Raw genomic sequence first — 115,343 nt, 5'->3', positions numbered from 1 at the left:
GGCAGACGGAAGCCACCGCCTCCACCACCGCCAAACGGCGAGCCTGATTGACCACGTCGATCTTCAACATTGTCGCTTTCGCGACGCCCTTGCCAGCGCATAAGCACCTCATTCCCTGTTATGTATCAATAGCAGAGATCGTAGGCGGTTCAGCGCAGGATTACCACAGGAAACAGCAGGAAGCGCGCCAGAAGATGAAGCTATCTTCTGGCGGCAGGCGGGTTAGTCGAGCTTAACACCCAGGCGGTGAGCCACTTCTTCGTAGGCTTCAATCAGGCCGCCAAGACTCTGGCGGAAGCGGTCTTTGTCCATTTTATCGAGAGTGTTTTTGTCCCACAGGCGGCTGCCGTCCGGCGAAAACTCATCGCCCAGCACCACTTCGCCTTTGAACAGACCAAACTCCAGCTTAAAGTCCACCAGAATCAGACCGGCGTCATCGAACAGCTTTTTCAGCACATCGTTGGCTTTGTAGGTCAGCTCGCGCATCCGCGCCAGATTCTCTTTGCTCACCCAGCCGAAGGTTTCGCAGTAGGAGTCGTTGACCATCGGATCGTGCATAGCATCGTTTTTCAGGAACAGGTCGAACAGCGGCGGGTTCAGCTCGATACCTTCTTCAATGCCTAAACGTTTTACCAGCGAGCCTGCCGCACGGTTACGCACCACGCACTCTACCGGCACCATATCCAGTTTTTTCACCAGACATTCGGTATCGGAAAGCAGCGCTTCCATCTGGGTAGGGATGCCCGCTTCTGCCAGTTTGCTCATAATGAAATGGTTGAACTTGTTATTCACCATGCCTTTACGATCGAACTGCTCGATGCGCGCGCCATCACCTGCTGACGTATCGTTACGGAATTCCAGTACCAGCAGGTCCGGATTATCGGTGCTGTAAACGGTCTTCGCTTTACCACGATACAACTCAGCTAGCTTTTTCATCTTTCACCACTCCAGTGATATTAAGCCCAAAAAAATACGTCGCAGCCTATACACAAAAGCATTCAAAGTGCATCGAGGCGGCAACTGAGCGAATCCCCGGGAGCTTACAGAAGTAAGTGACTGGGGTGAACGAAGGCAGCCAACAAAGAGGCGATTTGAAGGATAATGTGTATACGCACACGTTTGCGTCACTATACATTAAAAAGGGCCGGATTGCTCCAGCCCTTTTGATTACTTGTTAAATGCGGCCTGGAATACGGCTACCAGGGCGTCATTTTGCGACTGCGTCAGGGTGTGGCCTTTCGGGTCGATGAACTGCAGGCTACTGCGGTTATCGAGGTCGCCGACCTGCAGTTTGTAGTCACCGGAAACCAGCTGCGGATCGCGTGCACCCAGCTCCTGCCAGCTGCTGTCAGACAGCGGCTTGTAGGTCAGCGCCATGCTGCCCTGAGAGCGCGTGCTGTCGGTCACTTTCATTCCCACTTTTTCGAGGGCGCCCGGCAGACGTTGCCACACCATGTTAAACGGTGCGCGAACGACAAGCATCGGCAGGCCGGTATCGTCGGCAGCGCTCTGCACGTCGAAGGTGGCGCCAGCACTGCGCTGGGCCGCGTTCTGGGCGCTGGTGGCGCTCGCATCAAGGCCTTCCGAAATGACGTTCAGCATGGCGGTGCTGTAGCGCTGCAGTGACGCCGGATCGGCAACCGGTTTACCCGCCTGCTCCAGATTCACCAGCTTAACGACCACCGCTTGCTGATAGCCCTGCGGTTTGACGGAGATTTGATAACGACCGCGATACTGCTGATCTTCATCAAGGCGGTTCCACTCAACCCAGTCGGTGTTCAGCGTCTGGCTCGCATCATCGCGTTTCGCGATAACGTAGTTCTTCGACTGAAGGATACTGGTGACCTGCGCCCACAGCGAGCCGCTGCGGCCGTTCTCAACCATCAGCGTCGCGGTATCGCCATTAAACTGGGTCCGCGCACCGCTGACCAACGCCAGCGGCTGCGCTGGCGGGCGAATGTCCAGCGCTTTGCCCACCGCGCCGGTGCTGTTGGCCACCGGAATGTTGTAATCACCCACCTGAATCGGCAGGATCATCCCCGCCGGCGCGTGAAGTTCGCTCAACGGTGATGCCTGTAAATAGGCCTCATCACCGCTCACCTGACGCTTATAGCGCGAGTCGGAACTACAGGCCGCGAGGAGTAGAACCAGCGAAACACCCGCAACCTTCGCCAGGCGCGACTTCTGTACTGAGTAAGCCATCAAATCTCCCTAAACTTTACAGCAAACCGGCATGCTTCAGCGCGGCGGTGACGGCTTCACGACCGTGGTCAGTGATGGGCGTCATCGGCAAGCGCAGCGTATCGGTCGCCACAAGACCCAACGCCTTGCATCCCCATTTCACCGGGATAGGATTGGGTTCGACAAATAATTTTGTATGCAGTGGCATCAGACGCTGATTAATCGCACGCGCTTCGGCAAATTGACCCGCCAGCGCCAGACGGCACATGTCGGCCATTTCACGCGCCGCCACGTTGGCCGTGACGGAAATCACGCCCACACCGCCGAGCTGCATGAAGTCCATACCGGTCGCATCGTCACCGCTCAGCAGGATAAAGTCGTCTGAAACCAGCTCTTTGATCTGGTGAACTCGACTTAAGTTCCCTGTTGCTTCCTTAATACCGACAATATTTTTAATTTCCGCCAGACGGCCAACGGTTTCCGGCAGCATATCGCAACCGGTACGGGACGGCACATTATACAGAATTTGCGGCAGGTCAGTATGTTCAGCGATAGCTTTAAAGTGTTGGAACAGGCCTTCCTGGGTCGGACGGTTATAGTAAGGAGTGACCGTCAGGCAGCCGACAACACCGCTGTCGTTAAAACGTTTGGTCAGGCTAATCGCCTCTGCGGTTGCATTGGCTCCCGTTCCAGCGATAACCGGGATACGCCCGTCAGCCAGTTCCAGCGTCATCATCACCACGTCGCCATGCTCTTCATGGCTCAGCGTTGCGGATTCACCGGTAGTCCCTACCGAAACGATCGCCGAGGTTCCGTTGGCGACATGGTAATCAATCAGTTTTTTCAGGCTTGTCCGGCAGACATTACCGTTTTCATCCATCGGCGTGACAAGCGCTACAATACTTCCCGTGAACATGGGCCATCCTCAGAGCAGAAGTGCGACAAGATTCTCAATGTTACGTTTGGAGCTGCAATAAAAGCAAGAGACCCGACGCCATCAGGGATGTTGTATGGCGGTTTTTTTTATGCTTTCCTAATGTTACCTCACCTTTTTAAAGGAAGAACAGGTTTGACAGCCTCATTACAACACTATCTGGTTATTACCGCCCTGGGGGCTGACCGTCCCGGCATCGTGAATACGATCACTCGCCACGTCAGCAGCTGCGGTTGTAATATCGAAGACAGCCGGCTGGCCATGCTCGGTGATGAGTTTACGTTTATCATGCTGCTTTCCGGGTCGTGGAATGCGATTAACCTGATCGAATCAACCCTGCCGCTGAAAGGTGCGGAGCTGGAACTGTTGATCGTGATGAAACGCACCACCGCGCGCCCGCCGCAGGCTATGCCAAACACCGTTTGGGTCCAGGTTGAGGTGCCGGACTCACCGCATATCATCGAGCGCTTTACTGCCCTGTGCGATACATGGAATATGAATATCGCGGAACTGGTGTCCCGCACTCAGCCGGGAGACGGCGATTCCGCGCAGCTTTTTATCCAGATAACTGCCCACAGTCCTGCGACGCAAAATGCAGCAAATATCGAACAAGCGTTCAAAGCCCTATGTACAGAACTCAACGCACAAGGCAGTATTAACATCGTTAATTATTCACAGCATGATGAACAGGATGGAGTTTAACCCATGACCCCACTGAAAGCCGGTGATATCGCACCGAAATTTAGCTTACCGGACCAGGACGGCGAGGAAGTAAATTTAACCGACTTCCAGGGACAACGTGTCCTGGTTTATTTTTACCCGAAAGCCATGACCCCGGGCTGCACCGTACAGGCGTGCGGCTTGCGCGATAATATGGACGACCTGAAGAAAGCCGGTGTAGAAGTGCTGGGTATCAGCACCGATAAACCGGAAAAGCTTTCGCGTTTCGCCGAAAAAGAGTTACTGAACTTCACGCTGCTGTCTGATGAAAACCATCAGGTGTGCGAGCAGTTTGGCGTCTGGGGCGAAAAATCCTTTATGGGGAAAACCTACGACGGTATTCACCGTATTAGTTTCCTCATCGATGCCGATGGCAAAATCGAACATGTCTTTGATGACTTCAAAACCAGCAATCACCACGACGTGGTGCTGAACTGGCTGAAAGAAAACGCCTGATGCAAAGCAAGACGCCGGGGGAGGAAATCCTCGCCCGGCGTCTTTTTTATCCCGACCCCGTCAGTCGTCGTCAACCACCAGACCATCCGGCCAGGCATGCACCACCGCTTTAATTAGCGTGGCCAGCGGAATGGCGAAGAAGACGCCCCAGAACCCCCACAGTCCGCCAAAGATCACCACCGACAGGATAATCACCAGCGGGTGTAAATTGACCGCTTCTGAGAATAGCACCGGGACCAGCAGGTTGCCGTCCAGTCCCTGAATAATCAGATAGACCGCGAACAGGCTCCAGAACTCGGTGCCAGCGCCAAACTGAAACAGCGCCACGCCCACCACCGGGATAGTCACCACAAACGCGCCAATATAGGGGATCAGCACCGAGAAGCCCACCAGCACAGCCAGCAGCAGCGAGTAGTTGAGGCCAAACAGAATAAAGCCTATCCAGGTGGCGACGCTGACGACAATCATCTCCAGCACCTTACCGCGAATGTAGTTGGTGATTTGCTGATTCATCTCCTTCCACACCTGCCCGGCGAGCCCGCGGTTGCGCGGCAGCACACGGCGCACCGCGTTAAGCATTTGCTCTTTATCCTTCAGCAGGAAGAAGACCATCAGCGGCACCAGCACCAGATAGACCGCCAGGGTGAGCAGCCCCACCAGCGAGGCCAGAGAGTACTTCACTACCGAGTCGCCCACCGTCAACATCCGATTGCGCATATTTTCCGCCATCGCATCGATGATGCCGGCATCCATTAACGCCGGATAGCGCCGCGGCAGCGTGGCAGCGAAATCAGAGAGTTTGTTGAGCATGCCCGGCATATCGCGGATAAGATAGATCCCCTGCTGCCAGGCCACCGGCATTACCACAAAGGCCAGCAACAGCAGGATGCCAACGAACAGGATCAGCACCAGCGAGGTCGCCCAGGTGCGCGACAGGCCAATCCGCTCCAGACGAACCGTCGGCCACTCCAGCAGATAGGCCAGTACGATAGCCACCAGTAACGGGGCTAACAGACCGCTGAAAAAGAACATGATGCCGAAACCGGCAAGCAAAATAACCAGCAGCGCTATCGCCTCAGGGTCGCTGAATCGACGGCGGTACCACTGCATTAACATCTCAAGCATAAAACCTTCCCTGAAGGGCCAAGCGGCGACAATCCGGGGAATTGTATCGAAATGTCACAAAAAAGACTTCGCTTTTTGATGCGCCGCAGACAAACCGTTCTCCGCCGTGAAGATCATATTTTCAAGGCGGCCAACGCCAGCTAAACTCGCTGGGATGCGGCCAGGGAACATTGCGTCGCACAATCGGTCAAACTGGCACACCCACATTACAGGACAGAGGTTATGTTCAGGCAGTTGAAGAAAACGCTGGTGGCGACCGTCATCGCCTCGCTGACGCTGGGTTCGATAGGCCCTGCTTTTGCTGACTCCGCAGATACGCTGCCGGACATGGGGACCTCTGCAGGAAGCACGCTGTCAATTGGTCAGGAAATGCAGATGGGGGATTACTATGTGCGCCAGCTGCGCGGCAGCGCGCCGCTGATTAACGATCCCCTGCTGGTACAATATATCAACGGGCTGGGCATGCGTCTGGTGGCGCACGCGAACTCAGTGCGCACCCCGTTCCATTTCTATTTGATTAATAACGACCAAATCAACGCCTTCGCCTTCTTTGGCGGCAACGTGGTCCTCCACTCCGCCTTGTTCCGCTACTCTGATAATGAGAGCGAACTGGCCTCTGTCATGGCGCACGAAATCTCCCACGTCACGCAGCGGCATCTCGCCCGTGCGATGGAAGATCAGAAACGCAATGCGCCGCTCACTTGGGTCGGTGCCCTAGGTTCGATTCTGCTGGCGATGGCCAGCCCGCAGGCCGGAATGGCGGCGCTGACCGGGACACTGGCCGGGACTCAACAGGGTATGATCAGCTTCACCCGGCAAAATGAAGAAGAAGCCGACCGGATTGGCATTCAGGTTCTACAGCGCTCGGGTTTTGACCCGCAGGCCATGCCGATGTTTATGGGTAAACTGCTTGATGAGTCGCGCTACTCGACGCGGCCGCCGGAAATGCTGCTCACCCACCCCCTGCCGGAAAGCCGACTGGCCGATGCCCGTAACCGCGCCAACCAGATGCGCCCGGTGGTCGTGCAGTCCTCGGCAGACTTCTATCTGGCGAAGGCACGTACCCTTGGGATGTACACCAACGGCGACAATAAACTGGGCACCGATCTGCTTAACGCCTGGGATAAGGGCAACATCCGCCAACAGCATGCCGCGCAATATGGCCGCGCCCTGCTGGCGATGGAAAGCAACAACTTTGACCAGGCACGCAAAACGCTGCAGCCGCTGCTCAGCGCCGACCCGCAAAACGCCTGGTATCTTGACCTGGCCACGGATATCGACCTTGGGCAGAAGAAAACCAGCGACGCCATCAACCGCCTTAAAAACGCCCGCGAGCTGCGCACCAATCCGGTACTGCAGCTGAACCTGGCCAACGCCTTGCTGCAGGGTGGACAGCCCGGGGAAGCGGCGACCATTCTGAATCGTTATACCTTTACCAATAAAGAGGATGGCAACGGCTGGGACCTGCTGGCCCAGGCGGAAGGCGCGCTGGGCAATCGCGATCAGGAGCTGGCGGCGCGGGCAGAAAGCATGGCGCTGGTCGGTCAGTTGGATCAAGCCATTTCCCTGCTCAGTAGCGCCAGCTCGCAGGTGAAACTTGGTAGCCTGCAGCAGGCGCGTTACGATGCCCGTATCGACCAGCTACGCGATCTGCAGGCCCGCTTCCGCCCCTATCAAAAAATGTAAGGAGACCCCATGACCGACGCGGTAAAAATTTACCATAACCCACGCTGCTCGAAGAGCCGCGAAACGCTGAGCCTGCTGCAAAGCCGCGGCATCGATCCAGAGGTGGTGCTCTATCTCGACACACCGCCGGATGCCGATACGCTGCGTCAGCTGCTGCAGCTGCTGGGTATGGAGAGCCCCCGCGAGCTCATGCGCCAGAAGGAGGATCTGTACAAATCGCTCAATCTTGCCGACCAGGCGCTTAGCGACGCGGCGCTGATTCAGGCGATGGTCGACAATCCTAAGCTCATCGAACGCCCTATCGTCGTCAGCCATGGCCAGGCGCGTATTGGCCGTCCGCCGGAGCAGGTCCTTGAGATCGTAAGCTAACCCACCTGCGCCGCGCTTTCGCGGCGCTTTTTTTACGTGACCGATTCCAGATCTTCCACGCCCATCCCTCCCGCCCGCCGGGTAGTGCTACTGTTCATCTATCGCTCAATCCACTGGACGGATGAACATGAAAAAACCAACCTCCACGCCCCATGACGCCGTGTTTAAGACCTACCTCTCCCATCCCGATACCGCCCGCGATTTCCTGCAACTGTATCTGCCCGAAACGCTGCTTAAAGTATGCGATCTGCGTACGCTGCATCTCGAGTCGGGGCATTTTGTCGAAGACGATCTGCGTCCCTTTTATGCCGACATTTTGTATTCCCTGAAAACCACGGCGGGAGACGGCTATATTTATGCGCTTATCGAACACCAGAGCACGCCCGACCGGCATATGGCCTTTCGTCTGATGCGCTATGCCATCGCCGCCATGCAGCGTCATCTCGATGCCGGTCACGCTCGTCTGCCGCTGGTGATCCCTGTCCTCTTCTATCATGGTCAGGTAAGCCCCTACCCGTTCTCACTGCGCTGGCTCGATGAATTCACCGCCCCGGAGCTGGCCAGTCGTCTTTATCACGAAGCGTTTCCGCTGGCGGACATTACCGTCATTCCGGATGACGACATTGCCACCCACCAGCGCATGGCAACGCTGGAGTTACTGCAAAAACATATTCGACAACGCGATCTGGCGCAGCTCCTCGACAAACTGGGCGAATTATTATTGACTGAACTGGCGACGGAATCGCAGGTACAAGCCCTGATGCACTATCTGGTACAGGCAGGCAATACGCGCGAGCCGGTCAAGTTCATTCGCGAACTGGCGTTACGTACGCCGCAGCATAAGGAGACGTTGATGACGATTGCGGAATATCTCGAGCAACAGGGACTGGAGCGGGGACTGGCGCAGGGGCGACAGGAAGGCCGACAGGAAGGCCGGAAAGAAGAGGCACTGCGTATCGCCGCCGCCATGCTACACAGTGGCCTGGCGCGCGATCTGGTCGCTCATCTGACCGGACTGACGGAGCAGGAGCTGGCCCCACTGGCGGACTAGAGCTTAAGGATCTCTTTCACGAAGGGGATCGTCAGCTTGCGCTGGGCGGTAATCGAGGCATGATCCAGCTGATCGAGGGTCATAAACAGCGAGCGCATCTCGCGATCCAGCCGCTTCAGCAGGAAGCGGCACACGTCTTCCGGCATCTCGAAGCCGCGTAATCTGGCGCGCAGCTGCAGCGCCTGCAGTTTGTCTTCATCCGACAGCGGCTGCAGCTTATAGATCTGCCCCCAGTCCAGCCGCGAGGCGAGATCCGGCAGACCAAGATTTAACTGCCGCGGTGGCCGATCGCCGGTGATCAGCAGTCGGGTTTTGCCTGATTCCAGGATCCGGTTGTAGAGATTAAAGATAGCCATTTCCCAGGGCTCATCCCCGGCAACGCATTCAATATTATCAATGCAGACCAGCGCCAGCTGTTCCATCCCCTCCAGCACCTCCGGCACAAACCACGTCCGTTTATCCAGCGGCACGTAGCCCACCGCATCCCCGCGCTGGGAAAGCTCGGCGCAGGCGGCGTGTAACAGGTGGCTGCGACCTGCCCCTTCACGTGACCAGATATAAATGTACCCGCTGTGTTCCTGCCGCAATACGTTCTGGAGGGCAGCAAGTAGGGAAGGATTATCACCCGGCCAGAAACTCGCGAAGGTTTCGTCGTCAGGAAGATACAGTGGCAAAGAGAGCTGTGCCGGTGCGTTCAGATGGACCTCAACATAGGCTTACAGAAAAACGCGGAGAGTTTACCACAGATTTAGGTCAGGAGAGAACCGGGCGGGATCGCCGCCCGGTCAGGAGATCGTTATTTAGCCTCTTCGCTATCAGCGGCGTCGAGGACCACCTCTTCCGGACGCAGGACGCTGATAAGCTTGAAAATCAGGCTGAGCGCGATGCCCACGATGGTCGCCAGCGCCATCCCTTTCAGCTCAGCAGCACCGATGTGCACTTTAGCACCGCTGACGCCGATGATCAGGATCACGGAAGTGAGGATCAGATTCTGCGCTTTGCTGTAATCCACCTTCGATTCAATCAGTACACGGATCCCCGAGGCGCCGATCACCCCGTACAGCAGCAGCGAAACGCCCCCCATCACCGGTACCGGGATGATCTGGATAGCCGCCGCCAGTTTGCCAACGCAGGAGAGCAGAATCGCAATGATCGCCGCGCCGCCGATAACCCAGGTACTGTAGACCCGGGTAATCGCCATCACGCCGATATTTTCACCGTAGGTGGTGTTGGGCGTCGAACCGAAGAAACCGGAGATGATCGTCGACAGGCCATTGGCAAACATCGAACGATGCAGGCCCGGGTCGCGGATCAGATCGCGTTTAACGATATTGGCGGTCACCACCAGGTGCCCCACGTGCTCGGCAATCACCACCAGCGCGGCAGGCAGAATGGTGAAGATGGCGAACCACTCAAAGCGCGGCGTGTAGAAGGTTGGCAGGGCGAACCAGTGCGCTTCGGCAATCGGGGTGGTATCGACCACGCCCATCACAAACGACAGCGCATAGCCCACCAGCACGCCGATCAGGATCGGGATAATCGCCAGGAAGCCGCGGAACAGCACGGAACCAAACACCGTCACCCCCAGCGTCACCATCGAAATAATGATGGTTTTGCTGTCAGGTGATTGGCCATCCGCCGGCAGCAGCCCGGCCATATTGGCCGCCACGCCCGCCAGCTCGAGGCCGATAACCGCCACAATGGCGCCCATCGCCGCCGGCGGGAACATCACATCCAGCCAGCCGGTACCGGCTTTTTTGACAATAAAGGAGACGATGCAGAACAGCACGCCGCACATAATAAAACCGCCCAGCGCCACTTCGTAGCCCAGCGGCAACAGCAGCAGCACCGGGGAGATAAAAGCGAAGCTCGATCCCAGATAAGCGGGAATTTTTCCTTTACAAATAAAGAGGTACAACAGCGTACCGATGCCGTTGAACAGCAGGACGGTGGCCGGGTTAATGTGGAACAGAATAGGCACCAGTACCGTTGCGCCAAACATGGCGAACAGATGTTGCAAACTAAGCGGGATTGTCTGTAAAAGCGGCGGTCTTTCACTCACCCCGATGGCACGGCGCGTCATAGTGTATTCCTCTGAGAGTCGTCTGTTATTTGCTGTGGATTACTTTTATTCAAAAAAAAGCCGACTCTCAAAGTCGGCTTTTTTCGCGGTATGTTTTATTTCGTTCCAAAAATCTTGTCGCCGGCATCGCCGAGACCGGGAATGATATACCCGTGTTCGTTCAGCCCCTTATCGACAGAGGCGGTATACAGCTCAACGTCCGGGTGGGCTTTCTCCAGCGCGGCAATCCCTTCCGGCGCCGCTACCAGTACCAGCACCTTAATACTGGTGCAGCCGGCGTTTTTCAGCAGATCGATAGTGGCGATCATCGACCCACCGGTTGCCAGCATCGGGTCAACCACCAGCGCCATACGCTCATCGATGTTGGACACCAGCTTCTGGAAGTAAGGTACCGGCTCGAGAGTCTCTTCATTACGATAGATACCGACCACGCTAATGCGCGCGCTGGGGACGTGCTCCAGCACCCCTTCCATCATGCCAAGGCCTGCGCGGAGGATAGGCACAACGGTAATTTTCTTGCCCTTGATCTGCTCAACTTCCACTGGGCCATTCCAGCCTTCGATGGTCACTCTCTCGGTCGCCAGATCGGCGGTGGCTTCATAAGTCAGTAAGCTGCCCACTTCTGAGGCGAGTTCACGGAAGCGTTTGGTGCTGATGTCGTGCTCGCGCATCAGGCCCAGCTTGTGTTTGACGAGTGGGTGTTTGACTTCCACAATCTTCATTCTCTTTCTCCTCTGAGGGGCAGCCACAAAAAAAATCGCGGGATTATACCGCTTTTTGCGGATTGTGCCATACCCATCTTGCTTGACGTATATCAAGCAAAGTGATTTAGAGACAAAAAAACCGGAGGCGAGGCTCCGGCTTGGGTGCGGGGTGCAGTCCATACGCTTACGCGGGCCTACGAGTATTGTAGGTCGGTTAAGCGTTAGCGCCACCCGACGACGACAGGTTCTCCCCGTTGCTGGCAATCACCTGTTGATACCAGGCAAACGACTTTTTCCGGCTGCGAGCCAGCGAGCCATTGCCTTCATTATCTTTATCGACATAAATGAAGCCGTAGCGTTTTTTCATTTCCCCCGTGCCGGCGGAAACCAGATCGATACAGCCCCACGGGGTGTAGCCCATCAGATCAACGCCATCCTCGACTACTGCCTTTTTCATCTCCGCGATATGAGCGGAGAGATAATCGATACGATATTGGTCATTGACGCTGCCGTCCGCTTCACGGACATCGATCGCGCCAAAACCGTTTTCGACAATAAACAGCGGCAGTTGGTAGTGGTCCCAGAACCAGTTCAGCGAATAGCGCAGGCCGACCGGATCAATCTGCCAGCCCCAGTCCGACTTTTTGACGTACGGGTTGGAGACCAGGCTGGTGGTTTCATCATAATCAAGCAAGGGGTTGTCTTCAGTGGCTTTGGTAGCGAATGACATATAGTAGCTAAAGCCAATGTAGTCGACACAGCCCTCGGTTAACGCCTGGCGATCGGCTTCGGTGATATCCAGGGTAAAGCCGCGGCGGGCAAAATAGTTGAGCAGATGCTGCGGATAGTGGCCGCGCACGTGAACGTCGGTAAACCAGTAACGGCGGTGCATGGCGTTCATCGCCATCATCATATCGTCCGGCGCGCAGGTCAGCGGATAGATGGGACACATAGCGATCATGCAGCCAATCTGCAGTGCAGGGTTAATCTCGCGCGCCGCTTTCACCGCCAGGGCGCTGGCCACCAGCTCATAGTGCGCAGCCTGGTACATCACCGGCTCCCGGTCTTCACCCGGCAAATATCTCAGACCAGAGTTGGTGAAGGGGGCAAAGTCCTCATGGAAGTTGGCCTGGTTGTTGATCTCGTTAAAGGTCATCCAGTACTTCACTTTATGTTGATAGCGGGTGAAAACGACCCTGGCAAAGCGCACGAAAAAGTCGATCAGCTTCCGGTTGCGCCAGCCGCCGTACTCAGTGACCAGGTGATAAGGCATTTCAAAATGCGACAGCGTAATCACGGGCTCAATGCCGTGTTTCAGGCATTCGTCGAACAGATCATCGTAAAACTTCAGGCCAGCCTCGTTGGGCTCCAGCTCATCACCCTGCGGGAAAATACGCGTCCAGGCAATCGAGGTGCGAAAACATTTGAAGCCCATCTCGGCAAACAGCGCCAGGTCCTCCGGATAGCGATGATAAAAATCGATCGCCTCATGGTTAGGGTAATTTTTCCCCGCCACCACGCCGTCGGTAATTTCACGCGGCACGCCGTGGGCACCGGCGGTCATCACGTCCGCCACGCTGATCCCCTTGCCGCCCTCCTGCCAGCCGCCCTCTAACTGATGCGCCGCGACCGCGCCGCCCCACAGAAAACCTTTTTTAAATCCGGACATAGTCTCTCCCTAATGTCGATCGTCGCCAGGCGAACGATAGTGCTGATTGAAATGGTAAACCGCGCCAATCAGGCCGGCATCGTTGCCGTGACTGACGGTATCGAGATAGTCGGCAATGCCGAACCAGGCCAGATGCTCCTGTAGCAGCGCCAGAAATCCTGGACGTTCCACAATGCCGCCGCCGATAAAGATGGTCTGCGGATCGAAGATATTGACGAGGTTATAAAGGCCATGACCCAGGCCATTGAAGAACTCAGCGACCAGGCGCTGACAAACCGGGTCGCCGGCGTCATAGCGGTCAAAAATCATTTCGCCTGTCACGCTGTCCAGCGGCGCACCGATATGTTCCGCATAGCGATGGCGTAGCACTCGCAGGGTGCAGTTCTCATTCATCGAATAGCGACGAGGATCGCGCCCGCCGGGACGGTCGGTGAGCATGTAACCGAACTCACCGGCGCGAAAACGCGCCCCGTGAACCAACTGATGATGGCAATAAATCGCCCCGCCAATGCCTGTGCCAATGGTGAGTACCAGAAAATTGGCCATTTCCGCCGCTTTGCCCTGCCAGCGCTCGGCCAGCAACACACAGTTGGCATCATTTTCAACTGAGACCGGCAGTCCGGTCCGGGCTTCAAGCCATGCTTTCATGGCGAAGTTATCAAATCGACGAATAGCGCCGCCCATGGTGATAAAGCCGCTGTGCGGATCAACATAACCCGGCGCGCTGATGGCTACCCCTTCACACGACGGGTGGGCCGCCAGCCACGACAGCATTGCCTGTAAAATATGATCGCCATCGCTGTCATTGATCGACTGCTTCGCGCTTTCCAGCAGCCTGCCGTCGCGGGTCATCACGCCCATTTTTAATGCGGTGCCACCAATATCGAATGCCGCAATTTTCATTCATCCCTCTCCTGACCAGCGTCAATCACCGGAAAAATGCGTGGCAAACCAACACAGAAACCGGTTTCAGTCGTATGATGAGGATTCCTTTACGCTGAGGCAAGCACAAGACTGTACCCGGTTTCATTTTCGTGAGCAGTATCAAATTTGACCATCCATCCGCTGTTTCACGCCGACTGTAAAGCAGGCTCGCAAACGTTTGCTTTCCCTGTTAGAATTGCGCCGATTTTTCTTGCTTACCGCAAACGCGTGGAGACTTCGCAGTGACCGACAAAACCTCTCTCAGCTATAAAGATGCCGGCGTGGATATTGATGCAGGCAACGCTCTCGTCGACCGTATTAAGGGCGTGGTGAAGAAAACCCGTCGCCCGGAAGTGATGGGGGGACTGGGCGGATTCGGCGCGCTGTGCGCACTGCCGCAGAAATACCGCGAGCCGGTACTGGTCTCCGGCACCGACGGCGTCGGTACCAAGCTGCGTCTGGCAATGGATCTGAAGCGTCACGACACCATCGGTATCGACCTGGTCGCCATGTGCGTGAACGACCTGGTGGTTCAGGGTGCTGAGCCGCTGTTTTTCCTGGATTATTACGCCACCGGTAAACTGGACGTCGATACCGCGGCCAGCGTCATTAACGGCATCGCCGAAGGCTGCCTGCAGTCCGGTTGCGCGCTGGTGGGCGGTGAAACCGCAGAAATGCCGGGGATGTACCACGGTGAAGATTACGACGTAGCGGGTTTCTGCGTCGGGGTGGTGGAAAAATCAGAAATCATCGACGGCAGCAAAGTGGCCGACGGCGACGTGCTGGTGGCGCTGGCGTCCAGCGGCCCGCACTCTAACGGCTATTCACTGGTGCGTAAGATCATTGAAGTCAGCGGTGTCGACCCGCAGACTACCGACCTTGACGGCAAACCACTGGCCGACCATCTGCTGGCGCCAACCCGCATCTATGTGAAATCAGTGCTCGATCTGATCGCCAGCGTTGACGTTCACGCCATCGCCCACCTGACCGGCGGCGGTTTCTGGGAAAATATTCCGCGCGTGCTGCCGGATAACACCCAGGCGATCATTGATGAGTCCTCCTGGCAGTGGCCGTCCGTCTTCAACTGGCTGCAAACCGCCGGTAACGTCAGCCAGCATGAAATGTACCGTACCTTTAACTGCGGCGTGGGGATGGTTATTGCCCTGCCGGCTGCAGAAGCAGACAAGGCCATTGCCCTGCTGAACGAGAAAGGTGAAAACGCGTGGAAAATCGGTTATATCAAAGCTTCCGATTCCGAACAGCGTGTGGTCATTGCATGAAAAACATCGTGGTGCTGATTTCCGGTAGCGGCAGCAATTTGCAGGCGATCATCGACGCCTGCGGCCGTAAACAGATAAACGGTACCCTGCGTGCGGTATTCAGTAATAAGGCCGATGCGTTCGGTCTTGAGCGCGCGCGCGCGGCCGGCATCCCGGCCCACGCGCTGGCGCAAAGTCAGTTTGCCGACCGGGAAGCGTTCGATCGGCAACTGATGCATGAAATCGACGCCTATGCCCCGGATCTGGTGGTGCTGGCGGGCTATATGCGTATCCTTAGCCCGGCGTTCGTCAGCCACTATCAGGGACGTCTGCTGAACATCCATCCTTCGTTACTGCCGAAGTATCCTGGCCTGCATACGCATCGTCAGGTGCTGGAAAACGGTGATGAGGAGCATGGGACCTCGGTGCACTTCGTCACCGATGAGCTGGACGGCGGTCCGGTTATCCTGCAAGCCAAGGTGCCGGTCTTCGCTGGCGACAGCGAAGATGAGGTGACGGCGCGGGTTCAGGCCCAGGAACATGCCATTTATCCGCTGGTCATCAGCTGGTTCGTTGATGGGCGTCTGCGCATGGCAGGCAACCACGCCTGGCTGGATGAACGACAACTTCCGCCCCAGGGCTATGCCGCTGAAGAATGAACAACAGCCCCGCCTGTCCCTGTCGCGGGGCTTTTTTTTATTAAAATTGTTTATTAATCAAACATCTCACAGAAATAATTCTTCTTACTGTCATATAGTTGTGACACAGTAAATCGCTATGCAGAAAAATTCGTCATAATAGTCTACGTCCTGTGAGTAAAACGGAGTGTGAGCGGTAATGGGCCAGGAAAAGCTATACATCGAAAAAGAACTCAGCTGGTTGTCTTTTAACGAGCGCGTGCTGCAGGAAGCGGCGGACAAGAGTAACCCGCTGATTGAGCGCATGCGCTTTCTGGGGATCTACTCCAACAACCTTGATGAATTTTACAAAGTGCGCTTCGCTGAGCTTAAGCGGCGGATTATTATCAGTGAAGAACAAGGCAGTACCGCCCATTCTCGCCATCTGTTAGGCAAAATTCAGGCCCGCGTTCTGAAGGCCGATCAGGAATTCGATAGTCTGTACAACGAGCTGCTGCTGGAGATGGCGCGTAACCAGATCTTCCTGATCAACGAGCGCCAGCTGTCTGTCAATCAGCAGGCCTGGCTGCGCAACTACTTCAAACAGTATTTGCGTCAGCATATCTCGCCGATTCTGATTAACCGCGAAACGGACCTTGTGCAGTTCCTGAAAGATGATTACACCTATCTGGCGGTGGAGATTATCCGCGGGGAAAACATCAACTATGCCCTGCTGGAAATTCCGTCAGACAAAGTGCCGCGCTTCGTAAACCTGCCGCCGGAAGCGCCTCGCCGCCGTAAGCCAATGATCCTGCTGGATAACATCCTGCGCTACTGCCTGGATGATATCTTTAAAGGCTTCTTTGATTACGATGCGCTGAACGCCTACTCGATGAAAATGACCCGTGACGCCGAGTACGATCTGGTGCATGAGATGGAGTCGAGCCTGATGGAGCTGATGTCTTCCAGCCTCAAGCAGCGTCTGACCGCCGAGCCGGTTCGCTTCGTCTACCAGCGCGATATGCCGGATGCGATGGTCGAAATGCTGCGCGATAAGCTCTCCATCTCCAACTACGACTCGATGCTGCCGGGCGGCCGCTATCACAACTTTAAAGACTTTATCGGCTTCCCGAACGTGGGCAAGGCGAATCTGGTCAATAAGCCGATGCCGCGCCTGCGTCATCTGTGGTTTGATAAATTCCGCAACGGCTTCGACGCCATTCGCGAACGCGACGTGCTGCTCTACTATCCCTATCACACTTTTGAGCATGTGCTGGAGCTACTGCGTCAGGCCTCGTTCGACCCCAGCGTACTGGCGATCAAAATCAACATCTACCGCGTGGCCAAGGATTCGCGCATCATTGACGCGATGATCCACGCCGCCCACAACGGTAAAAAAGTCACCGTGGTGGTAGAGCTGCAGGCGCGCTTCGATGAAGAGGCGAACATTCACTGGGCGAAACGCCTGACGGAAGCGGGTGTCCACGTTATCTTCTCCGCGCCGGGTCTGAAGATCCACGCCAAGCTGTTCCTTATCTCGCGTAAAGAAGGCGATGAGGTGGTGCGCTACGCCCACATCGGTACCGGTAACTTTAACGAGAAGACCGCGCGGATCTACACCGACTATTCGCTGTTAACCGCCGATGCGCGCATTACCAATGAAGTCCGCCGCGTGTTTAACTTTATTGAAAACCCCTACCGCCCGGTCAGCTTCGATTACCTGCTGGTGTCGCCGCAGAACTCGCGCCGTCTGCTGTATGAGATGATCGATCGCGAGATCGCCAATGCGCAGAACGGGCAGCCCTCCGGGATTACGCTGAAGCTGAACAACCTGGTGGATAAAGGGCTGGTGGACAGACTGTACGCCGCCTCCAGCTCCGGCGTGCCGGTCAATCTGTTGATCCGCGGCATGTGCTCGCTGATCCCTGGACTGGAAGGTATCAGCGAGAATATCCGCGTCATTAGCATCGTTGACCGTTTCCTCGAGCACGACCGGGTCTATTGTTTTGAAAACGGTGGCGATAAACAGGTCTGGCTCTCCTCTGCCGACTGGATGACGCGTAACATCGATTACCGTATTGAAGTTGCTGCCCCGCTGCTCGACCCGCGTCTGAAACAGCGAGTGCTGGATATTTTTGATATCTTGTTCAACGATACGGTAAAAGCACGCTATCTTGATAAAGAACTGAGTAATCGCTATGTGCCGCGCGGCAATCGCCGTAAAGTACGCGCACAGATGGCGATTTACGATTATCTCAAATCACTCGAACAACCCGACTAACCTATGCCAATAAACGAAATAACCCCTCGGCCGCAGGAATTCGCTGCGGTCGATCTTGGTTCGAACAGTTTTCATATGGTGATCGCCCGTGTCGTCGATGGCGCCATGCAGATCATTGGACGCCTGAAACAGCGCGTGCATCTGGCCGATGGCCTTGATGAAAACTCGGTGTTGAGCGAAGAAGCGATGACCCGCGGGCTGAACTGCCTGTCGCTGTTTGCTGAACGTCTGCAAGGGTTCTCCCCTTCCAGCGTCTGCATCGTCGGGACGCATACGCTGCGTCAGGCGACCAACGCGGCGGAGTTTCTTAAACGCGCGGAAAAAGTGATCCCCTACCCGATCGAGATCATCTCCGGCAATGAAGAAGCGCGCCTGATTTTTATGGGCGTTGAGCATACGCAGCCAGAGCGCGGTCGTAAGCTGGTGATCGATATCGGCGGCGGTTCGACCGAGCTGGTCATCGGTGAAGATTTTGAACCCCGCCTGGTGGAAAGCCGTCGCATGGGCTGCGTGAGCTTCTCGCAGGCCTACTTCCCTGGCGGGACAATCAATAAAGAAAATTTCCAGCGAGCTCGCCTGGCGGCGGTACAAAAACTGGAAACCCTGGCCTGGCAGTTCCGTATTCAGGGCTGGACCGTGGCGCTGGGCGCCTCCGGCACCATTAAAGCTGCGCAGGAAGTGCTGGTGGCCATGGGTGAGAAGGACGGGTTTATTACGCCGGAACGCCTCGAAATGCTGGTCAGTGAGCTGCTGAAGCATAAAAACTTCGACGCGCTCAGTCTGCCTGGCCTTTCTGAAGATCGTAAAGCGGTCTTTGCCCCGGGGCTGGCGATTCTGTGCGGCGTGTTTGACGCGCTAGCCATTAAAGAGCTTCGTCTGTCCGATGGCGCCCTGCGTGAAGGCGTGCTGTACGAGATGGAAGGCCGCTTCCGCCACCAGGATATTCGTAGCCGCACGGCGCAGAGTCTGGCGAATCAGTACAACATCGATCGCGAACAGGCACGCCGGGTGCTGGAAACCACCACCCATATGCTGGAACAGTGGCAGGAACAGAACCCCAAGCTGGCTAATCCGCACCTTGCGGCGCTGTTGAAGTGGGCGGTGATGCTCCATGAGGTAGGGCTGAATATCAACCATAGCGGTATGCATCGCCACTCGGCCTACATTCTGCAGAACAGCGACCTGCCGGGCTTCAACCAGGAGCAGCAGATGCTGATGGCCACCCTGGTGCGCTATCATCGCAAAGCGATAAAACTCGACGACCTGCCGCGCTTTACGCTGTTCAGGAAAAAGCAGTTTCTGCCGCTGATCCAGCTGCTGCGCCTGGGCGTGCTGCTGAATAACCAGCGTCAGGCCACCACCACGCCGCCGACGCTACGGCTGCAGACGGAAGCTCACCACTGGACGCTGACCTTCCCGCACAACTGGTTTAGCCAGAATGCGTTGGTGCTGTTGGATCTGGAAAAAGAGCAGCAGTACTGGGAAGGTGTGCCGGAATGGCTGCTGAAGATTGCTGAAGAAGAGCCAGACGCCTGAGCCGCGCTCCTGAATATTCTCCAGGCCGGGCCATCGCGCCCGGCTTTTTTCCGCTTCAGGCAGTCATCCCCTCCGCTAGCTGCGCCAGTGGCACCGGTACGCCGATATCGTAGCCCTGCAAATAATCGATCCCCAGCGCGATAACCGCCTGGCGTATCTCCGGCGACTCGACATATTCAGCCACCACCTGCATGTTCTTCATGCGCGCCAGACGACAAATAGAGTCCACTACCTGATAATCGAGGCTGCTGGCAAGCAGATTGCGAATAAAGCTGCCGTCGATTTTAAGAATGTCGACGTTCATCGTTTTTAACCGGGCGTAGCTGGCGTAACCGGTACCAAAATCATCGATCGCCACCCGGCAGCCCAGCGCCCGCAGATGCTCTAATGTCTGACAGACCAGCTCAGGGTTACTGAGCGCATAGTTCTCGGTCAGCTCGAAAATAATCTGCCATGGCTCAATGTTGTACGTCTGCAGCAGCGCCTCGACCTCCTGAGGAAACTGGCTGCGGCTCAGCGAGACCGGAGAGAGATTGATCGCCAGCCGCAGACCGGGCAGTGCCTCGCGGTGGGTATCCATAAAGGCCAGCGTGTGCTCAACGACCCACTGGTCGACGCGGGTGGAGAGGCCAAACTCGTGCGCCACTGGCAGGAACGCGTTTGGCCCCGTCAGTTCGCCTGATACCCCTTCCATCCTCAGCAATACTTCATGGTAGTTATCGCCGCGGATGCCCTGAATAGGTTGCGCCATCAGGACAAAATGGTCTTGCTCCAGCGCCTTCAGGATGCGATTCATCATCACCACTTTATCTTTCAGATCCTGCTGAACATGGCCGGCGCCGCGGCGCTGCATATTCTCTGGATGGCCGCTGGCCAGCGACATGTCGGCAATCGTGTTTAGTTCGCCAAGCAGCAAATACAGATGCTTGACCGGTGAGCGAACGTTGCAATAGCTCATGCCGATCCGCGGCTGCAGCGGGACGCCATCCCAGTGAAAACGGAACTGTCGGAGGGAGCGGTCGATTAAATGAATGCGCGCCTGATGCCCTTCGCTGTTAAGGCGAAAAACCAAATCATGGCCGGCAAGGTGATACACCGCTTCGTTGGGCTGCAGCAACGCACTCAGGTGGTTCGCCAGCATTTGCTTATACTGAATGCGTAACAAAACCCCGTAGTGGCGCCCCAGCAGTTCCAGCTCAGGAATGCGCAGAAAACAGAGCGTCGACCAGCTCGTGCCATTGAGCGCACGGCTCAGCGCCCGCAAATTAGGCATATGTACGACCGGGTCGAGGAAAGCCATTTGCCGGACGCGAGCGTAGATCAGACGCTGCTGTGTTGCCAGCATCGCCGTGTAGGCGACAATAAACGAGAACACCAGATAGCTTGACGAGGTGATCGCCAGTTGGGTGTTATAGCTCGGATAAACCGGTAAGTAACGGTAATGAAAATGGATCACAGCGATCAACACCGGCGTCCAGATCAGCGAGATAAAACGATAGCCAAAACGCATGGCTCCCCAGAGCATGACCGGCATAAGTAATGATAACGTATAATTCGTGCTAAATATGGTGCTGGTATCATTAAGTGGCATCAATAATAGACCCAGCAGCAGGATTAATATCGCCGCCCAGCAAATGATTTCAATGGTTTTTATTTTTGGATCAATTTGTAAGCGAACCTGAGAAATAAATCCGCGAAAATGAAAAGGGTTGCGTATTAAACGCAGCAGAAAATAACACAGCGGCACGCCCGTCAGACACCCCACCATCAGCGCCTGAAAGGTGATTAACGAACGTAAACTGAAGGGCGTAATACCCGTCATCTCCGTCGTACGCGGATGCAGTCCCAGGTATTCAGCGATCTGTGACAGAATCAGAAAAATGACCGAGGGGAGTAGCATTTGCCAGAACAGACGATGCGGCATCAGTTTGACGTTACCATGCGAGACCTGCTGGCGCCGGGGGACAAAGATCCGATACCCACCCCAGCACAGCACGCAGGGAATGAGAAAATGAAACAGCACGCCGATAGCCTGCTCGGGCGTCATTCCTCGGGCCAGCGTGAGCAGCAGGCCAATGATGATACCCGGGATCGCCGCCCAACCGAAAAACATCATCAGGCTGAGTACCAATGCCAGGGGAAGATAATAGAGAAATACCATGTGACCATTCAGCATGGTGTAGGTATTCGCCAATCTGGCAAGAGGTAATAACAGCGCAGGCAGGACAAGCGGTAAAGCCCACCACTTGTCGCGATATTGTTGATAGTATTTTAATAAATTCATAGGTGCTCTACAGGGAACCTCTGCTCCTGCGAGGCATATTCAGGCAGGCATCCAACCACCCCATGCTGACCGCATAAGTAATAACGATACGGTAATGTCCGCTGATTTTAGTGGTCAAGAAAATAGGGCTGTTGATATAAATCAACAAATACTGACGCTAACATTAATAAAACTTATTTTTTTACCTTTTTATCGCTAATAAAGTGAGCATGTAAATACGATGATTATCTTATATAACATTAATTAATGTTTTCACTGCGGCACTTTTACATCTGCATCAATTGACCCCAGCTCGTTCCTGTGCCTTAATACCCCCATCGCCCATCTTCGGGTATACTTCAAGGAACCTTTTGTGAGTCAGGCACCCAGTATGCGTAAACGACATCGATTTAACCGTCGCATGACCCGTATCGTACTGCTTATCAGCTTTCTCTTCTTCTTTGGACGCTTTGTCTACTCCTCCATCGGCGCCTGGTACCATCACCAGGATAAAAAAACGTCGCAGGAGTCTTCACTCACCGTCGAGCCCTCAGCCCGCGAGTAATTCTTTGATTCTGATACAGGAAGCACCACACTCCGCAGTCAGAGCGACCTGCGGCTGATGTCCTGCCTTTGATACAGTCGTTTTGCCGTCGGCGATTTATAAGCGCACGGCATGCAGCAGGCGCAGCATTTCCGCGATACCTTTTGTCACAATTTTGTCCTGACGCATGACTACCGCCAGCTGTCGATATAGCCGCGGCGCCAGCGAGTGCACGCTTAATCCGTCGCGATCCTCCTCCTGCTCCACCGCCATGCGGGGCACGATGCTGTAGCCCAGTCCTGCCCGCACCATCCGTTTAATCGCCTCGATGCTGCCCAACTGCATCACCGGCGTGACCGCCAGTCCCGCCGAGCGGAACCAGCGGTCAATCAGATCCCGGGTGCCGCTGCCGGCTTCGAAGGCAATGAGCGGCAGCGCCTGCAGCTCGGCAGGGGTACAAACCGCCGACATCGCTGCTTCGTGGCGAGCATGGATAACCACGAACTCCTCGTCAACCACTGAGGTCACTGCCAGACTGCGTCCCTGTACGGGCAGGGTAACCAGTCCGAGATCGAGGCGGTTTTCCTCCACCGCCCGGACGATATCCAGCGTGTTGCCGGTGGTCACCCCCACCGTCAACAGCGGGTGCTGTTGACGAAGATGCTGCAGCAGCGGTGGGAGAAGATGAATGCAGGCCGTCGCCCCGGTCCCTAACGTCAATGACCCATTAACTTCCTGACTGAATGCGCTGACCGACTGCACCGCGCTATTCACCGCCCGATCGATCTGCTCACTGTGGGCCAGCAATGCCATTCCCGCCGCCGTCGCCTTGATCCCGCGTCCGGTGCGCTCCAGCAACCGGATCTGTAGAAACTGCTCCAGCTGACGCACCTGCAGGCTGACGGCAGGCTGGGAGATCCCCAACGCATCGGCGGCGGCTGAAAAGCTGCCGCGTTGTACGACCAGCCGGAAGGTCGCCAGGTTTCCCAGGTTCAGTGTTGTCATGCAAAGTTTCTCTTATACCGCGCATAAGGTGGCCGCTATGCCAGAACAATAGCCTGCCGGGTATGCTCAGGACAACTGCCTTAACGGAATGAAAACCATGGAAACGCCAGCTATTCCCCGACGCCTCGCCTTCACCGCGGGCGGTCAGCAACTGATCAACTGGGGGATCTCTTTTTATATGCCCGGCACCTTTGCCCAGGCCATCGCTGCCGACAAGGGGTGGACGTCACCGCAGATCTATCTTGGCCTGACGCTCGCCATGCTGATGATGGCCGTTGTTTCTCCGTTCGTCGCCAGACTGCTGGCTCGCTTTGGCGGGCGGCACGTGGTCACCAGCGGAACCTTACTGATAGCCGTCAGCTGCGCTGTCATGGCCTGGTGTCCTTCACTTGCCGGCTGGTACGGCGCCTGGCTGCTGACCGGAATTGGCATGCGGCTCTCGCTGTATGATGCGCTGTTCGCCGCGGTGGTGAATCTGTACGGCCAGCAGGCGCGGAAAACCATTTCCCACATTACTCTTGCCGGCGGCCTGGCTTCGGCCCTCTTCTGGCCGCTGGGCGAAGCGTTATTAACCGTCATGTCCTGGCAGGATGCCCTGCGGATCTATGCGCTGTTTGGCGTACTGAGCGCCTGTCTGAGTTATCAGTTGCCGCGCCAGCGACTCAGTACATCGGTGAAAATGATAGCCCCAACGACGACAGCTGAGGGCGATCGGCGTAACGGAGTGCGTTACGCGATCTTTATTGCGCTGATCACCTTCATCTCCAACGGTACCTCCACCCATCTGCCGGAGTTTATCAGCCACTTTGGTCTGCCGGTTGCCGTCGGTATGCTGTGGGGGTTTGGCCAGACCGGCGCCCGGCTGGGGGAAGTGCTGGCCGGTCCCCGGGTCACCCCACTCACGCTGACGCGTTTTACTGCGCTCGCCATGCCGCTCTGTTTTCTCCTTGGATTGAGCAGCACGGCTTATGCCGGGTTCGCAGCCGGGTTTGTGCTGGGCTATGGCGCGATTAACGGGCTGGTGACGATTGTCAAAGCGACGCTACCGCTGGCGCTGTTTAGCGCAGAAAGCTATGCCAGCCGCACCGGTATCCTGCTGATCCCCGGGCAACTGATGGCGGCTGCCTCACCCTTTGCCTACGCATGGCTGAACCACCGGCTGGGCATTATCGGCGGAATGTGGGTGTCCACCGGGTTAACGCTGATCGTTGCCGGACTGGCGCTGGCGATGGTGCGTGGGGCGGGCAAGGCACAGCCGGGCAAACTTCCCACACTCCACCCGGCGGCGGCAAAAAATGGGCCAGCTGAACATCTGCCGGAACCGTAAACGGGGAATTCACAGCCCCCCTGCCAGATAGCGTCCAGGGATGATGGGATTGAGGAGAGGCATAAAGTAAAAAACCCTCTGTAAAAACAGAGGGTTTCGTTTCATTCAGCTAACGCCGGGGATTATTCCCACTCAATCGTTGCTGGCGGCTTACCGCTGATGTCATACACCACGCGGGAGATACCGTTCACTTCATTGATAATGCGGTTAGAGACGCGGCCGAGGAAATCATACGGCAGGTGCGCCCAGTGCGCGGTCATAAAGTCGATGGTTTCCACCGCACGCAGGGAAACGACCCAGTCGTATTTACGGCCATCGCCCATTACGCCGACGGAACGAACCGGCAGGAACACGGTAAACGCCTGGCTCACTTTGTTGTACAGGTCAGCTTTGTGCAGCTCTTCGATGAAGATAGCGTCCGCACGACGCAGCAGGTCGCAGTACTCTTTCTTCACTTCGCCCAGTACGCGCACGCCGAGGCCCGGGCCCGGGAACGGGTGACGGTAGAGCATATCGTACGGCAGGCCCAGTTCCAGACCGATCTTACGCACTTCGTCTTTGAACAGCTCACGCAGCGGCTCAACCAGCCCCATCTTCATCTCTTTCGGCAGGCCGCCCACGTTGTGGTGAGATTTAATGACGTGTGCTTTACCGGTAGCGGAAGCGGCAGACTCGATAACGTCAGGGTAGATGGTACCCTGCGCCAGCCATTTGACGTCGTCCAGCTTCAGCGCTTCTTCGTCGAACACTTCCACGAAGACGCGGCCAATGATTTTACGTTTCGCTTCCGGATCGTTCTCGCCTTTCAGCGCGTCGAGGAAGCGCTGCTCGCCTTCGACGTGAACAATGTTCAGACCAAAGTGGTCGCCAAACATGTCCATCACCTGCTGCGCTTCATTCAGACGCAGGAGGCCGTTATCCACGAATACGCAGGTCAGGTTTTTGCCGATGGCGCGGTGCAGCAGCATCGCGGTCACGGAGGAGTCCACGCCGCCGGAGAGGCCGAGTATCACTTTGTCATCGCCAACCTGCTGGCGGATACGCTCGACGGCGTCGTCGATGATTTTCGCCGGGGTCCACAGCGCTTCGCACTGGCAGATGTCGCGCACGAAGCGCTCCAGCATACGCATCCCCTGACGGGTGTGGGTCACTTCCGGGTGGAACTGCACGCCGTAGAAGCGTTTTTCTTCGTTGGCCATAATGGCAAACGGGCAGTTGTCGGTGCTGGCGACGGTGACGAAGTCAGACGGGATGGCGGTGACTTTGTCGCCGTGGCTCATCCACACGTCCAGCAACGGTTTGCCGTCCGCGGTCAGGGAGTCTTCGATACCGCGCACCAGCGCGCTGTCGTTAACCACTTCAACCTGCGCGTAGCCAAACTCACGCTCGTTAGAACCTTCCACATGGCCGCCCAGCTGCATCGCCATGGTCTGCATGCCGTAGCAGACGCCAAATACCGGCACGCCGGCTTCAAACACATACTGCGGCGCGCGCGGGCTGTTCTCTTCGGTAGTACTTTCCGGGCCGCCGGAAAGAATGATGCCGCTTGGATTGAATTCGCGGATCTGTGCTTCTGTGACATCCCACGCCCACAGCTCACAGTAGACGCCCAGCTCACGCACGCGACGCGCCACCAGCTGAGTATACTGAGAGCCGAAGTCGAGAATGAGAATGCGATGTTTATGAATGTTTTCCGTCATTGACGCTAATTCCGAGGCAAGTGAAACAGAGTAAATAAATCGCCCGACGCTAGGTCGGGCGAAGAAATCAGGAGCCCAGACGGTAGTTCGGGGACTCTTTGGTGATGGTCACGTCGTGAACGTGGCTTTCCTGAATGCCCGCACCGCTGATGCGTACGAATTCAGCTTTGGTACGCAGCAGGTCAATGGTACCACAGCCGGTCAGACCCATACAGGAACGCAGACCGCCCATCTGCTGGTGAATAATCTCTTTCAGGCGACCTTTATAGGCCACGCGGCCTTCGATACCTTCCGGCACCAGTTTGTCAGCAGCGTTATCGCTCTGGAAGTAGCGGTCAGAGGAGCCTTTAGACATCGCGCCAAGAGAGCCCATGCCGCGGTAAGATTTGTAAGAACGGCCCTGGTAGAGTTCGATTTCACCCGGGGACTCTTCGGTACCCGCCAGCATAGAGCCGACCATCACCGCGGCCGCGCCGGCAGCGATGGCTTTGGCGATATCGCCGGAGAAACGGATACCGCCGTCAGCGATAACCGGAATACCGGTCCCTTCCAGCGCTTCCACCGCGTCGGAAACGGCGGTGATCTGCGGCACGCCTACGCCGGTGACGATACGGGTCGTACAGATGGAGCCCGGGCCGATACCCACTTTCACTGCGCTGCAACCGGCTTCCGCCAACGCGCGCGCGCCTGCACCGGTGGCCACGTTGCCGCCGATGATCTGCAGGTCCGGGTATTTCGCGCGGGTTTCACGAATGCGCTGCAGGACGCCTTCAGAATGACCGTGCGAGGAGTCGATCAGCAGAACGTCAACGCCCGCGGCGACCAGCGCGTCTACGCGCTCTTCGTTGCCGGCACCGGCGCCGACCGCCGCGCCTACGCGCAGACGGCCCTGCTCATCTTTACAGGCATTCGGTTTACGTTCTGCTTTCTGGAAATCTTTAACGGTGATCATGCCGCGCAGGTGGAAGCTCTCATCCACGACCAGCGCCTTCTCAACGCGTTTTTCATGCATCTTAGCGAAGACCACTTCGCGGCTTTCGCCTTCACGAACGGTAACCAGACGCTCTTTCGGCGTCATGTAGACGCTGACCGGCTGGTTCAGATCGGTGACGAAACGCACGTCGCGGCCGGTGATGATACCGACCAGTTCGTTGTCTTCAGTCACCACCGGGTAACCGGCGAAGCCGTTACGTTCAGTCAGCTCTTTCATTTCGCGCAGGGTGGTGGTCGGCAGAACGGTCTGCGGGTCGGTGACCACGCCGGACTCATGTTTCTTCACGCGACGAACTTCTTCCGCCTGGCGCTCGATGGACATGTTTTTGTGAATAAAGCCGATGCCGCCTTCCTGTGCCAGGGCAATAGCCAGACGCGCTTCCGTTACGGTATCCATGGCTGCGGAGAGCATAGGAATATTCAGACGAATGGTTTTCGTCAGCTGAGTGCTGAGATCGGCAGTATTCGGCAGAACGGTAGAATGAGCGGGAACGAGGAGGACGTCGTCAAACGTCAGGGCTTCTTTAGCGATACGTAGCATGGGCAATATCTCGACCAGGGTGGATAAATATTGCCGTGGCATTATACAGAGCGTAACCGATTGCATCTACCCTTTTTTGCAAATAATACTTGCCATCCCCTCTGAGCGCGTTACTATCGACTGAATAACCTGCTGATTTAAAGTTTGATCTTGCTCACATGTTACCCTCTCAATCCCCCGCAATTTTTACCGTAAGCCGCCTGAATCAGACGGTGCGTTTGCTGCTTGAGCACGAAATGGGCCAGGTGTGGATCAGCGGCGAGATCTCTAACTTCAGCCAGCCTTCTTCCGGCCACTGGTACTTCACCTTAAAAGACGATAACGCCCAGGTGCGCTGCGCGATGTTCCGCAACAGCAACCGCCGGGTGACGTTTCGCCCACAGCACGGGCAGCAGGTGCTGGTTCGCGCCAACATCACCCTGTATGAGCCGCGCGGCGACTACCAGATTATCGTCGAAAGCATGCAGCCCGCCGGCGAAGGGTTATTACAGCAGAAGTATGAGCAGCTCAAAGCGCAGTTAACGGCGGAAGGACTGTTCGAGCAAAAACATAAGCAGGCGCTCCCCTCACCCGCCCACTGCGTCGGCGTCATCACCTCGAAAACCGGTGCGGCGCTGCACGATATTCTCCATGTTCTCAGGCGCCGCGATCCCGGGCTGCCGGTGATCATCTATCCAACCGCGGTCCAGGGTGACGATGCCCCCGGGCAGATTGTGCGCGCCATTGCGCTGGCCAACGCGCGCCAGGAGTGTGACGTACTGATTGTCGGACGCGGCGGCGGTTCGCTGGAGGATCTGTGGAGTTTTAACGATGAGCGGGTGGCGCGGGCTATTTTTGCCAGCCAGATCCCTATCGTTAGCGCCGTCGGCCATGAAACCGACGTCACGATCGCCGATTTTGTTGCCGACCTGCGAGCGCCGACCCCTTCTGCCGCCGCGGAGATCGTCAGCCGCAATCAGCAGGAGCTGCTGCGCCAGCTGCAGTCAGGACAGCAGCGTCTGGAGATGGCGATGGACTATTTCCTCGCCAGTCGCCAGCGCCGTTTTACCCAGCTGTTCCATCGCCTGCAGCAACAGCATCCGCAACTGCGGCTGGCCCGCCAGCAGACCGCCCTGGAACGCCTGCGCCAGCGGATGCGCATCGCCGTGGAATCGCAGCTTAAGCGCGCCGAACAGCGGCAAAAGCGCACCGTTCAGCGTCTGGATCACTACAACCCGCAGCCACGGATCCACCGGGCGCAATCGCGGATCCAGCAGCTGGAATACCGGCTGGCGGAAACTATGCGTGGCCGCCTCAGCGAGCGGCGTGAACGGTTTGGCAACGCGGTGACCCATCTGGAGGCGGTGAGTCCCTTAGCCACCCTGGCGCGCGGCTACAGCGTCACCTCGGTGAATGACGGTACGGTGTTGAAGCAGACAAAACAGGTCAAAACCGGCGATCTGCTCACCACCCGCCTGAAAGACGGCTGGGTCGAAAGCGAAGTGAAGCAGATCGCGCCGGTAAAAAAAACGCGGGCCAGAAAGCCTTCACCCACTAAACCAGCGGAATAAATTCCACCCGTTTTTTCGAGATCAGGCCGTGCCCGTGCTGACAAAAGTAATCCACCGCGCCGCACGCCTTGAGCACCTCCAGCGGCTGGTGGCATTCCGGGCAGCGGGCCTCGAGGGCAAATACCCTTTCGCACTGGGCGCAATGCGCGCTGCTGCCTTTGACATCTAACGGCGCGTGGCACAGAGGGCAATCAAGTTCCATAACCATTCCTTTCAACGTTTATCTGCACCTATTTTATCATGTTCCGGGTTTAATGAGGGCCGCGTAATTGCTGCTGCAACCTGAGCAGCCATTCCACTTCCTCAAGCCGACGTCGCGTCAACCCGGCCACGCTGTCGGGCGCCCGGATAAACAGATTATCCGCGCCGAGGATCTGCTCATCGAGGCAGTGCGAATAGATCGTCCCGGGGCGGGTCCAGCGCTGGATCCGCTCGCCGTCGTGCAGCGTCACCACTTCGCCCTCAGGGCAGCGGTCGAGGATGAGGATTCGCCCGTCCCGCAGCCCTATCCGCATTCCCTTTTGCCCGCCCGCGGGGCCCGCGTATTTGTTTAGCCAGATATTGAGCGGGATAGTGCCCAGGGTCCCCTGCAGATGCGCCTCCCCCTCTGCGGTGACCGTATCCCCAGGGGCAATGTCATGGCCGAGGCGGTCTTTCGCCACCCGAAGGGAAAGGCTCAGCGCCGTATCGCTTCCGCTGGCGTGCAGGGTTTCGCGCAGCATCGCCAGAACATGGGTGCCAATATCGAGGATCACCCCATCAGGGTGGCGCAGCTGCCGGGTATCCAGCTCCCCGGTGGCAAAATTGAGTGCAACCGGCTCACCGGCGGCGTTAAAGCCGCTTGGCTCCTGTAAATAGCCTTCGAGCCAGACGATCTCTTCCGCCCGCCACGGCGAAGTAATCGCATTCAGCGCAACGCCCCGCGCCATCCAGTGGTCAAGAGCCAGCACCCGCGCGGCCTGCTCAGGCGGCGCCAGCAGCGCCCGCAGCCGGGCGGCCTGCTCAAGGTTGGCCACAATCGGCTTTTCCACCACAATGCGGGAAATGCCGCTGGCTAACGCCCTCTCCAGCACGGGCAGATGCTGAAGTGATGAGGTGGTAATGAAGAGCGTATCCAGAGGTTTGGCCAGCAGTGCCGACAGCGAACTACAGCGCTGGATCCCCGGCAGCGCTCTGCTGCTGTCGAGGTCATAACCCCAGCAGTTGTCGATGGCGTACCCCAGGCGACGCAGCACCGGTAAATAGGCGGTTTCCACCACCGCGCCAAGGCCGATAAAACCAATCTGCATAGTAAGTCCACCTTTGAGCCGCTCTGTTCCCCGCGAAGTATCGCGGGATTATGGCGGAAGGTTTTGACATTTACCGGCATGGCGGCCACAAAAAACCCGCCAATATGAATTTCAATTTTGAAATGATGTATAAAATTGTACCTACTACGAGATACCTGGCATTTTTTGCGTGAAAATAATGGAGTCATGCACAACAACGGTCATTCCATGAGTCGCGGTAGTAAATATTTCCGTCCATGTATTTCCAGGTGATCGCCTCATAACGCATCTCGAGCGTTTCCAGGTGGGTACTGCTCATACCAGTAGGTGATAAATACGGCGCAACCGTAGTGACTTTGACGTTCTCCAGGATGATGTTGAAATACTCGGCCTCAATGCCCGCCTCCAGAATGCGATACATCTTTATAATCGCCTTCTTCATCGGGCGCCCCTCACACACGGCACGATACAAAAGCGGTGTTGTCTGATCGAATTCCTTCACTATCGACACAGGACGATGTATACGCGTACCTGTCAGTTTTCCCCAGCTTGGATCAACTGGAATAGTAATACCATGAGAGAATGATTTTAACTCAATAGATCCAAGACGCGTTGACATCATGCAGCTTCCAATGATCGGAGAACCGTTTTCATCTTCAAGCCATAAATGTGCGGGAGTAGACATATAATTTCCTTATCATAAATAACGTTAGAATTACCATTTCACATAGCGCCCAAAGATAATAATTATAAGTACAGCGAATATACCAACAGGCCAAACTGGCCCCTCAGGAAAAATTTGAAAAAAAACCACTGCAAATATGACAATACAAAGTGGTGGGGCATACAGCGAAATTAATTGCTGGAACAACCACAAAAGCGCTCTTTTAATAAATGACATCATCACTACCTAATCATTCTTTCGATGATATTAGCGATCTCTGCCTCTGAAGCCCATTGAGCTTTAAAAGCGTCGGCATGTTCAAATAATGGCGCCACCAGGAAATACATCATTTCAAGCTCTTGTTCGTATAGTATAGAAAAGAATGCCGGATAACAGATTCGGAGACGCTCAGCGCTATCTGCAACCTTCTGCACAACGCCATACACGCCAGCCACTGTAACGGCGACCCCCGCAGAACGCCCAGCAATCGCTCCCATATCAAGGCTTAGTTTCATGCCTACCGAAACACAGGTAGCCGTAGCTATAACAAATCCAGATTTGGTTAGAGAGTCTGCAGCGATATGAATGTTAACAGCCATCAGAACTCTTTTAATATGCTCTAACTGCTCTGTTGTTTTGTGCCTAAATATTTCTTCAAAATATATTTGAAGCATTTCATATACAATATCATTACGCTGTAAAAGATGGTAGATACCTTTAGCAAATCTAACATCCTCATTCTTCTGCTTTTTACATACATCCTGATACTCATCAGTAAAACAGGATGTATAATACAGGGTCCGAGTTACGCCAGCGCCTATTGTTTTAACCTGACTGGAAACCCGTTGTTCTATGCCTGAAACAGCGCGTTCAAGTTTCATTGCGAGAATTTTATTGGCCTGCAAAAGGCTGATGACGACATTGCTGTAATACATTATCACTCCTTGCTGATTAATTTCACCCTCCTGTGAAGAAACCTAACTTACCATAATACTCAGCCATAAAGTAGACTCTCCAGTTTCTCCCGCATTACAGGAAAACGGCACCGTGGAATTCCCCCAACATATCCAGAAGCGTTTTCTCTCTTATCATTGCGATAACTTTCTACGTATATATTATCAAAGCGTACTCAAAAAATTGCTTGGGCAAGCGAAGCTAACAAATGAGAAATTTCATAGGATACGTGCAGTTATACATGCCAATCATGCGCGTTGTTGCGTCGCTACAATCGCCCTTAATAAAAAAGCCCGGCAGATGCGGGCTTTGAAGGATTCATGTTGGTGGGTAAATCTTGCTGATAGCTTATTTGCTTTTCTTGATGTGCTTGATCAGGCGCTTACGTTTACGCATCTGGTTCGGCGTCAGGGTGTTGCGCTTGTTGGCGAACGGGTTTTCCCCTTCCTTGAACTGGATCCGGATTGGCGTACCCATCACGTCGAGGGATTTACGGAAGTAGTTCATCAGGTAGCGCTTATACGAATCCGGCAGATCCTTCACCTGGTTACCGTGGATCACCACGATAGGCGGGTTGTAGCCTCCGGCGTGGGCATATTTCAGCTTCACGCGACGGCCACGCACCAGCGGCGGCTGATGATCTTCCGCCGCCATGTTCATAATCCGGGTCAGCATCGCGGTGCTTACGCGGCGGGTGGCGCTGTCATAGGCTTCACGTACCGATTCAAACAGGTTGCCGACGCCGCTGCCGTGCAGGGCGGAGATGAAGTGCACCCGGGCAAAATCGATAAAGCCCAGACGATAGTCGAGGGTCTCCTTCACCTGCTCCTTCACTTCCTGACTCAGGCCGTCCCACTTGTTGACGACAATCACCAGCGAACGGCCGCTGTTGAGAATAAAGCCCAGCAGCGACAGGTCCTGATCGGAGATCCCTTCGCGAGCATCGATCACCAGCATCACGACGTTGGCGTCTTCAATCGCCTGCAGCGTTTTGATCACCGAGAACTTTTCCACGACATCGGTGATTTTCCCGCGCTTACGTACCCCGGCGGTATCGATGAGCACATATTCACGCTCGTCACGCTGCATCGGGATGTAAATGCTGTCACGGGTGGTGCCCGGCATATCGTAGACCACCACGCGATCTTCACCGAGGATGCGGTTAGTGAGGGTAGATTTACCGACGTTAGGGCGTCCAACAATCGCCAGCTTGATCGGCAGATCCTGCGGATTGAAGTCGTCCTCCGGCTCTTCTTCCGCTTCGCCATTCTGCTCGGCTTCGAATTTTGCCCAGTATTCGGCGTCTTCATCCACCTCTTCCTGCGGGCTGATCTCATCCACCCATGGCAGCAGGGCCTGTTCCAGCAAGCTGGTCACGCCGCGGCCATGCGAAGCGGCGATAGGATAGATATCGCCCAGGCCTAAGGACCAGAAATCCGCCATCGCCTGGTCGACGTCGATGCCGTCGGTTTTATTGGCCACCAGAAAGGTGGGCTTTTCACGAGAGCGCAGATGTTTAGCGATCGCGGTATCCGCCGGCATCAGGCCCGCGCGCGCATCGACCATAAACAGCACCACATCGGCCTCTTCGATAGCCAACAGCGACTGCTCCGCCATCCGGGTTTCCACGCCCTCTTCCGTACCATCAATACCACCGGTATCGATACAGATGAATTCGCGGCCTTCGACTTCGGCCCGACCGTACTTACGGTCACGAGTCAGCCCCGGGAAATCCGCAACCAGCGCATCACGAGTGCGCGTCAGGCGGTTAAAGAGCGTGGATTTTCCAACGTTAGGGCGCCCGACAAGCGCGACCACAGGTATCATGTTAAATGCCTCATACAATCACTAAGCAACATCGTCTTAACGACGTTTTTAAAAAAGTCAAAACGGCCCCTGTCTGCCAGGGGCCGTTTCTTAATCACTCACGACAGCGGTAATTAACGCGTAATCGCGTACAGCGTACCGTCTTTCGCCTGGATCAGCAGTCGACCATCAGCAACCACCGGGTCGGTCAGGAAGCCGGAACTATCGACTTTCTGCTGCGCCACAAAATGGCCATCTTCCGGATTCACCCAGTGCATGTAGCCTTCGCTATCACCGACCACCAGATTGCCATTATACAACACCGGCGCGGTCAGCAAACGGTGCAGCAGATCGCTCTGCGTCCACAGGGTCACACCACCATCGGTGGTCAGTGCCAGCAGGCGATCGTTCTGGTCAACCAGGTAGATACGGTTACCATCGACGATGAAATCATTCACTGAACCCAGTTCGCGTTTCCACATAATCTGGCCGCTACGCAGATCCAGCGCGGTCAGGTTACCGTTATAAGCCAGCGCATAAACCACACCGTTGACGATGATCGGCGTCGTGTCGACGTCGTTCAGGCGATCAATTTCCGTCGGCCCGGTGGCCGTAGAAATACGCTGCTGCCAAATCATCTGCCCCTGCTGCATCAATACCGCGCTGACGCGGCCGTTGTCACCGCCGACGATCGCCGCGCCATAAGCGGTCGCAGGCGCAGACTCGCCGCGCAGGGAGAGTGCTGGCATATCGAGGTTAACGGTCCACTTCACGGCACCATCGGTCTCATTCAACGCCTGCAGCTGGCCGTTACTGGTATGCACCAGCACCATGCCGTCGCTCACCACTGGACGCGACAGCGCCTCACCGGCGACACGGGTTTGCCAGGCAACGGTACCATCGCTGGTATTCAGCGCATACAGCTGCGCTTTCTCACTGCCGATATAAACATGGCCACCAGAGACGGTCACACCGCCGGAAAGCAGCGCTGGCGTGCGCGAGAACCAGCCATCTTTCTCCGCCAGGTTCACAGACCACACCTCTTTGCCGTCGTCCGCGTTCAGCGCTTTGACGGTGCCTTTACGGTCAGCGGCATACACTACGCCGTCGGCGAAGGCCGGATGGAGGTTAGAGTAAAATTCGCCGATACCATCGCCAACCGAGGTGCTCCAGGACGTGGACGGCGTAAACTGGTTTTCTACCGTCGGCAGCGGTGACATTTTCACCACATCTTCTTCGCTATTAAACAGCGAACACCCGCTCAGCAAGGTAACGGAAAGCAGCCCTGGCAAAAGTAATTTACGCAATTGCATCGAGTCCCTCTCAGATGGACAAATTATTCATTTTCATACGCATCATTTCGCTGAGCGCAGGAGAAGCATCGCTTTTCACGCCAGCTTCCCACGCCGCACGGGCCCCTTGCTTATCACCTTTGCTCAACAGAATTTCGCCGCGCAAATCAGCCACAATCGCGGTCCAGCCTTCACCTTTGATGCTGTCGAGGGTTTTCAGCGCCGCATCAGCCTGCTTCATCTGCAGCTGAACGCGGGCAAGACGCATATTGATAACCGATTTCAGATTATCATCAGACGCGGCCGCCAGCCCCTGCTGAAGCTGCTTTTCGGCGTTCGGCAGATCGTTCTGTTCAACAAAATGTTGTGCCAGCTCGAGGGAAGCGAAGGCGCCGTAGGTATTTTTATTATCAGCCGCGAACTTCTCCGCCCCTGACAGCACTTCTGGCGTATTCGATTTCAGCGCGGAAGTCGCCTGTTCGTAAGCCAGCGAAACATCTCTGGCCGTATCCTGCTGATGGGAGGTCCAGTAGCGCCAGCCAACCAGCGCACCAACCCCTAAAATCACCCCGACCGCCAGCGCTTTGCCGTTTTCGGCAAAGAAACGCTTCAGCGCATCGACCTGATCGTTCTCGTTGTTAAAAGTTTCCACGCAGTCCTTCTCCTGACTAATAATTCCCGGGAGATTAACCCAGAAGTGTGCGCAAATGCGCGGCAACGCTCTCCTGCGTTACGGTAGTTTGCTCACCTGAGCGTAAATCCTTCACTACCACGTTTCCGTCAGCGATCTCTGACTCACCGACCACCAGGGCGATACGGGCGCCCCATTTATCGGCGCGGGCAAACTGCTTCTTAAAGTTGCCGCCGCCGTGGTTGGTCATCAGCTTCACGCCGGGCAGCGCATCGCGAACCTGCTCAGCCAGACGCATTGCAGCAGACTGAGTATCGGTCCCGGAGGCTACCAGGTATATATCGACAACAGGATCGGCTTTAAATTCCGGATTCACTGCCTGGACCAGTAAAACAAGACGTTCCAGCCCCATAGCAAAGCCCACGCCCGGGGTGGCACGACCGCCCAGCTGCTCAACCAGGCCGTCGTAACGACCGCCGGCGCAGACGGTGCCCTGGGAACCGAGGCTGGTGGTTACCCACTCGAACACGGTGCGGTTATAGTAGTCGAGGCCGCGTACCAAACGCTGGTTGACGCTGTAGCGGATCCCGGCATCATCGAGCAGCGCGCACAGGCCGGCAAAGTGGGTTTTCGATTCTTCGTCGAGGTAGTCACCGAGCGCCGGCGCGTCGTTCAGCAGCGCCTGCACGTCCGGGTTCTTGGAGTCCAGCACCCGCAGCGGGTTGGTGTACATCCGGCGTTTGCTGTCTTCATCCAGCTTATCGGTAAACTGCTCCAGGTAAGCTACCAGCGCGTCGCGGTAGTTGGCACGCGCTTCCAGCGAACCGATGGAGTTCAGCTCAAGGCTGACGTGATCGGCAATGCCCAGCTCACGCCACCAGCGCGCGGTCAGCATAATCAGCTCGGCATCAATGTCCGGGCCCTGCAGGCCAAACACTTCGGCGCCGATCTGGTGGAACTGGCGGTAGCGACCTTTCTGCGGACGCTCGTGGCGGAACATTGGCCCGACGTACCACAGACGCTGTTCTTGATTGTACAGCAGACCATGTTCGATGCCGGCACGTACGCAGCCCGCCGTCCCTTCCGGACGCAGCGTCAGGCTGTCGCCGTTGCGGTCCTCAAAGGTGTACATCTCTTTCTCAACCACGTCGGTCACTTCGCCGATCGCGCGTTTGAATAACGGGGTCTGCTCTACAATCGGCAAACGGATTTCGCTGTAACCGTAGCTACCGAGCACCTGCTTCAGTGAGCCTTCAATGCGCTGCCAGAGAGCGGTTTCGCCCGGCAGATAATCGTTCATGCCACGGATGGCTTGAATGTTCTTTGCCACGTTTATTCTCTTTATATATACAAAAATGAACCCCGGCGCCTTGCGCCCGCAGGTTCAATCATACACGGGAAGCGTATCGCTTCCCAACACGTTATTTTGCTTCAAGCTGTTGAACGTCAATACGACGGGCTTCATCGAGCATCGAAGCTTTAGCACGAATACGCGCTTCCAGCTGGTCGATCATGTCGTCGTTATCCAGTCGATCTTTACGCACGCCGTCCTCATACAGACCGCTTTTCTTGTTGCCGCCGGTCACGCCGAGGGTGGAGACCAGCGCTTCGCCCGGACCATTCACCACGCAGCCGATGATCGAAACATCCATCGGAGTGATAATGTCTTCCAGACGCTGCTCCAGGGCGTTCACCGTACCGATAACGTCAAACTCCTGGCGCGAGCAGGTTGGGCAGGCGATGAAGTTAATGCCGCGAGCACGAATGCGCAGGGACTTGAGGATATCGAAGCCGACCTTGATCTCTTCCACCGGATCCGCCGCCAGCGAGACGCGCAGCGTATCGCCGATCCCCTCTGATAACAGCAGGCCCAGACCGATCGCGGACTTCACTGCGCCGCTACGTGCGCCACCCGCTTCGGTGATCCCGAGATGCAGCGGCTGATCGATCTGTTTCGCCAGCAGACGATAGGATTCCACCGCCAGGAAGACGTCAGACGCTTTAACACTGACTTTAAACTGATCGAAGTTCAGACGATCGAGATGATCGACGTGACGCATGGCGGATTCAAGCAGCGCCTGTGGCGTCGGCTCGCCGTATTTTTCCTGCAGATCTTTTTCCAGCGAGCCGGCGTTGACGCCGATGCGGATAGGAATGTTTTTATCGCGCGCGCAGTCCACGACCATGCGGATGCGCTCTTCGTTGCCGATGTTGCCTGGGTTGATACGCAAGCAGTCAACACCGTATTCCGCGACTTTCAGCGCAATACGGTAGTCAAAGTGGATATCGGCGACCAGCGGCACGTTAACCTGCTGTTTGATCAGTTTGAACGCTTCGGCGGCGTCCATCGTCGGAACAGAGACGCGGACGATGTCCGCGCCCACGCGCTCTAACGCTTTGATTTGGCTTACCGTCGCGGCCACATCGGTGGTGCGCGTATTGGTCATTGACTGGACGGCGATGGGAGCCCCATCGCCAATTGGCACATTACCAACGTAAATACGTTTAGATTTTCTACGTTGAATCGGAGCCTGGTTATGCATGAAAAATCTCCCGCGTTACCCGTCTGTTACTGCGCCGGTGATTGTTCGGCATTAAGGGTCAGACGCGCAACCTGGTTAGTTCTGATAAAACGACTCAAATCGACTGGCTTGCCGAGGAACTGGATCTGTACCGCTGCCGGGGCGCCAATTTTCAGTTTATACGGCGCCTGACCGCTCAGGTTCAGGTTGCCGCCTTTACGCTGCAGGCCGCTGAACAGTTTTTTACCGGTGGCATCGCTCACTTCCAGCCAGCAGTCGGCGGAAAAGTTCATCACCAGATCCTGTGCCGACGCCGCTGGGGTCGTGACGTTCGCCTGATCGGTCGGTAACGGCGAGGCCGGCGTTGCCGGGGTCGTCGGGGCCGTTCCGGCGGTATCGACATTAGCCTGAGAAGGTGCCACGACCGCGTTATTGTCCGCTGGCGTCTGAGCCGGGGCGCTGGTGGTCGGTGCGCTGGCGGTATCGGTTGGCGCGCTGTTCGCGGCGCTATCGGTGCCTGAGTCTACCGGCGCGCTGGTATCCAGCGGCACGTTCTGGCTGTTGGCGTCACCGCCGTTCAGCTCAGCGGAAGACTGATCGGCCATGGTCGAGATCTCTTCCTGCTGCGCCTTATGGTCTTGCCACCACCAGGCACCGCTCAGGCCGATAACCACAAACAGCACCAGCCAGGTAACGCTCATCAGCCAGCCATCGCGCTTTTTGCGACGCTTGCCTAAAGAGAAGCTCTGCATTGGCGCCACCTTCGCCGCCCTGATAGGCGCCTGCTTGGCCATCATCGGCAGCAGCTCTTCTTCAGGAATATGTACGAGGCGGGCGTAGGAGCGGATGTACCCGCGCAGGAAGGTGGAGGCGAGGTCGGCAGGTGCCTTATCGTCTTCAATATCACGAACCGTGGACACCTTCAGGCATAAGCGTTCAGCCACCGCTTGCTGGCTAAGTCCGAGTTGTTCGCGGGCGTGACGCAGACGCGCGCCCGTGGTGTTTGCTTCTTGATGATCTTGAGTGGCTTCAGTATTCATTCGCTACAACTACTGGTACGTGAAATTTAAAGTTCAGCGCGGGAAAACGCCGGCGCCGCGAGACATCTGTGGTACGTCAGCCTCACAGTATAGGACTGTCAGGCGCGCGATCACAGAGACGAATCAAAATTGAATGCTAAGCGGTTGTTGTGCCGCTACATACTGCCTCAAAGTCGACAAAAACGCACCGTAATTATTAACCGAATCAGCGTATTTCGCCTGGTTATTGGTCATAAATATGACCCGCGCCGCCTGTGCCGCGCGGGTCATCATTTATCAGACCGCTTTTATGTCAATCGCTTCACCCTGCATCCGCTTACGCAGCGTACGCTTGGTACGGTCAATAACATCGCCCGCCAGCTGACCACAGGCGGCATCAATATCGTCGCCGCGAGTTTTACGCACGATGGTCGTAAAACCGTACTCCATCAGTACCTTGGAGAAACGGTCAATGCGGCTGTTAGAGCTGCGACCATACGGCGCCCCCGGGAAGGGGTTCCATGGGATCAGGTTGATCTTGCACGGGGTGTCCTTCAGCAGCGCCGCCAGTTCGTGGGCGTGCTCGGTACCGTCGTTGACGTGATCCAGCATGACGTACTCGATGGTCACCCGACCCTGGTTGGCGTTGGACTTCGAAATATAGCCGCGTACCGAATTCAGGAAGGTCTCGATGTTGTACTTTTTGTTGATCGGTACAATTTCGTCGCGGATGGTATCGTTCGGCGCGTGCAGGGAAATCGCCAGCGCGACGTCGATCATATCGCCGAGTTTATCCAGCGCCGGCACCACGCCGGAGGTCGACAGGGTCACGCGACGTTTGGAGAGACCAAAACCGAAGTCATCCAGCATGATTTCCATCGCCGGGACGACGTTGTTGAGGTTCAGCAGCGGCTCGCCCATGCCCATCATTACCACGTTGGTGATAGGACGCACGCCGGTGGTCTTCACCGCGCCGACGATTTTCGCCGCGCGCCAGACCTGGCCGATAATTTCGGAAACCCGCAGGTTGCGGTTAAAGCCCTGCTGAGCGGTGGAGCAGAATTTACATTCCAGCGCGCAGCCTACCTGAGAAGAGACGCACAGGGTGGCGCGGTCTTCTTCCGGGATATAGACGGTCTCGACGCGCTGATCGCCAACGGCAATCGCCCACTTGATGGTCCCGTCGGTTGAGCGTTGCTCTTCAACCACTTCCGGGGCGCGGATCTCGGCGACTTCTTTCAGTTTGCCGCGCAGGACTTTGTTGATGTCGGTCATTTCATCAAAGTCGTCGCAGCAGTAGTGATACATCCATTTCATCACCTGATCGGCGCGGAAAGGCTTCTCGCCCATGTTTTTGAAAAACTCGCGCATCTGCTGACGGTTTAAATCCAGCAGGTTGATTTTGGCATCTTTGTTCGGCACCGTCAGAGCGGCGGTATCAGGCGTGACAATTTGTTCAGACATAATGTTTTCCGGCCTCGTTATTACACGTTATGGCCCCAGGTGGGTTGAAAAAAGAAACGCCCCGGAGAGCGACTGCTCGTCCAGGGGCGCTATATTCTACAAATTCTGGCGCATGGAAGCCATGCCTGCGCGCAGTCAATGATAAAAAAATCGTAACCGCGTGCTTAATCCTCTAAGGCTTTTCGATTGTCAGGCCAACGCCGCGACGGTCGAAAAGACGAGGTTTATATCTCCAAAGTATTTCAGGTCACCGCGAGGCGGCGAATTCGCAAATCCCCGGGAGCATAGATAACTATGTGACCGGGGTGCGCGAATGAAGCCAACAAAGCGGTGGCGTGAAAGACGCAGGAGATTAGCGAGTGCGCGGGCAAACCTCGCCTTCAGCAAAGAAGAACGCGATTTCGCGAGCAGCGGATTCTACAGAATCGGAACCGTGGGTGCCGTTCTCGGTGAAGCTGTCAGCGTAGTCAGCGCGCAGGGTACCGGCCAGAGCGTTCGCCGGGTTGGTGGCGCCCAGCAGGTCACGGTGACGCTGAACCGCATTTTCGCCTTCCAGTACGGAAACCACGATCGGGCCGGAGGTCATGAATTCAACCAGACCGTCGAAGAACGGACGACCTTCGTGCTCAGCATAGAAACCACGAGCCTGCTCAACGGTCAGATGCAGCATTTTGGTGCCGACGATTTTGAACCCTGCAGCTTCAAAGCGAGAAAAGATGCCGCCAATAACGTTTTTTGCCACCGCGTTTGGTTTGATGATGGAAAAAGTACGTTCAATAGCCATGATTACCTCTAATTAAATGTTCTGTTGTTGCGCATACGATCGTATGGCCTGGCGCGCATTATAATGAGCAACGTCGGCGATGCCTACGGATGAAGGTAACATTTTGTTAAAATAAGATGAGTATTGGAAACACAAACTGCCAACAACAAATTTACCCTGGTTATTGCAGGGTGAAACTGGTGGCCGCCGTTTGTCCTGCCTCATCCATGACCACCAGCTGCCACTCGCCGGGCTTATCCAGCGTTAGCGTGGTTGTCGCACCGGTAGCGTCTAACGGCTGGCCGTTGATAAACCACCAGCGTCGCCCTTCCCCACCGCTGGTTTGCAGGGGTAACACCACCCGCACCTCACCCGGCAGACGTTTTATTACCGCCCCTTCGCGAATACCTGACAGCACCAGCGGTGCGGCATCCTGAGTTTGCAGCGGCGGACACGCTGTCGATACCGGTCCCAGACGCGCACGTCGGCGCTCGCTGGCCGGCAGCCAGGGTTCCAGCGGTAGCGGCCAGACATCAACAGAAGTTTCTGTCGCACCCGGACAATCCGCGGCCACCCTTTCCCCTGCTGCGTTGCGCCACACCGGGAAGCGGATCCCGCGCACACCCTCCTGCCCGGGCAGCAGCAGCGTCGGTGGCTGGCTGGCATCCAGCAGCCAGCTGGCTAAGCGCCGGCGGCAGTTGCGGTCACCGGCCGGTAGATCCTGCCCGCCTGGCCAGCATATAGTCCCGCGGCTCACCGTTTGCGGGCGCGGGTCGACCGGCAGGCCGCCGCGGCTCATCGCCTGGCGCGCCAGCAACAGATTATTGACCTGATTGAGCAGCGGCACGGCGCTGGCGAAGCCAAACTGGCCCACCACCGGCGTACCGTCAGGCCGTCCGGTCCAGATACCTATCAGATATCGCGCATTGAGGCCGACCGCCCACGCATCGCGATAGCCATAGCTGGTGCCGGTTTTCCACGCCAGCGGGACCACTTGCGGCAGTGAGGCATCGGGAACCGGTTGCGCTTCGCCGGCCAAAATGCGCCGGACAATCCACGCCGCGCCGGGTGACATCAGCGCCCGTTCCACCAGCGGCGCGTCAGGTTTCATGCGCAGACGCGCCGCCTTGCCGTGACGGGCAAAGGCGCTGTACGCCGCGACGATATCTGCCAGCCGTGCCCCGGCCCCACCGAGGATCAGCGACAGGTTCGGCTCAGCGCCAGCGGGCAGCATCAGGGGCAGCCCGGCGTTGCGTAAATTCGCCGCGAAACGTTTGGGTCCGTAGGCTTCAAGCACCTGCACCGCCGGCAAATTCAGCGAGCGCACCAGGGCTTCGCTGGCGCTCACCGGGCCATGAAAACCACTGTCAAAATTGCCGGGCCGATAATCGCTAAAACGCCGTGGAACATCCTGTAACAACGATGCCGGATGAATCAGCCCGTCATCCATTGCCATCGCGTAGACAAAGGGTTTCAGCACCGATCCCGGCGAACGCACCGCCGAGACCATATCAATATGACCGAAGCGGCTGTCGTCGGTGATATCCGCCGAGCCCACCCAGCCGCGGACTTTCATATCCGTGTGATCGACGACAACGATCGCCAGTGAGCTGCGCGGCGGCAGGCGCGATTTCCAGTTCAGCGCCAGATCCTCAAGCTGCCGCTGGAGCCCGGCATCAAGAGTCGTCACCACCTTTTCATCCCGACTGGTCGCCAGCGCCCGGCGTGAAAAAAGCGGCGCCAGCTGCGGCATCTGGCGCGGAAACAGCCACACCGGCTCCTCCATCGCTTCCTTCACCGCCCGTTGCGGCCAGACGCCCTGGCTGACCATGCGAGTAAGGACTTTATCGCGCGCCGCCTGGGCCCGCTGCGGCCAGCGGTCCGGACGTAAACGGCTGGGCGCCTGCGGCAGGACCGCCAGCAGCGCCGCCTCGCCGTAGCTGAGCTGAGCGGGCGGTTTACCGAGATAAGCCCAACTGGCCGCGCCGATCCCCTGCAGGGTGCCGCCAAACGGCGCACGGTTCAGATACAGGGTTAGAATATCGCTTTTTGACAGATGCCACTCCAGCTGCAGCGCCCGCCATAGCTGGCGCAGCTTGCCACCGAAGGTGCGTGGATGAGGGTCGAGCAGACGCGCCACCTGCATGGTGAGCGTGCTGCCGCCAGAAATGACCCGCCCGGAGGTTAAATCCTGCCAGGCGGCGCGCAGCACCGCGAAGGGATTGACCCCTGGATGTTTCCAGAACCAGCGGTCTTCATACTGGATGAGCGCCTGCAGATAGCGCGGCGACACGTCGGCGAGAGTCACCGGATAACGCCAGACGCCCTGCGCATCGGCAAAGCGCCAGAGCGGCGTCCCGTCTTCCGCCACCACCACCCGGGCAGGGGTGACCTCCTGCAGCGGCAGCGGCCACAGGCGATCGGCGGCCAGCACCGCCAGCCACAGCAGAAAAATAAACGCCGCCAGCCAGCGCCAGCGGCGTTTTACCCGAGGCAATACGCGCATTTACGGCGTCACGGTGAGCGGACCGCTGGCCGCCCCGGTCGCCCGCCACTGCGGCACATACATCGATTCCACCTGCGGCTGCGGAACCTGATAAGTGCCCGGCGTCACCGCCCGCGCCAGATAGACCAGCGTCACCGGCTGGCCTTCATTGACAGCGACAGCGGCGACGAAACGGTCGTCACGGAACTCGATATGCTGAATATCCGCCTGCTGCATCTGGTTGAGCAGGTTTTGCACCGCGTCGCCATTTTCCTGCAGACTGGCGCTGCTGTTGGCCAGATTCTGGTTTTCCAGCTCGAGACCGGCTGGCAGCAGGTCGACGACCAGCGCGTCAGGCACGTTGCGTTTGGCGGTCACCTCCAGCTTCACCAGCACCAGTTCGCCGCTGCGCAGCGAGGTCAGCGATTTCTGCTGACCCTGGGTATCGAAAATAGTGCGTTCAATCCCCAGGACGTTACCGCCTGGCTGCGGCGCGCTTTGTGGATAGCCGCTGCTGTCCAGGCGCAGCCACAGCGGATGACTGCCGGTATTGCTCACCTGCAGCGCCGCCAGCCGATCGCCGTCGAGGTTGCGGGTTTGCGCTTTGTCGCCGGCCAGCGGCTCGGCCTGCAGTGAGGTTTGCGCCTGCCAGTTGCCCGGCAGGTCCGCCAGCGAACGTCCGGCAAGGAACAGGGCATTGGTTTCCTGGGTCGACAGCCAGCGCTGACCGTAGGCCTCTTCCGACAGCGTGCTCAACAGCTTATTTTGCACCTCCGGCAGCAGCTTGTTCTCTTCCAGCAGCGCCAGCTTCAGGGCGTCATCGCGAAGCGGGCTGCCGTAATCACCCAGCCAACGATTCTCATCCTGGCGCGGGGTGGCAACCGCCAGCTTCATCGCGTCGTCGCCGCGCGGCGCATCGCCCATGGTTTTCAGCGCAATGCCGAGCTGCAGTAGCGGCAAGCCGGAGCGCGCCTGGTCGTGACGGCTCCAGATTTCACGCAATGCGCCGAGCGGGGCTTTTTGCTGACGCGCCAGCACCAGCGCGGCATACGCCTGGGCGGCAAAGCGGCTGGCCTGGGCATCATCGCTGTAGCGCACGGTCATCAGCCCCGGCTCCTGCAGATAGCGCAGCAGGCGTTCGTTACCTTTATTAATGGCGTTGACCGGTACGCTATAGCCCTGCTCGCCCGCGCGGACGAGGAAGTCCATAGCGTAGGCGGTCAGCCAGTACTCTTCCGGCCCCTCTTTATCCCACAGTGCAAAACCACCGTTTTCCAGTTGCATCTGCAGCAGGCGCGAGATACCAACATCGATTGCCGCGCGGCGTTTTTCATCGCTATCGCCGCTGATGCCCAACGCTTTTAGCTGCGCCGCGCTGGTGTACAGCGACGGGAACAGGCCGCTGGCGGTCTGCTCAAGGCAGCCGTAAGGATAGGCTTTCAGCTCACGGATATAACGGGCAAGGTTCAACGGCGGTTTACCGCTGAGCAGCAGCTGGCCCTGCAGCGTTTGCGGGGCAAAGCCCTGGCTCTGCGCCGCCGGCGCCTGCCAGCTTTCGCCGGGCTGCAGCACCGCGCCGCTGTTGACGGTCTGGGCCGGAAACGCCGGACGGACGCCGATTTTCCACTGTTTTTGCAGCGGGGCGAAGGTTTCACCCGGCAGGCTCAGGCCGCTGATGGTCGCGCTCACTTGACCATCGCCGAAGCCCGCCAGTGCGCTGACCGGCACGAATAGCGTGCTGCGCGCCCCTGGCGCCAGTTGCACCGGCGGCAACTGACCCTCGGTCAAGGTCACCAGCCCGCTGGCGGCAAGATGTACCTGCAGAGTTTGCGGTTTATCGGTCAGATTGCTGAGATCCAGCGCCAGACGCGTGGTATCGCCGCTGGCGAGGAAGCGCGGGGTATTCAGTTCGGCGATAACCGGGGCGGCCACCACCACTTTATCTTCGCTGCTGCCGAAGTCATCGGCCGTCCACGCCTGGGCCATCACCCGCAGCTCGCCGTTAAAATCACCGATGGGTAACGTCACCGTGCCTTCGCCCTGATCGTTCAACACCACCGGCTGCGCCTGCTGGGCGACGATCGTCACGTGGTTGACCGGCGGTTTGCCGCCGCGTTTTAACTCGTCGCCATCGCCGCCGAAGCGCAGGCTGGCCACACGCCCCTGCCCTTCGATCACCTGGCCGTAGATGTCATAGATATCTGCGCCGTAACGCTTCTGGCCAAAGAAGGCGTTCCACGGATCCGGGGTGGCGTAATCGGTAATATTCAGCACCCCGCTATCCACCGCCGAGAGCAGCACGTTGACCTGTTTCGGCGCCTCGCCCTCTTTGACGCTGGCTTTCACTTTCACCGTCAGCGGCTGGTTGGGGCGCATTTTGTCCGGCGCTTCCAGCGCCAGCGTCAGGCGGCGGTTTTCATCGCCCAGCGGCAGATGCAGCAGGCCCACCGCGCGTTTTGGCGTCGCCGAGCGGGATTTATCGCCGGGGCGAACCACCAGCGTGCTGAGGTAGAGGTCGTGGCGGTTCCAGGCTTTATCCACCGGAATAGACAGATCCATCCCCTCGGCAGGGACGTCAATCTCCTGCCACCACAGCGGCCCTTCGCTGGATTCCACCATCGCGTAGCCTTTACCCGCCGCCGGGGCGGCAATGTGCAGCTTGATGGTGTCGCCCGGTTTATAGCTCGGTTTATCCAGCTTCATAGTGACCCGGTCAGGACGCGCCGCGCCGGTACCTTCGCTGTTATCTTGCCAGCTATAGCCGGCCCAGAAGCGCACGCTGCTGACCACGTCGTCCGGCCCTTTCACCTCCAGGCGATAGGAGCCCCACTCTACCGGGAAGCTCACTTTGCCGGTTTGTCCGGCCTGCAGATCCAGCGACTCCTCGCCCTCCTGCAGATCTTTTTGATCGAACTGCGACTGCCAGCCTTCGCTATCGGACCAGTTCCAGTAGTAGTCGCGCCGCTCGCGGATCAGCCGTATCTGCAGGCCAGAGACCGCTTTTTTCTCGCCCCTGGCATCGGCATAGACGATGTCAAACGCGGCGTTACTGTTCTCATCGACCACCGGCTGCTTCACCGTGGTGTCGGTGCGGTAATCGTAAACGTCCTTCAGTGTAAATTGCGGGCGGATCCCCGGCAGCGCCTCGGCAGGCCAGATCGGCTGCTGTACGGTACGGGTCACCGGACGCCCCCCGGATTCCAGCAGGCTCGCCTGCAACACCACCTGCAGCGGCGAGTGGCTATCCTGCCACTGGCTTGAGGTGGTCACTTCGCCACGGCCTTTTTCATCCAGTGTCAGCTGGACTTCATCCAGACTACGGGAGAGGTTTTCTTCCGCGATATCGCCGAACTGGAAGCCCGGCAGCGCGGCAACGGCATCGCGCAGCGGGCGCAGGAACAGCTTGCCCTGCAGCTGATTGCCGCTGGCCGGCGCACCGTAGAGATAAGCGCCGCGGACGCCAAAGGTGATGTCGGCATCCGGCGCGACTGGCGCCGCCTGCGGCGTCAGGTTCAGGGCCATGCGTTCCGGCATAAAGTCTTCGACGTGGAAGTCCCATTCGCGCGGCTGGTTATCGCCGGTGCTGGCGCGAATGTGCCACATACCGGTGGCCGCGCCGCTGTCGAGCGGATAAGTGAACTGGTACAGACCATTCACCGGTTTGCTCATCACCGAGCGGATCACCTGGCCGTCCGGCTGAACCACCTCCAGCTTCACCGGCTGCTCCGCCAGCGGCTTGCCGTCGCTATCGCGCAACAGCGCATTAAGGATGACGGTTTCACCCGGGCGATAAAGGTCGCGCGGGCCAAACATAAAGAACTGTTTGCTAAAGCCGGGCGCCCCTGCGATAGAGAATTCAGCCAGATCCAGCGCCGGCAGCTTGAGGTCGAGCAGCGTCGTCTGCCCCTCTTTGCGCGCCAGCAGCAGCGCCGCCTCTTTATCCGTTTGCAGGGTGACATGGCCCTGGCTGTCGCTTTTCGCCTGCGCCAGGGTCTGCCCTTTGGCATTGAGCAGTTGCACCTCAATGCCCGACTGGGCAGCGCCGTTTTCCAGGCTCTGGGTAAAAACATCCAGCCGGTTATGGTAGCGGTGCGCCGAGACGCCGATATCGCTGAGGGTAAACAGTGTCGCCGCGTTGCTGTAGCTATAATGGCCCGCCGGGTTCATGACCGCCACGTAGACGCCCGGCTGCTGGAGCGGCTTGATATCGTTCAGCGGCAGCAGCAGCTTCTCGCGGGTATTGCGTGCCGGGTTGAGATCGAAGCGGCCGGTATAGACCAGATCCGCCATCTTCAGCAGCTCATCAGACTCCCAGTTGCTTAACGAGTTGCGGTATTCCCACTGGCTGACAAACGCGGAGAGTGATTCCGGCTTAATACGGAAGAAGTTAACGTCGACATTATCAACGTTCAGCGCCATCACCGGCAGCCCGGCGACCACGTTGCCCGGCAGCAGCGAGCCGCGGCTGGCGAAACCAACGCTCGGTGCGATATCGCGGGTGGCCAGGGTCTTCTCGAACGGTTTGTCGAGCGTAGCCTTGTTCAGGGCGGTCAGCGTCGGGTCGACCGAGACAATCAGCTCGCGCTTTGGCTCAAGGTGACGCAGACGCAGCTCTTTCAGATTCGGCGCCAGCTCCCAGGCACCGTCCACCTTACCGCTTTTCTTGTCGACCAGATGTACGCTGCGGGAGAAATCCTGGTCCGGCTGCAGCGGCACGGAAAACGTCAGCACCAGGGTCGCGGCGCCATCCAGTTGGACTTCCGAGGCGTCGATCAGCGTCAGCGCTTTGCCCTGACTTTTTTCCGCCAGCGCCGCCAGCTGGGCGCTGTCCGGTTTTGTCGTCGTGTCTGGGCTGCTATCCGCAGCTGGCGCCGGGGCAGTGGCCTGCGGCGTACCGCTGTCATCACACCCGGTTAATGAAAATGCGGTAAGGAGCGCCAGTGACAGCGCCGCTAAACGAAATGGTTTCATCCTTCTAACCCCTCGGCCGGTGGGCCTGATGCAAATTATCACTTTTTATTATGCGTTAAGGCGGCACTTCTCAACAGTGATGACGCGGGTTTCTGCCGATTAATCAGAAAAGTGCCGTGACGTCGTCCCCACTCTGACGTCCTTAACTTGTCAGCGTGAGATAAAACGCCGACAATTCAGTCATGAATCGTAAAACGGAGGCACCCATGTCCACCTCGTTTTTTATCGCCGCCGACTGGCTGGCAGAACATATTGATGACCCGGAGATCCAGATTATCGACGCCCGCATGGCGCCCGCCGGGCAGGAGGCCCTGCGCGATATGGCAGCGGAATACCGCGCCGGTCATGTGCCGAACGCGCTGTTTTTCGATATCGAGGCGCTGTCCGATCACACCAGCCCGCTGCCGCATATGATGCCGCGCGCCGAGGCGTTTGCCGTCGCCATGCGCGAGCTGGGCGTCTGCAGCGATAAGCACCTGGTGGTTTATGACGAAGGCAATCTGTTTTCCGCGCCTCGCGCCTGGTGGATGCTGCGCACCTTTGGCGTGGAGAAGGTGTCCATACTGGCCGGTGGGCTGGAGGGCTGGCGGCGCGACGAACTGCCGCTGGAGCAAGGCGTGCCGGAAGTAGCTGAAGGGGAATTCGACGTGCGTTTCGATCCCCAGCAAATTAAGCGCCTGACCGACGTCCTGCTGGTCAGCCATGAAGGTTCGGCGCAGATTGTCGATGCGCGTCCGGCGGCCCGGTTTAACGGCCTGGCCGACGAACCGCGCCCGGGCCTGCGTCGCGGGCATATCCCCGGCGCGCTTAACGTGCCGTGGACTGAGCTGGTGATTAACGGCGAACTGAAAACCGTCGACGAGTTGAACGACATCTTTTTGCGTCAGGGTGTCGATTTTGAACGGCCAATCATCGCCAGCTGCGGTTCAGGGGTGACGGCGGCGGTGGTCGTGCTGGCCCTCACCACGCTTGGCGTGAATGGCGTCTGCCTGTATGACGGCTCCTGGAGCGAATGGGGCGCACGGACCGATCTGCCGATTGAACCGGCCTCTGCCGCTCAGTAAACACGGCCTGACCGCGGGCGGTTCCCTCCCGCGGTCACTAAATAATTTCTGATTTTCCCTCCCTCTTTCTCCGGCCTGCCGCTAAACCGGTTACTCTGTGCTGCCGCAGGGTTTGTACCTGCCGTATTCGCTTTACTGCCACTCACTATATAAGGAAATTGAATAATGGCATTTTCATTACCGGATCTCATGGATGTCGTACACAAGCACAACCGTAATCCCACCCCGAAACCATTGTCCGTAGACGAAGTGGATCGCCTGCGGGTACGGAAATATCGTGACCCGCAAAATAGCGAAACCGTGGCGCTTCCGGAGAGTCTGAAAGCGCTGTTGGCCTACGATTGCCAACTGAAAAGCCCCCACGGACAGCTGGTGCTGGAATCGGTTCTGGACTCCATTGATCAACATGGCGTCCTGCTTTCCGACTCGCTGGATGAAGATGCTTATTACATGAGTGGTCTTGATATGGCCGGGCTGGACTTTGAAGAGCTGACGCCAATCTGGAACGACGATCCGCGTCTTCCTGCCCTGATTCGCCTCTGCCATCCCGGAGATCAGCAGGTATTTATCTATGTCACTGAACGTGATGAACAAGGTGAATATCCTGTTGTCCGCTTCGAAGGTAAAGAGAATGATCTCTGGCTGGCGGAATCGTCACTGATAGAATATCTGCAGGGGATCTTTGCCGGCAGCGAGGAGAGCCACGACGAATGGCAGCATCAGCAGACCCTCAATGAGGCACGCGATGGCGCCTTGCTGGAGCTGGAATATATTCATGAGGATCTTTACGCCAGGCTCGAAGGCTGCCCTGACTAATTCACCATCTCACCCCGGATGGCGCGATAAACGCGCGCCGCCGGGGCCTGCTCCAGGAGGGAGCGTTTTATCCGTAACCTGATGTCACTACAAGGAGTGAAAATGGCATTAGTCTCCAACCCGCATTCTGCTTATTCGCCGCGCCTTCCCTGGCTGGGAGGCATAGCTGGCCTGCTGGCAGGCGGCGCGATCCTTTATTTTTGGCCGCAATGGAACCGAGCATGGTTAAGCGTGGTTCCTGCGCCGGTCTCCGTGTATACCCAGTTTCTCGGGGTCACTCTGGAAGAGGTTCCGCTGATCACCTATGGCCATCAGGCGCTGCTGGGTTTCCTGATGGTGCTGCTCGCGCCCGGTTACGGAAAATCGACCCTTGCCGCGTGGATGGTGCATAACCCAGCGTCAAGCCGGCGCTGGCCCGGCGAGATACTCCGCGCCTGGGGCATAAAATTTGGCCTGCTGGTCATCGTCTTTTGCAATCTGTTCTTTTTGTCCCGGGTCGGATCCGGAACCCTGGCGTTATATATTTTTATTCTCCAGCATGTCAGCGTTGCCGCGGCGGTGGCGTCAGGGGTGCTGCTCCTGCGTGACGCCCGACGTCTGGCCCGCACGTTTGACGCTCCGCTGGCGGACCTGCACCTTCTCATGATATTCACTCTGGGGTTCCAGACGATCTTGCCTGCACAGATCGCGCTGATGAGCGCTCGGGGCGTGAATACACCGCTGGGCTGGTACATTGTTATCGCGCAAATGGCAGGGGTGTTACTGGCGTTTATGCTGGTCGGCGGGCTGGTGGCAGCGCTACGTTCTCTGCTGGGCGAAGAGAGATGTCGGGCCTGGCGCGGGGATATGGCGCTCTTCAACGGCATTGTCACGCTGTGCGTGACGGGATTTCTCCTCTATAACATGGTGTCAGCCTATCCGCGGATCTTTGCTGCGCTGCATTAACCCTGGCAAAGCCGATTTTCAGCCTCACACTGGAAGCATAAAGAAACAGCGGGGGCAGCCGCCCCCGCTGTCAGATAATGCGGTTTTGTTTGAAATCGCGCAGGAAGCTGCCCCAGCGCTTTTCATAGAACGGCGTGATATGGGCAATCATAAAATGGCTGATGCCCTTCTCGCCTTCCACCACCTGGCAAATATCGATCGGCTCATCGCCTGGCAGGGTATCGGTGGCCACGCTGCCGGTGGTCTGGATAACGGATTCAATATCCCCTTCCGCTTCAATGCCGATCAGCAAGTTGGCCGGCGCGTCGGCGCTCTCTTTAATCGAGCACAGAAACGCCCGCTTGACGGTCTTCAGCGTTTTGAACAGCGTGGTCAGGGAATCCACCATCTGCGCCGGCGGTTCGGCGACTTCAGACAGCAGCAGCGCTTCGCCGCCTTCCAGTACCGTCTGGGTACTGAGCGGGCTGCCCTCTTCACCGAGCAGATGGCTGATCTCCCGCGGGGTGAACTCTTTGCCGCTCGGCAGCTTCGGGTTGAGGAACAGCGATTCGCCCAGCGTCATCGCCATCAGTGTGCGGGCGGGCATCATCACGAACGCCTGTTCGTCTTCCACCGCCTGCTGCAGCGCCTCCAGCGAGGTAAAGAACGGGATCACCGAGCTGCCGTCATCTTTTTCCCAGTGCTGCAGATCCAGCGCGCTGTCTTCGACAATCTGCTCACCATCGGCTGCACTGCCCGGAACCCAGACGGTCGCCTCAAGCAGCGCGCTGAAAAATGCCGGACGGTGGGCGGGCTCGGTCGCCGCCTTTTCCAGCAGGGTTTCTAATTCATTTTTCGTATCAGACATAGTTTGGCTACTTCACAATGAATTGCCCGGCGGCGCTACGTCCACGCGGGCATACGAGTTTCCAGTCCAGGTAAGCGTAGCGCCACCCGGCAAAGCCGTTACTCGGCCGTCAGCAGGTTAGCAATGGTACGCACGCCAAGACCCGTCGCGCCCGCCGACCACTGCTCAACGGCAGATTTACGGTAGGTTGCCGAACAGTCGATATGCAGCCAGCCCTGATGGTAGTTTTCCACGAAGTGGGACAGGAAACCCGCCGCGGTACTGGCGCCAGCCGGATAGGCCGCGCTGCCGGTATTGTTCAGTTCTGCGAAGTTCGACGGCAGCTGATTGCGGTGGAACTCGGCCAGCGGCAGACGCCAGAAGGCTTCGTTTTCCGCCTGCGCGCTCGCCAGCAGGCGATTCGCCAGCGCATCGTCAAAGCTAAACAGCGCATGGTAGTCATTACCCAGGGCGGTTTTCGCCGCGCCGGTCAGAGTGGCGGCATCGATGATCAGCTGCGGCTTCTGCGCCGAAGCGTCAATCAGGCCATCCGCCAGCACCAGGCGGCCTTCGGCGTCAGTGTTCATCACTTCAACGGTTTTGCCATTACGATAATGAATAATATCGCCAAGTTTAAAGGCGTTACCGCTGATGAGGTTGTCGGCGCAGCACAGGTAGAGCTTCACGCGCTTGTTCAGACCGCGGGTAATGGCAAAGGCCAGGGCGCCGGTGATGGTGGCCGCGCCGCCCATATCGGATTTCATTGAATCCATAAAGGCGCTTTGCTTGATGCTGTAGCCGCCGGAATCAAAGGTGATGCCTTTGCCCACCAGGCAGGCGTATACCGGGGCTTCTTTATCGCCGGTTGGGTTATAGTCCAGCGCCAGCAGGACCGGCGGACGCTCGGAGCCGCGGCCCACGGTGTGCAGACCAAGATAGCCCTGCTCACGCAGATCTTCACCTTTGGTGATGCGATAGCTCATCTTCTCACCCGCCACACTGCACAGCAGGTCCACGGCGCGCTGCGCCAGCTGCTCCGGACCCAGCTCTTCCGCCGGGGCATTGATGGTGTCGCGCACCCAGTCGATAATCGTCAGGCGATGATCCAGCTCACTGCGCTGCGCATCGTCCAGCGTCGGCCATTCGACCTGGCGCTTCCCCTTCGGCCCTTTGTAGCCGGCCCAGAACGCCCACGCGCGGTCGGTGTCCCAGCCTTCGCCGCTTAACGCGACATGTTTAATGCCCATACCGTCAATTTTACGCGCCGCGCGCTGAATCAGGCCCAGGTCGTCTTTGCCGTTGAGGTGCAGGGCGATGCCGTCGTTATTAATGCTGTAAGACGCCTTTTCTCCCCAGCGCGCATCGGCTGGCTGAGTAGAAAGCGTAATCTTCATGGCTTCGGTCATTATCATTATCCTTCTTAGCAAACGGGCCACCGTATGGCAGCCCGTAAAGTTCTCTCACTCGATGATTCATCCGACTTAAACTGCCGCATAAATCATGACGCGAAAATTATTCGGCTTCGTCTAACCAGACTAGCAGAATCGCCTCGAGAATTTTTTCATTGGATGCGTTTGGGTCGTCATCAAACTCTTCCAGATCGCAAATCCACTGATGCATGTCGGTAAAGCGAACGGTTTTCGGGTCGAGATCCGGGTAAGCGTCGTACAAGGCTTCGCCGATTTCACGGCTGTCGGTCCATTTCAGTGCCATATTAGTGCTCGCGTGCGTGGTTGATAGTGTAACGCGGGATCTCAACGACCAGATCTTCGTCGGTGACGCGCGCCTGACAACTCAGGCGGCTGTCAGGCTCGAGTCCCCAGGCTTTATCCAGCATATCGTCTTCATCTTCGGTGCTTTCCGCCAGCGAGTCAAAGCCTTCACGCACGATGCAATGGCAGGTGGTGCAGGCACAGGATTTTTCGCAGGCGTGTTCAATCTCGATGCCGCTACGCAGCGCCGCATCCAGAATGGTTTCACCGGTCTCAGCTTCCACAACGATGCCATCCGGACACAGGTCCTGGTGGGGCAGAAATACAATTTTTGGCATTTTAAACCTCGTCCACGGATTGGCCTTTCAGCGCGATACGGACCGACTGATCCATACGGCGGGCGGCGAATTCCTGGGTTTGTGTGTCGATATTTTTGATCGCTTCTTTAATGGCATCAGCATCATCGCCTGCCGCCGCAGCGCGCACTTGCTCCGCGGCGGCATCGATAGCCTGACGCTCCGCGGCGCTTAACAGCGCGGCGTCGGCGGCCAGCGCGCTGGCCAGGCTCTCCAGTACGCGGGCGGCTTCCACTTTCTGCTCAGCCAGCATACGCGCCTGGACATCCTGTTCGGCGTAGCTCATCGAATCTTTAATCATGGTGGCGATTTCGCCATCGGTCAGGCCGTAAGACGGTTTCACCTGGATAGAGGCTTCCACGCCGGTCGATTTTTCCATCGCCGTGACGCTCAGCAAACCGTCGGCATCGACCTGGAAGGTGACGCGAATATGCGCCCCGCCCGCCGGCAGCGCCGGGATCCCGCGCAGCGCAAAACGCGCCAGCGAGCGGCAATCCTGCACCAGCTCACGCTCGCCCTGCATCACGTGAATAGACATTGCCGTCTGACCATCTTTGAAGGTGGTAAACTCCTGCGCGCGGGCCACCGGAATAGTGGTATTACGCGGGATGACTTTCTCCACCAGCCCGCCCATCGTTTCCAGCCCTAACGACAGCGGGATAACGTCGAGCAGCAGCAGCTCGCTGTCCGGCTTGTTGCCGACCAGAATATCCGCCTGAATCGCCGCGCCGATGGCAACGACTTTGTCCGGATCGATGGAGGTCAGCGGGGTGCGGCCAAAGAATTCGCCAACGCGTTCGCGCACCAGCGGCACGCGAGTGGAACCACCGACCATCACCACTTCCAGCACCTCTTGCGCTTCAACGCCGGCGTCTTTCAGCGCGCGACGGCAGGCCAGTAAAGTGCGTTTTACCAGCGGAGCAATCAGATCGTTAAACTGGCTGCGGGTGATATCGCCCTGCCAGCCGCCGACCTCGACGTGCGCCACGTCGGCATCGCTCAAGGCGATTTTCGCCGCGATGGCGGCATCCAGCAGCTCGCGCTGCAGGCGGTTATCGCTGCGGTCGCTGAAGCCCGCCTGCTCGCGCAGGTAGTCCGCCAGCAGATGGTCAAAATCATCGCCGCCGAGCGCCGAGTCGCCGCCGGTGGCCAGTACTTCAAACACCCCGCGGCTTAAGCGCAGAATAGAGATATCAAAGGTGCCGCCGCCGAGATCATAGACCGCAATTACCCCTTCCTGACCGGAATCGAGGCCGTAGGCGATAGCCGCCGCGGTCGGCTCATTGAGCAGGCGCAGCACGTGCAGCCCCGCCAGACGCGCCGCGTCTTTGGTCCCCTGACGCTGAGCATCATCGAAGTAAGCGGGAACGGTGATCACCACGCCATCAAGTTCGCCGCCCAGCGCTTCGGTCGCCCGGGCGGCCAGCGCTTTGAGGATATCGGCGGAGACGCGAATCGGGTTCAGCAGGCCGCCGGCGGTCTGGATCATCGGCAGACCGTTTTCACTGGCCTGCAGCTGATACGGCAGATGCGGATAGCGGTTTTGAATATCGGCGAGGGAGCGCCCCATCATTCGCTTCACCGAGCTGATGGTGTTCACCGGATCCTGAGCGGCATTCAGCCGGGCTTCATAGCCGACAGTCAGTCCCGAGGCGTGGTAGTTCACCACCGACGGCAGCAGATAGCGACCTTGATGATCGGGCAGGGTTTCGGCCTGGCCGCTACGCACGGTAGCCACCAGAGAATTGGTGGTGCCCAGGTCGATGCCGGCCGCCAGACGACGCTGGTGCGGCGCGGCGCTCAGGCCGGGCTCACTAATTTGTAATAAGGCCATAATTGCTTCCGAAAATTAAAAATCGAGCAGTTTTTCTTCGAGTTCTTCAGCACTGCTGCGCAGTTTATCGAGAAAACGGAGCTTACGTACCGTGTCCGCCGCCGCCTCCCAGCTCTCATTATGCAATTGTTCAACCATCAGTTGATGGCGGGTATCAAACAGCGCTTTCACTCGTTTGATAAAGTCTTCCAGCCGCGCATCGTCTTTCGCCTTACCGATCTCATCGAGCTCTTCACGCAGTTCCAGCTGTTCCATCAGGAACGCGGTATCGCGGACGGTATGTTGCTCGCTGGCGAGGTCGAAGCCGTGCAGCGAAAGGAGATATTCCGCACGGGTCAGCGGATGGCGCAGAGTTTGCCAGGCCTGGTTAATGGTGGCGGAGTGCTGAACCGCTACCAGCTGTTCCGCAGCAGGCGCGCTGGCAAATTTATCCGGATGGTACTGGCGCTGCAGATCCTGATACCGGACAGCCAGTTGTTCAAGCGAGAGGGTATAGCTGGCTGGTAACCCGAAGAGGGTGAAATAGTCCATAGTAACCTCAGGGTCATGCATCTAAATGAAAACCCCACGCGCGGCGTGACCGCGGTGGGGTTGGGGATGACCGATTATACGTTAAAGCTTTCGCCGCAGCCGCACTCATCTTTGACGTTAGGGTTGGTGAACTTGAACCCTTCGTTGAGGCCTTCTTTGACGAAGTCCAGCTGAGTGCCGTCGAGGAATTGCAGACTTTTGCCGTCGATCACGACCTTCACGCCTTTGTCTTCAAACACGGTGTCTTCAGCCGCCGGCTCGTCAACAAACTCCAGTACATAGGCCATACCCGAGCAGCCGGAGGTTCTCACGCCCAGGCGCAGGCCAAACCCTTTACCACGGTTCGCCAGAAAGGCATTGACTCGCGCTGCAGCACTGTCGCTAAGAGTAATCGACATAACAAAACCTCAACTAATTATTTTGCTTCACGTTTGCTTTTGTAATCCGCAATCGCGGCTTTAATCGCGTCTTCCGCCAGAATAGAGCAGTGAATTTTCACCGGCGGCAGTTCCAGTTCATCGGCGATATCGGTGTTCTTGATCGCCTGCGCTTCGTCCAGGGATTTGCCCTTCACCCACTCGGTGACCAGGGAGCTGGAAGCGATGGCGGAACCACAGCCGTAGGTCTTGAAGCGCGCGTCTTCAATGATACCTTCATTGTTGACTTTAATCTGCAACTTCATCACGTCGCCACAGGCCGGCGCACCGACCATGCCGCTGCCGACGTTCTCGTCGCTGTTGTCAAAAGAGCCGACGTTGCGCGGGTTTTCGTAATGATCGATGACTTTTTCGCTGTATGCCATGTTGAATTCTCCTTATCGGTGCCGAATTAGTGATGTGACCATTCAATACTGTTCAGATCCACGCCCTGCTTGAACATTTCCCACAGCGGAGAAAGGTCGCGCAGACGGCCGATGGAGTTGCGAACCAGATTGATGGTGTAGTCAATCTCTTCTTCGGTAGTGAAACGACCTAAAGAGAAACGAATAGAGCTGTGCGCCAGTTCATCAGTCATACCTAACGCGCGCAGCACGTAGGATGGCTCAAGGCTCGCGGAAGTACAGGCTGAACCGGAGGAAACCGCCAGGTCTTTCAGCGCCATAATCAGCGACTCACCTTCAACGTAGTTGAAGCTGACGTTAAGAATGTTCGGCGCGCCCTGCTCGAGGTCGCCGTTGAGATAAACTTCTTCCATATCCTTCACGCCGTTCCACAGACGGTTGCGCAGGGTGCGCAGACGCGCCATTTCGCTTTCCATCTCTTCTTTGGCGATACGGTAAGCTTCACCCATGCCGACGATCTGGTGAACAGGCAGAGTACCAGAACGCATACCGCGCTCGTGGCCGCCGCCGTGGATTTGCGCTTCGATACGAATACGCGGCTTACGGCGAACATACAGCGCGCCAATGCCTTTCGGACCGTAGATTTTGTGGCCGGAGAAGGACATCAGGTCCACCTTCAGCTGGCTCAGATCGATAGGCAGCTTGCCCACGCTCTGGGTGGCGTCTACGTGGTAAATGATACCGCGGGCGCGACACATCTCGCCGATGGTAGCGATATCCTGCACCACGCCGATTTCGTTATTCACATGCATGATGGAAACCAGGATGGTGTCGTCACGCATCGCCGCTTCCAGCTCTTTGAGATCGATAATCCCGTTGCGCTGCGGCGCCAGGTAGGTCACCTCGAAGCCTTCACGCTCCAGCTGACGGCAGGTATCCAGAACCGCTTTATGCTCGGTTTTGCTGGTGATGATGTGCTTGCCTTTTTTCTGATAAAAGTTGGCTGCACCCTTGATCGCCAGGTTGTCGGATTCCGTCGCACCAGAGGTAAAGACGATTTCGCGCGGGTCGGCACCGACCAGCTCGGCAATCTGATTGCGGGCGATATCAACCGCCTCTTCAGCCTGCCAGCCAAAACGGTGAGAACGGGAGGCCGGGTTACCAAAGGTCCCGTCCATGGTCAGGAACTGCATCATTTTCTCGGCAACACGCGGGTCCACCGGCGTGGTTGCGGAGTAATCGAGATAAATCGGTAATTTCATTGCTCTTAAACTCCGTACATCACTCAATGCAAGGAATCAGGCAACCGGCTTGATGTACGACCGAGTACACGGAATGTTGGAGCATCCCGGCCTGATTCTGAAAGCTCTTTATAATCGTTGTCCCGACCGTTTCGTGCTGCCTCGCCCTGTCAGCGGCAGTCCGAAACGGGACGGGTCACTCAGGCGCGCAGTTTAACGTCGATCGCGTCCTGGGTGCGCGCATTGCGCTGGGTTTCGTGCTGATGCTGACGACCGGACACATCAAGGATTTCCTGGTTATTCACCAGTTCACCCAGGGTGATATTGTTCAGGAAGCCGGTCAGGCGTTCGCTCAAATCGCGCCACAGCGCGTGAGTCAAGCATTTATCGCCGCCCTGACAGCCGCCTTTGCCCTGGCAACGGGTCGCGTCAACGGATTCGTCTACCGCGCTGATCACTTCGCCAACGGCGATGCTGCTGGCATCTTTACCTAACAGATAACCACCGCCTGGACCACGAACGCTGGAAACCAGGCCATTTTTACGCAGGCGAGAGAACAGCTGTTCCAGATAGGAAAGCGAAATTCCCTGACGCTCAGAAATATCTGCCAACGGTACCGGGCCCGTTTCAGAGTTGAGCGCAACGTCAAGCATCGCGGTCACGGCATAACGCCCTTTAGATGTCAGTCTCATGTCTTACTTAACCTCAAACTCGCCCCTGGCCGGGCTTTTTATTAATATGGGTATTGCATAGCAGGGGCAAGTCTGACATTCCCGAGTAATTTGGTCAACTATTTACTTGACTGTTTTAGTCAGGTATTTGGCTTTCCGTGCCGTTATTGATTTAGAGCCGCTCCCGGGGTCGGCCAAAGGCCTCGCCCGGGCTACAACAGAGATGTAGATTCGTAGGCCGGATAAGCGAAGCGCCATCCGGCGTTAACGCGCTTACTTACCTTTATTCTGCTGCTCAATAGACGCCAGCATCCCGCGCAGGATGTTCAGCTCCTGGCTTTCCGGACGCGCGCGGGTGAACAGACGACGCAGCTTGTTCATCACCTGCCCCGGATGATTCGGGCGGATGAAGCCCGTCGCCAGCAGCGTCTGCTCAAGATGGCCGTAGAAACGCTCCAGATCGTCCACCAGCGGGTACGGCGCCTCTTCATGGTCAACCGACGGCTGCGCCTGCTCCTGCGTCGCCAGCCAGGCCATCCGCACTTCATAAGCAATAACCTGCACCGCCATCGCCAGGTTCAACGAGCTGTACTCCGGGTTCGCGGCGATCGCCACGTGGTAGTGGCACTTCTGCAGCTCTTCGTTGGTCAGGCCAACGCGTTCGCGGCCAAAGACCAGCGCCACCGGCGCATGCTGACCCTCGGCGACGCTTTTCAGGCCGCATTCGCGCGGATCGAGCATTGGCCACGGCAGTGTGCGGGAGCGCGCGCTGGTACCCACCACCAGGCTGCAGCCCGCCAGGGCTTCATCAAGGGTATCGACGATCTGCGCATTGCCGATCACATCGCTGGCACCCGCGGCGAGGGCTATCGCCTGTGAGTCGGGTTTGACCAGCGGGTTGACCAGCCACAGGTTAGTTAAGCCCATGGTTTTCATCGCGCGGGCTACAGAGCCCATATTGCCGGTGTGGGAGGTTTCTACCAGTACGATTCGAATATTTTGCAGCATTATGGTTCTTCGGCTAAAGATTATTCGGGCATGCTACCATAAAACGGAGACATAAGCAGATTTCGCTGTTATTATATGCGCCGTTTTTTCCCGTTCTTTAACATCCAGTGAGAGAGACCGATGCATCCGATGCTGAACATCGCCGTGCGCGCAGCGCGCAAGGCGGGTAATTTAATTGCCAAGCACTACGAAACGCCAGACACCGTAGAAACCAGCCAGAAAGGCAGCAATGATTTTGTGACCAACGTCGATAAAGCCGCCGAAGCGATTATTATCGAAACCATTCGCAAATCTTACCCGCAGCACACCATTATCACCGAAGAAAGCGGTGAACACGCTGGTGAAGATCAGGATGTTCAATGGGTTATCGATCCACTGGATGGCACCACCAACTTCGTTAAACGTCTGCCGCACTTCTCTGTTTCCATCGCCGTACGCATCAAAGGCCGTACTGAAGTCGCGGTGGTTTACGATCCCATGCGTAACGAACTGTTCACCGCGACCCGCGGCCAGGGCGCACAGCTGAACGGCTACCGTCTGCGCGGCAGCAACGCTCGCGACCTCGACGGCACCATCATCGCTACCGGCTTCCCGTTCAAAGCGAAGCAGCACGCGACCACTTACATGAATATTCTTGGCAACCTGTTTACCGAGTGCGCCGACTTCCGTCGCACCGGCTCCGCCGCGCTGGATCTGGCCTACGTTGCCGCTGGCCGCGTTGATGGTTACTTTGAAATCGCCCTGAAACCCTGGGATTTCGCCGCAGGCGAGCTGATCGCTCGTGAAGCAGGCGCTATCGTTTGCGACTTTAACGGTGGCCATAACTACCTGCTGACGGGCAACATCGTTGCCGGTAACCCGCGCGTGGTGAAAGCGATGCTGGCGAATATGCGTGAGCAGCTGAGCGATGCGCTGAAGCGTTAATCTCTTACTGATGTCAAAAAGGAAGCCGCGGCTTCCTTTTTTTATGTCATTTTATCATGTTGAGGATCTGGCGAATCACCGCATTGCCGCCGATGCACAGCACCGTCAGGCCGCTAAACAAGGCCAGCGGTCCGCGCCAGCGCAGGCAGCCCTGCGGCCCCAGCCAGTGCCGGAGGCACAGCGCTATTCCCACCGTCGCCAGTCGAGCTAACAGCACGCCGACCATCGCCGGGATCAGCAGCAGCCATCCCCACAGCGGCAACTCGAACTGTTGCGCACTGAGTAAGATCCACACCAGCTGAAACGGCAGATAAAAGCTCAGGGCAAAGATCAGCGGAATGCGAATATTGCTTGCCGATGCGGAAACGCCTTTAAAGCCGCGCCAGCTATCGCGCAGCAGTATCCCAGCCAGCACCAGCGTGGCCAGATAGCAGACGTCGTTAAAGATGCCCACGAACTGCATCAGCCGATAGCTGGTCAACTTCCCCATAAAAGCGAAACGCCAGAAAATGATCACCAGGAAACCGAACTGAAATATCCAGCTGCGCAGGATCCAGTCGACCATTTCCCGCGGCGAGGGCTGATTATGCACGGCCCAGGCAACAATGGGCAGTTTACTGTGCCCGGGATGGCAAAAAGCCATGACGAAACCCGACAGCGTTAAGGTGGCGTAGGCCACCAGCGGGATATCCCCGATGCGCGACACCCCGAACCCCATGACGTACGACATGGCGTGGTAGACGCGCACCAGATCTGACGGCCACCAGCTGGCCAGCACCGGAAACCAGTAGACGATCGCCAGCCCCGCCAGCAGCCCGGCGGCACCGGCGCAGCCATAATAAAACCGCCCGCTCTGCGCGGGAGAAACGATATTTGCGGCCATAGCGACTCCTTGTCATCCGCCGAAAAGCGGAAAACTAGAGCATCGCTTCACCAGCGGCAAGCGCTGACACCCACTTTCGGATTTGCGCCCGGCGCCGGGCTAAAACGGGCGGATCCCACCGCCGGCCGGGACCGCGCTGAACCACATCACTCCTGCCGCCGCCAGCAAAATCACGCCGCCGGCCAGCGCCAGCGTCAGCCAGCCCACCTGACGCCACAGCGGCGGCGCCTGGTGCTGACCCAGCCTCACCGCCAGCTGGCGAAAACTGTGCACCAGCAACGCCAGCGCGGTGATGGTTAATGAGGTTCCCGCCGCCATCGCCAGCGCCGCCGCCATTCCCCAACTGAACACCCCGATCACCTTGCTGAACAGCAGAACCATGATCGCCCCAGAACAGGGACGCATGCCCATCGACAGGACGATCACGGCGCGTGCCCGCCAGTCGTCGCCGCTCTGAAGCTGATCCGGCGCCGGGAGATGCTGGTGGCCGCAACCGCAGTGGTCATGATGCACATGATGCGGGGTAAAAGCGGTAAACCTTGGCCGGCTCAGCAGCCGATACAGCTTTTTCAACGCCCGCCAGCACAGCAGCAAGCCTAATGCGCCAACCAGCAGATAGCTGCCCTTCTCCAGCCAGAAACTGCTGAGATGCAGCTGGCGCGCCGGCAGCTGCAGCAGCGCCAGCACCACGACCACCAGCACGATGGCCACCAGCCCCTGTAATAAAGAGGCGGCCAGCGTCAGGTTAATGCTCGATTTCAGCTTCGAGGGATGGGTGGCGAGCCAGGTAGTTATGACAATTTTGCCGTGGCCGGGCCCTAAGGCATGCAGCACACCATAAACGAAACTGAACCCGAGCAGCGACAGCCCTGCCGCCGCCGGGTTCTCCGCCACCGCCTGCAGCAGGTGGCTGAGTTCCAGATTCAACGAGCGCTGCCAGACCGTGCTCTGCATCAGCACCAGCGGCCACGCCCGCCACAGCCACATGCCGCCGATGATGCTCACAGCCAGCAACAGCGCCAGCGGCCACAGCGCTTTCCAGCGCGAGGATCGCGCGCGCGGGGTAATAATTACTGACATGTCAGGGTCACCTTCTGAGCAAAATAGCTGCCCAGCGCCATATCCTCCGGCGGCGCATCCGCTTTATCCAGCGACTGGGCGTACGAGAGCATTTTGTCGTTCGGTTTTGGCGTCATCACCGTTGCCTTACAGGCGGCCCGCAGCGCGGCGGGCAGGGAAAAATCGCTATCCTTGTCATAAAACATGTCGACGTAGTAGGTCGGGTCAAAGGTGGAAAAGGTAAACGTCTGCCCGGCAACAGGTTGCGGCGTCGCCAGCGGCAGCATAAAGGTCAGTACCGCCTGCAGTCCGTCACGCTCGAGGCCATAGCCGTCGGGACGATTTTCAAATTTCACCCGCTGGCCGTTGTGCCACAGCTCGCTGAAATAGTGCTGGCCGAGCACGTTGGCCATCACCTCCGCCGCCAGCTTTTTCCATACTTCGCTGCCCGGTTTGGCGTTACCGGCATCATAGAGCAGATCCGATGAAGTAATTTCATCCATGGTCCAGCGCATTTTAAACCCGCTCAGCAGACCGTCTTTGACCACCGGCTCGCTCTGCAAACTAATGAAGCTATGCGGATGCGCGGCGGCTGAAAATGATAAAACCATGAAAAACGCCGCGCTGGTGCATTGTTTCACTCTGTTCATCTGTTCCTCACGTGAAAAATTCTGTGAACTTCACCAGCAATCCTGAGCTAAAGCGGGCGTTTCGCCCTGCCCCCGCCTCTGCCATTGTCTATTCTTAGCGAAAACCCTAACTGGAACTTACCAGATGATGACCGTCATTGAACCACCATCTGCGCTTTCCAGTCCACAGCGCCGTAGCCAGGTGCTCCTGATGTTTTATCTGCCCGGGCAGTCGGTGACGACTGAACGGCTTGGCAGGATCAACCTCGTTGATGAGTCCACGGCCCGGCAGGATATTGAGGAGACCGGACGCGAAATTCAGCGTTACCACCGTTTGACTCTCCGGTCACAGGTGGACGGCAGCTATCGGATTGAAGGCGCCGCGCTCGACCAACGTTTATGCCTGCTGCATGCGCTGCGGCGGGGGCTGCGCCTCTGCCCCCAATTCGTTAACCATCATTTTACCCCGGCCCTGAAAACGCAGCTTAAACAGGAAGGCATTGCCCGCACCTTATACGATGATACCAACCTGCAGGCGCTGGTGAACCGCTGCGCGCGGGCACTCAATCGTCAGTTTGACTGCCGCGATGTCCAGTTTCTGCGCCTGTATCTGCAGTACTGTCTGCTCGAGCATCACCGGGGATACTCTCCGGACTTCAATGATGAACAGCAGCGCTGGGCCCAGACCGCCGCCGAGTTTACCCTGGCGCAGGAGATTGTCCGCCACTGGCAGCGTCGGGTCGGCGCTCCGCCGCATGTTGGGGAGCCCTTCTTCCTCTCGCTGCTGTTTATGTTGCTCAAAACCCCCGACCCGGTCCGCGACGGTCACCCGCACGATCGCCGCCTGCGGCTGGCTATCTCCGGCCTGATCCATCGCTTCCAGGTCATCGCCGGCAGGGCTTTCAGTGATGAGCAGGGGCTGAGCGATCAACTCTATATTCATTTATCGCAGGCGTTGATCCGCAGCGTGTTTGCCATCGGCATCGACAGCACGCTCACGGAGGAAGTGAGTCGACTCTATCCTCGCTTACTGCGCACTACCCAGGCGGCATTGAGCGAATTCGAGGAGGCCTGGCATATCCGTTTTAATGAGGAAGAGACCGGCTTAATCGCGGTGATCTTTGGCGCCTGGCTGATGCAGAAAAGCGATCTGCACGAGAAGCAGGTGCTGTTGCTGACCGATGACAACCCGGCTATAGAAGAGGCCCTGGAACAGCAATTGCGCGAACTCACGCTGCTGCCGCTGAATATCAAATACCAGAGCGTGCAGCGCTTTCAGAAAGAAGGTGCGCCCAAAGGGGTGACGCTTATCGTCACCCCTTATGCGACGGCGCTACCGCTGTTTTCGCCGCCGCTGATCCACGCGGAAAACTGCTTCACTGAACGCCAGCAGCAGCATATCTGCGCGATGCTCGAAGACTAGGCCGCCACTGTTTTTGGCCGGATAACCAGCGCCGGGATCGTCAGCAGGGCCATCACCCAGAACACGCCCTGGTGCAGGTGCTGATAGAGGAAACCGGCGAAGACGGTCATGATGGCAATACTCCCGCCCATCGCCACCGCGGAGTAGACGGCCTGCAGGCGGATCACTTCGCTGCCCTGACGAGCGGCGATATAGCGCATCGCCGCCAGATGGCACACCGTGAAGGTGCCGCAGTGAAGGATCTGCGCAAGGATGAGTCCCGGCAGCGCCGTGGTCCAGCCCATTAGCGTCCATCGGATCAGTCCGCAGACGGCGGAGAGCAGCAGCAGGTCGCGCGCGCTGAAGCGGCGGAACACCTTTTTACTCAACGCGAAGATCACCACTTCCGCCACCACACCTAACGACCACAGATAACCGACCGCCGAGGCAGAATAGCCGGCCTGCTGCCAGTAGATGGCGCTAAAGCCGTAGTAGGCGGCGTGCGCCCCCTGCAGCAAACAGACGCAGGCGAGAAAGCGCCAGCTCTGGCGTACCAGCGTCAGCCAGGCCGTCAGTCCGGCTCCCTGTTGCTGGCGCGACTCCCCCTGGGGCATCACCGACGGCTTAAGCAGCATACCGAGCAGCATCGAGGCAGTCCCCAGGCTCAACATCAGCAGGATCGCCCGGTAGTCAAACAGACTCACCAGCTTGCCAGTCAGCGCCGAACCAATAACGAAGGCAATGGAGCCCCATAGCCGCACCCGGCCATAGTCCATGGTGATCTGCTTTTGCCAGGTATTGGCCAGGGCATCCGTCAGCGGCACCAGCGGCGAAAAGAACAGGTTGAAGCCGATGATGACCGCCAGCAGCCATGCCACGTGGCTGCCGGCCCAGAAGGCCAGCGCGAAAAGCAAGGTTAACAGGGCCAGCACGCGCAACGCGGCAATGAGCCGGGAGGGATCGCTGACCCGCGGGGCAATCAGCAGGCTCCCAAGAAAACGGGCCACCAGGCCGGCGCCAAGCAACAGGCCGATGGTTTCCGGCGTTAATCCGTTGCCTGCCAGCCAGACGCTCCAGAAGGGCAGAAAAATACCGTAGCTAAAAAAGTAGGTGAAATAACTGAGCGCCAGCCAGCGCGTGGAGTGCAAGACCATGATTTCCTCCCGAATGGTGGCGACAGTCTGGCGATAAAGCCCGGCGGGCGCAAGATACCCTGTCTCCTGATATTTCGCTATTTATGCCCCTCGATGATGATTTTCAGCGAAAAATTCAGCACCTCGCCTGCGCCCAAAACTCGCAGCCCCGGCTGCCCATCCATGTTATGGGCGTTTACCGGATGACTTTGCGGCTCGAGGCACAAGAACGGTTCACCTTGCATTCTGAAGAGCATCAACCACGGAGTTTGCGATAGAATTGTGATACTCATCACATCACTACTCACCCTCGTCCGCCCACTCCAGCCGGAATAGCCCACGTTCAGCCAACGATCTTCACCGAACTGCGCCACACTGAAATTGGCATAGTCGGGCAAGTTTCCTTGCCAGCTGAGAGGTAAATGATTCTCCCCTTCCGGCCAGTAGCCGCTGGCCTCGAACTGGGCTTTGCTGCGTTCATCAAAAGGGAAAAAGGGATGAAAGCCGCAGCCGTAAAGCGCAGGGACCTCCCCACAGTGGGTAAGCGTCAGCTCCGCTATCAGCTGGTTACGCAGCAGCTGGTAGCGGAGCTGTGCCAGATAATCGAAACCGCAGGCATGCTGCCGACGCAGCTGTAACACACAATGCGCGGCGCCGTGCTCAATAATCTTCCAGCGCTGTAACCAGCCATCACCATGAAGAAAGAAATGCTCGTCGGCATGGTGGTGAGGCAGGACAATCTCCTGCCCATGGAGAGTAAAACGGTTCCCGGCGACGCGATTGGCCAACGGCAGCATGGGAAACATGCCGCCAGCAGGGTTGTCATATAGCACCGGAGCCTGATGTTGCCGGGAGAACAAACTTTGCACTTTGCCCCCCAGAGAGGAGATGCGCATCCGCAGATGCGCGTTTTCCAGAATCAACGCTTCCGCCATCAGCGTGTCTGCTCCTGCTTTATCGCCTGGCCGGCCGAGTGACGCTGCGCCAGTTGCTCTTCCAGCGCTTCGAGGGTGATACCTTTCGTTTCCGGCACGTTGCGCAGAATATAGAGGTAGCCGGCAGCACAAATGACGCCGTACAGCAGGAAGCTGCCTGCCGCGCCCAGGCCGGCATTAAGCAGCGGGAAAGTATAAGTTAACAGGAAACAGGCAATCCACAGCGCCAGGGTACCTAAAGACATCGCGAGTCCACGTACGCGGTTGGGGAAAATCTCCGCCAGCAGCACCCAGGTCACCGGCGCCAGGGTTAACGCATAAATAGCAATCGCCGCCAGTACCAGCAACAGTACTGGCCACCCCATCATGCCCATCGCGTAAGCGCCGGCGATCAGGACATAGATCACCGTCAATCCTGAAGCGCCGAGCAGCATTAATTTACGGCGGCCGATTTTATCCACCAGCGGCAGTGCGGCAATGGTAAAGACCAGGTTAACGACGCCCGTGGCGACGATCGATTTTAACGTGCTGTTGATATCAAATCCCGCCGAGGCAAAAATCTCCTGCGCGTAGTTAAAGATGACGTTGATCCCGCACCACTGCTGGAACACAGCGAGCACCATGCCAATGATCACAATCGGTTTCACCTGCGGAGCCAACAGCGCGCCGTAGGAGACTTTGTTGTTATCCTTTTCCAGGGTATGCGCGATTTCACGCAGGATCCGGTCGGCATAGTCGGCAGAACCAATGCGCTCCAGCGCGGCCCGGGCACGCTCTGGTTTTCCTGCCTTCATGAGCCAGCGCGGCGACTCGGGAACAAAAAACATCAGGACCAGAAACGCCAGCGCCGGAACCAGTTCCGCGCCGAACATCCAGCGCCACCCCATCTGTCCGTTCCAGGTTTCCACAATCATCTGCTGCGTTGCCCCCGTCTCCACGGGTTCAGCAATCATCAGGTTGATAAGCTGAGCGGCCAGCACGCCAATCACGATGGTGAGCTGATTGACCGCCACAAAGCGCCCTCTTTTCTCTGCCGGACTGACTTCGGCAATGTAAAGCGGGCTGAGCGCGGATGCCAGACCAATCCCCACGCCGCCCACAATGCGGTAAACCACAAACATGTCAAAATGACTGGCGACCGCCGTCCCCCACGCCGACGCGCTGAACAGCACAGCGGAAAGAATTAATGGCAGTTTGCGCCCCAGTTTATCGGCGCACCATCCCGAAATTAATGCGCCGAAAATGCAGCCCAACAGCGCCGAGCTCATCGCCCAGCCGGACTGCGCCGGATCCGTAATTGAAAACCAGGCTTCATAAAATGGCTTAGCGCCGCCAATCACCACCCAGTCATAGCCAAACAGTAAACCACCGCAGGCGGCGACCAGACAAATAGTCCAGACGTAGCCCATTTTCAGATGTGTCTGCGCGTTATTCATAATGATTCCTCTATAAGGGAAACGCAGGGAACAGTAGGGTTCAGGCGGGCCTGGCCCGCCACTTTCAGATTCAGGAAAAGATGCCGCTTTGCAGGGCGTGGCGAATCAGATGCGCCTTATCATGAGCCGGGTTCATTTGCAGAAGCTGCTGCATCGCCTGCTGGCAGGCAGATAAATGACCCAGCCCAAGATGCCCCAGCGCTTCAATAAACAAACAGTGCTGCAGATGTCGTTGCTGCGCTGATACGTCGAGAACCACCAGGTCCGGAAGAGAGACGGCAAAAAAATCGGCTTGCGGAACGTCATCCCTATGCTGCCCGGCCCAGTCGATAAAATGGCGGAAGTGCCGCTCGGCCTGAGTCGGGTTACCGCGCTTACGCAGCGCAATGCCCTGCCAGAAAAGGTAATCTGCGGGCTGATCGTTGTAGTAACGCCCGGCGTCCAGCGTTGAGCCACCTTGCAGGGCAAGCTGGTAATATTCGGCTGCCTGCGGCGCATCCCCCATCTGTTCAGCGCAATAGCCCAGCAAACACCAGATATCGTTGTCCGTTTGCCCGGGCAGTCGTCCCTCCCCCAGGTTATCGGGATAGCGTAATGCTGCTTTCAGACAGAGCGTGGCTGGCTTAAACGCCTGACGTTCGATGAACTGCAAAGCCCGATGAAGCTGATTCAGCAAATACTGGCCGGTAATTTTCCCTTCTCCCCCTTCCCAGGGATGGAATACGCGCGTATCCAGAATCGCGGCGGCATCGGCATAATGACCGGACGCGTTCCACAGGCTTAACAGCTCAGCGGTCAGATCGTCCCGCTTCAGCACCACGGCTTTACGCTCCGCCAGCGTCGTCAGTCGTTTATTGACCGGTGTAGCCAGTAACTTTTGCAGGAAATCGAGCTCAAACAGGAAGCGCGCATTTTCGGGTTCCAGCGCGACGGCGTGCTGCAGATATGCCAGCGCCTGCGTTGCATCCTGTTGTTTATTCCACGCATAGACGCCCAGCAGACGATGAGCGGGCGCATAATCGGGAGATTTTTCGAGCGTCTCGCGCCAGCAGATCACCGCCTCTTCATAGCGACGTTTGCTGTACCAGAAGCAACCGAGCAGATAGCGGGCAAAAGCGCTGTCGCCCAGCGTTTGCAGCATCTGAACTTCATCAAGCATGTTAGGGAAACGAACGTTGCGCGCATGACAGCGCTCGGCGGCGGCAATAAACTGTTGGCGTTGATTGGCATCGTCACTTAACGACGCACGCCACAGCATCGGCAACGCTTCCTGACAATCCAGAACCTCAAGCACCTCTTTCGCCGCCATTTTCTGTCCGATAGAGAGCAGCCAGCCTGCCAGCAGGCTGCCGTTGATCCCTCTGCGCCCTGTGACGCGCAGCAGGGTCTCTCGCGCGTCGTCACTCCGCTCAATCATCCAGCGCGCGCAGTGCAGCGGGTAGCTCAACGGGTATTGCTCAAGAGAGGCGAAAACAGACTCCAGCGCCGCTTGCTTCTGCCCGCTGTTCGCTAACGCCAGCGCTTTAAGCCCCATCGCCAGTGGGTTGCTGGCGTTGAATCGCAGGCTGGTATTAACTTTTTCCAGCGCATCGGCGACATCACCGCGCTTCATCGCCAGCCGCGCCAGCGACCACCAGGCGGCGTCACGGCAGTTACCGCTCCAGGAGGCTTTGAAATAGTGATCCCAGGCGCCTGCATCATCCCCCTGCCTTTCCAGTGTACTGGCTAGCAGCATACTGGCTTCGCCATCCCGTGGGTTCTTATTCAGACGATGCGCGCGCTGTAGCGCAGCGCGGGAACACTGTTCCGCCAGCGCCCAGTCGGCGCAGTTGAACGCCAGAGTACCGAGGGCAACATTATTGCGATAATCCTGCGGATCGAGCTCAACCGCCCGGCGATAGTAATCCCCGGCATAGCGGCTTGCGTGATTGTATTGTTCAAGGTGCTGGCCGATAAAATAGAGCTCGTCGCCATTGTGGATCGCTTCCGGTAACGCTGGCGCGATGGCGGGATCGGGCAGCGGCGTCTGCCGGGTAATATGTTCCTGATAATCCAGCAACAGCCGGTTCTCGGCGGTTTTCACTTTGATGGTTAAGCGCCCTGCGCCATTTTCCGGCAGCGTCTGCTGCCAACTCTCACCGGGCTTCAGCGTCAGCTGAGTTTCGTACAATGGCTGATGGTCAGCGCTGAGTTCCACCACGATATGCGTCAGCGGAGCAATGGCATAAACGCCAAGCTGCAGCTGCTCAGACTCGCGAACCAGCTTCAGTGCCAGCTGCGTATTAGCGTTTTGCACCATCCCTAACTCGCTGTAGGGAAGGAAATTTTGCACAAAAACCTTCTCTTCATAAGGTGCAAGCCACGTAAAGTCAGGCTGGTTATCGGTGAAGACACCGGTCATCAGCTCAATATAGGGGCCATTTTCATCGGTCAGATTGCGGTCCCAGGCCTGGCCAAAATCCCCGTAGCCCCAGCTCCACTGTTTTTTACCCGGAGAGACGTGGTGATCGGCAACATGCAGTAACCCACCTCGCTCGTCATGGTGATAAGCGCCGACAAAATCGTAGTCCGACCTCTCCGCCATATACGAAGTGGGGACCGGAACGTTTTTATAACGGGAGATATCAACCCCCGCAGAATAGTCCACTTTGTAGTAGGTACCGGTGGCAATCGGGAAAGCGGAAACGTCACGTTTACCATGGTCGAATACCGCGGTGACATCGGGAGGGAATACGCTCTGGTGGGCATCGCCACCTTTTACTGCTGGGTTTGCCCACCACAGGAAATGACGCGGCGTGGCGTTACCATTAAAGACCTTACCGGCGATCTCAATCAGTGCCCGGTCAGGATAGAGCGTAAACCCGGCCATAACCTGCAAGCCGCGCATGGGCTCCGCTTCTCCCATCCATACGGTCTGTGCGCCGTTTTCTCCCTGCTGAACAGAAAAATCGACCGGCATAAAGGTCGTCGGCCGGTGATGTTGCGGCCAGTTAAACTCGATTCCGCCAGAGATCCAGGGCCCGAGCAGCCCGACCAGGGCAGGCTTAACCACTTCATTGTAATAGACGAAATCACGCTGTTTGACTTTGTCATACGCCCGATGAATACGGCCGCCAAGCTCCGGTAGCAGCATGATCCGAATGAAATCATTCTCCATCCACACGGCGTGATAATCGCGCATTTCACGTTCGCCGGTCAGGGTATCAATCACGCCATAGGGATAGACGCTGCCGGAAGAGCCTTGATAAACACGTTTTTCCAGAAACATAGGATTCGGATCTTCCGCTCCCGTCGTCCACGTTGGTAATGAAATGGTTTCCTGCCAGACCTTAACCGAACCGTACATGACGCCTCCACTAAACAAAACGAAGTAAAATATGTTATGAGAGGAGTCTATATCGCCAATTCGCTGTTAAAATGCGCAAAGCTCACGCAATATAGTTAAGGGAGTTAAGTGTATGCAGCGTACTGGTTTTAATAACGCCCGGGTCCGGCAGGCCAATAAATCGATTTTTCTTTCCCATCTGTGGCGGGAAAAGCAGCTCAGTAAATCACAGCTCTCTCAACTCACCGGACTCTCCATTCCGGCGGTGAGCAATATTCTCGCCGAGCTGCTGAGCGAAGGATTGATTAGTCACTCAACGGAACACATGAGCAAACGCGGCGTGAACAGCGGCAGCTACCAGATCCCCGAACACGGCGCCTGGACACTGTGCATGAATATCACCCCGACCAGCATTGAGTATCAGCTTGCCGACGCCCGTCTGCTGGCAGTGGACAACCACCAGCATTTGCCAGTCGACGCCCCCGCCCCACAAGCCCTGCTTGACGCTATCGTTGAATGCTGGCGGCATATCCACCGCCGCTACCCGCAGCACAGTATTAATCTCGCCCTTGGCGTGCACGGACAAGTTGATCCGATAACCGGCGTTTCACAAACCATGCCCCAGGCACGCTGGAAAACACCGATTGAAATAAAGTATCTGCTTGAGGAACAGCTTGGCGTGCAGGTTCGGGTGGATAATGACTGCGTGATGCTGGCGCTGGCGGAAAAGTGGCAGCATCAGGGTACCCAGCCGGATTTTTGCGTGATCAACGTCGACTACGGCATCGGCTCGTCATTTGTGATTAACGATCATATTTATCGTGGCAGCCTGTACGGCAGCGGGCAGATTGGGCACACGATTGTCAATCCTGACGGCAAAGCCTGTGACTGCGGAAGATACGGTTGCCTCGAAACCGTCGCCTCGCTCAGTGCGTTGAAAAAACAGGCCCGAATGTGGCTCAAAACACAGCCTGAAGCAACGCTCTCACCCGAGCAGCTCACTACGACATCGCTCATTGCGGCCTGGGAACAGGGAGATGTGCAAATTCGCGCATGGGTTGATAACGCTGCCAACGCTATTGGCTTAAGCCTCTATAATTTCCTGAATATATTAAATATTAATCAGATCTGGCTGTACGGACGTAGCTGCGCCTTTGGTGAGCAATGGCTGGAAAATATCGTCAAACAAACGGGCTTCAACCCTTTTGACCACCGAGATACGCCGCGAGCGCACGCCACCCAAATCGGTTTTGGCCAGCTAACCCGCGCCCAGCAACTGATGGGGATAGGTTATCTGTACGTTGAGGAGCAGTTGCAGACGTTGGTTTAGTCATAAACGAACGTGGCGGAGCGTAAATTTGTGTATTACGTTTAGATCACACTTCTCTCATAACGAGCTGATTATGAACACACTCCGCTATTTTGATTTTGGCGCTTCCCGCTCCTTGCTGCTGCTCATCGCCCGCATCGCCGTGGTGGTCCTGTTTATTCTTTTTGGTTATCCGAAACTGTTGGGCTTTGGCGGCACGGTGCAGTATATGGCCGCCTCCGGCGCGCCAATGCCGACGCTGGCGGCGATTATCGCTGTGATTATGGAGGTCCCTGCGGCGATCTTAATTGTGCTGGGCTTTTTCACCCGCCCGCTGGCGGTCATCTTTATTTTTTATACGCTGGGTACGGCGGTGATTGGCCATCATTACTGGGATATGACCGGTGATTCGGTATTGCCGAACATGATTAATTTCTGGAAAAACGTCAGTATTGCCGGCGCTTTTCTGCTGCTGGCGATTACCGGCCCCGGCGCGATTTCACTCGACCGCCGCTAATCGGCAGACACAAAAAAGGCCGCAATCGCGGCCTTTTTTATTGCAACGTTAACGCTTACGCATAAACCGGGAAACGTGCGCAGATATCCAGCACTTTGCCTTTCACACGTTCAATGACGGCTTCGTCATTGATATTGTCCAGCACGTCACACATCCAGCCAGCCAGCTCTTTGACTTCCGCTTCTTTAAAGCCGCGGCGAGTCACAGCCGGAGAACCGATACGGATACCGGAAGTCACGAACGGGCTCTTCGGATCGTTCGGCACGCTGTTTTTGTTCACGGTGATGTTGGCGCGGCCCAGGGCGGCGTCAGCTTCTTTACCGGTCAGGTTTTTATCCACCAGGTCCAGCAGGAACAGGTGGTTATCAGTTCCGCCAGAAACCACTTTGTAACCGCGGCTCAGGAACACTTCCACCATCGCTTTCGCGTTTTTCGCAACCTGCTGCTGGTAAACTTTGAACTCTGGCTCCATCGCTTCTTTCAGCGCCACCGCTTTCGCCGCGATAACGTGCATCAGCGGGCCGCCCTGCGCGCTTGGGAACACGGCAGAGTTCAGTTTTTTGTACAGCTCTTCGCTACCGCCTTTCGCCAGAATCAGGCCGCCGCGCGGACCCGCCAGGGTTTTGTGGGTGGTGGTGGTCACAACGTGAGCATGCGGAACCGGGTTCGGATACACACCCGCGGCAATCAGGCCAGCCACGTGCGCCATATCGACGAACAGGTAGGCGCCGATGCTGTCGGCGATTTCACGCATTTTTGCCCAGTCAACGATACCGGAGTAAGCCGAGAAACCACCGATGATCATCTTCGGTTTGTGTTCCTGAGCCTGCTTCGCCATGTCGTCATAGTCAATTTTACCGGACTCATCAATACCGTAAGGGATGATGTTGTACAGTTTGCCGGAGAAGTTAACCGGGGAGCCGTGAGTCAGGTGGCCGCCTTGCGCCAGGTTCATACCGAGCACGGTATCACCCGGCTGCAGCAGCGCGGTGTAGACCGCAAAGTTAGCCTGAGAGCCGGAGTGCGGCTGGACGTTAGCATAGTCAGCGCCGAACAGTTCTTTCGCGCGGTCGATAGCCAGTTGCTCAACCACGTCGACATATTCACAGCCGCCGTAGTAACGCTTGCCCGGATACCCTTCAGCATATTTGTTGGTCAGCTGAGAGCCCTGCGCCTGCATGACGCGCGGACTGGTGTAGTTTTCGGAGGCGATCAGTTCGATGTGCTCTTCCTGACGTACTTTTTCCTGCTCCATAGCCTGCCACAGTTCGGCATCATAATCGGCAATGTTCATTTCACGCTTTAACATCCGCATCTCCTGACTCAGCTAACAATAAAATTTCGGCCTAAAAAGGCGGTCCGATTGGACAACGGCCCACAGTATAACCTAATCATTCTGTGATAACAGGTCTTGACAAAGGATTTTACGCAAACGATTGGCTCCGCATGATACAAGGCTTTGAGCAATAACGTCTCTCTCATTATCAACGGATTTCTTTTCAGGTTTGTGATGCAAATTCTTCATGTTGTAACGGCATCGGGGCTAAGTGTTAAAGAACCATTTACATAGCAGGGTTATTTCTATAAGATGCATTTAAAATGCATCAATAAGATAACACACAAGGAAGCACGCTATGCTCGACGCTCAAACCATCGCCACGGTCAAAGCCACCATCCCCCTGCTGGTAGAGACCGGCCCAAAGCTCACCGCCCATTTCTACGATCGTATGTTTGCGCATAATCCGGAGCTCAAAGAGATCTTCAACATGAGCAACCAGCGCAACGGCGATCAGCGCGAAGCGTTATTCAACGCCATTGCCGCCTACGCCAGCAATATCGATAACCTGCCTGCCCTGCTGCCGGCGGTGGAAAAAATCGCCCAGAAACACACCAGCTTCCAGATCAAACCGGAGCAGTACAACATCGTTGGCAGCCATCTGCTGGCGACCCTCGATGAAATGTTCAGCCCGGGTCAGGAAGTGCTTGATGCCTGGGGGAAAGCTTACGGCGTGCTGGCGAACGTCTTTATCTGCCGCGAAGCCGAGATTTATCAGCAAAACGCCAGTAAAACCGGCGGTTGGGAAGGGACCCGCGCGTTCCGCATCGTGAAGAAAACCCCGCGTAGCCAGCTCATCACCAGCTTTGAACTGGCGCCGGTCGACGGCCAGCCGGTCGCCGATTACCAGCCGGGGCAGTACCTGGCCATCTGGCTGAAACCGGAAGGCTTCGACTATCAGGAAATTCGTCAATACTCTTTAACCCGCAAAGCAGACGGCAAAGGCTACCGCATCGCGGTAAAACGTGAGGACGGCGGTCAGGTTTCCAGCTGGCTGCATAACCATGCCAGCGAAGGCGATGTGGTCTATTTAGCCGCGCCGGCGGGGGACTTCTTCCTTAACGTTGAACTGCAGACACCGGTCACCCTGCTCTCCGGCGGCGTCGGGCAAACGCCGATGCTGGCGATGCTGGATTCGCTGGCGAAGAGCGGTCATCAGGGTCAGGTGAACTGGTTCCATGCGGCAGAAAATGGCGACGTTCACGCCTTTGCCGATGAAGTGAGTGCGCTTGGCGCGGCGCTGCCGGCGTTTACCTCTCACGTGTGGTATCGCAACCCGAGCGAAGCCGACCGTCAGACTGGACGTTTTGATAGCGAAGGTTTGATGGATTTAGCGGCAGTGGCGGACAATATTCGCGACCCGCAGATGCAGTTCTATCTCTGCGGCCCGGTAGCGTTTATGCAGTTTGCAGCGAAGCAGCTGGTAGAATTAGGGGTCAATAAAGACAACATTCATTACGAATGTTTCGGCCCGCATAAGGTGCTGTAAGCCCCGACGACGCGGGGATTTGTAGGCCGGGTAAGCGCAGCGCCACCCGGCAAGACTGCAGTGAGCGGCGAGAGTTAAATCGCCGCGTCGTCTTCTTCACCGGTACGGATACGAATAACCCGCGCGACGTCGAAGACAAAGATTTTACCGTCGCCGATTTTACCGGTCTGCGCCGTACGGATGATGGTATCGACGCAGGTATCGACGATATCGTCAGTCACCACGATTTCAATTTTCACCTTCGGCAGAAAATCCACCATGTACTCCGCACCGCGGTACAGCTCGGTATGACCCTTCTGGCGGCCAAAGCCCTTCACTTCCGTCACCGTCATCCCGGTGATGCCGACTTCGGCCAGCGCTTCACGCACGTCATCCAGTTTGAAAGGTTTAATAATCGCATCAATCTTTTTCATGGTGTTCCTGTCTTAGTCGCGTAACCGGTTGCTTACCGTATCATAACTTGCGCTATGTTGCGGAGCTACTCTTTAAAGTCGTTGGCGTCGAGCTCATGGCGCGACAGCAGTTTATAGAATTCGGTGCGGTTGCGCCCTGCCATCCGCGCGGCGTGGGTGACATTGCCTTTAGTAATTTGCAGCAGTTTACGCAGGTAGTTCAGCTCAAACTGATTACGCGCCTCCACGAAGGTCGGCAGCGCGGTATTCTCTCCTTCCAGCGCCTGCTCCACCAGCGCGTCGCCGATCACCGGCGACGAGGTCAGGGCCACACACTGCTCGATCACGTTCACCAGCTGGCGCACGTTACCCGGCCACTTGGCGGCCATCAGCCGCTTCATCGCATCGCTGGAAAACGCCCGTACAAACGGCTTATGGCGATCGGCGGACTGGCGCAGCAAATGATTAGCCAGCAGCGGGATATCCTCAGCCCGTTCGGAAAGCGGTGGGATCTTCAGATTCACCACGTTGAGGCGGTAAAACAGATCTTCGCGGAACTCGCCGCGGGCCATCGCCTTCGGCAGGTCTCGGTGGGTGGCGGAGATGATCCGTACGTTGATCTCGATATCACGGTTGCTGCCCAGCGGACGCACCTTACGCTCCTGCAGGACGCGCAGCAGCTTCACCTGCAGCGCAACTGGCATATCGCCGATCTCGTCGAGAAACAGCGTACCGCCCTCAGCGGCCTGGAATAATCCTTCACGGTTACTGACCGCGCCGGTAAAGGCACCCCGCGCATGACCGAAGAGCTCAGACTCGAGCAGTTGTTCCGGCAGCGCGCCGCAGTTGATCGCCACGAACGGCTTATCATGACGCGGGCTGGCGTTATGGATCGCCTGAGCGACGATCTCCTTCCCGGTCCCGCTCTGGCCATTAATCAGCACGCTGACGTCCGATTGCGCCACCATCCCGGCCTGCTCAAGCAGGCGTAGCATCAGCGGGCTGCGGGTCACAATCGCCTGGCGCCAGGTTTCGTCGGTGGCCGGCGAGCGCTGCTCCAGCGCCTCATCAATGGCTTTATACAAGGCATCTTTATCGACCGGCTTGGTCAGGAAGCTGAACACCCCCTGCTGGGTCGCGGCCACGGCGTCGGGAATCGAACCATGGGCGGTGAGAATAATCACCGGCATGCCGGGCATCCCCTTCTGGATCTCGCTGAACAGCTGCAGGCCGTCCATTTCATCCATCCGCAGATCGCTAATCACCAGATCCACTTTCTCACGCCCCAGCACGCGCAGCGCTTCCGGCCCGCTCTCGGCGGTGACCACGCTGTAGCCTTCGCTGATCAGGCGCATGCCCAGCAGCTTCAACAGTCCCGGATCGTCATCCACCAGCAGCAAACGCGCCGGTTTACGGATCGTCATGGATCACCTCCGGCACTTTTTCGCTGCCGAAATTGCCGCCCGGCTTGCGGCTGGAGAGCTGACGCTCAATATCCGTCAGGTTCTCCAGCTTGCGGGTGGTCAGCTCCAGCTGTTCGCGCAGCGCCTGCTCCTGCTGTCGCAGCGTCTCCAGTTCGCTATCGCTGGACTGCTGAAGCTTCGCGTAACGGGCACGCTCTTCCACCAGCTGCAGCTGACGGGTCTGGCCGTCGCGCCAGAGCTGATACAGCGGGCGGACCTGAACGGCGATTTGCGGGCTGAAGGTATCGAGACGCGCCACCAGGTCGCGACGCTCGTCGGGAGTAATTTTGGCATCAGCAAGCAGGATGCCGCGACGGAACGCGTCCTGCCAGCTATCGTCGGTATGGCGTTTCGCCTCCGCCCGCGCCTGCGCCGGTGCGAGGCGATCGGCACAGTCAATGCCCCGCAGCCAGTAGAGGGGATTTTTGTCGCTGGCATCGCTGCTGTGCGCCCAGATGTCCGCGCAGTCTACCGCGACAAAATCGGCCACCTGATGCTGCGCCTGCCCGGAGGCGGCGGTACCTTCCGCCGTATGCGGTGAAAAGCCGGCGGAACACCCCGCCAGCGTCAGACAAGCAATGCCTGAAAGCAGCCATCCGCGAAGGGAACGGCGCCAGGCCAGGAATTGGGACATAGTTCCCCGATATCGATTCATAAGTTGGATTATTCCGGCGCTGAGGGAAGCGTAATGCGAAAACAGACCTGCCCGGCGGGCGCGTCAACTAAGCTGAGCTCCCCTTGCATCTGCCGGACGCAGTCGCGGGCGATACTCAACCCCAGCCCACTGCCCTTAACGGCCCCTTTACGCTGGTGACTCCCCTGGTAAAAAGGCTCGAAAATCATATTCTTTTCCGCGGCCGGGATCGGTTCGCCGCTGTTGGCGACATCAATACGCACCTGCTCTCCGTGCCGGTAGCTGTGGATACGGATGTTACCGGATTCAGCGCCATAGTGCACCGCATTGGAGTAGAGATTATCCATTACGCTTATCAATAGCGCAGGCTCTGCCAGGCAACGCCGCGCCTGCAGCGTCAGTTCAGTATGCATCAGTTTAGCCCGCGCGGGCAGGCTGTGCGCCGCCACGACGTTTTCCACCAGTTCCACCAGGTCCACTTCTTCGCGTGTCACCGGCCCGTCGGCCTGTTTTCGGTTGTAGTCCAGCAACTGTTCAATCAGCTTTTGCAGGTTACGACTACTGCTGTCGAGGATCTCGACGATCTCCTGCTGCTCAGGGGTCAGTGGCCCGGCGACCCGGTCGGCCAACAGCTCGGTACCTTCACGCATACTGGCCAGCGGGGTTTTCAGCTCATGCGACAGATGACGAAGAAATTGATGCCGCTGCGACTCCAGCCACGCCAGGCGTTCGCTGAGCCAGATGATGCGCTTGCCCACCGAGCGCAGCTCGCGCGGGCCGGTAAACAATGCGGCGTCGTCCAGCGACTTCCCTGCCCCCAGCTGATTGATCATTCTTTCTATGCCTTTCACCGGGCCGATAATCATGCGGGTGAAGAGCAGCACCAGCGCCAGGCTCAGCAGAAACAGCACCAACGCCTGCCAGCCGAAAAACTGGCCGCGTTCGGCAATCTCCTGCTGCAGCTGCTGGCCGCGGGAATAGACGACTGCCCGGGTCGCCTGCACCATATCGCTGTTATTGCTGGCGAAAACTTCCAGTCTGGCGGCCGCCTGGGCATCGGGGCCGCTATTTTTACATTGCAACTGCGCCAGATCGCTGACGTCCTGACGCAACGCCTGCCAGAGTTTCTCGTCCGGTAGCACGCCGGCATGGGCATCCAGCATCTGGCTGTAGCGCTGTCGCTGATTCTGATACACCCGCGCCAACGTCGGATCGTCCAGCACGCAGTACTGGCGATAGCTGCGCTCCATCTCCAGCGCGGCATTGATCATCGCCTCGCTGCGTCGGGCATCGACCAGCGTAGTGCGGTTGATATGCGCCGCCTGGGCGCTAAGGGCATTCAGGCTCTGCCAGGCCTGCCATGCCAGCACCAGTAACGGCAGCAGGATCAGCACAAAGGAGAGCGTCACCAGCTGACGCAGCGAACGGGGAAAAAGAGAGAGTCGCTTCAAGGATGTTGTCTCAATCATTAGCTCTGGTCGATGCTAACTGAGGAGCGCGCCAGAGAAAAGGGCTACCGCTGACTGCTGCGCCGCAGAAACAACAAAGCCAGGCGCAAGGCCTGGCTTTGTTCAGGAATGAGGCGGTGCCTTACTCGACGTTTCGCCCGATGTCTGATAAAGCCAGGCTATTATCAGGAGTTGGACGGCAGGCACCTGTTTGTGCGTCATTCGAAGTTTATGTAGCGCGTCCCGAAGGGGCTGACATAAGAAGGTGAATGAGCCACTGGTTAATATTATGCATGAACTATGCCATCTTTCAAAACATTTTATTAACACACTGATATTTATGATATTAGTTCAATATCATCACCCAATCAGAGCTGTGCGCTTTTTATTCACACTGTCGCCAATTGACGACGCTAAATAAGCGCTTAATCACTCATCAATTAAATCAATAACTTAAATGTCTCCTATTAGAGACACCATAACATAGCGGTTGTCGGCAATTCCCGACACCCTGGCGTGCCGGCCATCACAGATAAAAAAAGCCCCCTGCCTGAGCAGGGGGCCGATACGTCCGCGTGACACGCTGCGGGGAGATTAACCCAGCTGTTTACGCGCGTTACGGAAGATACGCATCCACGGGCTGTCCTCGCCCCAGTTCTCCGGGTGCCAGGAGTTGCTTACGGTGCGGAAGACGCGTTCCGGGTGCGGCATCATGATGGTCGCGCGCCCGCTTTCGCTGGTCACCGCGGTGATACCGTTCGGGGAACCGTTCGGGTTCGCCGGATAGGTTTCGGTCACTTTGCCGAAATTATCCACGAAGCGCAACGCCACCAGACCTTTGCTCTCCAGCTGGGCCAGATGCGCGCTGTCGCGCACTTCCACCTGACCTTCGCCGTGGGAGACCGCAATCGGCATCCGCGAGCCAACCATGCCTTCCAGCAGCAGGGATGGGCTTTGCGTCACTTCCACCAGGCTAAAGCGCGCTTCGAAGCGGTCAGACTGGTTACGCACAAAGCGCGGCCAGAGGTCGCTGCCCGGGATCAGTTCACGCAGGTTGGACATCATCTGACAGCCGTTGCACACGCCGAGCGCCAGGGTCTGCGGACGGTGGAAGAACGTCGCGAACTCATCGCGCACGCGCTCGTTGAACAGAATCGACTTCGCCCAGCCTTCACCCGCGCCCAGCACGTCGCCGTAGGAGAAGCCGCCGCAGGCCACCAGGGCATGGAAATCCCCCAGACCGGTGCGGCCCGCCAGCAGGTCGCTCATATGCACGTCGATGGCGTCAAAGCCGGCGCGATGGAAGGCTGCCGCCATTTCAACGTGAGAGTTCACCCCCTGCTCGCGCAGGACGGCCACTTTCGGACGCGCGCCGGTGGCAATGTACGGCGCAGCAATGTCGTCATTAATCTCAAACGAGAGCTTCACATTGAGGCCCGGATCGGCGTCATTGGCTTTCGCCTCGTGCTCCTGATCGGCGCAGGCCGGGTTGTCGCGCAGACGCTGCATCTGCCATGTGGTTTCCGCCCACCACATGCGCAGCGTGGTACGGCTTTCGCTAAACACCGTCTGACCGTTGGCAGTCAGCACAAAGCGATCGCCCTCAACCGCTTTACCGAGGTAATGCACGCAGTCTGCCAGACCGTTAACCGCCAGAATGGCTTCCACCGCCTCACGGTCTGCGGCACGTACCTGGATCACCGCCCCCAGCTCTTCGTTGAACAGCGCGGCCAGACGGTCGTCGCCCAGCGCGGCGATATCTGCTTCCAGGCCACAGTGGCCGGTAAAGGCCATTTCCGCCAGGGTCACCAGCAGGCCGCCATCGGAGCGGTCGTGGTAGGCCAGCAGTTTACGCTGCGCCACCAGGGCCTGCATCGCATCCCAGAAGCCTTTCAGCTGAGCAACATCACGCACGTCAGCTGGCTTGTCGCCGAGCTGGCGATAGACCTGCGCCAGGGCCGTCGCGCCCAGCGCGTTGTGGCCTTTACCGAGATCGATCAGCAGCAGAGCGTTATCTTCTGTAGAAAGCTGCGGCGTGACGGTATGACGAACATCTTCGACACGGGCAAAGGCGGAGATCACCAGCGACAGCGGGGAGGTCATCTCGCGCTGCTCGCTGCCTTCCTGCCAGCGGGTTTTCATCGACATCGAGTCTTTGCCGACTGGAATGGTCAGGCCCAGCGCCGGACACAGCTCTTCGCCGACCGCTTTCACTGCCTCATACAGGCCAGCGTCTTCGCCCGGGTGGCCAGCGGCGGCCATCCAGTTAGCCGACAGCTTCACGCGGTTCAGCTCGCCAATCTGCGTGGCGGCGATGTTGGTCAGCGCTTCACCGACGGCCAGACGGCCAGAGGCCGCGAAGTCCAGCAGGGCAACCGGGGCGCGCTCGCCCATCGCCATCGCTTCACCGTAGTAGCTGTCGAGGCTGGCGGTGGTTACCGCGCAGTTGGCCACCGGGATCTGCCACGGGCCGACCATCTGGTCGCGGGCGACCATGCCGGTCACCGTACGGTCGCCGATGGTCACGAGGAAGGTTTTCTCGGCCACCGTCGGCAGATGCAGAACGCGATTTACCGCATCGGCAAGGGTAATCGGTTGGCGATCCAGCGCGCTGCCCTGAGCTTTCAGGGTCTGCACGTCGCGGGTCATTTTCGGCGTTTTGCCGAGCAGGACGTCCAGCGGCAGGTCGATCGGCTGATCGTTAAAGTGGCTGTCGCTCAGGCTCAGGTGCTGCTCAGCGGTAGCTTCGCCGATAACGGCATAAGGCGCGCGTTCGCGGCGGCACAGTTCGTCGAACAGCGGCAGTTGCTCCGGCGCGACCGCCAGGACATAACGTTCCTGCGATTCGTTACACCAGATCTCCAGCGGGCTCATCCCTGGCTCATCGCTGAGAATATCGCGCAGCTGGAATTTACCGCCGCGGCCGCCGTCGCTCACCAGCTCCGGCATGGCGTTGGAGAGACCGCCCGCGCCAACATCGTGGATAAAGAGGATCGGGTTGGCGTCGCCCAGCTGCCAGCAGCGGTCGATCACTTCCTGACAGCGGCGTTCCATTTCCGGGTTGTCACGCTGTACGGAGGCGAAATCGAGGTCGGCATCGGACTGGCCGGAGGCCATAGAAGACGCCGCGCCGCCGCCGAGGCCGATGTTCATCGCCGGGCCGCCCAGCACGATCAGCTTCGCCCCGACGGTAATCTCGCCCTTCTGCACATGCTCGCCGCGGATGTTGCCGATACCGCCGGCCAGCATGATCGGTTTGTGGTAGCCGCGCAGCTCTTCGCCATTGTGGCTGGTGACTTTCTCTTCATAGGTGCGGAAGTAGCCGTTCAGCGCCGGACGACCAAACTCGTTGTTAAACGCCGCGCCGCCCAGCGGGCCTTCGGTCATGATGTCCAGGGCCGTGACAATGCGGTCCGGTTTACCGAAATCTTCTTCCCACGGCTGCTCGAAGCCCGGAATACGCAGGTTGGAAACCGAGAAACCCACCAGGCCCGCTTTCGGCTTCGCGCCGCGGCCGGTGGCGCCTTCATCACGGATTTCGCCGCCGGAGCCGGTTGCCGCGCCCGGCCATGGAGAGATGGCCGTCGGGTGGTTATGGGTTTCCACCTTCATCAGAATGTGCGCCGGCTCCTGATGGAAGTCGTAGCGCCCGGTCTGGTGGTCGGCAAAATAGCGCCCCACTTCAGACCCTTCCATCACTGCGGCATTGTCTTTATAGGCCGACAGGACGTAGTCCGGCGTTTTTTCGAAGGTGTTTTTGATCATTTTGAACAGCGACTTCGGCTGCTGTTCGCCGTCGATGATCCAGTCGGCGTTGAAAATCTTGTGGCGGCAATGCTCAGAGTTCGCCTGGGCGAACATATACAGCTCAATATCGTTCGGATTGCGGCCCAGACGGGTAAACGCATCCTGCAGGTAGTCAATTTCGTCATCTGCCAGCGCCAGCCCCAGACGGAGGTTGGCGTCAATCAGCGCCTGGCGGCCCTCGCCCAGCAGGTCAACGCTGGTGACCGGCGTCGGCTGATGGTGGGCAAACAGCGTCTCGCCCGCTTCCAGGGCGTCGAAGACGCTCTCCATCATGCGGTCGTGCAGTTCCGCCGCCACGGCGGTCCACTGTGCTTCGGTCAGGGTTGAGGCTTCAACGTAATACGCCACGCCGCGCTCCAGGCGCACGACCTGAGTCAGACCGCAGTTGTGAGCGATATCGGTAGCTTTAGAAGACCAGGGAGAGATGGTGCCAGGGCGAGGGGTCACGAGCAGTAATTTACCGGTCGGGGTATGGCTATTTAAGCTCGGGCCATACTGAAGCAGTCGCGCCAGGCGCTCGCGATCGTCAGCGCTCAGCGGAGCGTTCAGATCGGCAAAATGAATATACTCGGCATATATGGCGCTTACCGGAAGGTTGGCCGCCTGAAATCGTGCCAGCAGTTTATTGATACGGAATGCCGACAGTGCAGGTGAACCACGCAAAATTTCCATCATAAGTCTCTCGTCTTCGAAGCTTTCAGGGTGAGCCAGGGGGGGAAACGGGCGTCATTATAGTGAATCCTGCGCCCCGACGAAACCGTTTGCGTAGAAATAAAATGATTCATCAGCTTTATCAATAAATGTGACGACCATCGCGAATAAGTTGCCAACTGGCGCATTCTTAAGCAGAATGCCGCTCATTCAACGACAACCTTGCGTTTTTTCCGGACATCGCCTGCTGAGGAACTTGAAGCTGCAGAAGATTAACGCTCTGAAAAAATTAAAGATTAATTATCTGCTGATCGGCATTGTCACCCTTTTGCTGGCGGCGGCCCTGTGGCCGTCAATCCCCTGGTCCGGCAAACCCGAGAACCGGGTGGCGGGCATTATCGCTCGCGGCGAGCTGCGCATCAGCACCATCAACTCGCCGATGACCTTCGCCACCATGAACAATAAAACGTTCGGTCTGGATTATGAACTGGCGAAACAGTTTGCTGACTACCTGGGCGTAACGCTTAAGGTAACCGTCCGGCAGAACATCAGCCAGCTGTTTGACGACCTCGACGACGGTCAGGCCGATATGCTGGCCGCCGGTCTGGTCTATAACCAGGAGCGGGTGAAAAACTACCAGGCCGGCCCCACCTACTATTCTGTTTCCCAACAGCTGGTCTATCGTGTCGGTAATATCCGGCCACGCACTCTCGCGTCGCTGACCGCCGAGCAGCTCACCATCGCTCCGGGTCACGTGGCGATCAACGACCTGCAGGCCTTAAAAGCGGAGAAATACCCGGATCTTGCCTGGCGTGTGGACGAGAAGCGCGGTACCACGGCCCTGATGCAGGCGGTGATTGACGGCAAACTCGATTACACCGTCGCCGACTCGGTGGCCGTCAGCCTGTTTCAGCGCGTCCATCCGGAGCTGGCGGTAGCCCTGGATATCACCGACGAACAGCCGGTCACCTGGTTTAGCGCCCGGGGCGAAGATAATTCGCTGTCGGCGGCGATGCTTGATTTCTTCAATAACATTAATGAAGACGGTACGCTGGCACGCCTGGAGGAAAAATACCTCGGCCACGGCAACGACTTCGATTACGTCGACACCCGCACCTTCCTCCGTGCAGTGGAGAATATTCTACCGGACGTGCAGCCGCTGTTTGAAAAGTACGCCCGCGAGATTGACTGGCGCCTGTTGGCCGCGATCGCCTGGCAGGAATCCCACTGGGATCCGCAGGCCACCTCCCCCACCGGCGTGCGCGGCATGATGATGCTGACGCGCAATACCGCGCAAAGCCTGGGGCTGACTGACCGGACCGATGCGGCGCAGAGTATCGACGGCGGCATGCGCTATCTGCAGGATATGATGGATAAAGTGCCGGATTCGATCCCGAAAGACGAACGCATCTGGTTTGCGCTGGCTGCTTACAATATGGGCTATGCCCATATGCTGGACGCCATGGCGCTCACCCGCAAACAAAAAGGCAATCCCAACAGCTGGGCAGACGTTAAGCTGCGTTTACCCCTGCTGAGCCAGAAGCCTTATTACAGCAAACTTAAATACGGCTATGCGCGCGGCCATGAGGCCTACGCCTATGTGGAAAACATCCGCAAATATCAGATAAGCCTTGTCGGCTATTTGTCAGAGAAGGAGCGCCAGCAACAGCAAACGCTGGCCCTGGCGGAGGATTACCCGGCCGTGCTGCCGAATGAACTCGAACAGCCGCAGGAGACCACCCTGCCCTTTTTCAAGTTTCGCGCCGATAAGCAGATGGATAATGCCCGGTTAAAACTCCCCGGCCACCTGTATTAACTTTCTCCGGTCTGCTCCCGGGCTTTCTTCAGCGCTTTTTTCTCTTCCCGCCGCCAGCGAAAGAAGTCGCTCAGCATGGTAGAGCAGGACTCCGCCAGCACGCCTTCGCTTATTTCAACCCGATGATTCATTCCCGGATGGTGCAGGACATCTATCAGCGAGCCGGCGGCGCCGGTCTTGGCATCGCGGGCGCCAAAGACCAGACGGGCGATGCGGCTGTGCACCATGGCGCCAGCGCACATGACGCAAGGCTCCAGAGTCACGTACAGCGTGGCGTCGATCAGGCGGTAGTTTTGCAGCACCAGCCCGCCCTGGCGTAAAGCCATAATTTCCGCGTGAGCGGTGGGGTCGTGACGGCCGATCGGCCGGTTCCAGCCCTCGCCGATGACCTGGTTGTTATGCACCAGCACCGCGCCCACCGGCACCTCGCCCTCTTCCCAGGCGCGCTTTGCCAGCGTCAGGGCATGACGCATCCAGTATTCATCATTGATTTCGAGGTCAGACACAGCGGCCACTCCAGCAGAAAAAGCGGGGCGCATTATACATGGGCGCTATCAATTACACACTATTACTCCAGCTGCTGGAGCTCTCCCTGAGGCGTTACCCGCCAGCGATGCTGGCAAAAGCCGAGCAAGGGGTTGTCCTGCTCACTGTCGCTATAGCCGCTGTACAGCCGCAGCGGCGCGCCAATCTTTTTCTCCAGTTGTACCACTTTTTCATGCCCCAGGCAGCGCAGGGTCAATACCCAGCCGCCCCTGCGGCGCGCGGTGCGACTGGCAATCAGATTGACCCGTGGCAGCCAGAGGGTATCGCGATAGACCTGCTCCACCAGCGACTGCGGCGAGCCGGTGATCAACCAGACGTCGGCATCGGTGCTGGTCAGGTACGCCGTGAGCCGCGCATGAACCACCGGAAACGCCGTCACATGATGGCGAAACCAGCCGACAAATTCCGCTTCCAGTCGCTTCAGTACCGCCTCACGACGGCCAAAGGTTGATGCCCACAACAGGAGACTCATCGGCCAGCGCGCCGCCCGCCCACAAACCGCCAGACCGACAAGGATCACTGGCACCATCGGCACCACCAGCAGCAGGTTTAGCGGCAGATTACGCAACAGGTAGCGCAGGAAACTGCCGAACATATCCTGCTGATGCAAGGTTCCATCCAGATCGAAAAACACCACTTTCCGTTCATTGTGCTGCAAACTGCCTCCTTATGTCAGGACTCGCTTCTCGTTAGGTTAAGCTTAACAGCCTTACGCCGCGAAGAGGGAAAACATCCCCTGCCGTTAAGGAAGAATTAAAGTAGCAGGCTAAGGAAAAATTGTGGCTCAAGAATTTTTAATTCGTGGTATACCCCTTATAATCGAATAAAAATTCTGTCAGTCACGAGCCGGACGGCTCCAGCGGAGCTCCAATGAACTGTTTAACGCGTATTCGTCAGCGCTATCCCACCCTGGCGGCGAGCGACAAAAAGTTGGCCGATTATATTCTGAGCCAGCCCGATGAGACCCGGCACCTCAGCTCGCAGCAGCTGGCGGCGGAAGCCGGTGTGAGTCAGTCCAGCGTGGTTAAATTTGCCCAGAAGCTGGGATTCAAAGGCTTTCCGGCACTGAAGCTGGCCCTCAGTGAGGCGCTGGCGAGCAGCCCGGATCCGCACTCCGTCCCGGTGCATAACCACATTCGCGGTGACGACCCGCTGCGACTGGTGGGCGAGAAACTGATTAAAGACAATGTCGCCGCCATGCATGCTTCACTGGACGTCAACACCGAAGAGACGTTACGGGAAGCGGTCACGCTCCTGCGAAACGCCCGGCGGGTGATCGTCACCGGCATCGGCGCATCCGGTCTGGTGGCGCGTAACTTTAGCTGGAAGCTGATGAAGATCGGCATCAACGCTGTTTCTGAGCAGGATATGCACGCCCTGCTGGCGACAGTGCAGGCCATGTCCAGCGACGATCTGCTGCTGGCGATCTCTTACTCCGGCGAGCGCCGGGAGATCAATATGGCGGCAGGCGAAGCGCTGCGTGTGGGCTGCAAGATCCTGGCGATCACCGGCTTTAGCCCTAACGCCCTGCAGCAGCAGGCAACCCACTGCCTGTATACCATTGCCGAAGAACAGGCGACGCGCAGCGCGGCCATCTCTTCCACCAGCGCGCAAATGATGCTCACCGACCTGCTATTTATGGGGCTGGTGCAGCAGGATCTGGAGCGGGCGCCGGAGCGCATTCGCCATAGCGAAGCGCTGGTGAAAAAGCTGGTCTGAGCAGAAAATGGGCGTCAGAAAATACTGCCACGCCCATTATGAGTATCAAAAATCTAAATTGCTTTAAGGTGATTGATAATAAAAGGATTGAGCTGTAATAAAAGCAGCAATTTTCTCGGGGCGCCGGTTGGCTCGCGCCGTTTAGTTTCCCAGCTTTTAACTAAGTCATAGCTAACGCCTACGGCGAGAGCAAAATCCTGCTGTTTTAAGCCGGTAGCCTCGCGAATCGCTTTCACATCAATCGGGCTAAAAGTGTGAACATACTGCGGCTCTGGCGTTTGCTCACCTTTTTCAATTCTTACCATTTCTTCTGCACTGGCCAGCAGATCGGCAAATAACTCGTCTTTCATCTGTACCTCATCGCCCTCGTGGACACCACAACTGGCACCGTTGCCTTGTGGGAGTGACAGAACCTCAGCGGGATACCAGCATAGCGGATAACTGCTTCAGCATCTTCTTTTGTTCTTCCGTTAAATCATCCAGCTCATTTTTGGGATAGACCAATGCCAGATAAATTCGCCCTTTACGCGTCACATTGTAATAAATAATTCTCACCCCGCCACGCTTGCCCATCCCCGGTCGGTTCCAGCGAATTTTTCGAAATCCCCCAGTCCCTACGATGGTATCGCCAGCCTCAGGATCCTCAATCAACATCTCCTGAAAAACGCGAAACTCGTCATCCGGTAGAAGCGCCTGACGCCGTTTACTGAAACCCTGCAGCTCAATAAAAGTGTACATACCGCATCCTGCGTATGATGATTATAAAATCATCATAAGTGTACCGAGTACAACAATCAAGCTGATAAATGTACCCGGTACATCTTTAGTCCAGCGGGATTGTTGAGTATGAGCCATAGCGAAGCGCTGGTGAAAAAGCTGGTCTGAGCAGAAAATGGGCGTATAATGCCCGCCCTGTTTGTATTGTTTCTGAGACTTTCCTGATGGCGCTGTTAATTACCAAAAAATGCATCAACTGCGATATGTGCGAACCGGAGTGCCCGAATGAGGCCATTTCGATGGGTGATAGCATTTATGAAATTAACAGCGACCGCTGCACCGAGTGCGTGGGTCATTACGACACGCCAACCTGCCAGAAAGTGTGCCCGATCCCGAATACGATCCTGAAAGATCCGGCACACATCGAGAGTGAAGAACAGCTGTGGGACAAATTCGTGCTGATGCACCACGCGGATAAAATTTAACCGCCCCCTGGCTAGCTTTCGACAATCACCGTGGCGCAGGCGTAGTGGCGTTCATCGGCGAGAGTAACGTGAATAGCCCTTACCCCCATTCGTTCAGCCAAAAGGTTTGCTTCACCCCATAGCCGCAGCTTTGGCTTGCCCAGCTCGTCGTTGTAAACCTCGAACTGATTAAACGCCAGTCCGTTACGGATCCCGGTTCCCAGCGCTTTCGCCGCCGCTTCCTTGACCGCAAAGCGTTTCGCCAGGAAACGCACCGGCTGCTGATGCTGCTCCCAGATGCTCCATTCATGGTCGCTCAGCACCCGGCGGGCAAGGCGATCGCCGCTGCGGGCGATCACCGCTTCGATGCGGGCGATCTCGACGATGTCGGTACCCAGCCCGAGAATGGCCATTAGCCGCGCGCTTCCAGCATCAGACGCTTCATTTCCGCGACCGCTTCTTTCAGGCCACTCATCACTGCGCGACCGATAATCGCATGGCCGATATTCAGCTCATGCATTTCCGGCAGCGCAGCAATCGCTTTCACGTTATGGTAGGTCAGACCGTGGCCAGCATTCACCTTCAGGCCAAGGCTGGCGGCATAGGTGGCCGCTTTGGCAATACGTTCCAGCTCCTTCGCCTGCTCGGCGTCGGTTTTGGCATCGGCATAGCAGCCGGTGTGAATTTCGATATAGGGCGCGCCAACATCCGCCGCCGCTTTGATCTGCTCGTTATCCGCATCGATAAACAGAGAGACCAGGATACCGGCATCCGCCAGGCGTTGGCAGGCATCGCGCATCTTGTCGCGCTGCCCGGCCACGTCCAGTCCGCCTTCGGTGGTGACTTCCTGACGTTTCTCCGGCACCAGGCAGCAGAAGTGCGGTTTGGTTTCGCAGGCGATCGTCAGCATCTCTTCGGTGACCGCCATTTCAAGATTCATCCGGGTGTGCAGCGTCTGGCGCAGGATACGCACATCGCGATCGGTAATATGGCGGCGGTCTTCACGCAGATGCACGGTGATGCCGTCGGCGCCGGCCTGCTCGGCAATGAAAGCTGCCTGAACCGGATCCGGATAGGCGGTGCCGCGCGCGTTACGCAAGGTCGCGATATGGTCAATATTGACCCCTAACAGTAATTCAGCCATGACAATCCTCGTTAATCATTATTCGTATTAGCCGCCCGCACCTTTCGCGCGGGCATAAACTGGCGAAACAATTCCCGGCTCTTGAGCGGTTTGCCGCCGAGATAGGGCTTCAGGGCGATACGGGTAAAGCGCTTCGCGGCGCGCAGCGTATCAACATCCGGAAACTCGCGACTCGCCAACGCTTTCAAATGGTGCCCGGTAAACGTGTTGTTATCAATCACCAGGCTGGCAATAAAGCCCTTTTCTTCGCGATAGCGGTAGGTCATGGCGTCGTCCACCGGCTCACCACTGCCCGCGCAGTGAAGAAAATCCACGCCATAGCCCAGGTGCCCGAGCAGCGCCAGCTCAAAACGCCGCAGCGCGGGCTCCGGCGAGCCGCTGGTTCCGGCAAGCGCCTGAATGCAGTGCAGATAGTCAAAAAAGAGTTCGGAGAAGCGAGTTTCGTGCTCCAGCACGCGGGAGATAAGCTCGTTAACGTAGAGGCCGCTGTAAAGGGTGATACCACTGAGCGGCAGCGCCAGCGAGACGGCTTCCGCGCTGCGCAGGGTTTTGACCTCGCCGCGGCCGCCGAAGCGAACCAGTAAGGGGGTAAAGGGCTGTAAAGCGCCTTTGAGATTAGAGCGTTTGGAGCGTGCGCCTTTGGCCACCAGGCGCACACGACCCGATTCTTCCGTGAAGACGTCCAGCATCAGGCTGGTTTCGCTCCACGGTCGGCTATGCAGGACAAAGGCGCGCTGCCATCCATCCACGTTGCGTTAACTCAGAGGTCGTCAACGTAACCGAGACTGCGCAGGGCGCGCTCGTCATCGGCCCAGCCGGATTTCACTTTGACCCACAGCTCGAGGTGTACCGGTGCTTCAAACATGTCCTGCATGTCCTTACGCGCTTCGATACCGATGGTTTTAATTTTGGCACCTTTGTTGCCAATCACCATCTTCTTCTGCCCTTCGCGCTCGACGAGGATCAGGCCGTTGATATCGTAGCCGCCGCGCTCGTTGGTCACGAAACGTTCGATTTCCACGGTCACGGAGTACGGCAGTTCAGCGCCAAGGAAACGCATCAGTTTTTCACGGATGATTTCAGAGGCCATAAAGCGCTGTGAACGGTCAGTAATATAATCTTCCGGGAAGTGATGGATCGCTTCCGGCAGATGCTTACGCACGATCGCCGCGATGGTATCGACATTGGTGCCGGTTTCCGCAGAGATCGGCACAATGTCGAGGAAGTTCATCTGGCTGGCGAGGAACTGCAGGTGCGGCAATAGCTCCGCTTTGTCCTGCACGTTATCCACCTTATTGACCGCGAGGATCACTGGCGCTTTCGCGTCACGCAGCTTGTTGAGCACCATCTCGTCGTCTTGCGTCCAGCGAGTGCCTTCCACCACGAAAATGACCAGTTCAACATCGCCAATTGAGCTGCTGGCCGCTTTGTTCATTAAGCGGTTAATGGCACGCTTCTCTTCCATATGCAGGCCCGGGGTATCGACGTAAATCGCCTGATACGGCCCTTCGGTATGGATACCGACGATGCGGTGACGCGTCGTTTGCGCTTTTCGGGAAGTGATCGAAATCTTCTGCCCAAGCAGCTTATTCAACAGCGTGGATTTGCCAACGTTTGGACGACCAACGATGGCGACAAATCCGCAATAACTTTTTTCTTCGCTCATTCCAGCTCCAGTTTTTTCAGCGCCTGTTCGGCGGCAGCCTGCTCCGCCTTGCGACGGCTGGAACCTGTGCCAACCACCGGTTCACTCAGGCCACTGACCTGGCAGTGGATAGTAAATTCCTGATCGTGCGCTTCGCCACGCACCTGGACCACCAGGTAGGACGGCAGCGGCAGATGACGTCCCTGCAGATACTCCTGCAGACGCGTCTTCGGATCCTTTTGCTTATCGCCCGGACTGATTTCGTCCAGACGGGTCTGGTACCAGGAGAGGATTAAGCGTTCAACGTTCTGAATATCGCTGTCGAGGAAAACCCCGCCAATTAACGCTTCAACGGTGTCAGCGAGAATGGATTCGCGACGGAAACCGCCGCTTTTCAGTTCGCCCGGCCCGAGGCGCAGACACTCGCCCAGTTCAAACTCGCGAGCGATCTCCGCCAGCGTGTTGCCACGCACCAGCGTCGCGCGCATGCGGCTCATATCGCCTTCGTCTACGCGAGGAAAACGATGATAGAGCGCATTCGCGATCACAAAACTTAAAATGGAGTCACCTAAAAACTCCAGGCGCTCATTATGTTTGCTGCTGGCACTGCGGTGAGTTAATGCCTGTTGCAACAGCTCCTGATGATGAAAAGTGTAGCCCAGCTTTCGTTGAAGCCGATTAATTACGATGGGGTTCATGCGTTACCAATAAATGAATGCGTCAAAGATGCAGCACACGAAACCGACCTGAGCATACGCTTCATACAGCAAGTTGAAACAGTCCAATACGCTTTCGTGTGCAGTGTCACCCGGCAGAGCGACAACCAAAAACTTCGGGGGGATATTCTATACGCAACGACACGTGATGTCGTTAGTTTGAATGGATTTAAATATTAAATAATTCACGTCGCTGCGGTTATCGCAGCGACGTGAATTCAACAGGGGAAATTAATGAATTCCACCAATGCGCGATAACCGCACGCCGGTCGGCCATTCACCTTCCTGTTTTTCAAAACTCATCCAGATAGCGGTCGCTTTTCCGACCAGGTTCGCTTCCGGCACAAAGCCCCAGTAGCGGCTGTCGGCGCTGTTATCCCGGTTGTCACCCATCATAAAATACTGACCGGGCGGTACAATCCAGGTGGCCAGCGGCAGACCGGACTGATGGTAGTACATCCCAACCTGATCCTGGGCAATCGGCACCATCAGAATACGGTGCGTGACGTCGCCCAGCGTCTCCTGACGCTCGGTCAGACGAATGCCGTCAGCTTTGGTTTCGCCCTTCGGCAACTGCCAGAAACCGCTGGACGCTTCGCCGCCGTTGCTGCGGGAGAAGGTCTGAACGAAATCGCTCGGCTCAACATTGGAATAGGTCACCGGCAGCGCGTTGCCGCAGGCCTGTCCGGAGCTGCAGCCCGGCTGAATAGTGACCTGCTTGGCAACCGGATCGTAGGTGACTTTATCGCCCGGTAATCCCACCGCGCGCTTAATGTAGTCGAGACGCGGATCTTCCGGATATTTAAACACCACGATGTCGCCGCGCTTTGGATGACCCGTTTCGATCAGCGTTTTCTGGTAGATCGGATCTTTAATGCCGTAAGCGAATTTCTCCACCAGGATGAAATCGCCAATCAGCAGGGTCGGCATCATCGAACCTGACGGGATCTGGAAAGGTTCATAGATAAACGAACGCACAATCAGCACAATCGCCAGCACCGGGAAGACCGAGGCGCCAGTTTCCAGCCAGCCCGGTTTCGGGCCCACTTTCTTCAGCGTTTTCTTGTCCAGTTGCTCGCCGGTCGCTGCCTGAGCAGCGGCCTGACGCTCACGACGTTTTGGTGCGAAGATGAACTTATCCAGACACCACAACAGCCCTGTCACAAGGGTCGCAATGACCAAAATCAGGGCAAACATGTTCGCCATGCCAACTCCTTAATTATTTGCCGTCTTTACCAACGTGCAGAATGGCGAGGAACGCTTCCTGCGGCAGTTCAACGTTACCGACCTGCTTCATACGCTTCTTACCTTCTTTCTGCTTCTGCAGCAGCTTTTTCTTACGGCTGACGTCGCCGCCGTAGCATTTCGCCAGGACGTTTTTACGCAGCTGTTTCACAGTAGAGCGCGCGATGATGTGGTTGCCGATAGCCGCCTGAATGGCGATATCGAACTGCTGACGCGGGATCAGCTCTTTCATCTTCTCGACCAGTTCGCGACCACGATAAGGGGCGTTGTCGTTGTGGGTGATCAGCGCCAGCGCATCGACACGCTCGCCGTTGATCAGCACGTCAACACGCACCATGTTCGAGGCCTGGAAGCGTTTGAAGTTGTAATCCAGCGACGCATAGCCGCGAGAGGTAGACTTCAGACGGTCGAAGAAGTCGAGAACCACTTCCGCCATCGGGATTTCATAGGTCAGCGCCACCTGTTTACCGTGGTAAACCATGTTGGTCTGCACGCCACGCTTCTCGATACACAGGGTGATCACGTTGCCGAGGAACTCCTGCGGCAGCAGCATGTGACACTCGGCGATCGGCTCACGCAGCTCCTGGATATTATTCAGCGGCGGCAGCTTGGATGGGCTGTCGACGTAGATAACTTCTTTGGAGGTGGTTTCCACTTCGTAGACTACCGTCGGGGCCGTGGTAATCAGGTCCAGATCGTACTCACGCTCCAGACGCTCCTGAATGATTTCCATGTGCAGCAGACCAAGGAAGCCGCAGCGGAAGCCGAAGCCCAGCGCCGTTGAGCTTTCCGGCTCATAGAACAAGGAAGCATCGTTCAGACTCAGTTTACCCAGCGCATCACGGAAGTTTTCATAGTCATCAGAGCTCACCGGGAACAGACCGGCATAGACCTGCGGCTTCACTTTTTTGAAGCCCGGCAGCGCTTTATCCGCTGGATTACGCGCCGCGGTCAGGGTATCGCCCACCGGCGCGCCGAGGATGTCTTTAATGGCGCACACCAGCCAGCCTACCTCGCCGCATTTTAGCTCGGTACGGTCAACCTGTTTCGGGGTAAAGATGCCCAGACGGTCAGCGTTATAGACCTGGCCGGTGCTCATCACCTTAATTTTGTCGCCCTTTCGCATGGTGCCGTTTTTAATACGCACCAGCGACACGACGCCTAAGTAGTTATCGAACCAGGAGTCGATAATCAGCGCCTGCAGCGGCGCGTCCGGATCGCCTTCCGGCGGCGGAATGTCGCGCACCAGACGTTCCAGCACATCCGGCACGCCAACACCGGTTTTCGCTGAACAGCGAACCGCGTCGTGGGCGTCGATACCGACGATGTCTTCAATCTCGTCCGCTACGCGCTCAGGGTCGGCCGCAGGCAGGTCGATCTTGTTGAGCACCGGAACGACTTCGAGGTCCATCTCCATGGCGGTGTAGCAGTTGGCCAGGGTCTGAGCTTCTACGCCCTGCCCGGCATCCACCACCAGCAGCGCGCCTTCGCACGCGGCGAGGGAACGAGACACTTCATAAGAGAAGTCCACATGGCCTGGGGTGTCTATAAAGTTCAGCTGATAGGTCTCACCGTCGTTGGCCTTGTAGTCCAGAGTGACGCTCTGCGCCTTGATGGTGATCCCGCGCTCGCGCTCAAGATCCATGGAGTCCAGAACCTGGGCTTCCATTTCACGATCAGAAAGGCCACCGCAAATCTGGATGATACGGTCAGACAGCGTCGACTTACCGTGGTCGATATGAGCGATGATCGAAAAGTTACGTATATTCTTCATATTTAGAGTTAATTATGCCTTACGAGTATCATGAGGCCGCTGTACTGTGCCTGACGTTTTTTAATCCGAAAACGCCGCATTCTACACTACATCCGCGAAACCAGGAAATGCTGTTAGATCCAGCATAACGGCAGAAATTGTGGCGTTGTAACAGGAAGAGTAAATAAAGGTGAAGGACAGTGAAATCACTGCCCCATTTCAGAGGAAGGCGTATCAACACGCAGTAGATCAGGCGGCAAACCGACGCTTAAAATCACCGGCTGCCATGACTGGCGAGCAGCCAGCTGCGGCGACAGACCGCGCGCCACCAGGAAGCCGCCGACGCCGCCCAACAACGCACCGCAAAGTGACGCGATATCGCTGGCAAACAGCACCTGGAAAATGGACGCCATCATAAACAGCCCCACCAGCGGCGCCATATAGACGAGCAGCGCTGAGCCCAGCAAGCTGCTTTCGGCGATCCCCAACTCCACTTTTTGCCCCGCTGCCAACGGCTGCTCGCAGGGCACGCTAATGGTATGGCTGGTCTGCGGTCCCAGCTTGTTTAACACCCTGCTACCACAGCCGGCACGGGAAGCGCAGCTGCTGCAGGAGGCTTTAACGTCGCAGTGCACCTGCGCCACGCCGTTATGCCAGGAAACCACGGTGGCCCACTCTTTAATCATTGTACTGCCTTGAATTTAATACTGTCAGCGATACGCTTCGCCGTCTGCGGCGGCAGTTCGCCCACCACGGTGATCTCCGCGTTATCGCGTACCGTCGTGCTGACGGTACGTCGGCCGGTGCGCAACAGCTGGTCGCTGCTGGCCGCCGTGGCGCGGTTGATATTGATCGAGAAGCTGAACAAGCCGTCGGAATAGAGACGTGATTCGACTGGACCGTCAAAAGTGGGCAGACGGCGCTGACTGCTGGAAACTTCAGCCATCCCCTGGGGAAGCCATGTTGGCGCCCAGTTGAAGTTGGCTTTGTCGCCCCCTTCAGGGACGGACAGCTGCGGCGGTAGATTCGCTTTTGCCAGCGTCTCCATGCTGGCGCTGACGTTATCGCCAACGTTGAAGGAGACAACCCGGAACTGCTCGAGCGTTTCGCCGTCGCGGTCGAGCAAATCGACACGCAGCGGCAGTTTGGTCTCGGCATCCAGCCAGGCGATAAAGCTATAGCGCGTACCGTCGCGAGCTACGACGCGGATCACGTCACAGAGGCGGTCAGCGATACGGGTACGACCAACGGAAATAAAATCATACGCCGCGGAGAGGCGTTTGAAATCGCTGTAAACTAACGACGGCAGCGAATCGACGATATAGTCGCCGTTCAGGGTAAACGGATCGAGACCGGGTTCAAAATAGCTGATTTCCGTGCCGCGCAGGACCACTTCCCGGCGCGGACCGTCCAGCTGCAGCAGCTGCGCCAGCGGTTGATTGTTCAGTCGCGCATGACGATAGCGCAGCGACTCAACGCCTTGTTTATTGATGCTGACGAAAGACAGCTCATAATTGAGGGACTGGCTGGCCAGGTTCATCTGCTGCAACAACGCCCCGGACGATGTATCAGCCGAGGCGTTGACAGAGAACAACAGGCTGCCTGCCATGAGCGACATGGCACACCAAAGTTGCTTCATTACTGCGATTGCGTTCCTAAAGTTTGATAACCCGGCACCTGGACTGCTGCCTGCTGAGTCTGGGCCTGGCCAAACTGCAGCTGCTCAGCGTGCAGGCGGCGCTGCAGTTCATAGTCCTGCAACATGGCGTTAATCCGGCGGCGCTGTTCCTGGACCTGCGCCTGCTGGCCGCTACCTGCTGATGCGTCAGCCGGTACGCCAAGGCTTACCGGGCTCGCTTTACCCATCATCGGCAGGGTATTGAACACTGGCGCCTCTGGCTGCTGAGTCGCATCAGACTGCCCATTATAGTGCTGGACGCCGACGATAACCGCAAGCGATACGCAGGCGGCAACGCCCATTTGGGTGAGTGAGCTGGCCCATGGACGCACTTTGTTCCAGAACGGCATCTGCCGCCACTGGTGCGGTGCGGGCTGAGATTCAGGAATAAGCGGCGCCGTCTGACGAACGGGCTCGTTTTCAATGGCGGCCATCACCCGGGCGGAGATATCGAATTGCAGCACCTCTGCGGTATCGCCACGCAGCGTATCGCGAATGAGGTGATAACTCTCCCAGGTTTTTTGCATCTCAGAGGAACGGCTCAACTCGTTGAGCAGTTCTTTATCCAGCGTTTCACCATCCATTAAAGCCGAAAGTTGTTCTTTCTGCATGCCTGATACCCTTTTCCAGTATTCCGCTATCGTCAACGCCTGATAAGCGGTTGAACTTTATTATCAATAGCTTCTCGCGCCCGGAAGATACGCGAACGCACCGTCCCAACCGGACAATCCATGATAGCGGCTATCTCTTCATAGCTCAGGCCATCCAGCTCCCGTAACGTAATTGCCATGCGTAAATCTTCCGGGAGCGATTCAATGGTACGAAAAACTATTTGTCTCAGTTCTTCTGACAACATTAAGTTCTCAGGGTTCGAAATTTCTTTCAACGCCCCGCCGCTTTCGAAGTTTTCCGCCTCGTTGGCGTCAACATCGCTGGACGGCGGACGGCGTCCCTGAGCAACCAGATAATTCTTCGCCGTGTTGACGGCGATACGGTATAACCAGGTGTAAAAAGCGCTATCTCCCCGGAAAGAGTCCAGCGCACGCCATGCCTTAACGAACGATTCCTGAACAACGTCAGCGATATCGCCCGGCGGTACATAGCGGGAAACCAGACTCGCGACCTTATGCTGATAGCGCACCACCAGCAAATTAAACGCTTTCTGATCTCCTTTCTGGACCCGTTCAACAAGGACCTGATCCGTTAACTGCTCGCTCATCCGAGGTAATGTCTCCCCAAACCCAATTCCCATGCGTCTTCAAAACACCACCCAAAATCTGCATTATGAGCAAGCTGACTGTTGGAGTGCATGAAAACAATAAAGTTCCGTTACGCTTTTGTTTTTTGTCTGGCAACGGCGGCAGATCGTTATCAATCATTATATGCCCAGGTTGCTAAACAACAGGTTAGTCAATAAGAAAAAGCGCAGGCCCGACTGAAGGGTATCGTAACACAGTGTTTATTTCACTATAAAATCCAATGCTAACAACCTGCTCCACTTCTCTTTTTTACCGCACAACGCCCCTTTTCCCGGCCCCTTCTGTTTAGCCGTCACAACACCAGGCAAAAAAAATGTACGATTCCTCACGCGCTGGTGCTATTGTGAGCTAAATGTGTTTAGTAAATTAAACAAAGACGATGAATACCACTCCTGACTTCTCTTGTGATGTGTTGATTATCGGCAGCGGCGCTGCCGGTCTCTCTCTCGCGCTGCGCCTGGCGGAGCACAGTTCGGTGACGGTACTGAGTAAAGGACCGATCAGCGAAGGTTCTACGTTCTATGCGCAGGGCGGAATTGCCGCCGTCTTTGATGAGACGGACAGTATTGAATCCCATGTTGAAGATACGCTGATCGCCGGCGCGGGACTCTGCGATCGCCATGCGGTCACCTTCGTCGCCAGCAACGCCAGACCATGCGTACAATGGCTTATCGATCAGGGCGTGCTGTTTGACACCCAGGTTCAGGCCAATGGCGAAGAGAGCTACCATCTTACTCGTGAAGGAGGTCACAGCCATCGACGCATTCTTCACGCCGCCGATGCTACCGGCAAAGCGGTAGAGACGACGCTGGTCGATAAAGCCCTTGCCCATCCAAATATCCGCATCATTGAGCGCAGCAATGCCGTTGATTTGATCGTATCGGATAAGATTGGCCTGTCGGGCACGCGCCGGGTGGTCGGGGCCTGGATCTGGAACCGCAATAAAGAGCGGGTGGAAACCTGCAGCGCGAAGGCGGTAGTGCTTGCGACCGGCGGGGCTGCCAAGGTTTATCAATATACCACTAACCCCGACGTCTCTTCCGGAGACGGTATTGCGATGGCCTGGCGGGCGGGCTGCCGGGTAGCCAATCTCGAATTCAACCAGTTCCACCCCACCGCACTGTATCATCCACAGGCACGTAATTTCCTGCTTACTGAAGCGCTGCGCGGCGAAGGCGCCCACCTTAAACGCCCGGACGGCACCCGCTTTATGCCGGACTTTGACGAGCGCGGCGAGCTGGCCCCGCGCGATATCGTCGCCCGCGCCATCGACCATGAAATGAAGCGCCTGGGCGTTGACTGTATGTTCCTTGATATCAGCCATAAACCCGAGGCGTTTGTTCGCCAGCACTTCCCAATGATTTACGAAAAGCTGCTCGGTCTGGGAATTGATTTAACCAAAGATCCGGTGCCGGTCGTCCCCGCCGCGCATTACACCTGCGGCGGCGTGATGGTGGATGATAATGGCCGTACTGACGTCGATGGCTTATACGCCATCGGCGAAGTCAGCTATACCGGGCTGCACGGCGCGAACCGCATGGCCTCAAACTCGCTGCTGGAATGTCTGGTTTACGGTTGGTCCGCCGCCGAGGACATTGCCCGGCGCCTGCCGCTGGCCCAGAAGGTCACCACTCTGCCGGCGTGGGATGAAAGTCAGGTGGAGATCCCGGATGAACTGGTGGTTATCCAGCACAACTGGCATGAGCTACGCCTGCTGATGTGGGATTATGTCGGCATTGTGCGCACGACGCGCAGACTGGAGCGCGCCCTGCGGCGTATTACCATGCTGCAGCAGGAGCTGGATGAGTATTACGCCCGCTTCCGCGTCTCGAATAATCTGCTGGAGCTGCGCAATCTGGTGCAGGTGGCGGAGCTTATCGTACGCTGTGCGATGTTGCGTAAGGAGAGCCGCGGACTGCACTATACCCTCGACTATCCGCAGCCGCTGCCGAACAGCGGCCCCTCAATACTGTCGCCTCTGGCTCACATAAAGAGATAAAAATCCTCGGTCAGAGCAGTAAACCCTTCGGAATACTGCTGCTCTGGCCCGCGGATCGCCAGCCTGTCGCTGAAACACTCTCCTGCCGTCGGGGAGAACGCCAGCAGCACCCGGTGCGGCGGCCGCAGTTCGGTCTCCGCCACGTCAGTGCGCAGTCGCAAATGCCACCCCATCGCCGTTGCCCGCTCGATAAACGCATTACCGATATCCACCGGCAGCACCACGCAAAAAAAACCTTCTTCGGTGATATGCTCTGCGGCACAGGTCAGCAGGGAGGCGTGATCGAGCATCGTGGTATACCGCGCCTGCTCCCGCTGCGAGGTAGCGCATGGCACCCCTTCGGCAAAAAAAGGCGGGTTACTGATTATCAGTTCATAGCGCCGGGTCTGCGACGGCTGCCACTGATGAATATCGGCCTGGCAGACTTCTATGCGCGAAGACCATGGCGACGCGATGGCATTTTCCCGCGCCTGAGCGGCTGCCTCCTCGTCCAGTTCGACCGCATCGACATGCACTTCATGGCCGGTACGCTGGGCGAGCATTAGCGCCAGCAGGCCGCTGCCCGCGCCAATATCCAGCACATGCTTCACCCCGGCAATCGGCGCCCAGGCACCAAGCAAAATGCCATCAGTGCCCACCTTCATCGCGCAACGATCGTGGGCGACAAAGAACTGTTTGAAGGTAAAACCATTGCGCGGCAGCGCAAACTTCGACTGAGACATCCTCAATAACCTTGCCGACAAAAACTCCTGAACGTAAGGCTATGCACAATACCGGAGAACAGATAGCCTTACAAACAGATGAACATTACGTCAGTAACGTCTATAATCGGCGGCCCACTCAGAGGTAGAACATGACTGTAACGACTTTTTCCGAACTTGAACTCGACGAAAACCTGCTGGAGGCCCTCCAGGATAAAGGTTTCACTCGCCCGACAGCCATTCAGGCCGCCGCTATTCCGCCTGCGCTCGATGGCCGTGACATTCTCGGTTCAGCGCCGACCGGCACCGGTAAAACGGCGGCGTATCTGCTGCCAGCGTTGCAGCACCTGCTCGATTTCCCGCGTAAGAAATCCGGGCCGCCGCGCATTCTTATCCTGACGCCGACCCGCGAGCTGGCGATGCAGGTGGCTGACCACGCCCGCGAGCTGGCGAAGCATACCCATCTGGACATCGCCACCATTACCGGCGGCGTAGCGTACATGAACCACGCGGAAGTGTTCAGCGAAAACCAGGATATCGTGGTCGCTACCACCGGTCGCCTGCTGCAATATATTAAAGAAGAGAACTTTGACTGCCGCGCCGTCGAGACCCTGATCCTCGATGAAGCCGACCGCATGCTGGACATGGGCTTTGCCCAGGATATCGAAACCATCGCCGGTGAAACCCGCTGGCGCAAGCAGACCATGCTGTTCTCCGCCACGCTGGAAGGCGATGCGATCAAAGATTTTGCCGAACGTCTGCTGGAAGAGCCGGTTGAAGTCTCCGCCACCCCATCGACCCGCGAACGTAAAAAAATACATCAGTGGTACTATCGCGCCGACGATATCGAGCATAAAACCGCGCTGCTGATTAATTTGCTGAAGCAGCCGGAAGCAACCCGCTCCATCGTCTTTGTTCGTAAGCGCGAGCGCGTTCACGAACTGGCCGCTAAGCTACACGAAGCAGGGATCACCACCTGCTGGCTGGAAGGCGAGATGGTGCAGATTAAGCGCAACGAAGCGATTAAACGCCTGACCGATGGTCGCGTGAACGTGCTGATCGCCACCGACGTCGCCGCGCGCGGTATTGATATCCCGGATGTCAGCCACGTGTTTAACTTCGACATGCCGCGCACCGCTGATATCTATTTGCACCGTATCGGTCGTACCGGCCGCGCCGGTAAAAAAGGCATCGCTATTTCGCTGGTTGAAGCGCATGACCACCTGCTGCTGGGCAAAATCGGCCGCTATGTTGAAGAACCGCTGAAGGCCCGCGTGATTGATGAACTGCGACCAAAAACCCGCGCGCCGAGCGAGAAGTTAACCGGTAAACCGTCGAAGAAAGTGTTGGCGAAGCGCGCCGAGAAAAAAGAGAAAGAAAAAGAGAAACCGCGGGTGAAGAAACGCCACCGCGATACGAAAAATATCGGTAAGCGCCGTAAACCAAGCGCTACCGGGACGCCATCAACGTCCAACGAAGAGTAAAAAAACGCCGGGATATCCCGGCGTTTTCACATCTGGCTTCAGTCTTACAGGCTTTCGGTAAAGGTACGGGCGATGACGTCGCGCTGCTGTTCCGGGGTCAGAGAGTTGAAGCGTACCGCGTAGCCGGAAACACGGATAGTCAGCTGCGGGTATTTTTCCGGATGCTCAACCGCGTCCAGCAGGGTTTCGCGACGCAGCACGTTAACGTTCAGGTGCTGGCCGCCTTCCACGCGAACTTCTGGTTTCACGTCCACCGGGATTTCACGGTATTCGATTTCACCCAGTTTGCTCACTGCAACCACGTCATCTTCCGCAAAACCACCTTTGGCACACAGGCAGCGCGCTTCGCCTTTTTCGCTATCCAGCAGCCAGAAAGAGTTCAGCAGGTCGTCGTTTGCCGCTTTAGTAATTTGGATACCAGTAATCATTTGATGCCTCCCAGGCAGTGTTTATTCGATTTTGGCCTCTTCGCGGCCAATTGGTAAAACCATTGTTGTATGAGTGTATATATATCAGCCGCACCCGCGGCATTCCTTGATATAAATCAATAAAAACCACTCGTGCAAAGTGGGTATAGGGGGATTTTATTGTTTTACATCAAGTTACGCCATGGGGTGTCATAAATAATTTTGTAAATTTTCAATTTTTTTTGCATAAAAGCCATCATCAAGCCGTGCCGATTTTGTTCTGTAGAAAGAAGCCGTTAAGCTATAGCGATGACCCTTTGCAGGAGAGCAAGATGAGCACCCCTTTAACCTGGCATGACGTGCTGGCGGATGAAAAGCAACAACCCTATTTTCTCAATACTCTGAAGACCGTCGCCGAAGAGCGCCAGTCCGGGATCACCATCTACCCACCGCAAAAAGACGTCTTCAATGCGTTTCGCTTTACCGAACTGGGCGACGTCAAAGTCGTCATTCTCGGCCAGGATCCCTATCACGGCCCGGGTCAGGCGCACGGTCTGGCGTTCTCGGTTCGCCCGGGCGTCGCGATCCCGCCATCGCTCTTGAACATGTACAAAGAGCTGGAGGCCACGATCCCCGGCTTTACCCGCCCCACTCACGGTTACCTCGAAAGCTGGGCGCGCCAGGGCGTGCTTCTGCTTAATACGGTTCTGACCGTCCGCGCCGGACAGGCGCACTCGCACGCCAGCCTCGGCTGGGAGACCTTTACCGATAAGGTTATCGCGTTAATCAATGAGCATTGCGAGGGGGTGGTATTCCTGCTGTGGGGTTCTCACGCGCAGAAGAAAGGCGCGATTATCGATCGTCAGCGCCACTGCGTGCTAAAGGCGCCGCACCCGTCGCCGCTCTCTGCGCATCGCGGTTTCTTTGGCAGTAACCATTTCGTACAGACCAACCAGTGGCTGGCTGACCGCGGCGAAGCGCCGATTGACTGGATGCCGGTCCTTCCCGCAGAAAGCGAGTGATCGAGCCATAAAAAAAGCCAGCATCAGCTGGCTTTTTCGCATTCAGGCAGGCGAATTACGCCTTGTTCTGACGCCACCATTCTGCCAGCAGGACGCCGGTCGCCACAGAGACGTTCAGGCTTTCGACATTGCCGGTACCGTCGATGGCGACGCTGAGATCAGAGCTGGAAATCGCCGCATCGGACAGACCATCACGCTCCTGGCCTAACACCAGCACCATTTTCTTCGGCAGCTCGGCTTTAAACAGCGGCGTACCATTATGGCTGGACGTTGAGACAATCGCGTAGCCCGCTTTGCGGAACTGATCCAGGGTATCGATAAAGCTGTCGCCGGTGATCGGCTCAACATGCTCCGCACCGCCCTCTGCCGTACGGATCGCCGCCCCGGACTCCAGCACGCCAGCATCCTGAACTACCACGCCCTTCACGCCGAAGTGCGCGCAGCTGCGCATGATCGCCCCGAGGTTGTGCGGGTTACCCACATCTTCCAGCGCCAGAACGCAATCTTCTTCTGCCGCCTTTGCTACCCACTGGGCGACAGAGGTGCCGTGGCGTTTTTTGATCAGGAAGCAGACGCCGCCGTGATGCTCGGTGCCGGAGGCTTTCGCCAGCTCAGCTTCGTCCACCACGTGATAGGCCTTACGGTTGGCCGCCATCCAGCGCAGCGCTTCTTTAAAGCGCGGCGTGACGCTCTGGATAAACCAGGCGCGAACAATGGCATCCGGACGGCTCAGGAACAGGGCCTGACAGGCATTTTCGCCATACACGCGGGTTTCTTCCGCACGCTGACGACGCAGCACTTCCGGATCGATAAAGCTCTTCCCGCTGATCCCGCCGTGATCTTCTTTTACCGGCGTCTCATCGCCAGGGGCGCGGGAAACGGTGCGCCATGGGGACGCATCGTCGCGATGAAAATCATCACGCTTACGGTCGTCACGTTTGCGGTCGTCACGTTTGCGATCGTCGCCGCGGCTGTTTCGTTCATCGCGCGCAGGGCGGCTGCGGCCGTCAACACGAGATTTTCCTGGACGACCTCCCCCTTTCCCGGTTCGTGGGTTATGGGTACGTTTGTCAGAATCATCATCACTGCGGACATACATCACTTTGACCTTGCCGCTTTTATTTTTCAGTTCGTCGCTCATCAATTTTCTCCACCTGCGCTGCGCGAAGCGCGCAGATTACCCGATGTGTCATCGCTTCGCCATGATTTCGTTTAAAAGCCGGCCTCTATTGCACTCATCGAACAAAACGCATTGTCCTTAAATAACACTTAATCGATAATATGTAACATCACAGAAACATATCGGCCACGTGCCACGTTGCAACCCATAACCAGAGGTTAGTTATGAATACCGTTTGTGCCAGTTGTCAGGCTCTGAACCGCCTCCCGGACGATCGTAGCGCGGATGGCGCAAAGTGCGGACGCTGCGGTCACGATCTTTTTGACGGCGACGTCATCAACGCGACCGGGGCAACGCTGGATAAACTCTTAAAGGACGATCTACCGGTCGTTGTCGATTTCTGGGCGCCATGGTGCGGCCCCTGCCGTAGCTTCGCGCCGATCTTTGAAGATGTCGCGGAAGAGCGTAGCGGGAAGATGCGTTTTGTGAAAGTCAACACCGAAGCGGAACGTGAGCTTAGCGCCCGGTTTCGTATCCGCAGCATCCCGACCATTATGATGTTCAAAAATGGCGAAGTGATCGACATGCTGAATGGCGCGGTACCAAAAGCGCCATTTGACAGCTGGCTGAACGAAGCCGGCCAACAATAATCCTTCCGGGGCACTGCTTGTGCCCCGTTTTCACCTCTGCGACAATAGCGTTTTTCACTAGCGACTCCCATGATTGAAAACGCAGTCCTTCGCCTGCGCGCTGAACGCCTCGCGCGAGCTACCCGGCCTTTCCTTGCTCGCGGCAACCGCATCCGCCGCTGTCAGCGCTGCCTGCTGCCGCTCAAGCAGTGCCTGTGCGCAACAATAGTGCCAGCGCAGGCCACCAGCCGCTTCTGCCTGGTGATGTTTGATACGGAACCGATGAAGCCCAGCAACACTGGCCGGCTCATCGCCGATATTCTGCCTGATACCGAGGCTTATCAATGGTCGAGAACCGAGCCGCCGCAGGCGCTGCTCGATCTGGTCGCTCATCCTGATTATCAACCGATGGTGGTTTTCCCTGCCTCCTATGCCGGGCCGGAGCGCCAGGTCCTGAGCGCGCCGCCGTCCGGCAAGCCGCCGCTGTTTATTATGCTCGACGGCACCTGGACCGAAGCGCGCAAAATGTTCCGCAAGAGCCCTTATCTTGACGCGCTGCCGATAATCTCCGTCGATTTGTCACGCATCTCTGCCTACCATCTGCGCGAGGCGCACGCCGACGGACAATACTGTACTGCGGAAGTGGCCATCGCCCTGCTGGATCTGGCGGGAGATGCCCCGGCCGCCGCTGCGCTTGGCGAGCACTTCACCCGCTTTCGGACCCGCTATCTGGCGGGAAAAACCCAGCATAAGGGCAGCATCACAGCGGACCAGGTGGAAAACGTTTAAAATCATTCGGTCACTGGGATGAAAGGAGACCGGTATGAGCCAACGAGGCCTGGAAGCACTGCTGCGACCAAAGTCCATCGCCGTTATTGGCGCATCAATGAAGCCGCAGCGCGCTGGCTATCTCATGATGCGCAACCTGTTAGCCGGCGGTTTCAATGGCCCGGTACTGCCGGTGACCCCTGCCTGGAAGGCGGTGCTCGGGGTGCTGGCATGGCCCACGATTGAGAGCCTGCCGTTTACGCCGGATCTGGCGGTGCTCTGTACTAACGCCCGGCGTAATATCGAATTGCTCGAAGCCTTAGGGCAGAAAGGGTGTAAAACCTGCATCATTCTCTCTTCGCCGCCGGAACAGTATCCGGCGCTGCTCGAATGCGCCACCCGCTATCAGATGCGCCTGCTCGGCCCAAACAGTCTGGGGCTGCTGGCGCCGTGGCAAGGCCTGAACGCCAGCTTCTCGCCGGTCGCGATCCACCGCGGTAAACTGGCCTTTATCTCGCAGTCGGCCGCCGTCTCTAATACTATCCTTGACTGGGCGCAGCAGCGCGAGATGGGCTTTTCCTACTTCATCGCGCTGGGCGATAGCCTGGACATTGATGTCGATGACCTGCTGGACTTTCTGGCCCGCGACAGCAAGACCAGCGCCATTTTGCTTTACCTCGAGCATCTTAGCGACGCGCGTCGGTTTGTCTCCGCCGCGCGCAGCGCTTCGCGAAACAAGCCTATCCTGGTGATTAAAAGCGGCCGTAGTCCCGCGGCGCAAAAGCTGTTGCACGTCAACTCCGGGATGGATCCGGCATGGGATGCAGCCATTCAGCGTGCTGGCCTGCTGCGGGTGCAGGACACCCATGAGCTGTTCTCCGCCGTGGAAACGCTCAGCCATATGCGCCCGCTGCGTGGTGAAAAGCTGATGATCGTCAGCAATGGCGCGGCGCCGGCGGCACTGGCGCTAGATGAACTCTGGCTGCGTAATGGCAAACTGGCGGTCCTCAGCGAGGAGACCCGCGACGCCCTGCGCCAGGCGTTGCCGGTTGGCGTCGAGATCGCCAACCCGTTAGATCTGCGCGATGATGCCAGCAGCGAACATTATCAGCAGGCCGTGAATATTTTGCTCAACAGTCAGGACTATGACGCGCTGCTGGTGATCCACTCGCCCAGCGCGGCCGCGCCGGGCACGGAGAGTGCGCTGGCCCTGATTGACGCCCTGAAGCATCATCCGCGCGGTAAATATGTCACTGTGCTGACCAACTGGTGCGGCGAATTTTCCTCGCAGGAAGCGCGACGTTTATTCAGCGATGCCGGCCTCCCTACCTACCGTACGCCAGAGGGGACGATCACCGCCTTTATGCATATGGTTGAGTACCGTCGCAACCAGAAACAACTGCGCGAGACGCCGGTGCTACCAGACTCGTTAACCGCCAATACCAGCGAGGCGCATGCTCTGCTGCAGCAAGCGATAGATGATGGCGCCACCACGCTGGATACCCACGAAGTCAGCCCGGTGCTACGAGCCTATGGCATCCATACTCTGCCGACATGGATTGCAGCCGACAGCGCAGAAGCAGTGCATATCGCTGAGCAGATAGGCTATCCGGTCGCCCTGAAGCTGCGTTCTCCGGATATCCCGCACAAATCGGAAGTACAGGGGGTCATGCTCTATCTGCGTACCGCCGCCGAAGTGCAGCAAGCGGCAGATGCGATGATCGATCGCGTCAGACTGGCCTGGCCCCAGGCGCGCATCCATGGTCTGCTGGTGCAGAGTATGGCTAATCGCGCCGGCGCCCAGGAGCTGAGAGTGGTGGTTGAGCACGATCCCGTCTTCGGCCCGTTGATTATGCTGGGCGAAGGCGGCGTGGAGTGGCGGGCCGAGGATCAGGCCGCGGTGGCGCTGCCGCCGTTGAATATGAACCTGGCGCGTTATCTGGTGATCCAGGCGATCAAAAATAAAAAGATCCGCGGTCGCAGCGCATTGCGCCCGCTGGATATCGCGGGCCTAAGCCAGCTGCTGGTTCAGGTATCGAATCTGATCGTCGACTGCCCGGAGATCCAGCGCCTGGACATTCATCCCCTGCTCGCCTCCGGTAACGAGTTTACGGCGCTGGACGTCACACTGGGCCTGGCCCCCTTTGACGGCGACAGTGAAAGCCGCCTTGCGATTCGTCCCTATCCGCACGAGCAGGAGGAGTGGGTGGTGATGAAAAATGGCGATCGCTGCCTGTTTCGGCCGATCCTCCCGGAAGATGAGCCGCAGCTACTCGCGTTTATCGCTCAGGTCACCAAAGAAGATCTCTATTATCGCTATTTTAGTGAGATCAACGAATTTACCCACGACGATTTAGCCAACATGACGCAGATCGACTACGATCGTGAAATGGCGTTTGTTGCCGTCAGGACCACCGCAGAGAAGAGCGAAATTCTCGGCGTAACGCGGGCGATATCCGATCCCGACAATATTGACGCCGAGTTTGCCGTTCTGGTCCGTTCAGATTTAAAAGGGTTAGGCCTGGGGCGAAGGCTGCTGGAAAAGCTGATCGCCTATACGCAAAGCCATGGCCTGCAACGCCTGAATGGCATTACGATGCCGAATAACAGAGGCATGATCGGCCTGGCCAGAAAGCTGGGATTCACCGTTGATATTCAGCTGGAAGATGGGATTGTCAGTCTATCGCTGCCCCTGAATCAGGGATAATCGCGCCACGCTGACCGCAATTGTTGACCACATTAGCGGGTAGTAATGGTATTATTGCCCGCTTACGTCGTCTGCATGGTACAGAAGACCCTTCAATAAACAGAGAAGAAACGCACTGTGATGTTGTCAAAATTTAAGCGTAATAAACATCAACAACACCTTGCCCAACTCCCTAAGCTTTCTCAGTCAGTTGATGATGTAGAGTTCTTTTACGCCCCTGCGGATTTCAGGGAAGCATTACTGACCCGGATTGCCCACGCCACTCAGCGTATATGCATTATTGCGCTCTATCTGGAGCAAGATGATGGCGGAAAAGGAATTTTGCAGGCTCTCTACGACGCCAAACGCCAGCGTCCGGAACTGGATGTCCGCGTTCTGGTAGACTGGCACCGCGCTCAACGTGGTCGTATCGGCGCCGCCGCCTCCAATACCAATGCCGACTGGTATTGCCGGATGGCCGATGAAAACCCAGGTGTGGATATCCCCGTTTACGGCGTGCCGATTAATACCCGGGAGGCGCTCGGCGTTCTCCATTTCAAAGGCTTTATTATCGATGACAGCGTCCTCTACAGCGGCGCCAGCCTGAACGATGTTTATCTGCATCAGCATGACAAGTACCGTTATGACCGCTATCAGTGCATCCGTAACGGCAAAATGGCGGATGTCATGTTCGACTGGGTCGACAATAATCTGGTTCAGGGGCGCGGCGTTAATCGTCTCGACAGACCGGATCGGCCAAAAAGCCCGGAAATCAAAAACGACATTCGCCAGTACCGTCAGGAGCTCCGCGACCGCAGCTACCATTTTGTCGGCACCGCTGGTGACGAAGAACTCTCCGTCACCCCGCTGGTAGGTCTGGGTAAATCCAGCCTGCTGAATAAAACCATCTTTCACCTGATGCCCTGTGCCGAGCACAAGCTGACGATTTGTACCCCCTACTTCAACCTCCCTGCCGTACTGGTGAGAAATATCATCCAGTTGCTGCGGGACGGTAAGCAGGTGGAGATTATTGTCGGCGATAAAACCGCTAACGATTTCTACATTCCGGAAGATCAGCCGTTTAAAATTATCGGTGCGCTTCCCTATCTGTATGAGATCAACCTGCGGCGTTTCCTCAGCCGGCTGCAATATTATGTCAATACCGATCAGCTGATCGTCCGCCTGTGGAAGGATGACGATAACAGCTACCACCTGAAAGGCATGTGGGTTGACGATGAGTGGATGCTACTCACCGGCAACAACCTCAACCCGCGCGCCTGGCGGCTCGATCTGGAAAACGCCATTCTGATCCACGATCCAAAGCAGCAGTTGGGGGCCATGCGGGAGAAAGAGCTCAAGCTCATCCGCACCCACACCACGGTGGTGAAACATTATCGCGACCTGCAAAGTATCGCCGACTATCCGGTTAAAGTGCGAAAACTGATCCGCCGCCTGCGACGGATCCGCATTGACCGGTTGATCAGCCGTATTCTCTGACTATCAGCCCCGCGTCGACGGGGCTTTTTTCTGGAAGCGCTATGCGTTCGATAATAGTGATGACATCGCTGCTGTTAACGGGCTGCAGCCACATGGCAAATGATGCGTGGTCCGGTCAGGACAAAGCCCAGCATTTTCTGGCCTCGGCGATGCTGTCTGCCGCCGGCAATGAGTATGCGCAACATCAGGGTTACAGCCGGGACCGCAGCGCCGCCATCGGCCTGATGTTTTCCATCAGCCTCGGCGCGTCAAAAGAGCTTTGGGACAGCCGCCCGGCTGGGAGCGGCTGGAGCTGGAAGGATTTCGCCTGGGATGTCGCTGGCGCGACCACCGGCTATGCTGTGTGGCAACTGGCGCACCAGTAAGCATTACAGGCGCAGGCCTTTCCCCTTGCGATGCAGCATGAGAGAGACCAGGAAGGCGATGGCCGCCATCACCGTCACATACCAGTAGAACGCGTGCTCTATCCCCGCCGACTTAAGCGACAGCGCGACATACTCCGCAGAGCCGCCGAACAACGCGTTCGCGACGGCATAGGAAAGCCCTACCCCAAGCGCGCGAACCTGAGCCGGGAACATCTCAGCCTTGAGGATACCGCTGATCGAGGTATAGAAACTGACAATCAGCAAGGCACAGATCACCAGCCCGAAGGCAGCATACGGTGAACTCACATTCTGCAGGGCGCTGAGGATAGGCACGGTAAATAACGTCGCCAGCACGCCAAAGCACAGCATGGAGGTGCGGCGGCCAACCTTATCCGAAAAGGCACCGAACAGCGGCTGAACCAGCATATAAACGAACAGCGCCGCGGTCATAATCACGCTGGCGGTACCGGCCGTCATACCCGCCGTATTGACCAGATACTTTTGCATATAGGTGGTAAAGGTGTAGAAGGTCAGCGATCCGGCGGCGGTAAAGCCCAACACCATCGCGAAGGCCCGGCGATTGCGCCACAACCCTTTAAATGAGCCAGCCTCTTTCAACGCCCGGGTCTCCTGCTTTGAGGTTTCGTCCAGCTGGCGACGCAGCCACAGCGCGACGATAGCCAGTACCGCCCCGAGAGCAAAAGGAATACGCCATCCCCAGGCATGGAGATCTTCATCGCTGAGCACCTGCTGGAGCGCCACAACCACTAATACCGCCAGCAGTTGACCGCCAATCAGCGTAACGTACTGGAAGGAGGCATAGAAGCCTTTCTTACCTTCCACCGCGACTTCACTCATATAGGTCGCACTGGTGCCGTATTCTCCGCCAACAGACAGCCCCTGGAACAGACGTGCCAGCAGCAGCAGCGCCGGAGCCCAGGTGCCGATGACCGCATAACCTGGCAGACAGGCAATCACCAGTGAGCCAAAGCACATCATGCAGACCGAGATAAGCATGGAGGCTTTACGTCCGCGGCGGTCGGCGATTCGACCAAACAGCCATCCGCCGATGGGACGCATCAGGAATCCGGCGGCAAATACGCCTGCCGTCTGCAGCAGTTGGGTGGTGGTATTTCCGGATGGAAAGAAGATGTGGGCGAAATAGAGCGAGCAGAATGAGTAAACGTAAAAATCAAACCATTCAACCAGATTTCCCGAGGAAGCGCCAACTATTGCCCAAATACGACGACGGGTATCGGCCTGATCCGGCGCACCCCGTTCGGTAATGCTACTTTCTGTCATTGTTATATTGCTCCAGCAAAGACTGCAATCTGTCTTGTCGGGCGTACCACGTCACGTAGACAAATTAGTTAGTGAACTAAATGTTATATAATTGTTATATTTTTATATGTGATTGCATTCACATTTTTTTTCGTAAGAGCAGTTTTCGCGATCAACGCCAGCGCAGGAGCAAGGAAAAAGTGGATTATGGTGAAGGGATTGCCATGGCGGGGTTTTATTTTGCTTTGAATGAAGATAATGGTGCGGGTATGGCAGGATTTTCCCCGGAGGCGGTGCTGCGCACCTTGTCCGGGCTACCAGTCAGCCCCGGTTTGTAGCCCCGGTAAGCGCAGCGCCACCGGGGACACATGCCGGCATGCTGCCGGTCCACTGAAACGCAAAAAGCCCATCCGTCAGGATGGGCTCTTCACTTGTTTGATGCCTGGCAGTTCCCTACTCTCACATGGGGAGACCCCACACTACCATCGGCGCTACGGCGTTTCACTTCTGAGTTCGGCATGGGGTCAGGTGGGACCACCGCGCTGTCGCCGCCAGGCAAATTCTGTTTTATCAACACGTCACCCGGACGCATCGACTAATCTGTATCACGCTGAAAATCTTCTCTCAAATCGCCAAAACACCTTCGGCGTTGTAAGGTTAAGCCTCACGGTTCATTAGTACCGGTTAGCTCAACGCATCGCTGCGCTTACACACCCGGCCTATCAACGTCGTCGTCTTCAACGTTCCTTCAGGAGACTTAAAGTCTCA

At 57.2% G+C, this 115,343-nt stretch carries 104 protein-coding genes, 2 rRNA genes and 1 pseudogene (1 of these 107 running past the window's edge); 32 read left to right on the top strand and 75 right to left on the bottom strand.

The window, feature by feature from the left end:
* From CWM57_RS15615 to dapA, 4 genes are all read right to left on the bottom strand, one after another.
* On the bottom strand, positions 1-101 hold the beginning of the coding sequence (locus CWM57_RS15615; RefSeq protein WP_004201945.1) for a neutral zinc metallopeptidase. 775 nt of this gene lie to the left of the window's left edge; only the first 101 of its 876 coding nucleotides appear in the window; its start codon is at positions 99-101; its stop codon lies off the left edge, out of view.
* 121 nt (positions 102-222) lie between these two features.
* Positions 223-936, bottom strand: a complete 714-nt coding sequence (gene purC, locus CWM57_RS15610) for a phosphoribosylaminoimidazolesuccinocarboxamide synthase (protein ID WP_061153695.1) — start codon at positions 934-936, stop codon at positions 223-225.
* A gap of 231 nt (positions 937-1,167) precedes the next feature.
* Positions 1,168-2,202, bottom strand: a complete 1,035-nt coding sequence (gene bamC / locus CWM57_RS15600; RefSeq protein ID WP_061153694.1) for an outer membrane protein assembly factor BamC — start codon at positions 2,200-2,202, stop codon at positions 1,168-1,170.
* A gap of 16 nt (positions 2,203-2,218) precedes the next feature.
* Complete coding sequence (dapA, locus tag CWM57_RS15595) at positions 2,219-3,097, bottom strand: 4-hydroxy-tetrahydrodipicolinate synthase (RefSeq protein WP_002913803.1); 879 nt, start codon at positions 3,095-3,097, stop codon at positions 2,219-2,221.
* Between the two features lie 153 nt (positions 3,098-3,250).
* Between dapA and CWM57_RS15590 the strand changes: the two genes are divergently transcribed.
* The gene (locus tag CWM57_RS15590; protein ID WP_002913804.1) at positions 3,251-3,817 is read left to right on the top strand and encodes a glycine cleavage system transcriptional repressor; all 567 of its coding nucleotides are present in this window, start codon (positions 3,251-3,253) and stop codon (positions 3,815-3,817) included.
* 3 nt (positions 3,818-3,820) lie between these two features.
* Positions 3,821-4,291: a thioredoxin-dependent thiol peroxidase gene (gene bcp, locus CWM57_RS15585; RefSeq protein ID WP_002913805.1), complete on the top strand. Its 471-nt coding sequence runs from the start codon at positions 3,821-3,823 to the stop codon at positions 4,289-4,291.
* A gap of 60 nt (positions 4,292-4,351) precedes the next feature.
* Here bcp and CWM57_RS15580 read toward each other — a convergent pair whose 3' ends face one another.
* Positions 4,352-5,416, bottom strand: coding sequence for an AI-2E family transporter (locus CWM57_RS15580; protein ID WP_012540911.1), 1,065 nt, complete (start codon positions 5,414-5,416; stop codon positions 4,352-4,354).
* A gap of 54 nt (positions 5,417-5,470) precedes the next feature.
* Positions 5,471-5,587: a hypothetical protein gene (locus CWM57_RS27750; protein ID WP_012540910.1), complete on the bottom strand. Its 117-nt coding sequence runs from the start codon at positions 5,585-5,587 to the stop codon at positions 5,471-5,473.
* Positions 5,588-5,638: 51 nt separating this feature from the next.
* On the opposite strand from CWM57_RS27750, the gene bepA reads away from it, so the two are divergent.
* From bepA to CWM57_RS15565, 3 genes are all read left to right on the top strand, one after another.
* On the top strand, positions 5,639-7,102 hold the full coding sequence (gene bepA, locus CWM57_RS15575) for a beta-barrel assembly-enhancing protease (protein ID WP_100631848.1): 1,464 nt from the start codon (positions 5,639-5,641) through the stop codon (positions 7,100-7,102).
* Positions 7,103-7,111: 9 nt separating this feature from the next.
* Complete coding sequence (arsC, locus tag CWM57_RS15570) at positions 7,112-7,471, top strand: arsenate reductase (glutaredoxin) (RefSeq protein WP_061153691.1); 360 nt, start codon at positions 7,112-7,114, stop codon at positions 7,469-7,471.
* 127 nt (positions 7,472-7,598) lie between these two features.
* Positions 7,599-8,522 carry an Rpn family recombination-promoting nuclease/putative transposase gene (locus CWM57_RS15565; protein ID WP_100631849.1) on the top strand — a complete coding sequence of 308 codons (924 nt, stop codon included), beginning with the start codon at positions 7,599-7,601 and terminating at the stop codon, positions 8,520-8,522.
* Here CWM57_RS15565 and CWM57_RS15560 read toward each other — a convergent pair.
* The 5 genes from CWM57_RS15560 to bglK all read right to left on the bottom strand — a co-directional run bounded on the left by CWM57_RS15560 (position 8,519) and on the right by bglK (position 13,881).
* On the bottom strand, positions 8,519-9,220 hold the full coding sequence (locus CWM57_RS15560; RefSeq protein WP_020947395.1) for a DnaA inactivator Hda: 702 nt from the start codon (positions 9,218-9,220) through the stop codon (positions 8,519-8,521). The two genes, CWM57_RS15565 and CWM57_RS15560, sit on opposite strands and share 4 nt — an antisense overlap.
* Before the next feature lie 98 nt (positions 9,221-9,318).
* Positions 9,319-10,605, bottom strand: coding sequence for a uracil permease (uraA, locus tag CWM57_RS15555; RefSeq protein ID WP_061153689.1), 1,287 nt, complete (start codon positions 10,603-10,605; stop codon positions 9,319-9,321).
* Between the two features lie 95 nt (positions 10,606-10,700).
* Positions 10,701-11,327, bottom strand: a complete 627-nt coding sequence (gene upp / locus CWM57_RS15550) for a uracil phosphoribosyltransferase (RefSeq protein WP_061153688.1) — start codon at positions 11,325-11,327, stop codon at positions 10,701-10,703.
* 196 nt (positions 11,328-11,523) lie between these two features.
* Complete coding sequence (locus CWM57_RS15545; RefSeq protein WP_100631850.1) at positions 11,524-12,978, bottom strand: 6-phospho-beta-glucosidase; 1,455 nt, start codon at positions 12,976-12,978, stop codon at positions 11,524-11,526.
* 9 nt (positions 12,979-12,987) lie between these two features.
* Positions 12,988-13,881 (bottom strand): beta-glucoside kinase BglK, encoded by an 894-nt coding sequence (gene bglK / locus CWM57_RS15540; RefSeq protein WP_100631851.1) that lies wholly within the window; start codon positions 13,879-13,881, stop codon positions 12,988-12,990.
* A gap of 263 nt (positions 13,882-14,144) precedes the next feature.
* Here bglK and purM point away from each other — a divergent pair, with 263 nt between their 5' ends.
* The 4 genes from purM (at position 14,145) to ppx (ending at position 19,595) form a co-directional block, all read left to right on the top strand.
* Positions 14,145-15,182: a phosphoribosylformylglycinamidine cyclo-ligase gene (purM, locus tag CWM57_RS15535; RefSeq protein WP_008803825.1), complete on the top strand. Its 1,038-nt coding sequence runs from the start codon at positions 14,145-14,147 to the stop codon at positions 15,180-15,182.
* Positions 15,179-15,820 carry a phosphoribosylglycinamide formyltransferase gene (gene purN, locus CWM57_RS15530; protein WP_012540904.1) on the top strand — a complete coding sequence of 214 codons (642 nt, stop codon included), beginning with the start codon at positions 15,179-15,181 and terminating at the stop codon, positions 15,818-15,820. The genes purM and purN overlap by 4 nt, the downstream gene beginning before the upstream one ends.
* 178 nt (positions 15,821-15,998) lie before the next feature.
* Positions 15,999-18,059 carry a polyphosphate kinase 1 gene (gene ppk1 / locus CWM57_RS15525; RefSeq protein ID WP_002913838.1) on the top strand — a complete coding sequence of 687 codons (2,061 nt, stop codon included), beginning with the start codon at positions 15,999-16,001 and terminating at the stop codon, positions 18,057-18,059.
* A gap of 3 nt (positions 18,060-18,062) precedes the next feature.
* Positions 18,063-19,595: an exopolyphosphatase gene (gene ppx / locus CWM57_RS15520; RefSeq protein WP_008803823.1), complete on the top strand. Its 1,533-nt coding sequence runs from the start codon at positions 18,063-18,065 to the stop codon at positions 19,593-19,595.
* Between the two features lie 55 nt (positions 19,596-19,650).
* Here the strand turns inward: ppx and CWM57_RS15515 are convergent, their stop codons facing one another.
* Entirely contained in the window at positions 19,651-21,879 is a 2,229-nt protein-coding gene (locus CWM57_RS15515) for an EAL domain-containing protein (protein ID WP_100631852.1), read from the bottom strand.
* A 370-nt stretch (positions 21,880-22,249) separates the two neighbouring features.
* Between CWM57_RS15515 and CWM57_RS15510 the strand changes: the two genes are divergently transcribed.
* The gene (locus CWM57_RS15510; protein WP_064774528.1) at positions 22,250-22,423 is read left to right on the top strand and encodes a YfgG family protein; all 174 of its coding nucleotides are present in this window, start codon (positions 22,250-22,252) and stop codon (positions 22,421-22,423) included.
* 96 nt (positions 22,424-22,519) lie between these two features.
* Here CWM57_RS15510 and CWM57_RS15505 read toward each other — a convergent pair.
* Positions 22,520-23,432 (bottom strand): annotated as a pseudogene (locus CWM57_RS15505) (LysR family transcriptional regulator).
* A gap of 72 nt (positions 23,433-23,504) precedes the next feature.
* Here CWM57_RS15505 and CWM57_RS15500 point away from each other — a divergent pair.
* Positions 23,505-24,734, top strand: coding sequence for an MFS transporter (locus tag CWM57_RS15500; protein ID WP_100631872.1), 1,230 nt, complete (start codon positions 23,505-23,507; stop codon positions 24,732-24,734).
* A 122-nt stretch (positions 24,735-24,856) separates the two neighbouring features.
* Here the strand turns inward: CWM57_RS15500 and guaA are convergent, their stop codons facing one another.
* Positions 24,857-26,434, bottom strand: a complete 1,578-nt coding sequence (gene guaA, locus CWM57_RS15495) for a glutamine-hydrolyzing GMP synthase (protein ID WP_008803811.1) — start codon at positions 26,432-26,434, stop codon at positions 24,857-24,859.
* A 67-nt stretch (positions 26,435-26,501) separates the two neighbouring features.
* Positions 26,502-27,968, bottom strand: a complete 1,467-nt coding sequence (gene guaB / locus CWM57_RS15490; RefSeq protein ID WP_061153681.1) for an IMP dehydrogenase — start codon at positions 27,966-27,968, stop codon at positions 26,502-26,504.
* A gap of 158 nt (positions 27,969-28,126) precedes the next feature.
* Here guaB and xseA point away from each other — a divergent pair, with 158 nt between their 5' ends.
* The gene (xseA, locus tag CWM57_RS15485; protein ID WP_088717760.1) at positions 28,127-29,518 is read left to right on the top strand and encodes an exodeoxyribonuclease VII large subunit; all 1,392 of its coding nucleotides are present in this window, start codon (positions 28,127-28,129) and stop codon (positions 29,516-29,518) included.
* Here xseA and CWM57_RS15480 read toward each other — a convergent pair.
* The 14 genes from CWM57_RS15480 to CWM57_RS15405 all read right to left on the bottom strand — a co-directional run bounded on the left by CWM57_RS15480 (position 29,502) and on the right by CWM57_RS15405 (position 49,357).
* Positions 29,502-29,720 (bottom strand): zinc ribbon domain-containing protein, encoded by a 219-nt coding sequence (locus CWM57_RS15480; protein ID WP_004201901.1) that lies wholly within the window; start codon positions 29,718-29,720, stop codon positions 29,502-29,504. The two genes, xseA and CWM57_RS15480, sit on opposite strands and share 17 nt — an antisense overlap.
* Before the next feature lie 49 nt (positions 29,721-29,769).
* A complete protein-coding gene (locus tag CWM57_RS15475; protein ID WP_074387868.1) occupies positions 29,770-30,807 on the bottom strand; it encodes a Gfo/Idh/MocA family oxidoreductase in 1,038 nt (345 codons plus the stop codon).
* Between the two features lie 184 nt (positions 30,808-30,991).
* The gene (locus tag CWM57_RS15470; RefSeq protein WP_048290000.1) at positions 30,992-31,471 is read right to left on the bottom strand and encodes an Hcp family type VI secretion system effector; all 480 of its coding nucleotides are present in this window, start codon (positions 31,469-31,471) and stop codon (positions 30,992-30,994) included.
* 221 nt (positions 31,472-31,692) lie between these two features.
* A complete protein-coding gene (locus tag CWM57_RS15460; RefSeq protein WP_100676055.1) occupies positions 31,693-32,385 on the bottom strand; it encodes a hypothetical protein in 693 nt (230 codons plus the stop codon).
* Positions 32,386-32,752: 367 nt separating this feature from the next.
* Positions 32,753-34,231 (bottom strand): ribosome biogenesis GTPase Der, encoded by a 1,479-nt coding sequence (der, locus tag CWM57_RS15450; RefSeq protein WP_061153676.1) that lies wholly within the window; start codon positions 34,229-34,231, stop codon positions 32,753-32,755.
* Between the two features lie 113 nt (positions 34,232-34,344).
* Positions 34,345-35,523 carry an outer membrane protein assembly factor BamB gene (bamB, locus tag CWM57_RS15445; RefSeq protein WP_002913889.1) on the bottom strand — a complete coding sequence of 393 codons (1,179 nt, stop codon included), beginning with the start codon at positions 35,521-35,523 and terminating at the stop codon, positions 34,345-34,347.
* Between the two features lie 10 nt (positions 35,524-35,533).
* Positions 35,534-36,154: a YfgM family protein gene (locus CWM57_RS15440; protein ID WP_061153675.1), complete on the bottom strand. Its 621-nt coding sequence runs from the start codon at positions 36,152-36,154 to the stop codon at positions 35,534-35,536.
* Positions 36,155-36,188: 34 nt separating this feature from the next.
* On the bottom strand, positions 36,189-37,463 hold the full coding sequence (gene hisS, locus CWM57_RS15435) for a histidine--tRNA ligase (RefSeq protein WP_074387866.1): 1,275 nt from the start codon (positions 37,461-37,463) through the stop codon (positions 36,189-36,191).
* Between the two features lie 91 nt (positions 37,464-37,554).
* Positions 37,555-38,676, bottom strand: a complete 1,122-nt coding sequence (gene ispG, locus CWM57_RS15430; RefSeq protein ID WP_074387865.1) for a flavodoxin-dependent (E)-4-hydroxy-3-methylbut-2-enyl-diphosphate synthase — start codon at positions 38,674-38,676, stop codon at positions 37,555-37,557.
* 26 nt (positions 38,677-38,702) lie between these two features.
* Positions 38,703-39,695, bottom strand: coding sequence for a cytoskeleton protein RodZ (gene rodZ, locus CWM57_RS15425; RefSeq protein WP_074387864.1), 993 nt, complete (start codon positions 39,693-39,695; stop codon positions 38,703-38,705).
* 276 nt (positions 39,696-39,971) lie between these two features.
* Positions 39,972-41,138 carry a bifunctional tRNA (adenosine(37)-C2)-methyltransferase TrmG/ribosomal RNA large subunit methyltransferase RlmN gene (locus CWM57_RS15420; protein WP_100676054.1) on the bottom strand — a complete coding sequence of 389 codons (1,167 nt, stop codon included), beginning with the start codon at positions 41,136-41,138 and terminating at the stop codon, positions 39,972-39,974.
* Positions 41,139-41,490: 352 nt separating this feature from the next.
* A complete protein-coding gene (gene ndk, locus CWM57_RS15415; RefSeq protein ID WP_004114414.1) occupies positions 41,491-41,922 on the bottom strand; it encodes a nucleoside-diphosphate kinase in 432 nt (143 codons plus the stop codon).
* 160 nt (positions 41,923-42,082) lie between these two features.
* Positions 42,083-44,407: a peptidoglycan glycosyltransferase PbpC gene (gene pbpC / locus CWM57_RS15410; protein WP_100676053.1), complete on the bottom strand. Its 2,325-nt coding sequence runs from the start codon at positions 44,405-44,407 to the stop codon at positions 42,083-42,085.
* On the bottom strand, positions 44,408-49,357 hold the full coding sequence (locus tag CWM57_RS15405; protein WP_100676052.1) for an alpha-2-macroglobulin family protein: 4,950 nt from the start codon (positions 49,355-49,357) through the stop codon (positions 44,408-44,410). It lies immediately after the preceding gene.
* A 206-nt stretch (positions 49,358-49,563) separates the two neighbouring features.
* Here CWM57_RS15405 and sseA point away from each other — a divergent pair, with 206 nt between their 5' ends.
* From sseA to CWM57_RS15390, 3 genes are all read left to right on the top strand, one after another.
* Positions 49,564-50,421 (top strand): 3-mercaptopyruvate sulfurtransferase, encoded by an 858-nt coding sequence (gene sseA / locus CWM57_RS15400; protein WP_074387861.1) that lies wholly within the window; start codon positions 49,564-49,566, stop codon positions 50,419-50,421.
* 165 nt (positions 50,422-50,586) lie between these two features.
* Complete coding sequence (locus tag CWM57_RS15395; RefSeq protein WP_100676051.1) at positions 50,587-51,237, top strand: DUF5066 family protein; 651 nt, start codon at positions 50,587-50,589, stop codon at positions 51,235-51,237.
* A gap of 102 nt (positions 51,238-51,339) precedes the next feature.
* The gene (locus CWM57_RS15390) at positions 51,340-52,182 is read left to right on the top strand and encodes a hypothetical protein (protein WP_074387859.1); all 843 of its coding nucleotides are present in this window, start codon (positions 51,340-51,342) and stop codon (positions 52,180-52,182) included.
* Between the two features lie 70 nt (positions 52,183-52,252).
* On the opposite strand, the gene sseB is transcribed toward CWM57_RS15390, so the two are convergent.
* The 11 genes from sseB to trmJ form a co-directional block, all read right to left on the bottom strand.
* Positions 52,253-53,029, bottom strand: a complete 777-nt coding sequence (sseB, locus tag CWM57_RS15385) for an enhanced serine sensitivity protein SseB (RefSeq protein WP_100676050.1) — start codon at positions 53,027-53,029, stop codon at positions 52,253-52,255.
* A 98-nt stretch (positions 53,030-53,127) separates the two neighbouring features.
* On the bottom strand, positions 53,128-54,414 hold the full coding sequence (pepB, locus tag CWM57_RS15380) for an aminopeptidase PepB (protein WP_074387858.1): 1,287 nt from the start codon (positions 54,412-54,414) through the stop codon (positions 53,128-53,130).
* 106 nt (positions 54,415-54,520) lie between these two features.
* Positions 54,521-54,721, bottom strand: coding sequence for a Fe-S cluster assembly protein IscX (gene iscX / locus CWM57_RS15375; RefSeq protein ID WP_002913954.1), 201 nt, complete (start codon positions 54,719-54,721; stop codon positions 54,521-54,523).
* Position 54,722: 1 nt separating this feature from the next.
* Complete coding sequence (fdx, locus tag CWM57_RS15370) at positions 54,723-55,058, bottom strand: ISC system 2Fe-2S type ferredoxin (protein WP_004201872.1); 336 nt, start codon at positions 55,056-55,058, stop codon at positions 54,723-54,725.
* Position 55,059: 1 nt separating this feature from the next.
* Positions 55,060-56,910, bottom strand: a complete 1,851-nt coding sequence (gene hscA / locus CWM57_RS15365; RefSeq protein WP_100676049.1) for a Fe-S protein assembly chaperone HscA — start codon at positions 56,908-56,910, stop codon at positions 55,060-55,062.
* Between the two features lie 15 nt (positions 56,911-56,925).
* The gene (gene hscB / locus CWM57_RS15360) at positions 56,926-57,441 is read right to left on the bottom strand and encodes a co-chaperone HscB (RefSeq protein WP_074387856.1); all 516 of its coding nucleotides are present in this window, start codon (positions 57,439-57,441) and stop codon (positions 56,926-56,928) included.
* Between the two features lie 74 nt (positions 57,442-57,515).
* Positions 57,516-57,839, bottom strand: coding sequence for an iron-sulfur cluster assembly protein IscA (gene iscA, locus CWM57_RS15355; RefSeq protein ID WP_002913979.1), 324 nt, complete (start codon positions 57,837-57,839; stop codon positions 57,516-57,518).
* A gap of 17 nt (positions 57,840-57,856) precedes the next feature.
* The gene (gene iscU, locus CWM57_RS15350; RefSeq protein WP_002913991.1) at positions 57,857-58,243 is read right to left on the bottom strand and encodes a Fe-S cluster assembly scaffold IscU; all 387 of its coding nucleotides are present in this window, start codon (positions 58,241-58,243) and stop codon (positions 57,857-57,859) included.
* A 26-nt stretch (positions 58,244-58,269) separates the two neighbouring features.
* On the bottom strand, positions 58,270-59,484 hold the full coding sequence (gene iscS / locus CWM57_RS15345; protein WP_061153662.1) for a cysteine desulfurase: 1,215 nt from the start codon (positions 59,482-59,484) through the stop codon (positions 58,270-58,272).
* A gap of 179 nt (positions 59,485-59,663) precedes the next feature.
* Positions 59,664-60,155 carry a Fe-S cluster assembly transcriptional regulator IscR gene (gene iscR, locus CWM57_RS15340; protein WP_012540866.1) on the bottom strand — a complete coding sequence of 164 codons (492 nt, stop codon included), beginning with the start codon at positions 60,153-60,155 and terminating at the stop codon, positions 59,664-59,666.
* Between the two features lie 252 nt (positions 60,156-60,407).
* Positions 60,408-61,142, bottom strand: coding sequence for a tRNA (cytosine(32)/uridine(32)-2'-O)-methyltransferase TrmJ (gene trmJ / locus CWM57_RS15335; RefSeq protein ID WP_032740250.1), 735 nt, complete (start codon positions 61,140-61,142; stop codon positions 60,408-60,410).
* Between the two features lie 120 nt (positions 61,143-61,262).
* Between trmJ and suhB the strand changes: the two genes are divergently transcribed.
* Entirely contained in the window at positions 61,263-62,066 is an 804-nt protein-coding gene (gene suhB, locus CWM57_RS15330) for an inositol-1-monophosphatase (protein ID WP_100676048.1), read from the top strand.
* Between the two features lie 46 nt (positions 62,067-62,112).
* On the opposite strand, the gene CWM57_RS15325 is transcribed toward suhB, so the two are convergent.
* From CWM57_RS15325 to CWM57_RS15315, 3 genes are all read right to left on the bottom strand, one after another.
* Positions 62,113-62,949 (bottom strand): hypothetical protein, encoded by an 837-nt coding sequence (locus tag CWM57_RS15325; RefSeq protein ID WP_100676047.1) that lies wholly within the window; start codon positions 62,947-62,949, stop codon positions 62,113-62,115.
* A 99-nt stretch (positions 62,950-63,048) separates the two neighbouring features.
* The gene (locus CWM57_RS15320) at positions 63,049-64,029 is read right to left on the bottom strand and encodes a nickel/cobalt transporter (protein ID WP_100676046.1); all 981 of its coding nucleotides are present in this window, start codon (positions 64,027-64,029) and stop codon (positions 63,049-63,051) included.
* A complete protein-coding gene (locus CWM57_RS15315) occupies positions 64,020-64,658 on the bottom strand; it encodes a DUF1007 family protein (protein WP_074387852.1) in 639 nt (212 codons plus the stop codon). Before CWM57_RS15315 ends, CWM57_RS15320 begins: the two co-directional genes overlap by 10 nt.
* Before the next feature lie 124 nt (positions 64,659-64,782).
* On the opposite strand from CWM57_RS15315, the gene csiE reads away from it, so the two are divergent.
* A complete protein-coding gene (gene csiE, locus CWM57_RS15310) occupies positions 64,783-66,060 on the top strand; it encodes a stationary phase inducible protein CsiE (protein ID WP_074387851.1) in 1,278 nt (425 codons plus the stop codon).
* Here the strand turns inward: csiE and CWM57_RS15305 are convergent.
* From CWM57_RS15305 to CWM57_RS15290, 4 genes are all read right to left on the bottom strand, one after another.
* A complete protein-coding gene (locus CWM57_RS15305; RefSeq protein ID WP_074387850.1) occupies positions 66,057-67,193 on the bottom strand; it encodes a 3-phenylpropionate MFS transporter in 1,137 nt (378 codons plus the stop codon). The two genes, csiE and CWM57_RS15305, sit on opposite strands and share 4 nt — an antisense overlap.
* A 77-nt stretch (positions 67,194-67,270) precedes the next feature.
* The gene (locus CWM57_RS15300; protein ID WP_100676045.1) at positions 67,271-68,107 is read right to left on the bottom strand and encodes an aldose 1-epimerase; all 837 of its coding nucleotides are present in this window, start codon (positions 68,105-68,107) and stop codon (positions 67,271-67,273) included.
* Positions 68,107-69,543 (bottom strand): sugar porter family MFS transporter, encoded by a 1,437-nt coding sequence (locus tag CWM57_RS15295; protein WP_100676044.1) that lies wholly within the window; start codon positions 69,541-69,543, stop codon positions 68,107-68,109. Before CWM57_RS15295 ends, CWM57_RS15300 begins: the two co-directional genes overlap by 1 nt.
* 70 nt (positions 69,544-69,613) lie before the next feature.
* Positions 69,614-72,889: a DUF5107 domain-containing protein gene (locus tag CWM57_RS15290; RefSeq protein ID WP_100676043.1), complete on the bottom strand. Its 3,276-nt coding sequence runs from the start codon at positions 72,887-72,889 to the stop codon at positions 69,614-69,616.
* Between the two features lie 112 nt (positions 72,890-73,001).
* Between CWM57_RS15290 and CWM57_RS15285 the strand changes: the two genes are divergently transcribed.
* Together CWM57_RS15285 and CWM57_RS15280 are read left to right on the top strand one after the other, a co-directional pair.
* On the top strand, positions 73,002-74,198 hold the full coding sequence (locus CWM57_RS15285) for an ROK family transcriptional regulator (RefSeq protein WP_100676042.1): 1,197 nt from the start codon (positions 73,002-73,004) through the stop codon (positions 74,196-74,198).
* 73 nt (positions 74,199-74,271) lie between these two features.
* Entirely contained in the window at positions 74,272-74,694 is a 423-nt protein-coding gene (locus CWM57_RS15280; protein WP_100676041.1) for a DoxX family protein, read from the top strand.
* A gap of 55 nt (positions 74,695-74,749) precedes the next feature.
* Here CWM57_RS15280 and glyA read toward each other — a convergent pair whose 3' ends face one another.
* Positions 74,750-76,003, bottom strand: coding sequence for a serine hydroxymethyltransferase (gene glyA, locus CWM57_RS15275; protein ID WP_100676040.1), 1,254 nt, complete (start codon positions 76,001-76,003; stop codon positions 74,750-74,752).
* A gap of 325 nt (positions 76,004-76,328) precedes the next feature.
* Here glyA and hmpA point away from each other — a divergent pair, with 325 nt between their 5' ends.
* Positions 76,329-77,519, top strand: a complete 1,191-nt coding sequence (gene hmpA / locus CWM57_RS15270) for an NO-inducible flavohemoprotein (protein WP_100676039.1) — start codon at positions 76,329-76,331, stop codon at positions 77,517-77,519.
* Between the two features lie 74 nt (positions 77,520-77,593).
* Here the strand turns inward: hmpA and glnB are convergent, their stop codons facing one another.
* The 5 genes from glnB to purL form a co-directional block, all read right to left on the bottom strand.
* The gene (glnB, locus tag CWM57_RS15265) at positions 77,594-77,932 is read right to left on the bottom strand and encodes a nitrogen regulatory protein P-II (RefSeq protein WP_002914032.1); all 339 of its coding nucleotides are present in this window, start codon (positions 77,930-77,932) and stop codon (positions 77,594-77,596) included.
* Positions 77,933-77,997: 65 nt separating this feature from the next.
* Positions 77,998-79,335 (bottom strand): two-component system response regulator GlrR, encoded by a 1,338-nt coding sequence (glrR, locus tag CWM57_RS15260; RefSeq protein WP_100676038.1) that lies wholly within the window; start codon positions 79,333-79,335, stop codon positions 77,998-78,000.
* Entirely contained in the window at positions 79,322-80,008 is a 687-nt protein-coding gene (gene qseG, locus CWM57_RS15255) for a two-component system QseEF-associated lipoprotein QseG (RefSeq protein WP_012540858.1), read from the bottom strand. Before qseG ends, glrR begins: the two co-directional genes overlap by 14 nt.
* Positions 80,009-80,037: 29 nt before the next feature.
* Complete coding sequence (locus CWM57_RS15250) at positions 80,038-81,459, bottom strand: sensor histidine kinase (protein WP_074387847.1); 1,422 nt, start codon at positions 81,457-81,459, stop codon at positions 80,038-80,040.
* A gap of 591 nt (positions 81,460-82,050) precedes the next feature.
* Positions 82,051-85,938, bottom strand: coding sequence for a phosphoribosylformylglycinamidine synthase (gene purL / locus CWM57_RS15240; protein ID WP_094955221.1), 3,888 nt, complete (start codon positions 85,936-85,938; stop codon positions 82,051-82,053).
* 175 nt (positions 85,939-86,113) lie between these two features.
* Between purL and mltF the strand changes: the two genes are divergently transcribed.
* Complete coding sequence (gene mltF, locus CWM57_RS15230; RefSeq protein ID WP_074387844.1) at positions 86,114-87,730, top strand: membrane-bound lytic murein transglycosylase MltF; 1,617 nt, start codon at positions 86,114-86,116, stop codon at positions 87,728-87,730.
* Here the strand turns inward: mltF and tadA are convergent.
* Both tadA and yfhb read right to left on the bottom strand, forming a co-directional pair.
* Complete coding sequence (tadA, locus tag CWM57_RS15225) at positions 87,727-88,236, bottom strand: tRNA adenosine(34) deaminase TadA (RefSeq protein WP_061153647.1); 510 nt, start codon at positions 88,234-88,236, stop codon at positions 87,727-87,729. The two genes, mltF and tadA, sit on opposite strands and share 4 nt — an antisense overlap.
* A 62-nt stretch (positions 88,237-88,298) precedes the next feature.
* A complete protein-coding gene (gene yfhb, locus CWM57_RS15220; RefSeq protein ID WP_218057855.1) occupies positions 88,299-88,910 on the bottom strand; it encodes a phosphatidylglycerophosphatase C in 612 nt (203 codons plus the stop codon).
* Between the two features lie 236 nt (positions 88,911-89,146).
* Here yfhb and CWM57_RS15215 point away from each other — a divergent pair, with 236 nt between their 5' ends.
* Positions 89,147-89,995, top strand: coding sequence for a MurR/RpiR family transcriptional regulator (locus CWM57_RS15215; protein ID WP_004144349.1), 849 nt, complete (start codon positions 89,147-89,149; stop codon positions 89,993-89,995).
* Positions 89,996-90,048: 53 nt separating this feature from the next.
* Here the strand turns inward: CWM57_RS15215 and nadS are convergent, their stop codons facing one another.
* Both nadS and CWM57_RS15205 read right to left on the bottom strand, forming a co-directional pair.
* On the bottom strand, positions 90,049-90,345 hold the full coding sequence (nadS, locus tag CWM57_RS15210; RefSeq protein ID WP_100631869.1) for a NadS family protein: 297 nt from the start codon (positions 90,343-90,345) through the stop codon (positions 90,049-90,051).
* A 64-nt stretch (positions 90,346-90,409) separates the two neighbouring features.
* Complete coding sequence (locus tag CWM57_RS15205) at positions 90,410-90,733, bottom strand: type II toxin-antitoxin system RelE/ParE family toxin (RefSeq protein ID WP_074387840.1); 324 nt, start codon at positions 90,731-90,733, stop codon at positions 90,410-90,412.
* Positions 90,734-90,936: 203 nt separating this feature from the next.
* Between CWM57_RS15205 and CWM57_RS15200 the strand changes: the two genes are divergently transcribed.
* Complete coding sequence (locus CWM57_RS15200; protein WP_047373197.1) at positions 90,937-91,197, top strand: YfhL family 4Fe-4S dicluster ferredoxin; 261 nt, start codon at positions 90,937-90,939, stop codon at positions 91,195-91,197.
* Positions 91,198-91,208: 11 nt separating this feature from the next.
* Here the strand turns inward: CWM57_RS15200 and acpS are convergent, their stop codons facing one another.
* The 12 genes from acpS to rseD all read right to left on the bottom strand — a co-directional run bounded on the left by acpS (position 91,209) and on the right by rseD (position 100,668).
* Positions 91,209-91,589 (bottom strand): holo-ACP synthase, encoded by a 381-nt coding sequence (gene acpS / locus CWM57_RS15195; protein WP_100676037.1) that lies wholly within the window; start codon positions 91,587-91,589, stop codon positions 91,209-91,211.
* Positions 91,589-92,320 (bottom strand): pyridoxine 5'-phosphate synthase, encoded by a 732-nt coding sequence (pdxJ, locus tag CWM57_RS15190; RefSeq protein ID WP_074387839.1) that lies wholly within the window; start codon positions 92,318-92,320, stop codon positions 91,589-91,591. Before pdxJ ends, acpS begins: the two co-directional genes overlap by 1 nt.
* 11 nt (positions 92,321-92,331) lie before the next feature.
* Positions 92,332-93,069 carry a DNA repair protein RecO gene (gene recO / locus CWM57_RS15185; RefSeq protein WP_074387838.1) on the bottom strand — a complete coding sequence of 246 codons (738 nt, stop codon included), beginning with the start codon at positions 93,067-93,069 and terminating at the stop codon, positions 92,332-92,334.
* Positions 93,070-93,080: 11 nt separating this feature from the next.
* On the bottom strand, positions 93,081-93,986 hold the full coding sequence (gene era / locus CWM57_RS15180) for a GTPase Era (RefSeq protein ID WP_008803768.1): 906 nt from the start codon (positions 93,984-93,986) through the stop codon (positions 93,081-93,083).
* A complete protein-coding gene (gene rnc / locus CWM57_RS15175; RefSeq protein ID WP_002914065.1) occupies positions 93,983-94,663 on the bottom strand; it encodes a ribonuclease III in 681 nt (226 codons plus the stop codon). Before rnc ends, era begins: the two co-directional genes overlap by 4 nt.
* A 249-nt stretch (positions 94,664-94,912) precedes the next feature.
* Positions 94,913-95,887, bottom strand: a complete 975-nt coding sequence (gene lepB / locus CWM57_RS15165) for a signal peptidase I (RefSeq protein WP_008803766.1) — start codon at positions 95,885-95,887, stop codon at positions 94,913-94,915.
* Between the two features lie 13 nt (positions 95,888-95,900).
* The gene (gene lepA, locus CWM57_RS15160; protein ID WP_074387835.1) at positions 95,901-97,700 is read right to left on the bottom strand and encodes a translation elongation factor 4; all 1,800 of its coding nucleotides are present in this window, start codon (positions 97,698-97,700) and stop codon (positions 95,901-95,903) included.
* Positions 97,701-97,885: 185 nt separating this feature from the next.
* Positions 97,886-98,365 (bottom strand): SoxR-reducing system protein RseC, encoded by a 480-nt coding sequence (gene rseC, locus CWM57_RS15155; RefSeq protein ID WP_061153642.1) that lies wholly within the window; start codon positions 98,363-98,365, stop codon positions 97,886-97,888.
* On the bottom strand, positions 98,362-99,318 hold the full coding sequence (rseB, locus tag CWM57_RS15150; protein ID WP_100676036.1) for a sigma-E factor regulatory protein RseB: 957 nt from the start codon (positions 99,316-99,318) through the stop codon (positions 98,362-98,364). Before rseB ends, rseC begins: the two co-directional genes overlap by 4 nt.
* Positions 99,318-99,968, bottom strand: coding sequence for an anti-sigma-E factor RseA (rseA, locus tag CWM57_RS15145; protein WP_008803762.1), 651 nt, complete (start codon positions 99,966-99,968; stop codon positions 99,318-99,320). Before rseA ends, rseB begins: the two co-directional genes overlap by 1 nt.
* A 32-nt stretch (positions 99,969-100,000) precedes the next feature.
* Complete coding sequence (gene rpoE, locus CWM57_RS15140) at positions 100,001-100,576, bottom strand: RNA polymerase sigma factor RpoE (RefSeq protein ID WP_002914074.1); 576 nt, start codon at positions 100,574-100,576, stop codon at positions 100,001-100,003.
* Positions 100,573-100,668 (bottom strand): rpoE leader peptide RseD, encoded by a 96-nt coding sequence (rseD, locus tag CWM57_RS28440; RefSeq protein ID WP_121980491.1) that lies wholly within the window; start codon positions 100,666-100,668, stop codon positions 100,573-100,575. The genes rpoE and rseD overlap by 4 nt, the downstream gene beginning before the upstream one ends.
* 327 nt (positions 100,669-100,995) lie before the next feature.
* Here rseD and nadB point away from each other — a divergent pair, with 327 nt between their 5' ends.
* The gene (nadB, locus tag CWM57_RS15135) at positions 100,996-102,615 is read left to right on the top strand and encodes an L-aspartate oxidase (protein WP_061153640.1); all 1,620 of its coding nucleotides are present in this window, start codon (positions 100,996-100,998) and stop codon (positions 102,613-102,615) included.
* Here the strand turns inward: nadB and trmN are convergent.
* Positions 102,600-103,337, bottom strand: coding sequence for a tRNA(1)(Val) (adenine(37)-N(6))-methyltransferase TrmN (gene trmN, locus CWM57_RS15130; protein WP_100676035.1), 738 nt, complete (start codon positions 103,335-103,337; stop codon positions 102,600-102,602). The two genes, nadB and trmN, sit on opposite strands and share 16 nt — an antisense overlap.
* A gap of 131 nt (positions 103,338-103,468) precedes the next feature.
* Between trmN and srmB the strand changes: the two genes are divergently transcribed.
* Entirely contained in the window at positions 103,469-104,800 is a 1,332-nt protein-coding gene (gene srmB / locus CWM57_RS15125) for an ATP-dependent RNA helicase SrmB (RefSeq protein WP_074387833.1), read from the top strand.
* 44 nt (positions 104,801-104,844) lie between these two features.
* Here srmB and grcA read toward each other — a convergent pair whose 3' ends face one another.
* A complete protein-coding gene (gene grcA / locus CWM57_RS15120; RefSeq protein ID WP_002914084.1) occupies positions 104,845-105,228 on the bottom strand; it encodes an autonomous glycyl radical cofactor GrcA in 384 nt (127 codons plus the stop codon).
* Positions 105,229-105,539: 311 nt separating this feature from the next.
* On the opposite strand from grcA, the gene ung reads away from it, so the two are divergent.
* The gene (gene ung, locus CWM57_RS15115; protein ID WP_061153637.1) at positions 105,540-106,229 is read left to right on the top strand and encodes a uracil-DNA glycosylase; all 690 of its coding nucleotides are present in this window, start codon (positions 105,540-105,542) and stop codon (positions 106,227-106,229) included.
* 55 nt (positions 106,230-106,284) lie between these two features.
* On the opposite strand, the gene CWM57_RS15110 is transcribed toward ung, so the two are convergent.
* On the bottom strand, positions 106,285-107,370 hold the full coding sequence (locus tag CWM57_RS15110) for a tRNA/rRNA methyltransferase (RefSeq protein ID WP_061153636.1): 1,086 nt from the start codon (positions 107,368-107,370) through the stop codon (positions 106,285-106,287).
* Between the two features lie 203 nt (positions 107,371-107,573).
* Between CWM57_RS15110 and trxC the strand changes: the two genes are divergently transcribed.
* From trxC to CWM57_RS15085, 5 genes are all read left to right on the top strand, one after another.
* Positions 107,574-107,999: a thioredoxin TrxC gene (gene trxC / locus CWM57_RS15105; protein ID WP_002914091.1), complete on the top strand. Its 426-nt coding sequence runs from the start codon at positions 107,574-107,576 to the stop codon at positions 107,997-107,999.
* Between the two features lie 69 nt (positions 108,000-108,068).
* Positions 108,069-108,767 (top strand): tRNA-uridine aminocarboxypropyltransferase, encoded by a 699-nt coding sequence (gene tapT / locus CWM57_RS15100; RefSeq protein WP_100676034.1) that lies wholly within the window; start codon positions 108,069-108,071, stop codon positions 108,765-108,767.
* 34 nt (positions 108,768-108,801) lie between these two features.
* Positions 108,802-111,453, top strand: coding sequence for a bifunctional acetate--CoA ligase family protein/GNAT family N-acetyltransferase (locus CWM57_RS15095; RefSeq protein WP_100676033.1), 2,652 nt, complete (start codon positions 108,802-108,804; stop codon positions 111,451-111,453).
* Between the two features lie 120 nt (positions 111,454-111,573).
* Complete coding sequence (pssA, locus tag CWM57_RS15090; RefSeq protein ID WP_061153634.1) at positions 111,574-112,929, top strand: CDP-diacylglycerol--serine O-phosphatidyltransferase; 1,356 nt, start codon at positions 111,574-111,576, stop codon at positions 112,927-112,929.
* Between the two features lie 41 nt (positions 112,930-112,970).
* Complete coding sequence (locus CWM57_RS15085; RefSeq protein ID WP_008803753.1) at positions 112,971-113,294, top strand: YfiM family lipoprotein; 324 nt, start codon at positions 112,971-112,973, stop codon at positions 113,292-113,294.
* A 3-nt stretch (positions 113,295-113,297) separates the two neighbouring features.
* On the opposite strand, the gene CWM57_RS15080 is transcribed toward CWM57_RS15085, so the two are convergent.
* Positions 113,298-114,596 carry an MFS transporter gene (locus CWM57_RS15080; RefSeq protein ID WP_061153633.1) on the bottom strand — a complete coding sequence of 433 codons (1,299 nt, stop codon included), beginning with the start codon at positions 114,594-114,596 and terminating at the stop codon, positions 113,298-113,300.
* 179 nt (positions 114,597-114,775) lie between these two features.
* On the opposite strand from CWM57_RS15080, the gene CWM57_RS27745 reads away from it, so the two are divergent.
* On the top strand, positions 114,776-114,913 hold the full coding sequence (locus tag CWM57_RS27745) for a hypothetical protein (RefSeq protein WP_162676776.1): 138 nt from the start codon (positions 114,776-114,778) through the stop codon (positions 114,911-114,913).
* A 102-nt stretch (positions 114,914-115,015) separates the two neighbouring features.
* Here the strand turns inward: CWM57_RS27745 and rrf are convergent.
* Both rrf and CWM57_RS15070 read right to left on the bottom strand, forming a co-directional pair.
* Positions 115,016-115,131, bottom strand: a 5S ribosomal RNA gene (rrf, locus tag CWM57_RS15075).
* Positions 115,132-115,228: 97 nt separating this feature from the next.
* Positions 115,229-115,343, bottom strand: a 23S ribosomal RNA gene (locus tag CWM57_RS15070); the annotation flags it as partial.

The organism is Klebsiella sp. G-Nf4 (assembly GCF_002810615.1).
In the GTDB taxonomy this organism is placed as follows: domain Bacteria; phylum Pseudomonadota; class Gammaproteobacteria; order Enterobacterales; family Enterobacteriaceae; genus Klebsiella; species Klebsiella variicola.
This window is presented reverse-complemented; position numbering and strand designations above follow the sequence as displayed.

Bases quoted from the DNA above. Each gene is read 5' to 3' on its own strand.
- qseG (WP_012540858.1), bottom strand. From the start codon at position 80,008: ATGTCCCAATTCCTGGCCTGGCGCCGTTCCCTTCGCGGATGGCTGCTT.
- trmN (WP_100676035.1), bottom strand. From the start codon at position 103,337: ATGTCTCAGTCGAAGTTTGCGCTGCCGCGCAATGGTTTTACCTTCAAA.
- guaB (WP_061153681.1), bottom strand. From the start codon at position 27,968: ATGCTACGTATCGCTAAAGAAGCCCTGACGTTTGACGACGTCCTCCTC.
- trmJ (WP_032740250.1), bottom strand. From the start codon at position 61,142: ATGCTGCAAAATATTCGAATCGTACTGGTAGAAACCTCCCACACCGGC.
- CWM57_RS27750 (WP_012540910.1), bottom strand. From the start codon at position 5,587: ATGTTCCCTGGCCGCATCCCAGCGAGTTTAGCTGGCGTTGGCCGCCTT.
- pbpC (WP_100676053.1), bottom strand. From the start codon at position 44,407: ATGCGCGTATTGCCTCGGGTAAAACGCCGCTGGCGCTGGCTGGCGGCG.
- rseD (WP_121980491.1), bottom strand. From the start codon at position 100,668: ATGCACTCCAACAGTCAGCTTGCTCATAATGCAGATTTTGGGTGGTGT.
- CWM57_RS15215 (WP_004144349.1), top strand. From the start codon at position 89,147: ATGAACTGTTTAACGCGTATTCGTCAGCGCTATCCCACCCTGGCGGCG.
- CWM57_RS15500 (WP_100631872.1), top strand. From the start codon at position 23,505: ATGGAAACGCCAGCTATTCCCCGACGCCTCGCCTTCACCGCGGGCGGT.
- bglK (WP_100631851.1), bottom strand. From the start codon at position 13,881: ATGAAAATTGCGGCATTCGATATTGGTGGCACCGCATTAAAAATGGGC.
- iscA (WP_002913979.1), bottom strand. From the start codon at position 57,839: ATGTCGATTACTCTTAGCGACAGTGCTGCAGCGCGAGTCAATGCCTTT.
- bamC (WP_061153694.1), bottom strand. From the start codon at position 2,202: ATGGCTTACTCAGTACAGAAGTCGCGCCTGGCGAAGGTTGCGGGTGTT.
- CWM57_RS15300 (WP_100676045.1), bottom strand. From the start codon at position 68,107: ATGGCGGAAGCGTTGATTCTGGAAAACGCGCATCTGCGGATGCGCATC.
- CWM57_RS15080 (WP_061153633.1), bottom strand. From the start codon at position 114,596: ATGACAGAAAGTAGCATTACCGAACGGGGTGCGCCGGATCAGGCCGAT.
- CWM57_RS15480 (WP_004201901.1), bottom strand. From the start codon at position 29,720: ATGGAACTTGATTGCCCTCTGTGCCACGCGCCGTTAGATGTCAAAGGC.
- ppx (WP_008803823.1), top strand. From the start codon at position 18,063: ATGCCAATAAACGAAATAACCCCTCGGCCGCAGGAATTCGCTGCGGTC.
- CWM57_RS15320 (WP_100676046.1), bottom strand. From the start codon at position 64,029: ATGTCAGTAATTATTACCCCGCGCGCGCGATCCTCGCGCTGGAAAGCG.
- ndk (WP_004114414.1), bottom strand. From the start codon at position 41,922: ATGGCTATTGAACGTACTTTTTCCATCATCAAACCAAACGCGGTGGCA.
- fdx (WP_004201872.1), bottom strand. From the start codon at position 55,058: ATGCCAAAAATTGTATTTCTGCCCCACCAGGACCTGTGTCCGGATGGC.
- CWM57_RS15205 (WP_074387840.1), bottom strand. From the start codon at position 90,733: ATGTACACTTTTATTGAGCTGCAGGGTTTCAGTAAACGGCGTCAGGCG.
- iscS (WP_061153662.1), bottom strand. From the start codon at position 59,484: ATGAAATTACCGATTTATCTCGATTACTCCGCAACCACGCCGGTGGAC.
- ppk1 (WP_002913838.1), top strand. From the start codon at position 15,999: ATGGGCCAGGAAAAGCTATACATCGAAAAAGAACTCAGCTGGTTGTCT.
- rseA (WP_008803762.1), bottom strand. From the start codon at position 99,968: ATGCAGAAAGAACAACTTTCGGCTTTAATGGATGGTGAAACGCTGGAT.
- CWM57_RS15475 (WP_074387868.1), bottom strand. From the start codon at position 30,807: ATGCAGATTGGTTTTATCGGCCTTGGCGCGGTGGTGGAAACCGCCTAT.
- mltF (WP_074387844.1), top strand. From the start codon at position 86,114: ATGCCGCTCATTCAACGACAACCTTGCGTTTTTTCCGGACATCGCCTG.
- hscA (WP_100676049.1), bottom strand. From the start codon at position 56,910: ATGGCCTTATTACAAATTAGTGAGCCCGGCCTGAGCGCCGCGCCGCAC.
- hscB (WP_074387856.1), bottom strand. From the start codon at position 57,441: ATGGACTATTTCACCCTCTTCGGGTTACCAGCCAGCTATACCCTCTCG.
- ung (WP_061153637.1), top strand. From the start codon at position 105,540: ATGAGCACCCCTTTAACCTGGCATGACGTGCTGGCGGATGAAAAGCAA.
- CWM57_RS15110 (WP_061153636.1), bottom strand. From the start codon at position 107,370: ATGAGCGACGAACTGAAAAATAAAAGCGGCAAGGTCAAAGTGATGTAT.
- iscR (WP_012540866.1), bottom strand. From the start codon at position 60,155: ATGAGACTGACATCTAAAGGGCGTTATGCCGTGACCGCGATGCTTGAC.
- der (WP_061153676.1), bottom strand. From the start codon at position 34,231: ATGATACCTGTGGTCGCGCTTGTCGGGCGCCCTAACGTTGGAAAATCC.
- CWM57_RS15295 (WP_100676044.1), bottom strand. From the start codon at position 69,543: ATGAATAACGCGCAGACACATCTGAAAATGGGCTACGTCTGGACTATT.
- purN (WP_012540904.1), top strand. From the start codon at position 15,179: ATGAAAAACATCGTGGTGCTGATTTCCGGTAGCGGCAGCAATTTGCAG.
- CWM57_RS15565 (WP_100631849.1), top strand. From the start codon at position 7,599: ATGAAAAAACCAACCTCCACGCCCCATGACGCCGTGTTTAAGACCTAC.
- rodZ (WP_074387864.1), bottom strand. From the start codon at position 39,695: ATGAATACTGAAGCCACTCAAGATCATCAAGAAGCAAACACCACGGGC.
- glnB (WP_002914032.1), bottom strand. From the start codon at position 77,932: ATGAAAAAGATTGATGCGATTATTAAACCTTTCAAACTGGATGACGTG.
- bcp (WP_002913805.1), top strand. From the start codon at position 3,821: ATGACCCCACTGAAAGCCGGTGATATCGCACCGAAATTTAGCTTACCG.
- tapT (WP_100676034.1), top strand. From the start codon at position 108,069: ATGATTGAAAACGCAGTCCTTCGCCTGCGCGCTGAACGCCTCGCGCGA.
- CWM57_RS15545 (WP_100631850.1), bottom strand. From the start codon at position 12,978: ATGTCCGGATTTAAAAAAGGTTTTCTGTGGGGCGGCGCGGTCGCGGCG.
- CWM57_RS15395 (WP_100676051.1), top strand. From the start codon at position 50,587: ATGGCATTTTCATTACCGGATCTCATGGATGTCGTACACAAGCACAAC.
- pdxJ (WP_074387839.1), bottom strand. From the start codon at position 92,320: ATGGCTGAATTACTGTTAGGGGTCAATATTGACCATATCGCGACCTTG.
- rseB (WP_100676036.1), bottom strand. From the start codon at position 99,318: ATGAAGCAACTTTGGTGTGCCATGTCGCTCATGGCAGGCAGCCTGTTG.
- CWM57_RS15305 (WP_074387850.1), bottom strand. From the start codon at position 67,193: ATGGTCTTGCACTCCACGCGCTGGCTGGCGCTCAGTTATTTCACCTAC.
- CWM57_RS15095 (WP_100676033.1), top strand. From the start codon at position 108,802: ATGAGCCAACGAGGCCTGGAAGCACTGCTGCGACCAAAGTCCATCGCC.
- bamB (WP_002913889.1), bottom strand. From the start codon at position 35,523: ATGCAATTGCGTAAATTACTTTTGCCAGGGCTGCTTTCCGTTACCTTG.
- sseB (WP_100676050.1), bottom strand. From the start codon at position 53,029: ATGTCTGATACGAAAAATGAATTAGAAACCCTGCTGGAAAAGGCGGCG.
- CWM57_RS15515 (WP_100631852.1), bottom strand. From the start codon at position 21,879: ATGAATTTATTAAAATACTATCAACAATATCGCGACAAGTGGTGGGCT.
- CWM57_RS15085 (WP_008803753.1), top strand. From the start codon at position 112,971: ATGCGTTCGATAATAGTGATGACATCGCTGCTGTTAACGGGCTGCAGC.
- CWM57_RS15420 (WP_100676054.1), bottom strand. From the start codon at position 41,138: ATGTCTGAACAAATTGTCACGCCTGATACCGCCGCTCTGACGGTGCCG.
- CWM57_RS15325 (WP_100676047.1), bottom strand. From the start codon at position 62,949: ATGGCCGCAAATATCGTTTCTCCCGCGCAGAGCGGGCGGTTTTATTAT.
- purC (WP_061153695.1), bottom strand. From the start codon at position 936: ATGAAAAAGCTAGCTGAGTTGTATCGTGGTAAAGCGAAGACCGTTTAC.
- iscX (WP_002913954.1), bottom strand. From the start codon at position 54,721: ATGGCACTGAAATGGACCGACAGCCGTGAAATCGGCGAAGCCTTGTAC.
- acpS (WP_100676037.1), bottom strand. From the start codon at position 91,589: ATGGCCATTCTCGGGCTGGGTACCGACATCGTCGAGATCGCCCGCATC.
- arsC (WP_061153691.1), top strand. From the start codon at position 7,112: ATGACCGACGCGGTAAAAATTTACCATAACCCACGCTGCTCGAAGAGC.
- guaA (WP_008803811.1), bottom strand. From the start codon at position 26,434: ATGACGGAAAACATTCATAAACATCGCATTCTCATTCTCGACTTCGGC.
- CWM57_RS15405 (WP_100676052.1), bottom strand. From the start codon at position 49,357: ATGAAACCATTTCGTTTAGCGGCGCTGTCACTGGCGCTCCTTACCGCA.
- upp (WP_061153688.1), bottom strand. From the start codon at position 11,327: ATGAAGATTGTGGAAGTCAAACACCCACTCGTCAAACACAAGCTGGGC.
- sseA (WP_074387861.1), top strand. From the start codon at position 49,564: ATGTCCACCTCGTTTTTTATCGCCGCCGACTGGCTGGCAGAACATATT.
- glrR (WP_100676038.1), bottom strand. From the start codon at position 79,335: ATGACGATCCGTAAACCGGCGCGTTTGCTGCTGGTGGATGACGATCCG.
- rpoE (WP_002914074.1), bottom strand. From the start codon at position 100,576: ATGAGCGAGCAGTTAACGGATCAGGTCCTTGTTGAACGGGTCCAGAAA.
- rseC (WP_061153642.1), bottom strand. From the start codon at position 98,365: ATGATTAAAGAGTGGGCCACCGTGGTTTCCTGGCATAACGGCGTGGCG.
- bepA (WP_100631848.1), top strand. From the start codon at position 5,639: ATGTTCAGGCAGTTGAAGAAAACGCTGGTGGCGACCGTCATCGCCTCG.
- CWM57_RS15510 (WP_064774528.1), top strand. From the start codon at position 22,250: ATGCGTAAACGACATCGATTTAACCGTCGCATGACCCGTATCGTACTG.
- CWM57_RS15200 (WP_047373197.1), top strand. From the start codon at position 90,937: ATGGCGCTGTTAATTACCAAAAAATGCATCAACTGCGATATGTGCGAA.
- dapA (WP_002913803.1), bottom strand. From the start codon at position 3,097: ATGTTCACGGGAAGTATTGTAGCGCTTGTCACGCCGATGGATGAAAAC.
- CWM57_RS15280 (WP_100676041.1), top strand. From the start codon at position 74,272: ATGAACACACTCCGCTATTTTGATTTTGGCGCTTCCCGCTCCTTGCTG.
- iscU (WP_002913991.1), bottom strand. From the start codon at position 58,243: ATGGCATACAGCGAAAAAGTCATCGATCATTACGAAAACCCGCGCAAC.
- suhB (WP_100676048.1), top strand. From the start codon at position 61,263: ATGCATCCGATGCTGAACATCGCCGTGCGCGCAGCGCGCAAGGCGGGT.
- CWM57_RS15285 (WP_100676042.1), top strand. From the start codon at position 73,002: ATGCAGCGTACTGGTTTTAATAACGCCCGGGTCCGGCAGGCCAATAAA.
- xseA (WP_088717760.1), top strand. From the start codon at position 28,127: ATGTTACCCTCTCAATCCCCCGCAATTTTTACCGTAAGCCGCCTGAAT.
- ispG (WP_074387865.1), bottom strand. From the start codon at position 38,676: ATGCATAACCAGGCTCCGATTCAACGTAGAAAATCTAAACGTATTTAC.
- grcA (WP_002914084.1), bottom strand. From the start codon at position 105,228: ATGATTACTGGTATCCAAATTACTAAAGCGGCAAACGACGACCTGCTG.
- lepB (WP_008803766.1), bottom strand. From the start codon at position 95,887: ATGGCGAACATGTTTGCCCTGATTTTGGTCATTGCGACCCTTGTGACA.
- nadS (WP_100631869.1), bottom strand. From the start codon at position 90,345: ATGAAAGACGAGTTATTTGCCGATCTGCTGGCCAGTGCAGAAGAAATG.
- csiE (WP_074387851.1), top strand. From the start codon at position 64,783: ATGATGACCGTCATTGAACCACCATCTGCGCTTTCCAGTCCACAGCGC.
- srmB (WP_074387833.1), top strand. From the start codon at position 103,469: ATGACTGTAACGACTTTTTCCGAACTTGAACTCGACGAAAACCTGCTG.
- CWM57_RS15390 (WP_074387859.1), top strand. From the start codon at position 51,340: ATGGCATTAGTCTCCAACCCGCATTCTGCTTATTCGCCGCGCCTTCCC.
- era (WP_008803768.1), bottom strand. From the start codon at position 93,986: ATGAGCGAAGAAAAAAGTTATTGCGGATTTGTCGCCATCGTTGGTCGT.
- lepA (WP_074387835.1), bottom strand. From the start codon at position 97,700: ATGAAGAATATACGTAACTTTTCGATCATCGCTCATATCGACCACGGT.
- purL (WP_094955221.1), bottom strand. From the start codon at position 85,938: ATGATGGAAATTTTGCGTGGTTCACCTGCACTGTCGGCATTCCGTATC.
- CWM57_RS15470 (WP_048290000.1), bottom strand. From the start codon at position 31,471: ATGTCTACTCCCGCACATTTATGGCTTGAAGATGAAAACGGTTCTCCG.
- CWM57_RS15580 (WP_012540911.1), bottom strand. From the start codon at position 5,416: ATGCTTGAGATGTTAATGCAGTGGTACCGCCGTCGATTCAGCGACCCT.
- CWM57_RS15290 (WP_100676043.1), bottom strand. From the start codon at position 72,889: ATGTACGGTTCGGTTAAGGTCTGGCAGGAAACCATTTCATTACCAACG.
- pepB (WP_074387858.1), bottom strand. From the start codon at position 54,414: ATGACCGAAGCCATGAAGATTACGCTTTCTACTCAGCCAGCCGATGCG.
- CWM57_RS15315 (WP_074387852.1), bottom strand. From the start codon at position 64,658: ATGAACAGAGTGAAACAATGCACCAGCGCGGCGTTTTTCATGGTTTTA.
- trxC (WP_002914091.1), top strand. From the start codon at position 107,574: ATGAATACCGTTTGTGCCAGTTGTCAGGCTCTGAACCGCCTCCCGGAC.
- pssA (WP_061153634.1), top strand. From the start codon at position 111,574: ATGTTGTCAAAATTTAAGCGTAATAAACATCAACAACACCTTGCCCAA.
- CWM57_RS15460 (WP_100676055.1), bottom strand. From the start codon at position 32,385: ATGTATTACAGCAATGTCGTCATCAGCCTTTTGCAGGCCAATAAAATT.
- uraA (WP_061153689.1), bottom strand. From the start codon at position 10,605: ATGACGCGCCGTGCCATCGGGGTGAGTGAAAGACCGCCGCTTTTACAG.
- nadB (WP_061153640.1), top strand. From the start codon at position 100,996: ATGAATACCACTCCTGACTTCTCTTGTGATGTGTTGATTATCGGCAGC.
- glyA (WP_100676040.1), bottom strand. From the start codon at position 76,003: ATGTTAAAGCGTGAAATGAACATTGCCGATTATGATGCCGAACTGTGG.
- rnc (WP_002914065.1), bottom strand. From the start codon at position 94,663: ATGAACCCCATCGTAATTAATCGGCTTCAACGAAAGCTGGGCTACACT.
- hmpA (WP_100676039.1), top strand. From the start codon at position 76,329: ATGCTCGACGCTCAAACCATCGCCACGGTCAAAGCCACCATCCCCCTG.